The sequence below is a fragment of the Enterobacter sp. 120016 genome (assembly GCF_018383635.1).
In the GTDB taxonomy this organism is placed as follows: Bacteria; Pseudomonadota; Gammaproteobacteria; order Enterobacterales; family Enterobacteriaceae; genus Enterobacter; species Enterobacter asburiae_D.
Window position 1 is genome coordinate 1 of the sequence record NZ_JAHAWC010000017.1, and the last position, 81,172, is coordinate 81,172.

Here is an 81,172-nt window from a genome sequence, read left to right on the forward strand (position 1 = left end):
CTGAAGAAAAAGTCGATCACCATGGGTAAAGGATGTTAAAAAGTGTTCACCATGTCCCCGAACACCTGTCTACCATGTCCCCGGACTGTACACCCTCAAGGGAGAGGGGGTCGTCTGTGCAGGCATTATTTTGTAGGGAACCCTCAACCCTGCGGGGGGATTTTTATAGCGAGTCTTTCACCACAATCAGCGGCTCAATATCGCTCTCTTTCTTCACCACCAGCGAGTCATCGCCGCGCAGACAGGTTCCCCCGTAATTCCCGCCCACGGTAAAGGTGCAGACCTGTATGTACTTGCCGTCGACCTTCGGCAGGCACCACAGCTGCTGGTAGATGTTTTTACGGTCGACAAACTTGCCGCTGGATTTATCCAGCAGTTCGTCCTGGGCGCTGATGAGATCGATATTGCTGCCGCAGCGTCCGGCAATCGGCTTGACGGCGTATCCGGTCTGCTTCAGCAGATCGTTAACCTCAAAATCGGTGTCGAGCAGGTAGCGGTGATTCGGGAACAGCTGCCACAGGACCGGAAGAATCGCCTTGTTGCCGGGGATCACGGTCCACAGCGGTTCGAAGACCAGCACCTCCGGGCGCAGCAGGACGTCAATCAGTCGCACCTCGCCCTCGGGATGTCCGGTGCGGATCGGTACGGCGGCGTATTCGGTTTCGCTGACCTCGCGGATCTGCTCTATCGCCGTTTCCCACGCCCAGGTTTTCCACACGCAGTTGACGTGGCGGCCTTCGTCGTCAATCAGCTGCCCGGCGGCATCCCAGCTGAGCGCCTCCAGCCCGTGCAGGATTTTGGTTTCGAAACCGGCCTGCATCAGCGAACGCTGAATAAAGAGCGCGTGATAGTCCTCTTCGACATCGTTGTCCTGCATGATGTGGACGAACGGCCGCGCGTGGCTGTGCTTCCATGCGCCGGTCAGCTCTTCCAGCAGCCCTTCCGCCGGGTTATGCCCGTTACCGCGATAGCCGTTTTTCACCCACTCTTCGAGAATCAGCCCGCCCTCGGTATGGCAGGACGCGGAGTCGGCGTTGTACTCGTAGACCTTAATGCCGCGCTCATCCATGCAGAAATCCATACGACCGGTGATCATATGGTGGCGACGCCACTGCCAGGAGAGGCGCAGGCGCGGCCAGAGGATTTTCGGGATGTCGAAAAGCGCCAGCAGGCTGTCGTCTTTCAGCACCTTGTCCGTCGCGTGCAGGTACATCAGGTGCAGTTCGTTGGTGGCCTTGATCAGCTCCTGCTCGGCGCTTTCGGTAATGGTGAAGTACTGGCAGGGATCTTTGTTGATCACATGGCCGTTGGCGCGGATATACGCCTGCTGCAGCGCGTCATTTTCATTAAGCCATTTACCGTCGAACTGACGCCTGTTTTTCAGCCGCGCGCCGCTGATTTTCAGCAGTTCGCCTTCGATTTCCGGCTGGGGAATGCTGTGTTCCGCGTCGTCGGTCTGGATCATCCAGCCGAGGATCTCCGTGTCGTTGAAGGTGTCATGGATTGTATAACATCCGTTCTCCACGCTCAGACGCAGCTCGCGCGTCCACTGCTGCCCGAGCGGCAGCGGGGAGTGAATCACGTTCTGCTCCGCAATACGCACCTTATCGTCGAGAAGCTGGGTGATCACCGCCACGTGGCCGGTCTCGTGAAACTCGCCGCCCTTTTGCCAGATCAGCAGCGCCCCGGCGCGCGGCGCGCGTTTCGAACCGTTGGCAAAAGCCTGCAGGGGCAGAATGTTATCGTTCACCACCTGACGCAAAAAGCGCAGGGAGAAGATTTCCCACGCCATGCCGACGTCGGTAAACACGAAGCCATAGTTGAGAAACAGGAAACGGCGGGCAAACTCAACGCACTGCCACTTGTGGCCCATGTATTCGTTGCCGATATAGCTGCGGAAATCCGCGTCTTCCGGGTAGCTGCGCGGGTCCAGACTGCCGTAATTTGAAGAGTAAATCGCCACGCCACCGGGCGCATAGCCTAACAACGTCCCGAATGGCGCATCACTGCTTAACTTTCCTTTACGCATGTATCCAACCTAAAACAGGCAGGCGGCAATATTTTTAAGAGTTGTCGTCGTCTGCACGTTGTGATTAACCTGACAGAGGGATATTTATCATACACCTGCGTGGCATATTATTCGTCGCAACAATGACTAAAATTCACAACATCGGTGGGCGAAGCGGGTGTTGGGCTAGCGTTGAGCCGCCGGTCATGCCGGGTGGCGGATTCGCCTTACCCGGCCTACAAAACAAGAAACCCTGTAGGTCGGGTAAGCGAAGCGCCACCCGACACGTTTAAGGCTCAAACCTTAAACAGCCAGCACGCCGCGAAATGCCCTGGCGCAATCTCCCGCATGGCAGGCTCCTGCGTCTGGCAAACCGGCATGGCGTGCGGGCAGCGGCTGCAGAACTTACAGCCCGGCAGCGCGGACGTGGGGCCTGGAATGTCGCCGCGCAGGGTGGCGTCTTCGAGATTGCGGATGCGCGGATCGGGCTGGGGAACCGCCGCCAGCAGCGCGCGGGTGTAAGGGTGCGCCGGACGCTGATACAGTTCATTCGCCGGGGCCACCTCCACCAGCTTACCGAGATACATCACCCCAATGCGGCTGGAGATATGGCGCACCATGGAGAGATCGTGGGCGATGAACAGGTAGGTTAGCCCCAGCTCCTGCTGCAGATCCTGCAAAATATTCACCACCTGGGCCTGCACCGATACGTCCAGCGCCGAGAGCGGCTCATCGCACAGCACAAATTCAGGATGCACGGACAACGCGCGGGCAATACTGATGCGCTGACGCTGCCCGCCGCTGAACTCATGCGGGAACCGTTCAAGGTGTTCGTGCTTCAGCCCCACTTTGTAGAGCAGCGTTTCCGTACGTTCCCGCTGTTCTTCGCGGCTGTAGCCGTGGATCTGCATCGGTTCGGCCACCAGCTGTCGCACCGTCATACCGGGGTTGAGCGAGGAGTAAGGATCCTGAAAGATCGCCTGCATCCGTTTACGCAGCGGCTTGAGCTCTCTTTCGCGGGCGTGGGCGATCGCCTGCCCGGCAAAGTGGATCTCGCCAGAGGTGATATCGAAAAGGCGCAGGATAGCGCGCCCGAGAGTGGATTTTCCGCAGCCGGACTCCCCCACCAGGCCAAACGTTTCGCCGGGCTGGATATCAAAGCTCACGCCGTCAACCGCCTTCACGGCCACGCCTTTACGCAGCAAACCGCCGCTAAGCGGATAGTGCTTGCGCAGATCGCGGACGCTCACTAATGGCGCCTGTTGTTCACTCATGCCTGAATCTCCTTATCGGCCCATAGCCAGCAGGCGACGCGATGGCCCTCTCCGGCGGTGTAAAATGCGGGCTGCCGTTCACACTGGGGCATGCGCTTCGGGCAGCGTTCCGCGAACGGACAGCCCGGCGGCGGGTTAAGCAGGCCGGGCGGCGAACCTTCAATCGGCGATAAACGCTGATTCACCTCATCCGGGCGCGGCAGCGAGGCCAGCAGACCCTGGGTGTAAGGATGCGCAGGGCGATAAAAAATGTCCTCCACGCTCCCCTCCTCCATCACCAGCCCGCCGTACATCACCACCACGCGGCTGCAGACCTGCGCCACCACGCCGAGATCGTGGGTGATCAGCAAAATCGCGGTCCGGGTCTGCTGTTGCAGACTTTTCAGCAGGCGCAGGATCTGCGCCTGAATGGTCACGTCCAGCGCGGTGGTCGGCTCATCGGCAATAAGAAGCTTCGGGTTGCAGGAGAGCGCAATCGCGATCATTACCCGCTGGCGCATCCCGCCGCTGAACTCGTGGGGATACTGGTCGTACCGGCGTTCCGCCTCGGCAATGCCCACCTGTTCCAGCATGGCGATCGCCGCCGCTTTGGCCGCTTTTTTGGCCAGCCCTTTGTTGCGCATCAGGATCTCAGACATCTGCTTGCCGATGGTCAACACCGGGTTCAGGGCGGTCATCGGATCCTGAAAAATCATCGCGATCTCGTTGCCGCGAATGGCGCGCATCTGCGCGGGCGTTTTCTGCGCCAGATCTTCATTCTGGAAGCGGATGCTGCCGCCGGTTATCCGTCCGTTGCTCCCCAGAAGCTGGATAATCGACTTACATGTGACGCTTTTCCCGCAGCCCGACTCGCCGACGATACCGACGAGTTCGCCCGGCTGAACCTGAAAGCTCACGCCGCGCACCGCGTGAACCTCGCCCTCGCGGGTGCGGAACGTGGTTTGCAGGTTCTCAAGCGCTAATAAGTTACTCATCGCGATTCGCTCCTGGCTCAAAGGCGGTACGGAACACATCGCCCAGCACGTTAAAGCTGAACACCGTCAGCAGGATCAGAATGCCGGGGAACATCGCCAGCCACGACGCTTCGCCAATATAAGACTGCGCGTTGTTAAGCATGCTTCCCCACGACGCCGCAGGCGCCTGCACGCCCAGCCCTAAGAAGCTGAGCGTTGACTCCATCAGAATGGCCGAGGCGATATTGAGCGTGGCCGCCACGATAATGGTCGGCAGCACGCCGGGAATGATGTGGCGCACGATAATGCGCAGCGGATGCTCGCCCGACGCGCGGGCATAAAGCACGTACTCGCGCTCTTTCACCGACAGGGTTTCAGCACGCACCAGACGCGACATGTTCATCCACGTCAGCAGGCTGATAATCAGAATGATGTTATCCACGCCCGGCTTGAGGTAAGCATTTACTACCAGCAGCAGGAAGAAGGCCGGAATGGCCATCAGGATATCCACGGCGCGCATCATCAGGTTATCCAGCCAGCCGCCAAAATAGCCGCTCACCGTTCCTACCACCGTGCCGATAAGCGTGGAAAAGAGCATGGCGAGACACCCGACCATCAGGGAGATCTGGCCGCCGTACAGCGCGCGGGTGAAGTAGTCGCGGCCGTATTCGTCGGTACCAAACCAGTGCGCGGCATTCGGCGGCAACGTGCGCGCGCCGAGCGCCATCCGATCTGGATCGTACGGACTTAAGCCCGCACAGAGCGCGGCGACAACGAAAATAAAAAGCACAAACAGGGAGAACTGCGCCGGACGGTTGCGGCGCAGCTGGTGACGAACCTGCTGCCAGCGTCTGCTCATCCGGGTTACCTCAGCGTACGAATGCGGGGATCGGCGAAGCGATAAAGCACGTCGGCGATCAGGTTACCGACGATCAGCATCATCGACGAGAGCATGATGATCGCCATAATCAGCGGGTAGTCCAGCGAGGCGATCGACTGGATCCCGAGCAGCCCCATCCCCGGCCAGGAGAAGACGCTCTCGGTTACATAAGCCCCCACAATCAGCTCGCCGAACGACAGGCCGAACAGCGTAATCACCGGCAGCAGCACGTTTTTCAGCACGTGGCGGAACAGAATGCTGGAACGCGTGGCGCCGTAGGCAAGCTGGGTTTGCACGTAGTCGGCCGAGAGCTGCGAGATGGTGTTGGAGCGGATGTAGCGCACGTAGCTGGAGAGGTTGTAGAACGTGAGGGCAATACACGGCAGCACGCCGTGACGCAGCAGATCCAACCCGTTGTCCTCCATGCCGATGGTGCGCATCCCCATGCTGGGGAACCAGTTAAGCTGCACGGCAAAAACGGTGATGAGCAAAATGCCGAACCAGAATATCGGAACAGAAATGCCGATATAGGCGAACAGGTTCAGCAGGTGATCCAGCCAGCGGTGCTTAAATGCCCCCGCCAGCAGACCCAGCGGGATAGCCAGCACGATCGCCATCAGCAGCGACGCCCCCATCAGCCCCAGCGTGGCCGGAATGCGTTCGCCGATCATCTCCAGCACCGGGCGGTGGTAAATCAGCGAATAGCCGAGATCGCCCTGCAGGACGTTTTTCAGCCACAGGACGTACTGCGTGACCAGCGGCTTATCCAGCCCCAGGCTCTGGCGAATACGCTCGATATCTTCCGGGGCCATGCGCGGCGTAATGTACGCCGCCACCGGATCGCCGGGCGCGAGCTTGACCAGCAAAAACGCCACCAGTGAAATAAAGAACAGCATCGGCAGCAGTTGCAGCAGCCGACGCGTGAGGAGTGTGTTCACGAGGTGCCCTTACAAAAGCCCCGGCCTGACGGCCGGGGCAATCACTTATTTCTGATAGATTTTTGACAGATCCTGGAACAGATAGACCGGTTTCGGCTCTGCCTCCTGGGTGCCGCCGAAGCGCTTGTCCACCGCGACGGTCGCGTTGGTGTAGGCAATCGGGTAGTAGGTCATGTCGTTCGCCACGGTCTGCTGAATTTGCTTGTAGATATCGGCACGTTTCGCGGCGTCGGTTTCCACCGCGCCTTTATCCCACAGGGCATCAAACTGCGGATTTTTGTAGTGCGCGTAGTTATAGGCTTCGTTGCTCATGAACAGCGATTTGTAACCGTCCGGCTCTGATCCCATGATGTAGCCGCCCAGGTTCAGCTCCCACGCGGTATTGTTCATATCGAGGCTCCGCTGAGACATGGCGTTGGAGTCCAGCGGCATCAGCTCCACGTTCACCCCAATGCCCTTCAGCGCCTGCTGAATGTAGAGCGCCATGCTCTCCTGGGTTTTGTTGGTGTTCACATACGCCAGGCGCAGCTTGAGGTTGTCCGGCGCGCCGGACGTCTTCAGCAGGTCTTTGGCTTTTTGCAGATCGAATTTGTATTGTTCAACGTCATCAGTCTTGTAAAGCGTATCTGGCGTCAGGAACGAGGTCGCCGGTTTAGCGTAGTCCAGCGAGGTAAACGCGGTCTGGGTTAGCTCGTCTTTGTTGATGGCATACGCGATGGCCTGACGCAGCGCTTTGCTCTTCATCACCGGCACGTTCTGGTTGAACGTCATATAGGCCAGACGGCCTTCCGGATAGACCACGAAGTCAAACTTACCGGTATTTTTCAGACGGTTCACATCCTGCGGGTCAACCATCTTGAGGTTGATTTCACCGTTTTGCAGCGCAAGGTTGGCGGCGTTGCTGTCTTTGGCGAAACGGTAGGTGACCGAATCAAGCTTCGCTTTGCCGTTCCAGTAATCGTCAAAACGGGTCAGGGCGTAATACTGCCCGGCGCGGTACTCTTTAAATTTGAACGGCCCGGAGCCGACCGGCGCATCGTTTTTGGTGCTCTTTTCCAGGTCGCCTTCACCGGCGAACACGTGCTGCGGGATCGGGTAGATCTGCACCAGAGTGCCGGTAAAGGCCGCGCTGACCTGCGGTAAGGTGAACTTAACGGTGCGCTCATCCACCTTGCTCACCTCAACAGGCTTGCCGCCGTAGGTAAACATGCTGCGGAAGAAGCTGTGCTGTTTGGCATCCAGCAGCTTATTGAACGTAAAGACCACGTCGTCCGCCGTCAGCGGCTGGCCGTCCTGCCATTTCAGATTGGGTTTTAGCGTCAGGGTATAGCTCAGGTTGTCGGCGGAGGGCGTCAGGCTTTCCGCCAGGCCCCACTCAATGTTGCCGTTATTAAAGCTGTACAGCGGGGCATAGAGCGCCTGCATGATCGTTAACGTTGTACGGTCACTGGCATAGAGCGGATTAACGGCTAACGGGTCGCCGGAGGTAATCCCGATAATCAGCGAACCGCCCTCTTTTGGCGCGTCGCTTTTTGCCGCAGCCGCACTGTTTGTCTCTTTATTTTTCGCATCATCACAGCCAGCCAGGCCTAACGCGAGCGAAACCACCACTGCCGATAACAGAAGCTTGCGCATCTCACTAACTCCTTGCCTTATAAAGTGTTTATTACTGCATCTTTTATTTATGTTGAAGCATCATATTCAGCTTTATCGGTTTACGCATTAATTATGAAAATGCGATTTTCGATTAAGCTTATGCCGGATTTGATATATATAAGCGCCGGAAGGAATAGCGGCAGATCGATTACGCTCAGTTCGTTAAACGCTTCACAAATCTCCTGCTACACTGCCTCAACACATCACTCAAAAGGCAGGCCAACATGTCAGACAACACGTATCAGCCACCAAAAGTGTGGGAATGGAAAAAGAACGGCGGCGGCGCGTTCGCCAACATCAACCGTCCGATTTCCGGCGCAACGCATGAGAAAGATCTTCCTGTCGGCTCCCATCCGCTGCAGCTCTACTCTCTGGGCACACCGAACGGCCAGAAAGTGACGATCATGCTCGAAGAGCTGCTGGCGCTGGGCGTGACGGGCGCGGAGTATGACGCCTGGTTAATTCGCATCGGCGAAGGCGATCAGTTCTCCAGCGGGTTCGTCGACGTGAACCCGAACTCGAAAATACCGGCGCTGCGTGACCACTCCACGAACCCGCCAACGCGCGTATTTGAATCCGGCAATATCCTGCTTTACCTGGCAGAGAAATTCGGCCACTTCCTGCCGAAGGATCCGGCGGGACGCACCGAGACGCTGAACTGGCTGTTCTGGCTGCAGGGCGCGGCGCCGTTCCTCGGCGGCGGTTTTGGCCACTTCTACAACTATGCCCCGGTGAAAATTGAGTACGCGATTGACCGCTTCACCATGGAAGCCAAACGCCTGTTCGACGTGCTGGATAAACAGCTGGCGCGCGGTCGCTACGTGGCGGGTGAAGAGTACACCATCGCGGATATCGCCATCTGGCCATGGTTCGGCTGCGTGGCGCTGGGCAGCGTGTATAACGCCGCCGAGTTCCTGGATGCAGAGAAGTACGCTAACGTGCAGCGCTGGGCGAAAGACGTGGCGAACCGCCATGCCGTTAAGCGCGGACGTATCGTTAACCGCACCAGCGGCGAGCTGAACGAGCAGCTTCACGAACGCCACGCGGCGAGCGACTTCGAGACGAATACCGAAGACAAACGTCAGGCGTGACGACTGACCGGGCGGTTCGCCGCCCGGCAGCAAAGATCCTTATCCAGGGCATGATTAGCTTAAAGGTTGAGTCGGTATTGCTGGCACTATCTGGACGTTTTTCTCGCGTCAGAAAGTGAGAAATGACGTCTCAACCGACAGCAGTCACAAAGGATCTGTTATGAAACTTATTAAAACAACGCTGGTTATCAGCGCCCTCATTTTTTCCACCTCGGGAATGGCCATCGACAAAACCGCCGCTGGCGCGGTAGCAGGCGCTGCCATTGGCGCGGCCACGGGCAAAGATCTGAAATCAACCGTTGGCGGCGCCGTCGTGGGCGCAGGCACCGGTGCCATGTTCAAAAACGGCGACAAAGGTAAAGCCGCGCGTAAAGGTGGCGCGGTAGGTGCTGCCGTGGGCGCAGGTGCCGCAGCGGTTACCGGCAAGAGCGTGCTGAAAGGTGCGGCCGTTGGTGCCGGTTCAGGTGCGCTGATTGGTGAAGCGACGCACTAAGGTGGTGTGCCACCTTGTGAACAGGCATGAATAATAAACCCAGCGATCGCGCTGGGTTTTTTGTGTTGTTGAATTAGATACAAGCCCGTTCGAACAACCGACGCGCGGCTGGCGTTAACCCTGACATATGAATGCAGGCATGTACCATTCCCGGCAACCGTTCGCAGCGTACTGGCACCCCCGCCACCTCAAGCCGCAGCGCATACTCTTCAGCCTCATCGCGCAGGGGATCATATTCACAGCTCAGGATGGTTGCTGGCGGTAACCCCCTCAGCGAGGCCATATGCAGCGGCTCGGCATAAGGATGACGACATTCTCCCAGATAGTTTTCCCAGCAAAACGCCATCGCATCACGCGTTAAATAATAACCTTCAGCAAATTCACAATAGCTTTGGGACGACATTTCGCGACTTAACGCCGGGTAGAGCAGCAACTGATGCTCAATGTGAGGTCCGCCGCGATCCCGGGCCAGCAGAGCTGTCGCGGCAGCAAGATTGCCGCCTGCACTGTCGCCGCCCACCGCCAGACGGGTCGCATCTATCCCCAAAAGCGCGGCCTGTTCACTGGCCCAGCACAGTGCCTGATAAACATCTTCTAACGGCCTTGGGAAGGGGAACTCCGGTGCCAGACGGTAATCAACGGAGAGTATTTTCCGGCCAGTGGCATTAGCCAATGCCTGACAGGGTCGATCGTAGAGCGACAGCGAGCCCAGACACCATCCGCCGCCGTGAGCAAACAGCATTGCAGGCTGCGAAATTTCAGCGTCTGAGGCAGCAGGCGTGTACGCGCGAAGACCGATAGCGTAACCATCATCAGCGATAACAACGTAATGTTGAATGCCGCCACCTGTTTCCTCCTCACCCTGAAGCCGCAGCAAATCCACTTCGGTGGCGGCACGCAGGTCGGCTAACGACGCCGGTTGCGGCGCGCCCGATGACGCAGCCAGAAAGTCAGCAATGTGTTTATCAAGCGGCACGATCGGTGTCCTCTGAGAGAAAGGGTACGATTAGCCCAATAAACGCCTCATGACACTCTTCGGTAATAAAATGCCCGCAGTCCGCCACCGTCTCGCCACGCAAATCAAGGGCATTGCCCTGTAGGGTTATCAACGGCGCATCGCGCGTCGCATGTTCGGCCCCCACCGTTAACACCGGCATGGTTAAAGGCGTTTGCGCACGGCTCTGGTTCTGCCGGATGGTTTCCGGGATAGCGCGATAATAGTCGAAGCCCGCACGCAGCCCGCCGGGTGTTGAATAGGCGGCGATATACACCTCTGCGGCAACCCGTTCACGTCGATGAGACCAGCGATCGAAAATATAGCTGAGATACTGTGATTCGCGCCCGCTGGTCAGGGTTTCGGGTAGATCCGCCAGTTGATTGAACATGAAGTGCCAGAGAAAGATGTTCTCTTCCGGTGCGACAAAAATCGGCGGCGGTGGGGCCAGTCCAGGGATAACCGCTTCTGTCAGCACAAGTCGTTCTATTGCCTGAGGAAAATCGCTCGCCATGGCGTATCCAACCCACATGCCAATATCGTGGCCTACTATGCTATAACGCGCATGACCCAACTGCGCCATCATGGTATGCAGCATGGCACCGACACGTCCGGTGTCATAGCCGTCGCGCGGTTTATCTGACTCACCAATGCCCGGAGGGTCGACCGCTATCGCCTGAAAACCCGCCGCCGCCAGCGCCTGAAGGACATAGCGCCAGGTATACCAGGTCTGCGGCCAGCCCGGTATCAGCAATACCGGTTGTCCTTTTCCCGCCACAACGCAGTGGATGCGCTGTCCGTTCACTTTCGTATAGACGTGTTCTGCCCTGAGATCCGCGTGCGCGATCTCACCGTATTGTTGTTCCATGGGGACTCCCTGTGATGTCGTGGCTTAGCGAATGCCGAGTAATGCGTTGATTTGCTGAGGGTTAACTGGCGCACCGGCGAAATCATCGAAGACTTTATCGGTGATGTGAATAATGTGGTCGCGGATGAACGCTGCCCCTTCTCTGGCGCCATCCTGCGGGTTTTTCAGACAGCACTCCCACTCCAGGGTTGCCCAGCCAGCGTAATCGTATTGGGTCAGCTTCGAGAAAATAGCCCTGAAATCAACCTGGCCGTCACCCAATGAGCGAAAACGTCCTGCACGATCGACCCAGGACTGATAGCCACCATAAATACCCTGACGCCCGGTCGGATTAAATTCAGCGTCTTTGACGTGGAACATGTTGATCACGTCCTTATAAATATCAATAAAATCAAGATAGTTAAGCTGCTGTAATACCATGTGGCTGGGGTCGAAAAGTATCCGGCAGCGGGGATGCTCTTTCACCCTTTGATAAAACATTTCAAACGTCACCCCATCATGCAGATCTTCGCTCGGGTGGATCTCATAGCAGAGGTTAATACCTTGCTCGTCACAGGCGTTGAGCACCGGCATCCAGCGCCTGGCCAGCTCGTCAAAGGCGGTTTCAATTAACCCTTCCGGCCGCTGCGGGAACGGGAACAAATAGGGCCACGCCAGCGAGCCAGAGAAGGTACCCAGATCGCTGAGTCCAAGCCTGGCAGAGGCCTTGACCGCCATCAGCAGCTGTTGCTGTGCCCATTCGCCGCGGGCCTGTGGGTTGCCGTGGACTTCCGGCGGCGCAAAGCTGTCGCATAAGCTGTCGTAAGCAGGATGTACCGCCATGAGTTGGCCGAAGATGTGGCTGGTCAGCTCACTCACCACCAGGCCATGCTCCGCCAGCATACCGGTCAGATCGTCGCAGTAGGTCTGGCTTTCTGCCGCCGTCGCCACGTCGAAGAGACGGCGATCCCATACCGGGATTTGCAGAGCGCTAAACCCCGTTTCCGCCGCCCACCGGGCGATCGCAGGCAAATTATTGAATGGGGCCGCATCATCGCTGAACTGAGCCAGATGGAGAGAGGGACCTTTGAGGGTTTTCATCGTATACTCCTATTGTTTGTCGATTGACAAACAATAGGAGTAAAGCCGGATAACCGCAAGCGAAAATTATAAATTCATTGGTAATCCAGATGATTTAAGCGATCCTGTTTCACTGAATTCAGGACCAACCGGAGCAACAAAATGGCAGGCAGACCGCGCCAGTTCGATCGTGACCAGGCGCTTATCAAAGCGCGCAACCTGTTCTGGCGACAGGGTTATGAAGGAACCTCAATGTCGGATCTGGTGGCAGAACTGGGGATTGCATCGGCACGAATTTACAAGGCGTTCGGTTCAAAAGAGCAGCTCTTTCGGGAAGCTATCGCCGATTACGAAAAACAGGAAGGCGGTTTTGCGGATCGGGCCTTATCCGCAGGGGGCAACGTGCGGGATACCATCCAGACGCTGTTAATGGATGCGGTTCACCTGTACTGCCATCCGGATTTGCCGCAAGGATGTATGGTGGTGGCCTCTGCAGCCAGCGTCAGTGCGGAAAATGAAACGCTCAAAACCTGGCTGGCACAGCATCGCCTGCAGCGTACGCAGCAGATCATCGACCGTCTCCATCAGGCAGTGCATAACGGTGAACTGCCGGATACCACCGATGCAGAGAGTCTGGGAGACTATTTTGCCGTCTTTTTACATGGTTTGTCGGTGCAGGCCAGGGACGGTGTTCCGGAATCTCGTTTGCAGGCGGCGGTTAAGCAAGCGCTTAGCCTGCTGCCGCATTGCTGAGTGTGAAGCTGAGAAAGGCCGAACACAACGGTCTCGAATATTTGCGATCCGCTTTCAGAAATCACATCTTCCCCACTGTCACAACCCTGTGAACAGTTGCCCGTCGTAGCCTGAAGATTACAATGCATTTGCTTATCGTAAACTACAGGCTACAATAATGGCTAAGGTTAAACACTACATCACAGCTGACGGGTATGATCCTTCTGATGCATATCTGAGAAGTGTTAAAGATCCCATAGCAAAAGCCATGATTGCTACGCGTGTCGCCAGAATCTCAACGGGTAACTATGGTGATTGCAAGCCATGCAGAGAGAGCGTTTCAGAGCTCAGAATTAACCAGGGGCCGGGTTACCGTGTCTATTTCAGCGAAGTCTCCGATCCGGCAGATGGCGCAGTGAGTCTGGTGTTATTGACTGGAACGAAAAAAAAGCAAAATGCAGATATTGAAAGGGCCGTTGAGTACCTCAACGACTACAAGCGCAGAATATAAGAGGAAATCGCAATGGCTAAATCAGTACTACATGATGACGCAATGGTACAACTCCTGAAAGATTCTCCGGACTTCGCGCCCGTATATCTTCATCAGGCTTTCATTGAAATTGACGAGCCCGGAGGCTATGAGGCGTTCATGCTGGCTTTACGGCATGTCATTGAAGCCTCTGGCGGGATGACCGTTATCGCAAAACGTGCAGGTATTTCCCGCGAATCACTCTACAAATCACTTTCACCAAACGGTAACCCCTCATTTAAGCGTATCGCAGAAGTGGCATCTGCAACGGGAAACCCGATTTCCCGAATTGCAACAGCAGGATTAAACGCAACAGCGTGAGAGGTGCATCAAAATAGGCCCGGATGTACTACCCGGGCGAAGCATCAATGATGATCGTCGTACTGATGCTCAATCACCATCCCTTCAGCCACGCTCGCCACATGGCGCGCACGCTGGTGATAAACCGGAGCAGGCGCTGGCGCGGCATAGACAGTTTGTGACGGTGCTGGCGCAACGGTCACCGCCTGCGGAACCGTGGTGGATGACGGGACAATCACTACTTTATAACCGCTCGGAACATCCACGGTGACGCTTTGCGCCATTGCTGAATTGACCATAGCCAGGCCTGCCATGGCGGCCAATACAATATAGAGTTTTTTCATAGACTGTATTATTTCCGGTAAAATAAGAAAATTAATAATGCAGGGATAAGCTTAAGACTATATTAATAGCCATCGTATTTATGGTGCAGAAAATGCCAAATATATTGTTACATTAACACATGAAAATAATAACCCAGGCCGGGTAAGGCGCAGCCGCCACCCGGCAACAGAAAACAATCTTAATTAATCGCGATATTTCCTTCCGGCGTATTTATCCAGCGCGGCGCTTTTAGCGTATCGGCGTAATATCCCACCAGCTCACACAGCAAATCCTCTATCACGCGCGCCATCTCCTGTGGCAGGGCGCGCTAATCAGCAACTGGGTTAAAACCTGGCAGTATTGACCGAGTTGGTCGCTCTCCGGTTCGAAAGCGGGCAGCCGTGCGGGAAGATCGTTCACGACAAAATGCGGGATCAAATGCGCCGGAACCGGTTCATGGAGCGTGGATTGCAGCAGCGACAGGCAGGTGGAGAGACGCCCGCATAACGCCAGCTTCTCAGTAATGTCGTCACACTCCACCAAAGAATAAGCATAGTGCTCGCAGTTGTCCGCCAGTTCGGTGTAATCGGTGGTATGAGAAAACGGCGTGGTAAATAACGCGTGTGTCTGGGTTGGGGTTGTAGCCATGATGGCAGCCTCCGATAAATGGTTTAAAACCCACCGTCAGAGGTTCCAATCTCATGGCGGTGGACTGTGCGAGGTTGGAACTACCGGCTTTATCGGATACCGGCGCATCTTGCGATGCCCCCGCCAGCCCACCATTGAGGTGCAGCAAAGCGTACGACATAAAGCTTCTCATGTCGCCGATAAAGTCACTCAGGGTTCCAATCCCGACGCCTGATTTTGCAGGCGCGGCAAGAAGATACTGCGATTAGCGCGAGGCGACAAGGGGCATTCCCGGAAGCCGTCTCGCAAATCTGATTAATACTTAATGTCCCGCGCTTTTTGTCTTCCGGACTGTTTCATCTGACGCTTGTCCTGACGGCAGTCGTGATTACTCTGGTTATTGTTCGCCACGCAGGCCTGCTTCACCTGCCGTGACGCGTCGCGGGTTTCCTGCCTGACATCTCGCGCCACGCGCCGTTCCTGCGCCTGCTGGGTCGCACTGGCAAAAACCGAGAACAGCATCAGAAAAATGAAAGAGAGAACAGGGATGACAGATAACGGTCTGTTCATAGCAACACCTCATAGAAGAGAGCCCAGAACGTCAGGGGGATTAGCAAAAGAATAGCAGCTTCAGCGCGCGCTGAATGGGGAAGGCGTTAATAATGCAAGGCCGCACAAGGCGGCCTTGCAACGTTGCGTTATGCCGTCAGGCGGAACTTCTGCACCGAGCGCTGAAGATCTTCGGTCTGGCGCTCCAGCGCCGCCGCCGCCGCGGAAACCTCTTCCACCAGCGAGGCGTTTTGCTGGGTCACGCCGTCCATCTGGGTAATAGCAATCCCGACCTGCGAAATGCCCTTGCTTTGCTCCTCAGAGGCGGAAGCGATTTGCTTCATGATGGTCGTCACCTCCGTCACGTCACGCAAAATCGCATCCATGGTAGTGCCGGTGTCGCCCACCAGCTTCGCCCCCTGCTCTACGCGGGAAACGGAGTCGGTAATCAGCCCCTCAATCTCTTTGGCCGCGTTGGCGCTGCGGCTTGCCAGGTTGCGAACTTCACCTGCCACCACCGCGAAACCACGCCCCTGTTCGCCCGCGCGCGCCGCTTCAACCGCCGCATTGAGTGCCAGAATATTGGTCTGGAAGGCAATGCTGTTGATCACGTTGGTGATTTCAGCAATTTTCTTCGAGCTTTCCGAAATCCCGCTCATGGTGGTTACCACCTCTTCCACCAGCGAGCCGCCGCGGCTGGCGGTGGTTGAGGCCACATCGGCCAGCTGGCTGGCCTGACGCGCGCTTTCCGCGTTCAGTTTCACCGTGGCGGTCAGCTGTTCCATGCTGGCTGCCGTCTCTTCCAGCGCAGCCGCCTGCTCTTCGGTACGGGAAGAGAGATCGTTGTTACCGCTGGAGATTTCCGTCGCGCCGCGCCAGATATTTTCACTGCCGGAGCGAATCGTGCTGACCGCTTCGCGCAGGCTGTCCTGCATGGCGCTCAGCAGCGGCACCAGTTGCCCCACGCAGTTGCGGCCAAACGGCTCAATGGGCTGGCTGAGATCGCCCTGGGCAATCTGGCGGAACTGCTGGCGAATGCGGTCCAGCGGTTTAACCAGCATCGCCACCAGGTAGCGGTCGGTGAAGAGCAGGATCAGCAGGCCGATAATCGTGGCGACGATTATCACCGTGCGGGTCATGCTTGTCAGGCCGTCCACCACCACGCGGGTGCTGTCGAGCGACTTCGCGGCAGCATTGTTAAATTCCTCAGCGGCCGCGCCGAAGGCCCGGCTCAGCGGTGGCGTGACGTTATTGGCCTGCTGACGATACCCTTCCAGAGACTCCAGCTTTGCCTGCTGCATTTGCGGCGTGACGCCCTGTTCGAGCAGCGCCTGCCAGGTGCCGATCACCCGGGAAGAGACCTGCTCATCCATTGGGCCTGGGGAGATCGCTTTCATCTCGGCCAGTTTCTTGCCCATGTTATCCAGCGCCTGTTGGGCAGAAGCCAAATCCGGCGTGCCGCCTGCGGCTTTAACTTCCATTGCGCGGCTCAGACGGGTCACAAAGCGGAAATACTGATCGTTGCCCTGGCTGAGTACCGTCATCTGTTTAACCAGCTGGCGATCGACTTCATTACCATCCGTTACGCGAGAAAGTGACCAGGTGCTGTACAAGCCAACACCCGCCCACATTAAACAAAAGATCCCGAGGATCGTCAGCATGACGAAGCGGATCGTGAAATTACGGAGCATATTCATAAGTCTTCCTTGCCGTGAGGGTGAGTTCGCCCAGAGGCGAGTACTACTCTCGTTATCGGCAGGAACGAGGGAAATTATAACGTTTTGTGATCATTTTTAATTAGCGTGGCTTCACTGGTCGCACAGCCGCCGTTAACCATTATCTTCGCTCTTTGTGATGTGATAAGTTCAGAATGAAAACGACGTTTCAAAAAATTATCGATAAGAAAAGGAGACATCATGTCCTGGTACCCTTACCCCGGCCGCTATGAGAATATGCAATACCGTTATTGCGGGAAAAGTGGCCTGCGCCTGCCCGCGCTGTCGCTCGGTCTGTGGCATAGCTTCGGCCACGTCCAGCCTCTGGATGCCCAGCGCGCGCTGCTGCGCAAAGCCTTCGACCTCGGCATCACCCATTTCGATCTCGCCAATAACTATGGCCCGCCGGCGGGTAGCGCGGAAGAGAATTTCGGCCGCCTGCTGCGTGAGGACTTTGCCGCGTACCGCGACGAGCTGATTATCTCCACCAAGGCGGGTTACGACATGTGGCCAGGGCCGTACGGTTCGGGCGGTTCACGTAAATATCTGCTCGCCAGCCTCGACCAGAGCCTGAAGCGTCTGGGCGTCGAGTACGTGGATATTTTCTACTCCCACCGCGTGGATGAAAACACGCCGATGGAAGAGACGGCCTCTGCGCTGGCCCACGCCGTGCAGAGCGGCAAAGCGCTGTATGTGGGCATTTCCTCCTACTCAACCGAGCGCACACAAAAAATGGCCGAGCTGCTGCGCGAGTGGAAGATCCCGCTGCTGATCCACCAGCCGTCCTATAACCTGCTTAACCGCTGGGTCGATAAGACCGGCTTGCTGGATGCGCTGGAAGCAAACGGTACGGGGTGTATTGCCTTTACCCCGCTGGCGCAGGGTCTGCTTACCGGAAAATACCTGAACGGTATTCCTGAAGGTTCACGCATGCAGCGCGAGGGGAATAAAGCGCGCGGCCTGACGCAGAAGATGCTGACCGACGCCAACCTGAGCAGTCTGCGTTTACTGAATGAGATGGCACATGCCCGTGGTCAAACCATGGCGCAGATGGCGCTAAGCTGGCTGCTGAAAGATGCGCGCGTGACGTCCGTGCTGATTGGCGCAAGCCGCCCGGAACAGCTGGAAGAGAATGTTCAGGCGCTGGAAAACCTGCGCTTTACGGAAGACGAACTCAAGCGGATTGACCAGCATGTTGCGGATGGGGAGTTAAATCTGTGGCAGGCGTCGTCGGATAAATAGTGCGGTCTGATGCCCTCACCCCGGCCCTCTCCCACAGGGAGAGGGAGCTAACTATTCCCTCTCCCTGTGGGAGAGGGTTAGGGTGAGGGGAAATTACTTCTTACTGATCTTATCCAGATACCCCATCACAAACGCAGACAGCACAAACGTCAGGTGGATGATGACGTACCACATCAGTTTGTTATCCGGCACGTTCTTCGCGTCCATAAACACGCGCAACAGGTGGATAGAGGAGATCGCCACAATCGACGCGGCCACCTTATTCTTCAGCGACGAAGCATCCATTTTGCCCAGCCAGCTGAGCTTCTCTTTACGCTCGTCGATATCAAGCTGGGAGACAAAATTCTCGTAGCCGGAGAACATCACCATCACCAGCAGCCCGCCCACCAGGGTCATATCCACCAGCGACAGCAGAACCAGAATCAAATCCGCTTCGGCAATGGAAAAAATGTTCGGCAGAACATGCCAGATTTCCTGAAAGAACTTAATCGTCAGCGCGACAAGTGCCAGCGAAAGGCCAAAATAGACGGGGGCCAGTATCCAGCGAGAGGCGTACATGGCATTTTCAAAAAAGCGTTCCATAAAGTCCTGTTTGCAAAAGAAACCAGCGCCCAGTATATCTCAACGGCGCTGACTGTTTGCAATAACTCAACGGTACGTCACTCAGACGTTGTCCGGGTTAACCTCGGGACGTGCGTACTCCGGCCAGACAAGCGCCACCAGCTCAGGATAGGCTTCCAGGCTGAACTCGCGAAAACACTGCCGCAAATTTAATACGTCCAGATCGGAATAAGAGACCTTCTCGCCGTTAAGGCAGCGCTTTTTGATATTGTCATAATATTTATACACTGCTGAATTCAGGTCGCTACAGCGACGCTGCGCCTCAAACAGTCCGGGCGTATCATTAATTTCCGACATTTTCATGCGTTTAATTGTCGCGTGTAAAAAGTCGATATATTCGTGGTTCACCCGCCAGTACCAGACAGGTGTAACGGAGTTCATCAATACAGAGAAATGGTCTTCACCTTCCTCTTTTGTCATCAGTTCAGGTTGCGGGGGTTCACTGGTGTCTTTCGACACTTTCGTTTTATTGAACTCCTGCATCAATAAAAGAACACCAGCGGTCAGTAATAGTAATGTGATGACCGTAAAAAAGATGTTGTTCATGGGTAGGCTCCATTTTTTTTGATTTTAAATTTGCCTCATGATATTGTCAACGAATCTCACGCCTTTACCAACCCCACCCTGTTGAAATTAAAGGAAATTAAAAATGCTGCCCGACTATCTCGTCCCGGCTAAGTACCACATCACGCCTGTGGAACAGCAACCGACGGAAGCAGAAAAAGAGGCCAGTTTCACTCAGGGGAAAAGAAAGCTCTCTGATTTCGAGCCCGATATATTAATTGGTGTTTCCCGAACTGGCAAATCCCGAAATATGTTGCTGGAAGAGCACGATCGCCATATAAAAGACCGCTTATTTCGCGCCATAAAAATTGAAGCCTTTGTCCACCTGCTGAATGATCTGCAGGCCGAAGGTGAAATAGATGCCCAGAAACTAAGTCAAATAATAGCCGAAAAAACCGAAGAGATTAATGAAGCGGGCAATGAAATTTGGCTTAATTTAATTACTCGCGAAAAAAACAACCCAATTTTTTATAGCCTGGGGGAAGATTAACGTGAAAAAAGAAGTTAAAAATAACGACGTTTATTTGACTTTAGATGATAAAAAAAGTGATGAATTTATCTTAAAGCAAAATCTCGACGCACTAAGAAACACAAAAAATGACGAGATGACGCGTATTACACAAGACCTGGTATCGATCCCGGCGACGCTGGTTCGTCTGAAATGGCAGAATCGCCGCGATATTTATCCGCTACAGGTCAAAGAAGAAATTTACGGTGCCGTGATGAATGCCATCATTGAACAGCGGCCAGAACTGAAAGAGAAGCTTCTAGGACGTCTTGAGGCCAATTATCAGTATCTGCTTGCCAGAGAAATCGCCACCCTGCGTCTGACGCGCAAGCTGTCAGACGGTGAGTACCGTACCTCAAACGTCACCTGCGTTGCGCTTGATGAGGACGCGCTGGCGTCTGGCACCAGCGCCCCCGCCGAACCGAAAAGCTAGTTAAATCTGAATACGGCAATCGCCTCTTTTAACTGACCCGTCTGCTGCCGCTGCGCGTCGGCCACCTGCAATGTTTGCGCAACGTGACGCACATTCTCCTGCACGCTGGCATCGATGCTGGCAATGCTGTCGTTCATCTGCGCAATGCTTGCCCGCTGCTGCTCGCTCATCTGCGACAGCTCTTCCAGCAGAGAGCGAAGCCCTTCGATACTCTCAATGATCGACTTCATTGTCATACCGGCGTGCTCAACCTGCTCGACGCCCTGCAGCGTGGTCGCCTGCGATGTGGTCAGAAGCTGGCGGATATCTTTTGCCGCCCCCTCGCTGCGCTGGGCCAATACACGCACTTCTGAGGCAACCACAGCAAAGCCTTTACCATGTTCGCCCGCTCTTGCAGCCTCGACCGAGGCGTTGAGCGACAGAATATTTGTCTGGAACGCAATCCCGTCGATCAGCTCCAGAATGGCGTAAATACGCTGCGACTCCTCGCGAATGTGCTCCATTGCCGCAATCGCCTGCCGTACGTTATGGCCCCCCTGCTCCGCCACGTTACTGGTGCTGAACGCCACCTCCCTGACCTGGCTGGCTTTTTCACTGGTCAGGGTAGCGACGGCCCTTAACTGTTCCATCGCACTGGCCGCCGTTGCCAGCGAACTTGCCTGGTGATCGGTACGTTCCGACAGCGCGCTGTTGCGCTGTCCTAACGCGCGGGATGCCTCCAGCAGTTGCCCAATATTGGCGCTGACCTGCTCAAGCGTGGCGCGCATGGTGCCAAGCGTCAGGCTGAACGTGCGGGCAAAAGGAGACTCTGCAGGTACCGCATCGACGGCAAGCGTGAGGTACCCAGGTTCGCGGTTGATCACGCCCGCGAGCCCTGCCACCTCGCTCGCAGAGCGGGCGTCCTGCTCCATTCGTATCGCCAGCAGGACCAGGATCGCGGTCTGGACCACCACAAACAGACCATGAAAAACCACCATATGGAAGCCGGTGTGCATGAACACCACGACGCCATAAAGGTCATTCTCCTGCAGATAGTTAAACACCAGATGATGTAACGCGATGACCGCCGCCCCCATCACCAGGGGCCGCCAGTCTCGCCAGGCAAGCAGCGCGGAAAGCAGGACGAAAACTGAGAAATGGTATTCGGTTTCCCCCTCGCCCAGATGAATGAGCAACGCGGAAAAGGCCATTAGCACAAAAGCAGAGCTCAGGCGGAGCAGCAGCGCGCCGGGAAACAGCAGCGTCAGCAGCGTCGATAGACTGGCCAGAGAGGTACCGACAACAGCCCCCTGCACAATATTCTCGTTCATATATCCGACTCCCAGCGAGATCCCCCACAGCGACCAGATAAGCACCAGAATGAGCCTGTCGGCGCGTCGTCGAATTGCGGAAAGCGAAAACTGATCGTTTTGAGGCGCGTGCGGATACAGCCATGTCATCGTAGCCATAGGGAGTCTCTTGCTGTGCAGGTGAAAAGATCCTTCGAAGAAGGTCTGTTTTTATTATCTTTTTTAAGCGTAGTGGGGATATTCCACGACGCCATTTCAGCAAACGATATATTTTAATGATGCAGCCGAATACTGATATTTACTTAACTATCAATGGATTATTAATTATGGCTTTATTGATAAATAAATATGAAGAATGGGGATATAAAGCAGAAAATAATAACGATTTAACATAGCAACAAACAAAAAAGCCGGCTTTCGCCAGCTTCTTTATCACTTCGAGGCCGCTTTCTCTTCGCCGACCAGTCCAATCTTCAGGTAACCCGCCTGATGCAGCGTGTCCATTACCTTCATCATGGTTTCATAATCAACGGTTTTATCCGCACGGAAGAAGACCGTGGTGTCCTTCTTACCGCCGGTAAGCTGCTCCAGGGCCGGGATGACCGAGTCGGCCGTCACCGGGTCGTTCCCAAGGAACATGGATTTATCCGCCTTCACCGACAGGTAGATAGGCTTCTCCGGGCGCGGCTGGGGCTGGCTGGAAGAGGCAGGCAGATTGACCTTCACATCCACCGTCGCCAGCGGCGCAGCCACCATGAAGATAATCAGCAGAACCAGCATAACGTCGATAAACGGCGTCACGTTGATTTCATGCATTTCGCCGTTATCGTCCAGATTTTCGTTTAGACGCATCGCCATACTATTAACCTGCGCGCAGTTTAGACGCCGCGTGCACCGGCTTAACCGAGCTGGCATTCAGGTCGAGATCGCGACTTTGCAGCAGCAGAACCTGCGCGGCAACGTCACCCAGCGTGGCTTTGTAGCTGCCAATCATACGCGCGAAGATGTTGTAGATAACCACCGCAGGGATAGCGGCAACCAGACCGATCGCCGTCGCCAGCAGCGCTTCCGCGATGCCTGGTGCAACCACCGCCAGGTTGGTGGTTTGGGTCTGCGCGATGCCGATGAAGCTGTTCATGATGCCCCAGACGGTACCGAACAGGCCGACGAACGGCGAGATCGCACCGATGGTCGCCAGATAGCCATTGCCGCGGCCCATGTGTCGGCCCACGGCCGCAACGCGACGCTCCAGGCGGAAACCGGTACGCTCTTTGATGCCTTCGTTATCTTCACTGCCAGCGGAGAGTTCCAGCTCGTTCTGTGCTTCATTAACTAACATGCTGGTCAGGCTTTTCGCGTGGAAGGATGAGGTCATATCAGAAGCCTGATCCAGAGAGCGGGCTTCAGCCAGCTGCTGCTGTTCGCGCTTAAGGCGACGCTTCTGCGAAAGCAGCTCGGCGCTTTTGCTGAAGAAGATAGCCCAGGTGACAACGGACGCCAGAATCAGGCCGATCATCACAATCTTAACCACGATGTCAGCATGCTGATACATGCCCCAAACGGAGAGATCCGTCTGCATCAAATTATTACCCACTCTGTATCTCCAGGACGCAAATCACAAAATCTGAGCGTAATAATATCAAAACGTCGTCGAATTGATAGTAGTTCTCATTAGTATTTGCATGGTGCCGTAATTTTCGCTCACTTTCCTTGCGCTTACGCAGTAAAAATTTCTTATGCGGTTTTTTGCTAATATTTTCTGCTTATTCGATAAGCCTCCGGGTGCAGTTTTTTCCAATCGTGGTAGTCTGGACGTCCAGACGTATAAAAAACAGGGTTAGCGAACATGACAAAAAAGCATCTTGATACCACGCTGGTACAGGCAGGACGCAGCAAAAAATATACTCAGGGATCGGTCAACAGCGTGATTCAACGAGCCTCCTCGCTGGTGTTTGATACCGTTGAGGAGAAAAAAATCGCCACGCGCAACCGCGCGAAAGGCGGGCTGTTTTATGGCCGTCGCGGCACGCTAACCCATTTTTCTCTGCAGGAGGCGATGTGCGAGCTGGAAGGCGGCGCGGGCTGCGCGCTGTTCCCGTGCGGGGCGGCTGCGGTCGCCAACACGATTCTGGCGTTTGTGGAACAGGGCGATCACATCCTGATGACCAACACCGCCTACGAGCCCAGCCAGGACTTCTGCACCAAAATTCTCAACAAGCTCGGCGTAACGACCGGCTGGTTCGACCCGCTGATTGGTGAAGGCATTGCCGAACTTATTCAGCCAAACACGCGCATTGTGTTCCTGGAATCTCCGGGGTCACTCACCATGGAAGTTCACGACGTGCCGGCTATCGTGAAAGCCGTACGCAGCAAAGCGCCGGATGCGATTATCATGATCGACAACACCTGGGCGGCAGGCGTGCTGTTTAAGGCGCTGGAATTCGACATTGATATCTCGATTCAGGCGGCGACGAAGTACCTGATAGGCCACTCTGACGGCATGATTGGCACTGCGGTCTCCAACGCGCGCTGCTGGGATCAGCTGCGTGAAAATGCCTACCTGATGGGCCAGATGGTGGACGCAGACACGGCCTACATGACCAGCCGCGGTATCCGCACGCTGGGCGTTCGCCTGCGTCAGCACCATGAAAGCAGCCTGAAGGTGGCCGAATGGCTGGCGCAGCATCCGCTGGTTGAGCGCGTTAATCACCCCGCGCTGCCGGGCAGTAAAGGCCACGAATTCTGGCAGCGTGACTTTACGGGCAGCAGCGGTCTGTTCTCGTTCGTGCTGAAAAAACGGCTGAATAACGACGAGCTGGCGAGCTATCTGGATAATTTTACCCTCTTCAGCATGGCCTACTCCTGGGGCGGTTTTGAATCCCTGATCCTGCCTAACCAGCCGGAACAGGTTGCGGCTCTGCGCCCCGGCGGAGAAGTGGACTTCAGCGGTACCCTGATTCGACTGCATATCGGTTTAGAAAATGTTGACGATCTGATTGCCGATTTAGCAGCAGGGTTCGAGCGTATCGTGTAGAGTGCTGGCTGAAAATGTACTCCCTGGACGCATTTGTGGACACCGCAAGCAGAAAAGTCTGCATGAGTTGCGCCCGGGATCAAACCCGACGGGCGAATAAGGGAGTACAATAGCGCTATATCTGCTGCTCCACAGGAAAGTCCATGGCTGTTATTCAAGATATTATCGCGGCGCTCTGGCATCACGACTTTGCCGCGCTGGCGGATCCTCACGTCGTCGGTATCGTTTACCTCGTGATGTTCGCAACTCTGTTTCTGGAAAATGGATTACTGCCAGCCTCTTTTTTACCCGGTGACAGCCTGCTTTTACTTGCCGGGGCGTTAATCGGGAAAGGCGTCATGGACTTCACGTCAACGATGGTTATTCTCACCTCCGCAGCCAGCCTGGGCTGCTGGTTGAGCTATCTGCAGGGCCGCTGGCTGGGGAATACCCGCGTCGTGAAGGGCTGGCTGGCGCAGCTACCGCATAAATATCATCAGCGTGCGACCTGCATGTTTGACCGGCACGGCCTGCTGGCGCTGCTGGCCGGGCGTTTCCTGGCGTTTGTTCGCACCCTTCTGCCTACGATGGCGGGCATTTCCGGTCTGTCGAACCGCCGCTTCCAGTTCTTCAACTGGCTGAGCGCCCTGCTGTGGGTGGGTGTAGTCACCACGCTCGGCTACGCGCTGAATATGATCCCCTTTGTGAAACACCACGAAGATCAGGTGATGACCTTCCTGATGGTGCTGCCGATGTTCCTGCTGGTGGCGGGACTGGTGGGGACTATTGCGGTAGTGATTAAGAAGAAGTACTGCAGCGCATAATTCAACAAAGCCGGGTGGCGCTATCGCTTACCCGGCCTACATTTCCCGTCAGGCTCCCTGCATCGTTCGGATGCGTGATGCATCTTCTCCCGGCGTAACGCCGAAATAGCGCTTAAACTCCCGACTGAACTGCGACGCGCTTTCGTAACCCACCCGCATTGCCGCCGCGCTGGCCTTCATGCCGTCGTGGATCATCAGCATCCGCGCCTTATGCAAACGGTAGGTTTTGAGGTACTGCAGCGGCGAGGTGCTGGTCACCGATTTAAAATTATGGTGAAACGCCGAGACGCTCATGTTCGCTTCCGCCGCCAGCTGGTCGACGCTGAGGTTTTCCGTGTACTGGCTTTCGATACGCTTGAGCACGCGGCTTATCAGGCTGAAGTGGGTCTGTCGGCTCACCAGGGCCAGCAACGCCCCGCCCCCCGGGCCCAGCAGCACATGGTAGAGAATTTCGCGGATAATCTGCTTGCCCAGAATGCGCGCGTCCAGCGGCCTCTCCATCACGTCCAGCAGACGCTCAATGGCGCAGAGGATATCTTCCGACAGCGTCGCCGAGTTAATCCCGCTCGACGCCATCGAAGGCTGGAAGAACTCGTCTTCACCTATCTCCATCAGCAGCTCCTGCAGCTGAAGAATATCGACGTTGACGCGAATACCGGCCAGCGGAACGGCCTCTGTCGCGAAGGTTTCACATTCGAAGGGTAAAGGTACCGTCAGAAGCAGGTATTCATTGGTGTCGTAGCGGAACACGCGCTCGTTGATATAGCCAATTTTATGGCCCGAGAAGAGAAAAACGATGCCCGGCTGGTACATGACCGGCGTGCGCGTTCCGGGCTGCGTGCCGTAGAGCAGGCGAATGTCAGGAAGTAGGCCACTGACGCCATTTTCGTTATCTATCAGTCTTTTAATCTGCGTAGTGAGCTGATGGCAGATCGCTTCACGGTTCATATTACGTTACTCCGGGTACGGTTTCCGACGTTGACAGTGTGCGTGCTTTTCCGCGCTTTCTCCAGCGCTCTGTAGAAATGGGCAAGACATCGGCAGGAATGTGCATTGAGAGCCTGGCCCCGGAAAGCCACAATGTGCAGCATCAGGTAGCCCTCTGCGCCACCACGGTTTTTCACCCACTAAAGGGAACGAGCAATGAACAACTTTAATCTTCACACCCCAACCCGCATCCTGTTTGGTAAAGACGCCATCGCCGATCTGCGCGCGCAGATCCCTGCTGACGCCCGCGTGCTGATCACCTACGGTGGCGGCAGCGTGAAAAAAACCGGCGTGCTGGATCGGGTTTATAGCGCGCTGGACGGTCTGGACGTACGTGAGTTTGGCGGCATCGAGCCAAACCCGTCTTACGAAACGCTGATGAACGCGGTGAAAATCGCCCGCGAAGAAAACATCACCTTCCTGCTGGCCGTCGGCGGCGGCTCCGTGCTGGACGGCACCAAATTCATCGCGGCGGCAGCGCACTACGCTGACGGCATCGATCCGTGGCACATCCTGGAAACCCGCGGCAGCGACATTAAAAGCGCCATCCCGATGGGCTCCGTGCTGACCCTGCCAGCGACCGGCTCTGAATCCAACAAGGGAGCGGTGATCTCCCGTAAAACCACCGGCGACAAACAGGCCTTCATGAACGAACACGTTCAGCCTGTATTCGCCATTCTGGACCCGGTTTACACCTACACCCTGCCTGCGCGTCAGGTAGCGAACGGCGTGGTCGACGCCTTTGTTCATACCGTTGAGCAGTACGTAACATATCCGGTGAATGCCAAAATTCAGGATCGCTTCGCGGAAGGCATTCTGCTGACGCTCGTCGAAGACGGCCCGAAAGCGCTGCAAGAGCCGGAAAACTACGACGTTCGCGCCAACGTAATGTGGGCCGCAACGCAGGCGCTGAACGGCCTGATCGGGGCTGGCGTGCCGCAGGACTGGGCAACCCACATGCTGGGCCACGAGCTGACGGCAATGCACGGTCTGGACCACGCTCAGACGCTGGCCGTTGTGCTGCCCGCCCTGTGGAACGAAAAACGCGACACCAAGCGCGCCAAGCTGCTGCAGTACGCTGAACGCGTGTGGAACATCACCGAGGGTTCTGACGATGCGCGTATTGATGCCGCCATCGAAGCAACCCGCAGCTTCTTTGAAGGTCTGGGCGTGCCAACGCGTCTGTCCGGCTACGGTCTGGACGGCAGCTCCATCCCTGCCCTGCTGGCAAAACTTGAAGAGCACGGCATGACCCACCTGGGCGAGCACGGCGACATTACGCTGGACGTGAGCCGTCGCATCTACGAAGCGGCGCGTTAAGCGTTTTTGCCCTCCCGACTTTCGTTTTTTGACATTTCGTCCAGACTTAATGCACACCCCATCGCCGGAGGAACCCTCCGGCGATGCGCACCTGAAGGAGGAAAAATGGCAAACCAAACCGTAATCAAGCTGCAGGACGGCAACGTGATGCCCCAGCTGGGGCTAGGTGTATGGAAAGCCGGTAACGACGAGGTCGTCTCCGCCATTCATAAAGCCCTGGAAGTCGGCTATCGGTCCATTGATACCGCTGCCGCATACAAAAACGAGGACGGCGTGGGTAAGGCACTGGCCAGCGCTGGCGTCCCCCGCGATGAGTTATTCATCACCACGAAACTGTGGAACGACGATCAAAAACGCCCCCGCGAAGCCCTGCAGGAGAGTCTGGAAAAGCTCCAGCTCGATTTCGTCGATCTCTGGCTGATGCACTGGCCGGTTCCGGCTATCGATCACTACGTTGATGCCTGGAAAGGGATGATTGAACTGCAAAAAGAGGGGCTGGTGAAAAGCATCGGCGTCTGTAATTTCCAGGTTCATCACCTGCAGCGGCTGATTGACGAGACGGGAGTTGCGCCGGTGATTAATCAGATCGAGCTGCACCCGCTGATGCAGCAGCGCCAGCTTCATGCCTGGAACGCCACGCATAAAATCCAGACCGAGTCCTGGAGCCCGCTGGCGCAGGGCGGCGAAGGGGTGTTTGATCAAAAGATTATCCGTGAGCTAGCGGATAAATACGGTAAAACCCCGGCGCAGATCGTCATTCGCTGGCATCTGGACAACGGCCTGGTGGTCATTCCGAAATCGGTCACGCCATCGCGCATCGCCGAGAACTTCGACGTCTGGGATTTCCGACTGGATAAAGATGAGCTGGGTGAGATTGCGAAGCTGGATAAAGGCAAGCGGCTTGGGCCGGACCCGGACCAGTTTGGCGGTTAATACCTAAAACGAGCCCGGTCTTCCGCCGGGCTCGTTTTAATCTATAAACCGGACTGACATCTCGCTTCTCCGGGAAGGTCAGGCAATATGCAAATAACGTTATACGCTTTCCCTTCAAGGTGATGTGGCCCACCGAGACCGCCGCCTGCTTCTGCTTCATATTCCTTTCCGTTGACGCTTATCTGGAGCGGGGTGTGATAAATCCAGTCCATCGGACCTATTGGCAGAAAAAAGATCCACTCATGCTGGCTCTGAAAAGCAAAACGACCGTTTTCGTCAGAAAGCGTCTGCTTCCTCTCTAATATTATTTTTGCGTCCGGGACTGGCTTACCTGCGCTGTCGATTAGACGTCCTTCCACTTCTGGCTGTGTCTGGCGGTGCATTACACAACCGCATAGCGTCAGGCCAATCAGCATCGCTCCTGTTAACTTCCTTATTTTCATTTTGGGCCTCATACCCTTATGCAGAAAAAAGCCGGGTGGCGGCTTCGCCTTACCCGGCCTACGCGCCGACCTGTAGGCCCGGTAAGCGCAGCGCCACCGGGCATTGTTACAGGTTTAACCGATCTTACGTTTTACGTTTTACGTTCTTCTTCGTTCCCGCCCCACCGTTCGAACGCTGATGCACAATCGGCGTGTGCTTGGTCAGCGCCGGGCGCGTATTGCGGTTCTGGCGACGCGCTTCGCGCATCTCATCCAGCGTCGGGGCCGGTACCAGGCAGTCGCGGCGCGAGCCGATCAGGTGTTTTTTACCCATATCTTCCAGCGCCTGACGGATCAGCGGCCAGTTTTTCGGATCGTGATAACGCAGCAGCGCCTTATGCAGACGGCGCTGTTTATCCCCTTTCGGCACCACCACCTCTTCACTCTTATAGCCAATCTTACTCAGCGGGTTCTTGCCGGTGTAATACATGGTCGTCGAGTTGGCGAGCGGTGACGGATAGAAGTTCTGCACCTGATCCAGGCGGAAGCGGCGCTGCTTCAGCCACAGCGCCAGGTTCACCATGTCTTCATCGCGCGTGCCCGGGTGGGCGGAGATGAAGTACGGGATCAGATACTGCTCTTTGCCCGCCTGCTTCGAATAGGTGTCGAACAGCTCTTTAAAGCGATCGTAGCTGCCCATGCCCGGCTTCATCATTTTCGACAGCGGGCCTTCCTCGGTGTGCTCCGGCGCAATCTTCAGATAGCCGCCGACGTGGTGCGTCGCCAGCTCTTTGATGTAGCGCGGATCTTCCACGGCGATGTCGTAACGCACCCCGGAAGCGATGAGGATCTTCTTGATGCCCTTCAGGTCACGCGCGCGGCGATAGAGGTTAATCGTCGGCTCGTGGTTGGTGTCCATGTGCTCGCAAATGCTCGGATAGACGCAGGAGAGGCGACGGCAGGTTCGCTCCGCGCGCGGCGACTTGCAGCGCAGCATGTACATGTTCGCGGTTGGACCGCCGAGGTCGGAAATCACGCCGGTAAAGCCCGGCACCGAGTCGCGAATCGCTTCGATCTCATTGATGATCGAATCTTCAGAGCGGCTCTGGATAATACGGCCTTCGTGTTCGGTAATAGAGCAGAACGAGCACCCGCCGAAGCAGCCGCGCATGATGTTGATCGAGAAGCGGATCATCTCGTACGCCGGGATACGGGCGTTGCCGTACGCCGGGTGCGGCACGCGCTTGTACGGCAGCGCAAAGACGCTGTCCATCTCTTCGGTGGAGAGCGGGATCGCCGGCGGGTTGATCCAGATAAAGCGCTCGCCGTGCTTCTGCATCAACGCGCGGGCGCAGCCCGGGTTGGTTTCATGGTGCAGAATACGGGACGCGTGCGCGTAGAGCACCTTGTCGGCTTTCACCTTCTCGTAGGTCGGCAGCAGCACGTAGGTCTTTTCCCACGGCTTCGGGCGCGGCGGCTGCACGACGATAGCCTTCGCTTCCGCTTTTTTCGGCTCAACCGGCTTGTTATCGGCACACGGCAAATCTTCGCCGTACGGGTGCGGGATCGGGTCGATTTTGCCCGGCATATCAATGATGCGGGAATCCACCCCGCTCCAGCCCGGCAGCGCCTCTTTCACCATGATGGCGGTATTGCGCACGTCGCGGATGCTGCTCACCGGTTCACCCTGCGACAGACGGTGCGCCACTTCCACCAGCGGACGCTCGCCGTTACCGTAAATCAGCATGTCGGCTTTGGAATCCACCAGCACCGAGCGGCGAACGGTATCTGACCAGTAGTCGTAGTGCGCGGTACGGCGCAGGCTCGCCTCGATACCGCCCAGGATCACCGGCACGTCTTTCCAGGCTTCTTTACAGCGCTGGGTATAGACCAGGGTCGCGCGGTCGGGGCGTTTACCCGCCACGTTATCCGGCGTGTAGGCGTCGTCATGGCGCAGCTTACGGTCGGCGGTATAGCGGTTGATCATCGAGTCCATGTTGCCTGCGGTGACGCCGAAGAACAGGTTGGGTTTACCCAGACGCATAAAGTCGTCTTTGCTGTTCCAGTCAGGCTGGGAGATGATCCCCACGCGGAAGCCCTGCGCTTCAAGCATACGGCCACAGATGGCCATACCGAAGCTCGGATGGTCAACGTAGGCATCGCCCGTGACCAAAATGATGTCGCAGCTGTCCCAGCCCAGTTGGTCCATCTCTTCACGGGACATCGGCAGGAACGGCGCCGGTCCAAAGCAGGCCGCCCAGTACTGGGGCCAGGAGAAGAGGTCACGATCCGGCTGGATCAGGGAAATTGCGCTCATAATACTTCCGAAGAAAAAATAGACAAAAGGAGCGGGATTATACGCTGGATCAATGTGGGAAATGAAGGGGTATTTATTGCCCGGTGGCGCTACGCTTACCGGGCCTACGGGCCTGTAGGTCGGGTAAGGCGAAGCCGCCACCCGACTCGTTTTACGGTGCCGGATTCACCAGCATCTGCCCCACGGAGCCCCTGTCCATCATCTCCAGCGTCTGGCTGTGGAACAAGAACGGGAAGTGCGGCCACGAAGGCTGACCATAGTAGACGAGCAGTTCAACCTGACCGTCCACCCAGACGGTATCTTTCCAGCCGCGATCTTCCGGGAACGGCATTGCGCCGTTGACGTTGCGGATCAGGAATGACACCCCTTCAATATGGAACGACTGCGGCATATCTGAACGGACCGTCCAGCGCTCCCAGGTGCCCTGCTGCGCGGTAATGTCGATGCGGTTGACGTCCCACAGCGCGCCGTTGATGCCCGGATCGTCGCCCAGGCTGATATCACGGCTGCGTACCGGCGAGCCGCTCATGATCTCCTGCGGCAGCAGACGCATTGGCAGGCTATCGGTCACCAGCGGCAGCAGACCGGTTGGACGCAGGGTCAGCACCAGGGTCGAGACAAGAATGCTCGACGGTTCAAAGAACCCGCGAATACGGTCAACAATGCTCGCCGCTTCGCCGCAGGTCAGCGACACTTCATCCCCGTTGGTCATATCCACGAGAATTTCGCGACGTTCACCCGGCGAGAGCGCCAGCTGTTTTACGGAAACCGGCGCCGGTAAAAAGCCCTGGTCACCGGAGATCACGTGCAGCGGACGACCATCGCTCATTTGCAGCTGATAGCGGCGCGAGTTGGAGGCGTTGAGCAGGCGCAGGCGCACCCAGCCGCGCGATACTTCGACATACGGACTTTGCGCGCCGTTGACCAACAGCGTATCGCCGACGAAGCCGCCGCTGCCCGGCTCGCTGTATTCCGGCGTACCGAAATTATCCAGACGTTTGTCCTGGATGATAATGGGGAAGTCGTCCACGCCGTAGTGGTTCGGGATCGGCAGGGATTTGCTGACCTCATCTTCCACCAGCCACATTCCGGCCAGGCCGTTATAGACCTGCTGCGCCGTGCGGTTAGGCGTGTTGGCGTGATACCACAGGGTGGCCGCGCTCTGGCGAATCGGCAGAACGGGCGCCCAGTCGGCGCTGGGTGACATCATTCGCGCCGCGCCGCCAATCAACGGGCCAGGCACCTGTAGGCCGCTGATGGTCATGGCGACATTTTCAGGAGTACGGTTACTGTAGATGAGCTTAACGTCATCGCCATTCCACACGCGTATGGTCGGCCCAAGATAACGTCCGTTAATGCCCCAGACCGGCGCACGCGTCCCCTGGGTGAAGGACCAGTGGCTGCGCTGCAGCGTCAGGAAAAGCGGCTGACCGCGACGAGATTCAATTAATGGCGGAATGGGCAGCGGCTGTTGCTGCCCGGCGGCGCTGGCTGTCAGCGGCATCGCACCCGCACAAAGGGCGATCCCTGAAGCCTGAATAAACTGACGCCGACTGAGTGACATATAAGCTCCATCTGAAACGACTAACAACGCGGGAATTCGTTTTCCCTTCAACGCCGGATTAAATCTTACCGGCGGCTTCTCTCTCTGCGACTTCTTTGTCGAGCTGCGCAATATGCTGAGCCATCAGCTCACGGCAGTGCGCTGCCAGCTCGCGCACCTGGTCTTTACCGTATTTGCTGGTATCGACAGGGGGCAGCATTTCGACAATCACCAGCCCGTTATTCAGGCGGTTAAGATTAATCTTATTCGAAGTATTGGAAACGCACACAGGAATAATTGGAACACCTGCCGCAATTGCGGCATGAAACGCACCGGTTTTAAACGGCAGCAGGCCGCGGCCGCGGCTGCGCGTTCCTTCCGGGAACATCCAGATTGAGATTCTGCGCTTTTTAAAATGATTCACCACTTCCGCAATGGTGCTGTGCGCTTTTGCACGGTTGTTACGGTCGATCAGCAGGTTACCGGTCAGCCAGTACAGCAGGCCAAAAAACGGGATCCACAGCAGGCTTTTTTTCCCCACCGTCACGGTCGGTGGCAAAACGATATTTGCGGCGGTCACCATATCGTAATTGTTCTGATGGTTAGCGATATAGATGGCGTTACCGAAATTCTCCGCCCCTTCAGGCAGACGTTTTTCAACCTTCAGACCAAACAGCGGCGCAAGGCGACCGAACATATGGCCGAAGGTGGCAACATGCTTAGGATTTCGCGGGCTGAACAGGCAATAGATGCAGCCGAAAATACAGACCAGAATGCAGTAGATAACGGTAAGAATAAGACGAACAATATATAGCATAGCGACCTCTGAAGCCCCAACAGCTGACAATTATACTTCACCTGTGGCCAGGTAAGGACTTTATTACGAGCGCGTATTGTTAATCGCAACGCACGAATTAACAACGATTTTACGGGAAATTTTATTGAAATTCCCCCTCCGGGCAGAGGGGGATATCACGACATTACTCTTCGCTGTCACCCGCAGCGCTGCGTGCAGGAGAGTCAATCTCCACGCGGTCGATGCGCTGCAGGCCGCGCATCAGCGAGCCGCGGCGACCGCGCTCACCCACCACTTTCTGCAGCTCTTCCGGACGAAGCTTGATCTTACGCTTGCCGACGTGAATGGTCAGCGTGCTCTGCGGCGGCAGGAGGAAGAGGTGCGCCAGGCCATCTTCGCCTTTCGCGGCTTCCGCCGACGGGATGTTGATGATCTTGTTGCCCTTGCCTTTCGACAGCTCCGGCAGATCGCTGACCGGGAACATCAGCATACGTCCGGCGGTGGTGATCGCCAGCAGCATGTCGCTTTCGTTCTCAATCACCAGCGGCGCCATTACGTGGGCGTTGTCCGGCAGGCTGATCAGCGCCTTACCGGCACGGTTACGGGAGACCAGGTCGTTGAAGGTACAGATAAAGCCGTAGCCCGCATCGGACGCCAGCAGCAGCTTCTGCTCATCGGCTTCCATCAGCATATGGTCGACCGTCGCACCCGGCGGCAGCGTCAGCTTGCCGGTGAGCGGTTCGCCCTGCCCGCGCGCGGAAGGCAGCGTGATCGGGTCGATGGCGTAGCTGCGGCCGGTGGAGTCGATAAACGCCACCGGCTGGTTGCTCTTACCTTTCACCGCCGCTTTGAAGCTGTCGCCCGCTTTGTAGCTCAGCCCCGGCGCGTCGATATCGTGGCCTTTGGCGCTACGCACCCAGCCGCTCTGCGACAGAACAATGGTCACCGGCTCGGACGGCTGCATGTCGTGTTCGTTCATCGCCTTCGCTTCTTCGCGCTCGTGCAGCGGAGAACGACGGTCGTCGCCGAAGGCGTCTGCATCGGCCTGCAGCTCTTTCTTCAGCAGGGTGTTCATCTTGCGCTCGGACGCGAGGATCGCCTGCAGCTGATCGCGCTCTTTTTCCAGCTCGTTCTGCTCGCCGCGGATCTTCATCTCTTCCAGTTTGGCGAGATGGCGCAGCTTCAGTTCGAGGATCGCTTCGGCCTGGGTTTCGCTGATGCCAAAGCGCGACATCAGCGCCGGCTTCGGCTCGTCCTCGGTACGGATGATCTCAATCACTTCATCGATATTGAGGAACGCCACCAGCAAACCTTCGAGGATATGCAGGCGCTTAAGCACTTTCTCCAGACGGTAATTCAGACGACGGCGTACCGTATCGCGGCGGAACGTCAGCCATTCGGTGAGGATCTCCAGCAGGTTTTTCACCGCCGGGCGTCCGTCGAGGCCAATCATATTCAGGTTGATGCGGTAGCTTTTTTCCAGATCGGTGGTGGCGAACAGGTGGTTCATCACCTGCTCCATGTCCACGCGGTTCGAGCGCGGTACGATCACCAGACGGGTCGGGTTCTCGTGGTCGGATTCGTCGCGCAGGTCGTCCACCATCGGCAGCTTTTTATTGCGCATCTGGGAGGCGATCTGCTCCAGCACTTTGGCACCGGAAACCTGATGCGGCAGCGCGGTGATGACGACTGCGCCGTCCTCTTTGTTCCACACCGCGCGCATGCGCACGGAGCCGCGACCGTTCTGGTAGATTTTGCGGATTTCCGCGCGCGAGGTGATGATTTCGGCTTCGGTCGGGTAGTCCGGCCCCTGCACGATATCCAGCAGCTCGTCCAGCGAGGTTTTCGGCTGCTCGATCAGGGTGATGGCGGCTTTCGCCACTTCACGCAGGTTGTGCGGCGGAATGTCCGTCGCCATACCGACCGCGATACCGGTGGTGCCGTTCAGCAGGATGTTCGGCAGACGCGCAGGCAGCATCTTCGGCTCCTGCATCGTACCGTCGAAGTTTGGCACCCAGTCAACGGTTCCCTGACCCAGTTCGCCCAGCAGCACTTCGGCATATTTAGAGAGACGGGATTCGGTATAACGCATCGCGGCGAAGGATTTTGGATCGTCCGGCGCACCCCAGTTCCCCTGACCATCCACCAGCGGGTAGCGGTAAGAGAACGGCTGCGCCATCAGCACCATCGCTTCATAACAGGCGCTGTCGCCGTGCGGATGGTATTTACCCAGCACGTCACCGACGGTACGGGCGGATTTCTTGAACTTGGCGCTGGCGCTCAACCCCAGCTCGGACATCGCATAGACGATGCGGCGCTGAACGGGCTTCAGGCCATCTCCGATAAACGGCAACGCCCTGTCCATGATGACGTACATGGAGTAGTTCAGGTAGGCGTTTTCCGTGAATTCATGTAGCGCGAGGCGCTCTGCCATATCGCTCATTACGTGTGATTCCTCAACTCAGAAACCGAAGGGTTTCAGGCAATATTGCCGCAGATACTACCTTATCTGGCGAGTTGAGTCACAAAGAAAAAGGGCCGCACAGGCGGCCCTTTTCGGGTTATTTGTTCAGCTTAATAACCTGCTTCACGTCGATTTCAAAATCGTTCCACTCTTTATCGACTTTACCCTGCAGTTCAACTTTATCCTGCGGGGTGACGGTCACACCGTTCCAGCGCTTGTGGTCAATCTCCACGTTGACCGTGCCGGTCTCATCGCGGAAGGTGTAGCGGTCATCGGACAGGCGCTCGGTAATGTTCCCGCGCAGCTTCACCCAGGCATCGTCCTTCAGGTCTTTCACTTTTGCCGCGGTGGTGAGGTTGGCGTTGTTATCGACAAAACCGCCCTGCTGAGTTTGCGTCTGGGTCTGTGTGGCCGATGGGCCAGTAAAACCGCCCTGAGCAGCAAAGACCGGCGCGGTGGTCATCATCATGATGGCAGCAATTGCAGCGAATTTTTTCATCTTCATCTCTCCCTTTAATGTCGTTTCGCAATCCATTTAACAGGGTAATCCTTAACAACTTCTTAAGGGAAAAATTTATTTATTATTGCTGTACAGCAGGCGCTTGCAGAGGGTTTACTGACGGCATCAAGGAGGGAATATGCGCATTTTACTGGTAGAAGACGACAGGTTAATCGGCGACGGTATCAAGGCGGGGTTAAGCAAAATGGGCTTTAGCGTGGACTGGTTTACCGACGGAAAAACCGGTCAGGCCGCGCTCGCTTCTGCGCCCTATGATGCCGTGGTGCTGGATCTGACGCTGCCGGAAATTGACGGTCTGGAGATCCTGCGCGCGTGGCGCGAAAGCGGGCGCAGCGAGCCGGTATTAATTCTGACGGCGCGGGATGCGCTGAACCAGCGCGTCGAGGGGCTGCGTCTGGGCGCGGATGATTATCTCTGTAAGCCGTTCGCGCTGATTGAAGTGGGTGCCCGCCTGGAAGCGCTGGTCCGCCGCAGCCACGGGCAGGCGCGTAGCGAGCTACGTCACGGGAAGGTCACGCTCGATCCGACCCGTCTCGTCGCCACGCTAGAGGGTGAGCCGCTGACGCTCAAGCCGAAAGAGTTCGCGCTGCTGGAGCTGTTAATGCGTAACGCGGGCCGGGTGCTGCCGCGAAAGCTGATCGAGGAAAAGCTTTATACCTGGGACGACGACGTCTCCAGCAACGCCATCGAGGTTCACGTCCATCATTTGCGCCGCAAGCTTGGCAGCGAGTTTATCCGCACCGTGCACGGCATCGGCTACACACTGGGTGACGCATGAAGCTGACGCAACGCCTGAGCCTGAAGCTGCGCCTGACGCTTCTCTTTTTACTCCTGTCTCTGACGGCCTGGTTTGCCGCCAGCGTTGTCGCCTGGCAGCAGACGACCCACAAGCTCGACAAGCTGTTCGATACCCAGCAGATGCTGTTTGCTAAACGGCTGCTGACGATGGATCTGGACGAGATCCGCGCCCCCGAACGCATGCGCGAGATCCCGAAAAAAGTGAAGCATGGTCGTCTGGACGATGACGCGCTGGCTTTCGCCATTTACGCCGTCGACGGCAAAATGATCCTCAACGACGGTGAAAACGGGCGCGATATCCCGTACCACTATCGCCGCGACGGGTTCGATAACGGGCAGCTGCAGGGCGACAACGATGAGTGGCGTTTTTTATGGCTGACTTCACCCGACGGGAAGTACCGCGTGGTGGTCGGCCAGGAGTGGGAGTACCGTCAGGAGATGGCGCTGGACGTGGTCAGCTCGCAGCTTACGCCGTGGCTGGTGGCGCTACCCGTAATGCTGCTGTTGCTGATCCTGCTGTTGAGCCGCGAACTGAAGCCGCTGAAAAAGCTGGCGCAGACCCTGCGCTCCCGCTCGCCGGATGCCACCGATAACCTGCCGACGGAGGGTGTCCCTACTGAAGTGCGCCCCCTGCTCGACGCGCTGAATCATCTCTTCGCGCGCACCCAGGAGATGATGACCCGCGAGCGCCGCTTTACGTCCGATGCCGCCCACGAGTTACGCAGCCCGCTGGCGGCCCTGAAGGTGCAAACTGACGTGGCGCAGCTCTCTCATGACGATCCGCAGGCGCGGGAAAAGGCGCTGACGCAGCTGCATGCGGGCATCGACCGCGCTTCCCGGCTGGTGGATCAGCTCCTCACGCTGTCGCGTCTGGACTCGCTGGATAACCTTGACGATGTCGAACCGATTATCCTGGCCGACTTGCTGCAGTCGGCCGTGCTGGATATCTGGCATCCGGCGCAGCAGGCGGGCACTGATGTTCGCCTGAACATCCATGCACCAGAGCTTACACGCACGGGCCAGCAGCTGCTCCTGAGCCTGCTGGTGCGCAACCTGCTGGATAACGCGATTCGCTACAGCCCGCGCGGCAGCGTGGTGGACGTGACGCTGGACGCGCGTAGCTTTACCGTGCGCGACAACGGTCCCGGCATTTCACCGGACGCGCTGGCGCGCATCGGCGAGCGCTTTTATCGTCCGCCGGGTCAGGATGCGACGGGCAGCGGGCTGGGATTATCCATCGTAAAACGCATCGCCGCCCTGCACGGGATGCGCGTTTCGCTGAGCAATGCCCCTGAAGGCGGTTTTGAAGCGAAGGTCAGCTGGTAAGGGATTATTGCGTTTAATGCAAAAGACTTTGCACATTTTGCTCATTTTACCGCACCGTCCTCGCGCGTAGAATACTCACCATACTCTCATCATCGAGGACAACTCATGAGCAACATTCTGATTATCAACGGTGCAAAAGAATTTGCGCACTCTAAAGGCCAGCTGAATGACACCCTGACCGAGGTCGCGGACGGTTTCCTGCGCGACGCCGGGCATGATGTTAAGGTCGTGCGTGCAGACAGCAACTACGACGTGAAAACCGAAGTGCAGAACTTCCTGTGGGCTGACGTGGTGATCTGGCAAATGCCAGGCTGGTGGATGGGCGCGCCGTGGACCGTGAAAAAATACATGGACGACGTGTTCACCGAAGGTCACGGCTCACTGTATGCCAGCGATGGCCGCACCCGCTCTGACGCCTCCAAAAAATACGGCTCGGGCGGCCTGATTCAGGGCAAAAAATATATGCTCTCCCTGACCTGGAACGCGCCAATGGAAGCCTTCACCGAGAAAGATCAGTTCTTCGAAGGCGTTGGCGTTGACGGCGCATATCTGCCGTTCCACAAGGCTAACCAGTTCCTGGGCATGGATCCGCTGCCGACCTTTATCGTCAACGACGTGATTAAAATGCCTGACGTCCCGAGCTATATCGCAGAATATCGCAAGCATCTCGCGGAAATTTTTGCTTAACTGGTAGCCTGGAATTAAAGGAGTAGTAAACATGCTTACCGTTATCGCAGAAATCCGTACTCGTCCAGGTCAACATCACCGTCAGGCGGTGCTGGATCAGTTCGCGAAAATTATCCCGACCGTACTGAAAGAAGAAGGCTGCCACGGCTACGCGCCGATGGTGGATGCCGCCACTGACGCCAGCTTCCAGGCGACCGCGCCAGACTCGATCATCATGGTTGAGCAGTGGGAAACCGTCGCGCATCTTGAAGCGCACCTGCAGACCCCGCACATGAAAGCGTGGAGCGACGCGGTGAAGGGTGACGTGCTGGAAACCCACATCCGTATTCTGGAGCAAGGAGTTTAAGTTCGTGGAATTTGCCGGGTGGCACTGCGTTTACCCGGCCTACAAAACCTGAACCGTAGGCCCGGTAAGCGCTAGCGCCACCGGGCTTTGTTTTAGCTGCTTTTCTTCCCCGGTTTTAACCCACGATGTAACTCGTTGATGCGCTTCATTGACTTGATGGTGCGCTGCGGCTCGGTGGAGGCCACGGATAAAATAATCATCTCCAGACACAGCAGCACCGTGCCGTGGAGCGGGATTTTGCCCTTTTCACCGCCGCGCGGAACGTGGATCACCACGCTGGCCTCCTTGCTGAAGCGTGAGTCAAGGGCGTTGGTCAGCAGGATGGTGGGAATGCCCAGACGTTTTGCTTCACGCAGCGTGGTTTGCCCCTCCCGGTGCGCGGATTTCTGCGCCATCATCACCAGCACGTCGCCGCGCTGAAGCGCGATCAGCTGCTCGGCAAGCCCTATTCCGGTACGGTTAAGCGGCGTGGCGGGTAACCCCATGCGGCTGAACAGCCTGGCGGTGTACTCGGCCAGAATACCGGAGGCGCCAATGCCAAATATGGCGACCTGCCTCGCCTGCGCCAGCAGAGAGACCGCCTGGGCCATCGCGTAGCGGTTGTGCGGCTCGGATAATACCTCGCAGGTGTGTTGATGCCCCTCCAGCACGAAATCAATGCTCGCGTTGACGTCGCTGGCGAGCGTATTCACCGTCGTGGACATCTTTTCGCTGGAGGTGACCACCGGACCAAACCACTGCTCCAGCGTCTGCTTGAGATCGCGCAGCCCGGCGAAACCCAGCGCCTGAATGGCGCGGACTACCGTGGCGTCCGAGGTTTTCAACCCCGCCGCAATCTCCATTGCGGTCTGCTCCATCACCGCTTCGCGGTTGTCATGGATATAGCGTGCAACCTGCAGCAGACGCGGCGTCAGCTGATGCGCGCGCGCGCGAAAGCGGTCGCCGTAGACATCCACGCGCCCTTTCTCTTTGCGGATCACCGTGTCGCCTCCGGCAGTGGACGCCCGGCAATCTGGGACTGCACCTGCGCGGCCATCAGCCCTAAAGATGCGAACGAATTCGAGATGGCCTCTTCACGCGAGATCAGCACGTAGTGCCCGGTTCGACAGGCATTCAGGAACTGACACCAGCCCGGCATGACCGCATCCATCGCCGCCAGCTCGTCCTGCGGTTTACCGCCCGTATCTCCGCGCCAGGTGGCGAAGACGAAATCGGCATCCAGCTCCGGCAGACGCTCGGCGCTGACGTCAATCCGCCCCCCTTCCGGAATAGACTCAATCAGCGGCGGGAAGGTGAACCCGGCATCACGCAGCACGCGGCCCAGCGAGTGGTAGCTGTGCATGGCGTTAATCTTTCCCTGATTCGCCTGAATCACGGACACGGTCACCTTGCGGGTATCAATAGTCGCCTTCAGCGCCTTAATCTGCTCCTGATAGCGCCGCTCCAGAACCTTGAGCCGCGCCTGCGTTCCCGTCAGCTGAGCCAGCTTGCGGTAGATCTCCGGCGCGCCGCCGTCGAGATGATCGATGCTTACCGTAGGGGCAATTTTTTCCAGCTGTTCCACCGGGGTGTTGCGGGTCGGCTCGGTAACAATCAGGTCAGGCTTTGCGGCGGCGATGGCTTCAATGTCGATATCGGCCGTGCCGATAAACGTAATGTCGGAATTATCGAAGTCGACGCCGGTCAACATGCCGCTGGAGCGCAGAAAGTGGCTGCCGTCCGGCCGCGTGCGGCCATGGCTTGCCACCGGCGGCACGCCTAGCTCAATCAGCGGAATGGTAATATCCAGATCGTGTAAGGAGACAATCCGTTTCGGATGAGCCGGCACCACCACTTTTCGGTTCAGATCGTCAGTAAACGTCTGCGTCGGCTCCGCCGCACTCACCGCGAACCCCACCAGCAACAGCATCGAAAACACTACGCGCATTATAGTCCCCTAAAATCTGTCCCGACGCTGCCAGAGCAGCAGCAGGAAAAACGGTCCGCCAATCAATGAAATCACAATTCCCGCCGGCAGCTGCAGCGGGAGGAATGCCAGACGTCCGACGTTATCCGCCAGCAGCACCAGCAGCGCGCCCAGCGCGGCGCTTCCCGTCAGGAGCGCGGTTTGCCCACCGCGCAGCAGCAGGCGCGCCATATGCGGAGCAATCAGCCCGACGAAGCCAATACTGCCCACGCAGGAGACGCAGGCCGCCGTCAGCACCACCGGGGCAAGAACCCGCAGCAGCGCCAGCCGGGTTGTGCGTACGCCAAGGCCCGCGGCGGCCTGATTGCCGAGCAACGCCACGTCCGCTGCCCGCGCGGTAAACAGCAGCAGCGCAAACGCAGGGGCAGCCCAGAGCGCGGCTAACCCCACCAGCGTCCAGTTTGCCGCATGCAGGCTTCCCGCCAGCCACAGCATCGCCGTCTGCACGTCCCGCACGTCCGCCGTGGTCATAAAGACGCCCATTGCCGCGGCAAAGGCCCATGACACGCCGATGCCGATCAGGATAAATCGCGGACGCGAGATATCGCGCGCCAGGGCGATGACCAGCAGCGCGGTAAGCAGCCCGCCGGCCATGCCGACCAGCGGACGCCAGGCCAGGCCCAGCGCCGGGAACTGAAAAATCAGCAGCAGTACCGCCGCGCTACAGCCCTCCTTCACGCCGATAAGCCCGGGGTCAGCCAGGCCATTGCGGGTGATGGACTGCATTGCCGCCCCCGCCATACCGAGCATCGCCCCGCACAGCACCGCCATCAGCAGGCGCGGCAGGCGGATATCCATCAGGATGTAGCGCGTCTCCGCCGTCAGACTCTCAGGAGAAAACAGCGCGCGCCCGATGTCGGAGGTGGGAATGGGCAGTGAACCGTGCGTCAGGCCAAAGCCCAGCAGGCTTAGCGCCACCAGCGCTATAAGGGTCAGGCACGCCAGCGCCCGCGGGTGAACCAGCGCCGATAAACGGCCAATTCGGATCGCGCGGAATCCCGCCCGGTTCATTTGAACATCCTCGATGCCATAAAGATGAACACGGGCGCGCCAACCTGGGCCGTCATAATGCCGGTTGCCAGCTCCCAGGGCGTAAACAGCGTGCGGGCGGCGATATCCGCCAGCAGCAGAACCAGCGCACCACACAGGGCAGAAAGCGGCACCATCACCCGTAAATCGACCGACACCAGACGGCGAATGAGCTGCGGCACGACCAGGCCGATAAAACCAATCGGCCCGGCGACAGAGACGGCCGCGCCGCAGAGCAGCGCGATGGCCAGCAGGGCGAGCAGGCGAGTTTTCAGCAGCGACACGCCAAGCCCCTGCGCCATCCGGTCTCCCAGCGCCAGCATGTTGAGCGAGGGCGACAGTCCGATAGCGAGAACAAAACCGGCTGCTGCAGCCCAAAGGGCGCTCTGGAGCGTCTGCACGCTGACCCCGGCCAGGTCCCCTGCCAGCCAGGTGCGCATGGCGAGCAGCGTCTGTTCATCGAGGATTAACACCGCGGCGGTAATCGACGAGGCAAACGCCGACATCGCCACGCCGCACAGCGTGACCTTCATCGGCGTAAGCCCGGTGCGGCCGGACGAGGAAAACATCAGCACCAGCAAAAACAGCGCGGCGGCACCGGCGGCGGCAACGAGCGGGCGACCAAACGGCAGCGACAGCCCAAGCGCGCTGGTAATCACTACCGCCAGCGCGGCCCCGGCGTTGAGCCCCAGAATATGCGGCTCGCCGAGCGGGTTGCGGATCACGGACTGCAGCAGCACGCCCGCCACGCCGAGCGAGGCGCCCGTTACCATCGCGGCGCAGAGGCGCAGCAGTCGTAATTTGATAATGACGCTATGGTCGAAATTGCGCGGGTCGAAATGAAAGAATGCCTCCAACACCGTCTGCGGGGCGATAAAGCGTGCGCCGATGCCCAGGTGCATAATCGCCCCCAGTACCAGCAGCAATGCAAAGATCGGGAAAGCCAGAGAGGAGCGCATCATGGCTGAACCGTGCCCTGGCGAAACGGCATAAAGAACGGCTTGCCGGTCAACGGGTTTATGGACATATGCACGTCCACATCAAACACCGCTTTGATCAGCTCCGGCGTGCAGGCATCGCCTTCATGCAATACGCCTTCAACTTTCCCCTGGCGTAAAAAGACCAGCGAATCGCCGTAGTTCACGGCGAAGTTGAGATCGTGCAGCACCACCACCACGGTACGCCCGTGCTGGCGGGTCAGGGTGTGCAGCAGTTCCAGGATCTCCACCTGATAGCGGAGATCGAGAAACGTCGTGGGCTCGTCAAGCAGGATATACGGCGTTTGCTGCGCCAGCGCCATGGCGATCCAGCAGCGCTGACGCTGGCCGCCGGACAAGCTTTCCACCGGCATATGGGCAAATTCTGCCGTACCGGTCAGGCGCAGGGCCTCTTCCACCGCCAGTTCGTCCTCGTCGCTCCACTGACGCATAAAGTTCTGCCAGGGAAAACGCCCGCGCGAGACCAGCTCAAAGACGGTTAACCCTTCCGGCAGCAGCGGAGACTGCGGCAGGATACCCAGCTCGCGGGCGACCGCTTTGGTCGGCTGCTCGTGTATCGCCTTGCCGTCGAGAACTGCCGCGCCGCCAAGCGGCTGGAGCAAACGCGCAATTGTGCTCAACAGCGTGGATTTCCCACAGCCGTTCGCCCCTACCAGCACCGTCATTTTCTGCGGAGGGATGGCAAGAGAGATATCATCAACGATGATTTTTTTCTGATAGCCCGCAGAGAGGTTCTCCAGAACCAGTCCCGGTTGTTTTGTGTTGTGAGCCACGTGAACGCCAACGTAATGAAAAACCAACAAATAAAAATAAAACTCATTCTCTTTTGAGAGTTTGACGCTGCGCCATGTAGTAGTCAAGAGAAGAAACACCCTGAAAAAACCAGGGGTAAGCCAGAGGGATGACGAACGTGGAATAGCTTACAAAAAGTTTAATTTCAACAAGTTAATTATTATCCCGCTGCGCTTATACGTAGGGTTAAACGCTGTAGTTGATTTTTTCTATTTTCCATTTACTACTACATTCGCACGTGATTGAATGATTCTCAATTACATGTTCGATGCCCGCCGTGGCTAACGGACAGACCGTAAAAGGGCAATGACTCACACATTTTTCCGCGAAACGTCATTCGCGGGATATTTCGGGATAACAGATGTAATGGCTACGTTCACACCTTCACTCTCTGGGGTAAAAGGGCGCGCGCTCTTTTCACTGCTGTTTATGGCACCGCTGGTGCAGGCAGCAGGCACCACCGCGGCTAAAGACGGCGAAACGCTTACCGTCACCGCCGATCCAACTACTGCGGCGGAGGCCACCAATGGCTATCAGCCGTTGAATACTTCCACCGCGACGTTAACCAACATGCCGATGCTGGACATCCCGCAGGTGGTCAATACCGTCAGCGATAAAGTGCTGGCGGATCAGCACGCCACCACGCTGGATGAAGCGCTTTATAACGTCAGCAACGTGGTGCAGACCAACACCCTGGGCGGTACGCAGGATGCCTTCGTGCGCCGCGGGTTTGGCGCGAACCGCGACGGCTCGATCATGACCAACGGCCTGCGCACCGTCCTGCCGCGCAGCTTTAATGCCGCAACCGAGCGCGTGGAGGTGCTGAAAGGCCCGGCCTCCACGCTCTATGGCATTCTCGATCCGGGCGGCCTGATTAACGTCGTCACCAAACGCCCGGAGAAAACCTTCGGCGGTTCCCTTTCCGCCACCTCTTCCAGCTTTGGCGGCGGCACCGGACAGATCGATGTTACCGGCCCGATTGACGGCACGCGCCTGGCGTATCGCCTGACGGGCGAATATCAGGACGAGGATTACTGGCGCAATTTCGGCACCGAACGCAGCACCTTTATCGCTCCGTCGCTCACCTGGTTTGGCGACGATGCCACCGTGACCGTGCTCTATTCGCATCGCGACTATAAAACGCCGTTCGATCGCGGAACGATCTTCGATCTCAACACTAAGAAAGCCGTCGACGTGGATCGCAAAACCCGCTTCGATGAGCCGTTTAACGTGACCGACGGCCAGTCCGATCTCGCTCAGCTCAACGCTGAATATCGCCTCAACAGCCAGTGGACCGCGAAGTTCGACTACAGCTACAGCCAGGATAAGTACAGCGATAACCAGGCCCGCGTGATGGCCTACGATTCAAAAACCGGCAACCTGACCCGCCGCGTGGATGCGACCCAGGGCTCGACCCAGCGTATGCACACGACGCGAGCGGATCTGCAGGGGAACGTGGACATCGCGGGCTTTTACAATGAGATCCTGACCGGCGTGTCGTATGAGAATTACGATCTGCTGCGTACGGACATGATCCGCTGTAAGAACGTTAAGGATTTCAATATTTACAACCCGAGCTACGGCAGCCTCGGCAAGTGCACTACCGTCTCGGCATCCGACAGCGACCAAACCATTAAGCAGGAGAGCTACTCCGCCTACGCGCAGGACGCGCTATATCTGACCGATAAGTGGATCGCCGTCGCCGGACTGCGCTACCAGTATTACACCCAGTACGCGGGGAAAGGACGTCCGTTTAACGTGAACACCGACAGCCGCGACGACCAGTGGACGCCTAAGCTGGGGCTGGTGTACAAGCTCACCCCGGCGGTCTCGCTGTTTGCCAACTATTCCCAGACGTTTATGCCGCAGTCGTCCATTGCGAGCTACATCGGCGACCTGCCGCCGGAAACGTCGAACGCGTATGAAATCGGCGCTAAATTCGACCTGTTCGACGGCATTACCGCCAACATCGCGCTGTTTGACATCCACAAGCGCAACGTGCTGTACACCGAGAGCATTGGAGATGAAACCTTCGCCAAAACCGCGGGCCGCGTGCGCTCGCAGGGCGTTGAAGTGGATCTTGCCGGATCGTTGACCGAGAACACCAACATTATCGCCAGCTACGGCTATACCGACGCGAAGGTGCTGGAAGACCCGGACTATGCGGGTAAACCGCTGCCGAACGTGCCGCGCCATACCGGCTCCCTGTTCCTGACCTACGATATTCACAATGCGTTTGCCGGGAATACCCTGACGCTGGGCGGCGGCGGGCACGGCGTAAGCCGTCGTTCCGCAACCAACGGTGCGGATTATTATCTACCGGGCTATTTCGTGGCGGATGCGTTTGCGGCGTATAAGATGAAGCTGCAGTATCCGGTGACGCTGCAGGTGAACGTGAAGAACCTGTTTGATAAGACCTACTACACATCGTCCATTGCGACCAACAACCTGGGCAACCAGATTGGCGATCCGCGCGAAGTGCAGTTTACGGTGAAGATGGAGTTTTGACGTCAGTGCGGGACGTTCCCCTCACCCTAACCCTCTCCCCAGAGGGGCGAGGGGCTCGATCGTAGGCCCGGTAAGCGCAGCGCCACCGGGCAAAAAAAAGCCCTGCATCGCAGGGCTTTTTCAGCATCAGGCTTCAATATCCGCCATATCGCCTTTCTCCTGCAGCCAGTTACGTCGGTCTTCCGAACGTTTCTTGGCAAGGAGCATATCCATCATGGCGTTGGTTTGCTGTTCGTCTTCGTCGCTGATCGTCAGCTGCACCAGGCGGCGCGTGTTCGGATCCAGCGTCGTTTCGCGAAGCTGCATCGGGTTCATCTCGCCCAGCCCTTTAAAGCGCTGCACGTTCGGTTTGCCCTTCTTGCGCTTCAGCTGTTCCAGCACGCCCGCTTTCTCTTCTTCCGTCAGCGCGTAGTAAACCTCTTTGCCGAGGTCGATACGGTACAGCGGCGGCAGCGCCACGTGGACGTGACCGTTTTTCACCAGCGTTTTGAAGTGCTTCACAAACAGCGCGCACAGCAGCGTGGCGATGTGCAGACCGTCGGAATCCGCATCCGCGAGGATACAGATCTTGCCGTAGCGCAGCTGGCTCAGATCGTCGCTGTCCGGATCGATGCCGATCGCCACCGAGATATCGTGGACTTCCTGCGAGGCCAGCACTTCATCTGAAGAGACCTCCCAGGTGTTCAGGATCTTACCCTTGAGCGGCATGATCGCCTGATATTCACGATCGCGCGCCTGCTTGGCCGATCCACCCGCCGAGTCCCCTTCCACGAGGAACAGCTCGGTACGGTTGAGATCCTGCGCGGTACAGTCTGCCAGCTTGCCCGGCAGCGCAGGGCCGCTGGTCAGCTTTTTACGCACCACTTTCTTCGCGGCGCGCAGACGACGCTGGGCGCTGGAAATGGCCATTTCAGCCAGCATCTCTGCCGCCTGAACGTTCTGATTCAGCCACAGGGTAAAGGCATCTTTCACCACGCCGGAGACGAACGCCGCGCACTGACGTGACGACAGGCGCTCTTTGGTCTGACCGGCAAACTGCGGATCCTGCATCTTCACGGAGAGCACGTAGGCGCAGCGATCCCAGATATCTTCCGCCGACAGCTTCACGCCGCGCGGCAGGATATTGCGGTATTCGCAGAACTCGCGCATCGCGTCCAGCAGCCCCTGACGCAGGCCGTTGACGTGGGTACCGCCGAGCATGGTTGGGATCAGGTTAACGTAGCTTTCCGTCAGCAGCTCGCCGCCTTCCGGCAGCCACAGCAGCGCCCAGTCCACGGCTTCGGTATCGCCGCTAAAGTTACCGACAAACGGTTTTTCCGGCAGCGTTGGCAGGCCGTTTACCGCTTCGCACAGGTAGTCGTTCAGACCATCGGCGTAGCACCAGGTTTGTGCGGTATTGTTAACGTGATCGGTAAAGGTGATTTCCACGCCCGGACACAGCACCGCTTTGGCTTTCAGCAGGTGCGTCAGGCGTGAAACGGAAAAGCGCGGGCTGTCGAAGAAGCTTTCGTCAGGCCAGAAGTGGACGCTGGTGCCGGTGTTGCGTTTGCCGCACGTGCCGACAACCTGCAGATCCTGCACCTTATCGCCATTTTCAAACGCAATGTTATAGACCTGGCCGTCGCGACGGACGTTCACTTCCACGCGTTTGGACAGGGCGTTCACCACGGAAATACCGACGCCGTGCAGACCGCCGGAGAACTGGTAGTTCTTGTTGGAGAACTTACCGCCCGCGTGCAGACGACAGAGGATCAGCTCAACGGCAGGCACGCCCTCTTCCGGGTGGATATCCACCGGCATGCCGCGCCCGTCGTCGATGACTTCCAGCGACTGATCGGCGTGCAGGATAACGTCAACGCGTTTGGCATGGCCCGCCAGCGCTTCGTCCACACTGTTATCAATAACTTCCTGGCCCAGATGGTTTGGGCGCGTCGTATCGGTGTACATCCCCGGGCGGCGGCGAACCGGCTCAAGCCCGGTGAGGACCTCAATGGCATCAGCGTTATAGGTTTGCGTCATGATTTAAACTAGCAATTCGCATTGATTGTCAGTGGCTGTGCAGTCCAAGAAAATCGACAATCTGGGTGAAATGATTCTCAAAGCCCGTGAAAGCATGGTTTCCGCCCTCTTCTATAGTCTGGCGGCAGGAGGCGTAATACGCCACTGCCTGGCGGTAATCCAGCACTTCATCACCCGTCTGTTGCAGCAGCCAGATGAGATCCGGCGCCTCAAGCGGGTCGACCTGCATAACTTTGAGATCGTAAATATGGCGTGACTCTAGCACATATTGCTGGCCGGTGTAGGGGTTCTCGTTTTCGCCAAGAAAGTCCCTCAGCAGCTCAAATGGCCGAACCGCCGGGTTAACCACAACGGCGGGCAGCATGAAGCATTGTGAAAGCCAGGTGGCGTAATACCCGCCCAGGGATGAGCCGACCACACCGAAGGTTTCGCCGCCGTGCGCAAGCACGATAGATTCCAGCATCTCCGCGGCCTCAGCCGGGTAAGGCGGCAGCTGAGGGATAATCATCTCAACGTCGGGGTGATGCTCGCTCAGCCACTGGCGAAACTGTGTCGCTTTTGCGGAGCGCGGCGAGCTGTTGAATCCGTGCAGATAAAGGAGCGTAGACATCAATAGCCTTCTGAAGCGGTATCCGGGCGGAATTTTGCACCGGTCAAACGGCAGACTTCCGTGGTCAGCGTGCCGTCGGCATGCAGTTCCAGCCAGCGCCAGCCCGGCGCGATGGTATCCAGCGTAAAGTTGGCGCAGTGCGGCTTAAACTGAACGCAGGTCGACGGCGTCGCCAGCATGCGGCGTCCGTTCCAGTCGAGATCCTGTTCCTGGTGAATATGCCCGCACAGCAGATTTTTCACCCGCGGGAACTTCGCCAGCACGCGGTCCAGCGCCGCAGAGTTGCGCAGGCTGTGCTGATCGAGCCAGCTGCAGCCCGCCGGCAGAGGGTGATGATGAAGCAACAGCAGCGTGTGGCGTTCAGGTTCAGCAGCCAGTTTGGTCTCAAGCCAGTCGAGCTGAAACTCGCTTAACTCACCGTGCGGGACGCCAAATACCTGGCTGTCCAGCAGCAGGATCTGCCACTGTTCACCCGCAAAAACACATTTCGCCGGAGAGATCCCCGCATCATGGAGGGAACTGTACATCGCGGGCTGGAAATCATGATTTCCTGGCAGCCAGACGCAAGGTACGCTAAAGCTCGCGATGCCTTCAGCAAAATGCTGGTAGGCCGCGGAGGATTGATCCTGCGCCAGATCGCCGGTTGCGACAATCAGATCGCATACACGATTTTCAGCGTGAATGGCGCTCAGTACCGCCTGATAACTCTCCCAGGTGTTGACCCCCAGTAGCGTCTCATGCTTTTCGGCAAAAAGGTGGGTATCGGTGATTTGTAATATCCTGACTGGCGCCCCACCAGCAACAGTCAGGTTCAACAGGCTTTCCAAATGGTGTCCTTAGGTAGGTTTATGACGCTAACAAACCGGAATCGCCATTGCTCCATGTGCTAAACAATATCTTAGCCAGTCGGCTAAAAACTGGTTAATTTGATGCTTTTCGTCGCGTTGATGCAACTTTTTATTCGGGTAATCATACCGCGCCTTGAAGCGAAAGATCTGCTGGCTTGAACACACTTCAGCGACCATCGCATCGTGATAGAGGCGAACCGTCATCGACGGCAGGCTCCAGTAGCTAATGCTGGGTGCCGTTTGCTCAATCTCCACCAGCGTAGTGTAGCGCGTTGATTCTGTTATCGTTAACCGATACTGCGCGTTGCTCACCTGATAGCTTACCGTTTCGCCGGGTGCGTCGTTTTTCGGCAGCAGGCGGCGCAATTGTGCGAAATTGGTTTCGCACAGGCGCATCATTTCTGGGAAGTCAGGCGTATAGCGCTTCATTTTTTCCACTCGTTTCGTAATGTCTGATAATGCAGCTGTAGCCATTGCAGGGCGATGACAGACGCTGCGTTGTCGATTTTCCCCTCTTCTACCCACTGATAAGCCTGCTCCCGGCTCACCACATGAACCCGAATATCTTCGTTTTCATCTGCCAGACCGTGGATCCCTTCCGCCGTCGTGGCGTCCACTTCACCCACCATAATGGACAAGCGCTCGCTGGTGCCTCCCGGGCTTGCAAGATAGCTCAGCACCGGTTTGGTGCGGCCTACCACCAGCCCCGCCTCTTCCAGCGCCTCGCGCCGGGCGACGTCTTCAACCGACTCACCTTCTTCGATCATACCGGCCACCATCTCCAGCAGCCACGGGCTCTCGCTCACGTCATAAGCGGCGATGCGGATCTGCTCCACCAGCACAACTTCGTCACGCACTGGGTCAAAGGGTAGCAAGACTGCCGCATGCCCGCGCTCAAAAATTTCGCGTCTGATTTCGCCGCTCATTTCCCCGTTAAACAGGCGATGCCTGAAACGGTAAAGATCCATTGAAAAAAAACCGCTATAAAGCGTTTCTCGTGCAATAATTTCTACATCGTTTTTGGCGAATGTCACGGGCAACTTTTCTGGTTTCTGCATGAGTCGAGTCCTGGTAGCAATGGTGATGAAATTGTGAATTTCAAGGCTGTTTGGCTGCCGTTTGTAAGGCTATATGGTAGATTGGTGCAAATTACCGCCAGATGGCACGTAACGCCAACCTTTTGGTATGGAAGATTCTGTTAGAATCGGCAATTATTTTTTAATTAGATCAGCGCTAATACTGCTTCACAACAAGGAATGCAAATGAAGAAATTGCTCCCCATCCTTATCGGCCTGAGCCTGACGGGCTTCAGTGCAATGAGCCAGGCGGAAAACCTGTTACAGGTCTACCAGCAGGCACGTCTGGGCAACCCTGATTTACGTAAATCAGCGGCCGATCGTGATGCTGCGTTTGAAAAGATTAACGAAGCGCGTAGCCCCTTGCTGCCACAGTTAGGTTTAGGTGCAGATTATACCTACAGCAACGGTTTCCGCGATGCTAACGGCGTTAACTCCAATGCTACCAGCGCCTCACTGCAATTGACACAGACGCTGTTTGATATGTCCAAATGGCGCGCCCTGACCCTGCAGGAAAAGAGCGCGGGTATCCAGGATGTGACCTATCAGACCGACCAGCAGACGCTGATCCTGAACACCGCCACGGCGTACTTCAACGTGCTGAGCGCGATTGATGCACTCTCCTACACCGAAGCGCAGAAACAGGCGATTTACCGCCAGTTAGATCAGACCACCCAGCGCTTCAACGTGGGCCTGGTCGCGATCACCGACGTGCAGAACGCCCGTTCACAGTACGACACCGTGCTGGCCAACGAAGTGACCGCGCGTAACAACCTCGATAACGCGCTGGAATCCCTGCGTCAGGTCACCGGGAATTACTATCCAGAGCTGGCGTCTCTGAACGTGGACAGCTTTAAAACGGATAAACCGCAGGCCGTTAACGCCCTGCTGAAAGAGGCGGAAAACCGCAACCTGAGCTTGCTGCAGGCGCGTCTGAGCCAGGACCTGGCCCGCGAGCAAATTCGTCAGGCACAGGACGGCCATCTGCCAACCCTGAGCCTGAGCGCCTCTACCGGTGTTTCTGATACCACTTACAGTGGTTCTAAAACCAATACGTCCCAGTATGACGACAGCAACTTGGGTCAGAACAAAGTGGGCCTGAGCTTCTCCCTGCCGCTGTACCAGGGCGGCCAGGTTAACTCCCAGGTGAAACAGGCGCAGTACAACTTTGTTGGCGCGAGCGAGCAGCTGGAAAGCGCCCACCGCAACGTGGTGCAGACCGTACGTTCCTCCTTCAACAACGTGAACGCCTCGATCAGCAGCATCAACGCCTATAAACAGGCCGTTGTGTCTGCACAGAGTTCCCTGGATGCGATGGAAGCGGGCTACTCGGTCGGTACACGTACTATCGTTGACGTGCTCGACGCGACCACCACGCTGTACAACGCGAAACAGCAGCTCTCAAGCGCGCGTTACCAGTACCTGATCAACCAGCTGAACATCAAACAGGCTCTGGGTACGCTGAACGAGCAAGACCTGCAGATGCTGAACAGCGCGCTGGGCAAACCGGTCTCCACTTCTCCGGAGAGCGTTGCACCTGAGAATCCTGACCAGGTTGCCGCCGTAGATAACTTCAACGGTAACAGCAACACCCCTGCTGCACAGCCTGCCGCCGCGCGCACCACTGCGCCTGCCAGCAAAGGCAATAATCCGTTCCGTAACTAAGAGTGTCATCAGGCCCACCGCGGCCTGATGCCCTCACCCCGGCCCTCTCCCACAGGGAGAGGGAGCATCTGAATCACATCCGAACGTAAGCCAACGTAAAGATCCCCCTGATTCCGCCCCTCTTCGCTTCATTTTCAACCACTCATCCTCTATCCTGAGCGTTATTACCACTGGGTCCAGGAAGACAAAGATGAAACGGACAAAATCTATAAATCACGCTTCGTTCCGCAAGAGCTGGAACGCGCGTCACCTCACCCCTGTTGCGCTGGCGGTCACGGCTGTCTTTATGCTGGCAGGCTGTGAGAAAAATGACGAAACGGTTTCGCTGTATCAAAACGCAGACGACTGCTCCGCCGCAACCGGCAAAACCGCCGAATGTAAAACCGCTTATACGAGCGCGCTGAAAGAAGCGGAACGTACCGCACCGAAATATGCCTCACGCGAAGACTGCGTGGCGGAGTTTGGTGAAGGTCAGTGCCAGCAGGCACCGGCTCAGGCAGGCACCGCACCTGAAAATCAGGCGCAGGCTCAGTCCAGCGGCAGCTTCTGGATGCCGCTGATGGCAGGCTACATGATGGGTCGTCTGATGGGCGGCGGTGCGGGCTACCAGCAGCAGCCGCTGTTTAGCTCGAAAAACCCGGCCAGCCCGGCTTACGGTCAATATACCGATGCCAGCGGCAAAGGCTACGGCGCAGCGACCCCAGGCCGCACCGTGAACGTTCCGAAAACGGCGATGGCGCCGAAGCCAGCGACGACCAGCACCATCACCCGCGGCGGGTTTGGTGAATCAGTGGCGAAGCAGACCAGCATGCAGCGCAGTGCGACCGGCACCTCCTCTACTCGCTCAATGGGCGGCTGATCATGGAACGAGTCAGTATCACCGAGCGCCCGGACTGGCGTGAAAAAGCCACCGAGTATGGTTTTAACTTCCACACCATGTACGGCGAGCCGTACTGGTGTGAAGACGCCTATTACAAGCTTACGCTGGCCCAGGTGGAAAAACTGGAAGAGGTGACCGCCGAGCTGCACCAGATGTGCCTGAAGGTTGTGGAAAAGGTCATCGACAGCGACGAGCTGATGGCAAAGTTCCGCATTCCGAAGCACACCTGGGGCTTTGTGCGCCAGTCGTGGAAAACGAATCAACCTTCGCTTTACTCTCGCCTGGATCTGGCGTGGGACGGCAAAGGTGAACCGAAGCTTCTGGAAAACAACGCTGATACGCCAACCTCTCTGTACGAAGCGGCGTTTTTCCAGTGGATCTGGCTGGAAGACCAGGCCAATGCCGGAAACCTGCCGGAAGGCAGCGACCAGTTTAACAGCCTGCAGGAAAAGCTGATTGAGCGTTTTGCCGAGCTGCGCGAACAGCATGGCTTCAACCTGCTGCATCTCGCCTGCTGCCGCGACACGGAAGAAGACCGTGGCACGGTTCAGTATCTGCAGGACTGCGCCGCCGAAGCGGAAGTGGCGACCGAGTTCCTCTATATCGAGGATATCGGCCTGGGTGAAAAAGGTCAGTTTACGGATATGCAGGACCAGGTGATAAGCAACCTGTTCAAGCTCTACCCGTGGGAATATATGCTGCGCGAGATGTTCTCCACCAAGCTGGAAGATGCTGGCGTGCGCTGGCTGGAACCGGCATGGAAGAGCATTATCTCTAACAAAGCCCTGCTGCCGATGCTCTGGGAGATGTTCCCGAACCATCCGAACCTGCTGGCGGCGTACTTTGCGGAAGATGACCATCCGCAGCTGGATAAGTACGTCGTGAAGCCGATCTTCTCCCGCGAAGGCGCAAACGTGTCGATTATCGAAAAAGGTAAGACGCTGGAAGCGGTTGAAGGGCCGTACGGCGAAGAGGGGATGATCGTCCAGGAGTTCTATCAGCTGCCGAAGTTTGGCGACAGCTATACGCTGATTGGCAGCTGGCTCATCAACGATCGGCCGGCCGGGATTGGCATTCGCGAAGATCGTGCGCTGATCACGCAGGATCTGTCACGGTTCTATCCGCACATCTTTGTGGAGTAAGATCTGCCGGGTGGCGGATTCGCCTGACCCGGCCTACGGTTTTGTAGGCCCGGTAAGCGTAGCGCCACCGGGCATGTTTTCACCCTACCTGAACCGACAACATACTCAAACTGCCCATCTCAATACCATCAACCGGAATGGTAATTGGTTCCTGACCATCCCACGCGCCAAGAACGTACAGCAGCGGGAGGAAGTGTTCCGGCGTCGGGTTAGAGAGCGAACCGCCTTCGTGATCCAGATAGTTCACTAACGGATGCTCCTCAGCCGGACCTTGCCACGTCAGGTTCGCTTTGACGTAGTCGTTAAACGAGGTCGCCCACGGGTATGGCGTATTCTCACCGTGCCAGCGTGCCGTGCGCAGGTTATGCACCACGTTACCGCTTGCCACCAGCATGATGCCTTCATCACGCAGGGTTGCCAGCTTGCGGCCCATCTCCAGATGCCAGGCGGCCGGTTTGGTGCTGTCGATGCTCAACTGCACCATCGGGATATCCGCATCAGGATACATTTTGATCAGCACGCCCCATGAGCCATGGTCAAAGCCCCAGGCTTCTTTATCCAGCGTGACAGGGACAGGTGCCAGCAAATCGACCAGCTTTTGGGCCAGCTCAGGCGAGCCTGGGGCCGGGTAATGCGTGTCGTACAGCGCCTGCGGGAAGCCGCCAAAATCATGAATGGTTTTTGGCGCTTCCATGGCGGTCACGCCCGTACCACGGGTAAACCAGTGTGCAGACACCACCACGATCGCTTTCGGACGCGGCAGCGTCTCGCCCAGATGACGCCAGGCTCGGGTATAGACGTTGTCTTCCAGAACGTTCATTGGGCTACCGTGGCCTAAAAACAGGGCTGGCATACGGGAAGAAGTCATGGTGATATCCTTACAGAAGGTGTCAATTTAATGGTGCTACATTACGCGCAATCTGGCTAAGATGAACGCAGATAAGCGTGAAGATCATCATCAGGAAATTTGAATGTAAGGAATGTGTAAAGCCGGGGTTTCCCCCTCGCTTTGCCAGAAATGAATCATTTATATTAATGAGAATCATTATCATAAGGAGCAATGCATGTCAGTCCCCTTGATCCTGACCATACTGGCGGGCGCCGCGACCTTTATCGGTGCGATCCTCGGCGTGCTCGGCCAAAAGCCCTCTAACCGCGTACTGGCCTTCTCACTGGGCTTTGCTGCCGGGATCATGCTGCTCATCTCGCTGATGGAGATGCTGCCTGCCGCGCTGGGCACAGAAGGCATGTCTCCGCTGCTGGGTTACGGCATGTTTGTCTTTGGCCTGCTGGGATACTTTGCCCTCGATCGCATGCTACCGCACGCGCATCCGCAGGATTTAATGCAGAAAAACGTGGCGCCGATGCCGCGCAATATCAAGCGTACCGCCGTGCTGTTAACGCTTGGCATTAGCCTGCATAACTTCCCGGAGGGGGTCGCGACCTACGTGACGGCCAGCAGCAATCTTGAGATGGGCTTTGGCATCGCGCTGGCGGTCGCCTTACACAATATTCCTGAAGGACTGGCCGTCGCCGGACCGGTGTATGCCGCCACCGGCTCTAAACGCACCGCGGTGTTCTGGGCGGGTATTTCCGGGATGGCTGAAATCCTTGGAGGCGTGCTGGCGTGGTTGATCCTCGGAAGTCTGGTCTCCCCCGTTGTGATGGCTGCCATTATGGCTGCGGTTGCCGGGATCATGGTTGCGCTCTCCGTCGATGAGCTCATGCCGCTGGCGAAAGAGATCGATCCGAATAACAACCCCAGCTATGGCGTACTGTGTGGAATGTCGGTAATGGGGCTAAGCCTGGTATTATTGCAGTCTGCGGGTATTGGTTAACATTAACCTGCCTCCGTACCATACGGAGGCAGGCTTGCGAAACATTAAGATACAGGTAAAATAATAATCCATCCTATTGCCAACAAATTATTTACAATGAATAATATTGTTTCAAAGAAATAAATTTATAAAATTGAGTTTGAATATCGCCCTACCACTTCTTAAATCATGAGAATAAGCTGATACTTACAATCAATAAGTATTATATATTAATAAAATCTTAAAATAGCTTTAAGCTACGGTAATCGCTTCCCCCCACCTCCCTCCCGTATACTTGACGTGCGTTCTGAAATTAATATTCAGAGTATGAATTCGTTTGAAAAAGGATATTTTCATGTATATGGGTAAAAAAGTTCTGTTAGCCGTTGCTATGGCTGCGATTGTATCGGGTTCTGCCTTTGCTGACGACCAGGGTTCAGGCAAAATCAAATTCAAAGGTGTCGTTATTGATGCGCCTTGCAGCATTGCTCCAGACAGCGTTGATAAAGAAGTCGACCTCGGTGAAGTGACCACTGCCGTCATCAACGCCAACAAAAAGTCTACCGCTGTGCCGGTTGATATCAACCTGGAAAACTGCCAGCTAGACGATCCGGCGGACGAAACGGACACGCCAATTACCAAAGTCGATGTCACCTTCACCAGCTCAGCAACAGACGCGACGGATACCAGCCTGATGACCAACACCTACGCAAGCGGTGCGCAGAACGTGGGTGTTCGTCTTCTGGATAACGCCGAAGCCAACATTACGCTGGGTGCGCCTAAAGAAGTTGATCTTCTGGCAGGTTCCACCACTCAGACGCTGCACTTCAAAGCGTTAATGGAAGTGCTTGCAGGCAAAACCGCTACGGCGGGTCAGGTTGAAGCCACCGCTAACTACGTTCTGGCGTATAAATAATAACTTCGCGTCACGGTATAAACCGGCTGGCATTTAGTGCAGCCGGCATTCTATATCTTTTCTTGAGTAACAGGACGATGACATACAAATTACAATGGATAATCATTATTACGTCCCTGTTAATGACGAAAATTACCTCTGCGACTGAATTTAACATAAATGCCATTGATAAAGATCAGCGTGGTAGCGTTGACTTATCACTCTTCAAAGATCAAATCGCCGTAACGCCAGGTAACTATTTTGTTACGGTTTCCATTAATGATATTCCGCTGGCAAACGGCTGGCAGCTTCGCTGGCGAGAAATGAATAATCAGGTACAGGTCTGTATTCCACCTGAACTGGCCGATACCTTTGCTCTACAGGACTCCATTCGCAGCGCTCTGCCAGAAAAAGAGGGATGCATTGATTTTTCATCCAGACCCGATATTAAGTTTACCTTTGACCAGGCCAGCCAGACGCTCAAGGTAACCATCCCGCAGGCATGGCTACAGTACCGTGCCGCAGACTGGATGCCTCCATCCACCTGGGACAACGGCGTGCCTGGCGTATTGCTGGATTACAACCTGTTCGCCAGTCATTATCAGCCTAATAACGGCTCAGGTACGGACAACGCCAACACCTACGGTACCGCGGGTGCAAATATGGGCGCGTGGCGGCTGCGCAGCGATTATCAGTACACGCAAACGCATACCGATGCCAGCTCTGAACATGATGGACGCTTTTCACGCGTGTATATGTTCCGTCCTCTCCCCTCGCTCGGCGCCAAACTTACGCTGGGCGAAACGGATTTCCAGTCCGCTATTTTTGATGCTTTCACCTATACCGGCGCATCCCTGATTAGCGATGAGCGCATGCTGCCGTGGTCGCTACGCGGTTACGCGCCGCAAATTACCGGCATCGCTCAGACCAACGCCACGGTTACCGTCAGCCTTGCCGATCGTGTGATTTACCAGAGCAAAGTCCCGCCCGGTCCCTTTGTGATTCAGGATCTTAACCAGTCTGTCCAGGGTACGCTGGACGTCAAAGTGACGGAAGAAGACGGGCGCGTCAGCACCTTCCAGGTCTCTGCAGAATCGGTGCCGTTTTTAACCCGCAAAGGTCAGGTTCGCTACAAGCTGGCGACCGGGAAAGCGCGCAAGGACGCCTCGCACGACGTTGAAGATAACGCGTTTCTGAGCGGGGAATTCTCCTGGGGGATGCTGTCACAAACCTCACTTTATGGCGGTACGCTCGCCGATGGCGACCATTATCGGTCCGTCGCCGCCGGGATCGGACAAAACATGGAGTACCTGGGTGCCCTCTCTTTTGACGTCACGCAGGCGACCAGCCAGTTGCCCAATCAGAATAGCCAGACGGGCTACAGCTACCGCTTTAACTACAGTAAACGTTTCGATACCACTGGCAGCCAGCTAACGCTCGCCAGCTATCGCTACTCCGACCCACAGTTCCTGAGCTACGCCCGTTTTCTCGATTATGACAATAACGATCGTCAGTCCGAAAAACAGACGCTCAGCGTGACCGCAAGCCAGTACATTTCGGCATTATCGCTCAACCTCTATGTGAACATGCTGCGCCAGACCTGGTGGAACGACTCGCCGTCCACAACGGGCAGCGTGACCGCAGGCTACAACTTTGACCTGGGCCGCTGGAAAAACCTGGGCGTCACCCTGTCGTGGAGTAAAACGCATTATGAAGATGAAGCAGACGATACGCAGTTCTATCTGTCGTTGAGCGTGCCGCTCGACCCCGATCATCGTCTGAATTATGACCTGCGCAACAGCGACAGCCTGAGCCAGAACGTGTCGTGGTATGACACATCAGACCGCAATAATACCTGGGGCGTTTCCGCAGGCACCGAGAGCGAGAAGTCAGATGCAGGCGCACAGGTCAGCGGCAACTATCAGCATTATTCCCCTTATGGCGATCTGAATCTCTCCGGGAGCTATAAGGCTAATGAATACAATTCCCTGAGCGCGAGCTGGAACGGCTCATTCACCTCAACGGCCAAAGGCGCCGCCCTGCACCGCCGCAGCTACGGTAATGAACCGCGCGTGATGGTCAGCACCGACGGCGTAGGAAACATTCCGCTGAACATGTCGCGGGATGAAACCAACCGGTTTGGCATTGGCGTTTTACCGTCCATCTCCAGCTATTCGCCCTCCAGCGTGCAGGTCAATATGAACAACCTGCCCGATGGCGTGGACGTGGACACCCGCGTCGTCACCTCAACCTGGACGGAAGGCGCCATTGGATATCGTCAGATTGTCACGCGTGCCGGCAACGATATCGCAGGCATCTTACGTACAACCTCTGGCACACCACCGCTGGGTGCGGTTGTTCGCCTGCTTGAGAACGACCGGCAGATTGCCATGGTCGCCGATGACGGCCACGTCTGGCTCGGTGCCGTAGAGCCAGAACAACAGTTTCGCGTGACGTGGGGAGACAATCAGCAGTGTCGCTTCACGTTACCTTCACACCTTGAAAACAGTATGCAGTTGATACTGCCATGTCAGTAAGAAACCATGATGAAATTAACCTCACTCAAAAGCCTGTGCCTGATGCTGGTCGGCACAGCATTCACCACCCACGCGGCCGTAAACCTCGACCGCACGCGCATTGTCTTCCCGGAAAGCGACAAAGCCAGCAGCCTGAAGGTTGAAAACCAGAGCAAGGCGTTGCCTTATCTGGCGCTCTCCTGGATTGAAGATGAAAAGGGGCGCAAAGAAGACACGCATTTCATGGCGCTCCCCCCTATTCAACGCCTTGAAGCGGGCTCCGCGTCGCAGGTTAGGATCGTTAAGCAAGCGGCCACCAGCCAACTGCCGAAAGACAGAGAATCTCTGTTTTATTTCAACCTGCGCGAAGTGCCGCCGAAAAGCAGCAGCGCCAGCGAGGAACGCAGCGTCATGCAGGTTGCGATGCAGAGCCGAATCAAGCTGTTCTGGCGTCCAAAAGCGATTACCAAAAAGCCCGGTGAACTGGCGGAAATGCGCATGGAAATTTCAGCCAATGCCAAAGGGCTAACCGTGCATAACCCCACGCCGTATTACATCACCCTCGCGTGGCTCAGTAAGAATGCGAAGACCATGCTGCCGGGCTTTGACAGCCTGATGATCGCGCCTTTCGCAACGGAGACAACCTCTACCGGTGATTACCACGGCAACTACTACAGCATCGGTTACATCGACGATTACGGTGCGTTGAAAAAAGTCGACGCGCAGTGCGCCGGAACGGCTAAATGCACGCTCACCGAACGGAAGATCGATAAAGATGCGAAAGCTCACTAACATTCTGTTTATTCTGCTGGTTTCGGTGCTGCCTTTAAAAGAGGCATTGGCGCTCGACTGCTATCTGGGTGGCTCCGGCGGTCCCGTTGAAGAAACCAAAACCATCTCGCCGTTTGCCATTCCCAGTAATGCACAGGTGGGTGAAAAAATTTGGGAGTCGGATGACATCAAAATCCCGGTAACGTGCGACCACAACGTTGTCAGCGGTTTTGAAAAAGAAGATATCTACGCCTGGGTCAACCCTTACCCTGCCGCTTCGGACCCCTATTATGAACTTGGCGTGACCTATGAAGGGATGGATTACGATGCAACCGGCCAGCCTAACGGCGTTGACACCCGGCAGTGTCTGGATAACCACGGTATCCTGATTTATACCCCGGCCCAAATCCGTCAGATGGGTTGGGAAAATCTCATCTGCTCCGGTAATCCGGATGATATCCACACCTCACGCACCTTTATCGCTCGTCTGCGCCTTTACGTAAAAATCAAAGCTATGCCGCCCCACGGCTACGTCAGCTCGCTGGGCGATTACATCGTTGTCCAGTTTGACGGTAAAGGCGGCGTGAACCAGATGGCGGACGCGAAAAACCTCAAATATCACATTAACGGCCTGCAGAACATCACCGTGCTGGACTGCGGGGCGACGTTCAGCATTTTCCCTGAGAACCAGGAGATTGATTTCGGCACCTTTAGCGCGCGCGATATTGTGAATCAACAGACGCGTAAACGGACCTTTTCGGTGAAGACAACGAAGGTGCAGGATGCCCAGTGTTCAGACGGCTTCAAAATGGATTCGTCGTTCTATACGAGTGAATCGCTGACCGCCAACGATACCGCGTTGCTGATAGGCAATGGCCTGAAGCTGAGGATCCTTAACGGGACCGAGCCCTATGCCTTTAACCACTACAACGAATACGCGGATTTTACGGGCAGCACGCTGCAGTATCAGCAGGATTACACCGCAGAGCTGTCGCCGGTCGAAGGAAAAGCGATCCAGTCCGGCCCGTTCGAAACGGTGGTGCTGTTCAAAATTAACTATCACTAAAAACAAAAAAGCCGGGTTTCCCCGGCTTTTTTCATATCAGCCATTTCAGCTAGCTTTGCGCTCGTGCGCCTGGCGATACTCAACCAGATCTTCAATCGTGACCACCGGCATGTTGTGCAGACGCGCAAAGGTGATGCACTCCGGCGCGCGCGCCATGGTGCCATCATCGTTGGTCAGTTCGCACAGCACGCCTGCAGGTTTGAAGCCTGCCAGCGTCACCAGGTCGATGGTCGCTTCGGTGTGGCCGCCGCGGGTCAGCACGCCGCCCGCCTGCGCACGCAGTGGGAAGACGTGGCCTGGACGGTGCAGATCGGATGGCTTCGCACCGTCTGCAATCGCGGCACGTACGGTGGTCAGACGGTCAGCCGCAGACACACCGGTGGTCACGCCGTGCGCCGCTTCAATGGTCACGGTAAAACCGGTACCGAAGGCGCTGGTGTTGTTTTCGACCATCATCGGCAGGTCGAGCTGCTTGCGACGGTCTTCATTAATACACAGGCATACGATGCCGCTGCCGTGGCGGATGGTCAGCGCCATCTGTTCAACGGTCATGTTTTCGGCGGCGAAAATCATGTCGCCTTCGTTTTCACGGTTTTCATCGTCAAGCACCATCACACCGCGGCCTTCGCGCAGTGCATCCAGTGCATGTTCAACACGTTGAGTTGAAGTGCCAAAAGAGGAAAGTAGCGTCTGATTCATGGTAAAAAAACCTCATTAACATTATGGTTACCAGAATCAGGGCAGTCTTAGGAGCGCCGTATAAGCGGCAAAAAGATAACGTGAGCGGGCCCATGCCCGACTGGATCGTTACTCTCTCCCATCCGGACTCTAACCGTCGGCCCCGGAATTACACCGGATCTGCTGACCTTTGAGTTTTCACCCAAAGCGCTCGCGGGCTTTCAGCGTCACGCTGATTTACCGCCGGTGGGGAATTTCGCCCCGCCCTGAGAATAAGCGAGATAACTATAACGCTATTGATTATCCTGGGCAATGCATAAGCATCAAACAATTTTGTTTACCCCGGGCATGACGCGCTACAATGGACACTAACACCTTTCCATCAAGGGAAACGACAATGATTGACCCGAAAAAAATTGAGCAGATCGCGCGTCAGGTTCATGAATCTATGCCAAAAGGCATTCGTGAATTTGGTGATGACGTAGAAAAGAAAATCCGCCAGACGCTGCAGGCGCAGTTGGTTCGCCTTGATTTAGTCAGCCGCGAAGAGTTTGACGTTCAGACCCAGGTTCTGCTGCGCACCCGCGAGAAGCTGGCGCTGCTGGAACAGCGTCTGACCGAGCTGGAAAACCGTAATGCACCGGAAGAAGTGAAGCCGGCACCGGCTATTCCACCGGTGGACGACCAGGAGTAAGTGCGGCCTGTTGTGCCCGGTGGCGGCTACGCCTTACCGGGCCTACATGAACGCGTAGGTCGGGTAAGGCGCAGCCGCCACCCGACATAAAAAACGGGCCAACTGGCCCGTTTTTTACTGACTGTCTTTCTGGATCTTCTTGATGATGTTGGTGGTTGAGCACCCGTCCTCAAAGTTGAGCACCATCACCTCGCCGCCGTTGGCCCAGACCTCTTCGCTACCCGCGATTTGCTCCGGTTTGTAATCCCCGCCTTTTACCAGCAGGTCCGGTAGAATGCCGGCAATCAGGCGCTGCGGCGTGTCTTCTTCAAACGACACCACCCAATCCACCGCTTCCAGCGCGCCGAGCACAATCATGCGCTGCTCGAGCGGGTTCACCGGACGCGTTTCCCCCTTCAGGCGCTTCGTCGACGCATCGCTGTTGACCGCCACAATCAGGCGATCGCCCAGCTTGCGCGCGTTCGCCAGATACGAAACGTGGCCCGCGTGCAGGATGTCAAACACGCCGTTGGTCATCACCACTTTTTCACCACGCTTGCGCGCGGCGGCGACGGCCACTTTAAGCTCGTCTTCGGTCATGACGCCAAAACCGGTATCGGCACGACCGCGCACCGCGTTTTCCAACTCAATTGGCGAAACGGTTGAGGTCCCGAGCTTACCGACGACCACGCCCGCCGCGGCGTTGGCGAAGTAGCACGCCTCTTCCAGCGAGTTTCCTGCTGCCAGCGTTGCCGCCAGCACGCCGATCACCGTATCACCGGCACCGGTCACGTCGTACACTTCCTGCGCCTGGGTTGGCATATGCAGCGGCGCTTTGCCCGGCTGCAGCAGCGTCATCCCCTGCTCGGAGCGGGTGACCAGCAGCGCGGACAGCTCAAAGTCAGCAATAATCTTCATGCCGCGCTCAACCAGCTCTTCCTCGGTTTTGCACTTGCCCGCCACCGCTTCAAACTCGGAGAGGTTTGGCGTCAGCAGGGTTGCGCCGCGATAGCGCTCAAAATCGGTCCCTTTCGGGTCGATCAGCACCGGCACGTTGGCTTTACGCGCCAGCTGAATCATCGTCTTCACACTGGCCAGCGCGCCTTTGGCGTAGTCGGACAGCACCAGCGCGCCGATATTGCCCAGCGCCTGGTTGATACGCTCGTGCAGCGGCTCGGGATCGACGCCCTCGAAACCTTCTTCAAAGTCGAGGCGGATCAGCTGCTGGTTGCGAGACAGCACGCGCAGCTTGGTGATGGTCGGGTGGGTCGGAACAGAAACGAAGTCGCACTTCACGTTCACGTCCGCCAGCGACTTGCTCAGCGCGCGCGCCGCATCATCGATGCCGGTCAGGCCAACCAGACGCGACTGCGCGCCCAGAGAGGCAATGTTCATCGCCACGTTTGCCGCGCCGCCGGGACGCTCTTCAATGGTGTCGACCTTAACCACCGGTACCGGTGCTTCCGGAGAGATGCGGCTGGTAGGCCCATACCAGTAGCGATCCAGCATCACATCCCCAACAACCATTACCCCAGCACGTTCAAACTCTGGCAGTGTTACTTTCATTCCTGACTCCAGAAAGATTCACAATTTGCGCGCGATAATATCACACTTGATTTGTTACGCACGGTTCCACCAGCCACTTCTGCCAGCTGGCCGTTACCTGAGCACGTTCATGAGCAAAACTGTCCAGCGCCACGTGCCCCGGTTCCTCCTGCAGCGCCAGGTGATGAAGCTCATCGCGAAGCGTCGTGTAGGCGCGGGTTAAGGCCTGCGCCTCCTGCTCGTCCATGATGTCGTTTTGCGCCAGCAGTTCCAGAATGCGAACGTTATCGGACCAGCGCGTCAGCTTCGGCTTGTCGTGGGCGTGCAGCAGCACCAGATACTGGGTGATGAATTCAATATCGGTAATCCCGCCCTCGTCGGCTTTAATATCAAAGCGATCGCGATGTTTATTGCCGAGATGCGCGCGCATTTTCTCGCGCATTTCGCGCACTTCCGTTTGCAGCGTGCTGCCATCACGCACGGTGGTCATAACCTCCCTGCGGATGACGTCAAACTGCGTTTTGAGCTGCGGATCGCCATACACCACGCGAGCGCGCACCAGCGCCTGATGCTCCCACGTCCAGGCTTCGTTCTTCTGGTAATCGGCGAAGGAGTCCGTTGAGGTCACCAGCATGCCCGCCGCGCCGGACGGACGCAGGCGCGCATCCACTTCATACAAAATGCCCGACGAGGTGCGGGTACTGAACAGGTGCATAATGCGCTGCGCCAGGCGCAGATAGAACTGGCGCCCGTCAATCTCACGCTCGCCGTCGGTCATCACGTCAACCGGGCAGTCGTGCAGGAAGATTAAATCCAGATCGGAGCTATAGCCCAGCTCCCAGCCGCCGAGCTTGCCGTACCCCACTACCGCGAAGCCGCGTCCTTCACGATCGGCCAGGTGTTTCGGCTGGCCGAAGCGCGCCACCATCTGCACCCACGCCTGATGCACTACCGCGTCGATGATTGCCTCTGCCAGCCAGGTTAAGTGATCGCTCACTTTCATCACCGGCAGCGTTCCGGCGATATCCGCCGCCGCCACGCGCAGCATCTGCGCCTGCTTAAACTGACGCAGCGCCTCCAGCTGTTGCTCTTCGTCTTCTTCCGGCACGCGCAGCAGATACTGACGCAGCTCGTCCCGGTAGGCATCCGTCGCCGTTGGCTGATACAGCGTGTTCGGATCGAGCAGCTCATCCAGCAGCAGCGGGTAACGCGCCAGCTTGTTGGCCACCATTGGCGACGCGGCGCAGAGCGTAATCAGGTGCTTCAGCGCGCCGGGGAACTCGCTCAGAAGCTCCAGATAGGTGGTACGCGTGATAATCCCGCTCAGCAGCGGCATCATGCGCGACAGCGGTACCGGCGCGTCCGCCCGCGAGCAGACCTCGCTCAGCAGGTGCGGCATCAGGTGATCCAGCACCTGACGACCGCGCGGGCCGATGGCGCGTTTGTTCAGCTCAAGACGGAAATCTGCGATCAGCGCCACCACGCGATGCCGGGCGTCGTCAGTTAAGTGCGTCAGCACCGGCGTGGTGTCATCTTCCTGAAGCGCATCCTGCCAAAGCTCGCGCCAGTGCTCGGAAAGCGCATCGTCCTGCGATTCGCTTTCGTCATCACCAATCAGGTCGTTAAAGATGCGGCGCACGCCCGCCATGTGGGCGTCCAGCCGTTCGGTCAACGCTGACCAGTCGTCCACGCGCATGCCCCAGGCCAGACGCGCCCGGTTAAGGTCATCGCCCGGCAGGGTCTGGGTCTGTTCGTCGTTGATGCTTTGCAGCAGGTTTTCCAGACGGCGCAGGAACAGATAGGCCTCGCGCAGGGTTTGCGCATCGCCGTCCGGCAGCAGGTGCAGCTGCTCGATGGCGCTCAGCGTCGGCAGCAGCGAGCGGGACTGCAGGGACGGCTCACGGCCGCCGCGAATAAGCTGGAAGACCTGAACGATAAATTCGATTTCGCGAATGCCGCCCGCGCCGAGCTTGATGTTGTCCTTCAGACCACGACGGCGCACCTCACGGGCGATCATTCCTTTCATGTTACGCAGGGACTGGATCACGCTGAAGTCGATATAGCGACGGAACACGAACGGGCGGAGCATGGCGCGCAGCTCGTTGGCGTAAGCGTCGTCGCTGTCGCCCATTATCCGCGCTTTAACCATCGCATAGCGCTCCCAGTCGCGCCCCTGCTCCTGGTAATAATCTTCCAGCGCGGCAAAGCTCAGCACCAGCGGGCCGCTGTCGCCAAACGGACGCAGGCGCATGTCCACGCGGTAAACAAAACCGTCCTGCGTGGGCTGATCCAGCGCCTTAATCAGACGCTGACCGAGGCGGGTAAAGAACTGGGCGTTGTCCAGCTCGCGACGGCCGCCGCGCGTGGAGCCGTTCTCGGGCCAGGCAAAAATCAGGTCGATGTCGGAGGAGAAGTTCAGCTCGCAGCCGCCCAGCTTGCCCATCCCCAGAATCAACAGCGGCTGAGGAACCCCTTCCTCACTGCACGGCGTGCCCCACTCTTTACAGCAGGCGGCGTAGAGCCAGTCGCGCGCGGCGACAATCAGCGTTTGCGCCAGCTCGCTTAGCTGCTGCAGCGTGCTCTCTTCGCTCACCAGCTCCAGCGACTGCGCCCAGGCAATGCGCACCATCACCCGACGGCGGAACTGGCGCAGGACGCGCATCAGCGTGGCTTCATCCGCAACGTCTTCGAGTGCGGTTTGCAGCCAGCCGGCATAATGCCGCCACTCGTCCGCCTGCGGCGGCGCGTTCTCAAGCTCTGCCAGCCAGTCCGGGTTGGCGGCGATACTTTCCTGCACAAAATCACTGAAGGCGAGCACGCTCTTCGCCTGCTCGCTTAATGATGGTGCCGGTAATGACTCAGGCAGACGTTCGCAAACGGTCTGCCACTGCTGCTGTAACGCTGAAGAAAGCGGCATTATAGGGGTTCCTTGCCAGAGTTAACGTTTTCCGCTGTGCAGCCAGAACGGCTCCTGCGAAATGGCCTCGTTACGGAAATGCTCAATCTCAATATGCTGGCGGGTTTCAATGGCATGCTTCAGACCCTGCCAGTTCTCCAGCCAGGCCTGCGCCTTCACGCCGTCATAGGCACCGGACAGCAGCACCATGCTGTCGATGTTGCGCGACAGACGGGGAAGCTGATCGCCATACTGATCGCCCAGCGGGTAAGCAAACGTAGTCTTCAGTTCGGCGGCATGACGGGAAAGATGAATATCCGCGAAACGCTTAAAGTTTTCCGCGATTTTGGCCTCTGCTTTCGCATCCAGGAAGGCGCGCCAGCCGCGCGTCACCAGGAACTCGGTCAGCGCCAGTTTTGCCGTCGCGGCTTGCGGGCTGTAGATCGCCGTTTGCGCCGATACGTCGGAGAGCATCAGCGTTTCGGTTTGCGTCAGCAGGTCACGTAAGTGAGCGCTCGCTTTGCGAGGAACAATACCGCCGAACAGCGTCAGGGTATGGCGCACCAGGGCAATCGCCGCCAGCACGTGGGATTTGGCGTTTTTCACATTTCGCACCCACAGCTCTTCATGGTACTGCCACTGAGAAAGCACCAGCTCCAGCGCGGCTTCCAGACCCTGCTCAACGCTGGCTTTCGGCGCAACGTGCAGGATGGTCGTCTCTTTCAGCACGCGCGGTGCATTTCCGGCGGCCAGATGGTAACCCCGCGCGGCTTTACTCAGGCTTCCCTGACGTAATCCGGACTGGTTCACCAGCCTGCGCGCCAGCTTCAGCACGTCATTTGCGTCCCCTTCCAGCAGCTCAAGCTCCAGTTCGCAAATCGGCTCCTGGAACTCGCCCGCCTTCACTTCCCCCAGGTCGAGGGCGATTTCGATGCGGCTTTTGCCTTCGGTCACCAGCCATTTTTCGCGCCAGAAATCGGTGCTGAACAGCGGCTGTACCTGCTCCGCCAGCGTGGAAGGCAGCTCGCCTTCCGGCCAGACTTCCGCCGGGAAACGGTCCAGCTCAAGTTCTGGCTTGCTGATGTCGATATTGTATTCCGGGCGCTGGTGTAAACCGCCGACCACGCGGCCGGCAATTTTCATCGTCATCTCGTAATGCCCGCTCGCACCGCGGATGCGCAGCCCCATATCGTGGCGGCGAAGCCAGTTGTCTGGCGTTTCGTAATAGATATTAAGCAGTTGTACCGGTGCATGGTGTTCGCCGGAAAGCGTATGCAGATGCTGGCGGAGTGCGTCAACGCTGTCTTTTTCGACGATAAACTTTAATTCGATTTCTTGTGCCATAGCCTTGTACTTTTGCGTGCGTCACAGACGCGTCAATGAGGGCGAACTTCCTCGCCATTTGTTTGTCAGTACATAGTATTTTGCGCCAAATTGCCATGCAATGAGCAATTTGTCGGGCGTAAATCTGTAGAGTCGTGACACAGATGATTCTGATTGCTGACGAATGCTTTGCGTAGAGACACTGTTGCCACTACTATCGTTCCACTATTTATGAAAATAACGACTAATGATGCTTAAATTACGCCTGATTGGACTTACTTTACTCGCTTTTAGCGCCGCAACCGCAGTGCACGCTGAAGAGAAGCGTTACGTTTCTGACGAACTGAACACCTGGGTACGCAGTGGCCCCGGAGATAATTATCGCCTCGTGGGCACGGTGAATGCCGGCGAGGAAGTTACCCTGTTACAGACCAATGCGGACACCAACTATGGTCAGGTTCGCGACAGTACCGGTCGTACTTCCTGGATCCCGCTGAAAGAGCTGAGCACCGTGCCAAGCCTGCGCACGCGCGTGCCTGATCTGGAAAACCAGGTGAAGACCCTGACCGACAAGCTGAACAACATCGACGGCACCTGGAACCAGCGCACCGCTGAAATGCAGCAGAAAGTGGCGCAAAGCGACGGTGTGATTAACGGTCTGAAAGAAGAGAACCAGAAGCTGAAAAACGAGCTGATTGTCGCGCAGAAGAAGGTGAATGCCGCCAATCTGCAGCTCGACGACAAACAGCGCACCATTATCATGCAGTGGTTTATGTATGGCGGCGGCGTGCTGGGCGTGGGTCTGGTACTGGGTTTGGTCCTGCCGCATCTGATCCCAAGCCGTAAGCGTAAAGACCGCTGGATGAACTAATTCGTCTTCTCTGCCAGACTTACGTATTATTCTGGAAAAGAGAAAACGGGAGAGTTGGGCGTGAAGAGTTATCTGGTCGGTGGTGCGGTACGTGATGCGTTGTTAGGTCTGCCGGTCAAAGATAAAGACTGGGTGGTGGTTGGTGCCACCCCTGAAGAGATGCTCGACGCGGGCTACCAGCAGGTAGGCCGCGATTTTCCCGTGTTCCTGCACCCGAAAAGCCGTGAAGAGTATGCCCTGGCGCGTACCGAGCGGAAATCGGGCTCGGGCTATACGGGCTTTACCTGCTATGCCGCGCCGGACGTGACGCTGGAGCAAGATCTCCTGCGCCGCGATCTCACCATCAACGCGCTGGCGCAGGACGAGCACGGGCAGATCGTTGACGCCTATGGCGGTCAGGACGATCTGCGCAACCGTCTTTTACGTCACGTTTCCCCGGCGTTTTCTGAAGATCCGCTCCGCGTGCTGCGCGTAGCGCGCTTTGCCGCGCGTTATGCCCATCTCAGCTTCCGTATTGCCGATGAGACAATGGCGCTGATGACCGCCATGACCGAGGCGGGCGAGCTTGAACACCTGACGCCAGAGCGCGTCTGGAAAGAGACGGAAAATGCGCTCACCACGCGCAACCCACAGGTTTTTTTCCAGGTCCTGCGCGACTGCGGCGCGCTGAAGGTGCTGTTCCCGGAAATAGACGCGCTGTTTGGCGTACCTGCCCCGGCAAAATGGCACCCGGAAATTGATACCGGCGTACACACGCTGATGACGCTCAGCATGGCGGCCATGCTCAGCCCTGACGTGGACGTGCGCTTTTCCACCCTGTGCCACGATCTCGGCAAAGGCTTAACGCCAAAAGAATTCTGGCCTCGCCACCACGGGCATGGCCCGGCAGGGGTGAAGCTGGTCGAGGGACTGTGCCAGCGTCTGCGCGTGCCGAACGAGATCCGCGATCTGGCGAAACTGGTGGCCGAGTTCCACGATCTGATCCACACCTTCCCCATACTGAAACCGGCCACTATCGTTAAGCTTTTCGATAATATCGACGCCTGGCGCAAACCCCAGCGCGTAGAGCAAATTGCGCTCACCAGCGAAGCTGACGTGCGCGGGCGTACCGGGTTTGAAGCGTGCGATTACCCGCAGGGACGTTTACTGCGTAAAGCCTGGGACGTAGCGAAAGCGGTGCCCACGAAGGACGTTGTCGAAGCAGGATTCAAAGGACCGGAAATTCGCGAAGAACTCACGAAACGGCGAATTCAGGCGGTGTCGGACTGGAAGGAAAAGCATTGCCCTCAGCCGAAAGACTGAGGGCCATCGGTCAGAAGAAGACCACGTACACCGCAGCCGCCACGATAAAGCGATAGATCGCGAACGGAATAAACGAGATACGCTTAATCAGCTGCAGGAAGGTTTTGATGGCAATCAGCGCCACGATAAACGCGGTGATGAAGCCGACGGCGAACATCGGAATGTCGCCAGCCGTCAGGAAGTGATAGCTCTTATAGACGTCGAGTACGGTGGCGCCCATCATCATCGGCACCGCCAGCAGGAACGAGAACTCTGACGCGGCGTAACGGCTTACGCCCATCAGCATCCCGCCGGAGATGGTAGCGCCTGAACGCGAGAAGCCCGGCCACAGCGCCAGACACTGGAAGCAGCCAATGATAAACGCCTGACGATACGTCATATCGTCCAGACCTTCCGCGCGCGGCGTTTTTGGCTTCAGTACTTCCGCGGCGATCAGCAGGAAGCCCCCCACCACCAGCGCGTACATCACGTTAATCGGGTTAAACAGAGATTTGATGGCGTCGTGGAAAACCAGGCCCAGCACCACCGCAGGGATCATCCCGAGCAGAATATGGATCAGTGACAGACGACCTTTACCGGCCCCCTCGTGCTGAGGCGGACGACCAAAATGGATGCCGATCAGGCCAAACAGGCGACGCCAGAACATCACGACTACTGCCAGAATAGACCCCAGCTGGATCACCACTTCAAACGTTTTCGCGGTATCCCCTTCAAAGCCCAGCAGATGGCCAACGATAATCATATGGCCCGTACTGGAAACCGGCAAAAACTCCGTCAATCCTTCGACCACACCCAGTATTGCCGCCACCAGCAGCGAGTGCATATCGCTCATCTATAAACCCCTAAAAAAGATATAAAAAAACGGTGTCACATACGGACAACCGATAAGATACAGTCTTGAGACCGGTATAACCTAAAATGGTTTAGCAATTATGACGTTAATTCTTGCCTTTCAGATTTGTGCCACGCTCAATGATGACGCCAACATTGGCGGCGCGCGCCACCGCTCCCGGCTTGCTCAGCTTGATGCGCACCCACGGTGAGTTGAATTTTTTCAGCAGCAACTCTGCGACTTCTTCCGCCACCCGTTCGACGAGCGCAAAACGTTGCCCTTCAACGTGGGCGATGACCGTTTCACTGATGTCGGCATAGCTCAGACAGTCGTTCACGTCATCGCTTTTTGCCGATTTGCGGTTATCCCATCCCATTTCGATATCGAACACCAGTTTCTGCTCGATGGTCTGTTCCCAGTCGTAAACACCAATTGTGGTGATTACCGAAAGTTGCTCTATAAATACAATATCCATCACGACCTGCCTGCTTTTTGGCTAAACCGGATACCACTTCCGGCGAATTATGCGTATTATCCACAGATGCTGAGAATACAGATACCTTTTCAAAACGGAACAGCGTTATGAGTGCAATCGCGCCTGGAATGATCCTCCTCGCCTATCTTTGCGGCTCAATCTCCAGCGCCATTCTGGTCTGCCGCATTGCCGGGTTACCTGACCCGCGTGAAAATGGTTCCGGGAATCCGGGGGCGACCAACGTACTACGAATTGGCGGCAAGGGAGCAGCCGTAGCGGTTTTGATTTTTGATGTTCTGAAAGGGATGCTACCCGTCTGGGGCGCGTATGCGCTGGGCGTCACGCCGTTCTGGCTGGGGCTCATTGCTATTGCTGCCTGCGTCGGCCACATCTGGCCCGTATTCTTCGGCTTTAAAGGCGGCAAAGGTGTGGCGACCGCCTTTGGTGCCATTGCGCCCATCGGCTGGGACTTAACCGGCGTCATGGCCGGGACCTGGCTTCTGACCATTCTGCTGAGCGGCTATTCGTCGCTGGGCGCTATCGTCAGCGCGCTGATCGCGCCGTTCTACGTCTGGTGGTTCAAACCCCAGTTCACCTTCCCGGTGTCGATGCTCTCCTGTCTTATCCTGCTGCGTCATCACGACAATATCCAGCGCCTATGGCGTCGTCAGGAGACCAAAATCTGGACGAAGCTCAAGAGGAAGAAAAAAGACGCTCCAAAGGGTTAGTTATGCCTTATAGCCAAATGTGATTTTGGTCACCTTCTGCCTGTGGTAACTGTTAGGGACACAACACAACCACACAAGAAGAAAATGGCTGAAATCACAGATACCACTCCCCTTTCAACGGCAGGAAGCACCCCGGATGGCGACATCAAGTGGGTGCGCAGCGCATCGGATGTATCACGCCTCGTTAATGACGGTTCGCAGGGCCGGACAAACGCCCGTATCGTGGTCGGTATCGCGCTGGGCGGCATTTTCCTCGACGCCTACGATCTCGGCGCGCTGGCGTTCGGCATTAAAGACATCACCCGCGAATTTAACCTGACGCCCGCCGGTACCGGCATGGTAGCCTCGGCGATTACCTTTGGTGCCATCGTCGGGGCGCTGCTCGGCGGCTATCTTACGGATAAAATCGGGCGCTACCGCGTCTTTATGGCTGATATGGTCTTCTTCGTCGTCGCCGCTATCGCCTGTGCTTTCGCCCCGAACGAATATGTGCTCGCGGGCGCGCGCTTTGTGATGGGGCTCGGCGTGGGGATCGACCTTCCCGTGGCGATGGCGTTTTTAAGCGAGTTCGCCAGGCTGAAAGGGCCCGGAAATAAGGCTTCCAGCGTCGCGATGTGGTGCCCCACCTGGTATGCCGCCATCAGCATCTCCTACCTGCTGGTGCTTTTCTTCTACGCCGTGCTGCCGGAAAGCCACAGCGACTGGTTGTGGCGTTTGATCCTGGGCTTCGGCGCGGTGCCCGCGCTGGTGATTATCGCCATCCGCAGCCGCTATATGAGCGAATCTCCGGTCTGGGCGGCGAATCAGGGCAATCTGAAAGAGGCGGCGTCCATTTTACGCCAGTCGTATAACATCAATGCCCACGTGCCGCAGGACGCGCTCAGCCAGCCCGGACCCGTCGTGAATAAAGCGAAATGGTCAAACTATCTGAACCTGTTCCGCGGCATCTACTTACGCCGCACAACGCTCGCCACGCTGCTTTCCGTCGTCTCGTCGTTTGCCTATAACGCCGTGGCGTTTGGCCTGCCGGTGATCATCTCCAGCTTCTTTGTCCAGTCGATGCTCACCACCATACTCATTTCTCTGGTGCTTAACCTGCTGTTTGCCTTCGTCGGCGGATTGCTGGCGGTACGCTACGTGCCGCGCTTCGGCGCCTGGCGGATGTCGCTTGCGGGTTATGCCTGCCAGCTTGTGGCGCTGCTGGGTCTGGCGCTGATTGGCCGACCGGAAGGCGCCTCTGAAGGGGTACTCGCCGTGGCGATGCTGGCGCTATTCCTGTTCGGTCAGGGCTTCGGCCCGGGCGCGCATACCATGACGTTTGCCTCGCTGAGCTACCCAACCTCCCTGCGCGGCGTGGGCGTGGGTCTCAACCAGACGCTGATGCGCAGCAGCTCGACGCTGTCGCTATTCCTGTTCCCGCTGCTGGTCGCCTCGCTGGATACCGCCGTGTTCTGGGTGATTGCGCTGGCGCCGTTTATCGGTCTGGCGTCGCTGCTGGCGATCCGCTGGGAACCGTCCGGGTATGATGTGGATGCGGAGGATTACCGCTAGCCTTTCCTGCCGGGTGGCGCTGCGCTTACCCGGCCTACATTACAGTCCATCCATAAGCGACTCATATGACAGGCTTCATTTCCGCCAGGGCATACTGAAACGTATCCCGATGGTGTGGAAATGGATGCAGCATGTTAGCAGCTCAGGTCACTGATAATACGTATAAAGGCTGGCAGGCATCGCTTGCCCTGCAGTTTTGTCACACCCCTGAGAAAACCCTCCTGCACTCCGCCCACCACGTCGGGCCGCTCACCGTTCAACGTCCGTTTTACCCCGAAGGGGAAACCTGCCACCTTTACCTGCTGCACCCGCCCGGCGGGATTGTTGGCGGCGATACGCTGGACATTTCCGTTCGGCTGGACGCCAAAAGCCATGTGCTTATCACCATGCCCGGCGCCAGCAAGTTCTATCGCAGCAGCGGCCCGCAGGCGCGTCTGAGCCAGCATTTTTACCTCGAGGAAGATTCCACCCTCGAGTGGCTGCCGCAGGACACCATTATATTTCCCGGCGCGAATGCCGCGCTGCGCTCCGTTTTTCATCTGAAGGCCTCCAGCACGCTGCTGGCGTGGGAGCTGTACTGTCTGGGTCGCCCGGTGATAAACGAAGCCTTCAGCCACGGCACGCTGGAGAGCCGCCTTGAGGTGTGGGTAGATGATGAGCCGCGCCTGATTGAGCGCCAGCATCTTAGCGACGGCGATCTCACGCCCGTCGCCGGGCATCCGTGGATCGGCACGCTGCTGTTCTACCCAGCCCGGGAAGAACATCTCGACGCGGTGCGCGAACGGCTCGCACCGCTGGAAAATTATGCGGGTGCAACGCTCACCGATGACCTGCTGTCGGTGCGTTTTCTCTCCCACGACAACCTGATTTGCCAGCGGGCGATGCGCGATATCTGGCAGTCGCTTCGCCCGCTTCTCACTACCAAACCCGCCTGTTCGCCGCGTATCTGGCAGACATAAGAGAAACGTTATGGAACTGACCCCCAGAGAAAAAGACAAGCTGTTGCTGTTCACCGCCGCGCTGGTTGCCGAACGCCGCCTTGCGCGCGGGGTAAAGCTCAATTACCCGGAATCGGTCGCGCTGATCAGCGCCTTCATCATGGAAGGCGCGCGCGACGGCGAAACCGTCGCCTCGCTGATGGAGGCGGGCCGCCACGTCCTGAGGCGCGACCAGGTCATGGAGGGCGTCCCGGAGATGATCCCGGATATTCAGGTCGAAGCCACCTTCCCGGACGGATCGAAGCTCGTCACCGTCCACAACCCGATCGTCTAAGGAGCGCGAGATGATCCCAGGTGAATACCGGATCCAGCCCGGAAACATTGCCCTCAACGTCGGGCGTGAAACCCAACGCGTGGTTGTCGAAAACCACGGCGACAGGCCGATCCAGGTCGGATCGCACTACCACTTTTACGAGGTCAACCCGGCGCTGAAGTTCGATCGGGAAGCCACCAAAGGCTACCGGCTGAACATCCCGGCGGGCACCGCCGTGCGCTTCGAGCCCGGCCAGAAGCGGGAAGTGACGCTGGTTCTGGTCACCGGGGCGCAGCGCATTTTCGGTTTTCGCGGCGAGGTGATGGGAGAGGTGAAACATGGCTGAGATTTCACGCCGGGCGTATGCCGATATGTTCGGCCCCACCACCGGGGATAAGGTGCGGCTGGCCGACAGCGAGCTGTGGATCGAAGTGGAAGACGATTTCACGGTCTACGGCGAAGAGGTCAAATTCGGCGGCGGAAAGGTGATCCGCGACGGCATGGGCCAGGGGCAGATGACCGCTGACGGCTGCGTGGATCTGGTTCTCACCAATGCGCTGATCGTCGATCACTGGGGGATCGTAAAAGCCGATATCGGCGTGAAGAACGGGCGGATCTTCGCCGTTGGCAAAGCCGGAAACCCGGACATTCAGCCCGGCGTGACGATCCCGATTGGCGCGGCAACGGAAGTGATTGCCGCCGAGGGGAAGATCGTCACCGCTGGCGGGATCGACACCCACATCCACTGGATCTGCCCGCAGCAGGCGGAAGAGGCGCTGGTCTCCGGCGTCACCACCATGATCGGCGGCGGCACCGGACCAGCGGCGGGCACCAACGCCACCACCTGTACGCCAGGCCCGTGGTACATCGCCCGCATGCTGCAGGCTGCCGATACGCTGCCGGTGAATATCGGCCTGCTCGGCAAAGGTAACGGCTCCAACCCGGATGCCCTGCGCGAGCAGATTGCCGCCGGTGCTATCGGGCTGAAGATCCACGAAGACTGGGGCGCGACGCCTGCGGCGATCAACTGCTCGCTGGAAGTCGCGGAAGAAATGGATATTCAGGTGGCGCTGCACAGCGACACGCTGAACGAGTCCGGGTTTGTCGAAGACACGCTGGCGGCTATCGCCGGGCGCACCATCCACACCTTCCACACCGAAGGCGCGGGCGGCGGCCACGCGCCGGATATCATCACCGCCTGCGCTCACCCGAATATTCTGCCCTCTTCCACCAATCCGACATTGCCCTACACGGTAAACACCATCGACGAGCATCTCGACATGCTGATGGTTTGCCATCACCTCGATCCGGATATCGCCGAGGACGTGGCGTTTGCCGAATCCCGCATTCGTCGTGAAACCATCGCCGCTGAAGACGTGCTGCACGACATCGGCGCGTTCTCGCTCACCTCGTCAGATTCGCAGGCCATGGGCCGCGTCGGAGAAGTCATTATCCGCACCTGGCAGGTCGCGCACCGCATGAAGGTCCAGCGCGGCGCGCTGCCGGAAGAGACCGGCGAGAACGATAACTTCCGCGTAAAGCGCTATGTCGCCAAATACACCATTAACCCGGCGCTCACCCACGGCATCGCCCACGAAGTCGGTTCGATTGAGGCGGGCAAGCTGGCGGATCTCGTGGTCTGGTCCCCTGCGTTCTTCGGCGTCAAACCCGCCACCATCGTCAAGGGCGGGATGATCGCCTGTGCGCCGATGGGCGATATCAACGCCTCAATCCCTACCCCGCAGCCGGTGCATTACCGTCCGATGTTTGGATCGCTGGGCGCCGCGCGCCACGCCACCCGACTGACGTTTATCTCGCAGGCCGCCAGTGCAAACGGCATCCCGCAGCAGCTCAGCCTGCAAAGCGCCACCACGGTGGTGAAAGGCTGCCGAACGGTGAAAAAGGCGGACATGATCCACAACGGCCTGCAGCCGAATATCACCGTCGACTCGCAAACCTACGAGGTGCGCGTCGACGGTGAACTGATAACCAGCGAACCGGCTGACGTTCTGCCGATGGCGCAACGCTATTTCCTGTTTTGAGGAGTGATGATGATCTATTTAACCCAACGCCTGGACCATGCGCATCCGATTACCGCCAGCGTCACGCTGCCGATTGACGTGCGGGTGAAAAGCCGCGCCCGCGTATCGCTGAATGACGGTCGCGAAGCCGGGCTGATGCTGCCGCGCGGCCTGCTGCTGCGCGGGGGCGACCTGCTGACTACCGACGACGGCAGCGAGGTTGTCGAGGTAATCGCCGCCCCGGAGTCGGTCTCCGTGGTGCGCTGCGCCGATCCGTTCCTGCTGGCCCGCGCCTGCTATCACCTGGGCAACCGCCACGTGCCGCTGCAGATCATGCCCGGCGAGCTGCGCTATCACCACGACCACGTTCTCGACGACATGCTGCGCCAGTTCGGGCTGGAGGTGGCCTACGCCAGCCTGCCGTTTGAACCGGAAGCGGGCGCTTACGCCAGCGATGCCCACAGTCACTCTCACGCTCATTCACATTAAGGATCAATCATGCGCAAGTATTTACCGCTGTTACTGCTGGCTTTTTCCGTTCCCGCTCTCGCGCATCCCGGCCACGGTGCCGACAGCTTTCAGGCCGGTTTTCTCCACCCGCTGACCGGGCTCGATCACCTGCTGATGCTCACCGGTGCGGGCGTACTCTCGGCGCTGAGCGGTCGCAGGCTCCTGCTGCCGTTTGCCACCCTCGGGATGATGCTTGTCGGCGCTATTGCGGGTAGCCTGCTCGGCGGCTTCAGCGGCATGGAGATGCTGATTATCGCCTCGCTGGCGGTATCCGGCGTGATGATGTTTAAAACTGAAAACCGTCTGCTGCTGGCGGTGCCTGCCCTGGCGATGTTCCACGGCTGGGCGCACGGCGTGGAGATGTCCGGCCACAGCTTCTGGCTCTTCACCAGCGGCTTTATGCTGGCCAGCGCCACGGTGCTGTGCGCAAGCTTTGCCGCAGGGCTGCTGCTGCGCCGTCACGACGGCCTGCGTAAAACCTTCGGCGGCGGGCTGATTGTCTCCGCCCTGCTGGCGCTGATGAGCTAATGGAGCACGCCCGCCAGAGGCTTCGCCTGATGCAGCTCTCCAGCAGCAGCCTGCCGGTCGGGTCGTTTACCTGGTCGCAGGGGCTGGAGTGGGCCGTTGAGGCGGGCTGGGTCACGGACGCCGGGGCCTTTAAACGCTGGCAAATCCAGCAGATGGAGCAGAGCTTTTTCTGCGTCGATCTGCCGCTGTTTATCCGTCTTTATCAGGCCTGTGAGCAACGCGATCTTACAAAAGCAAAACGCTGGACGGCATACCTTCTCGCCTGCCGGGAAACGCGCGAGCTGCGCGAAGAGGAGCGCAACCGCGGGGCGGCCTTTACGCGGCTGATTAAGAGCTGGGAACCTGACTGTCCGCCCGAATGGCTGCCGCTGTTTATGCAAAGCCAGCTTTGCGGCATGGCCTGGCTCGGCGTGCGCTGGGGCATTAGCGCGCGCGAGCTGGCGCTGAGTCTCGGCTACAGCTGGATGGAGAGCGCGGTGATGGCGGGCGTCAAGCTGGTGCCGTTTGGGCAACAGGCCGCCCAGCAGCTGATTATCGAACTGAGCGACCACTACGCCGCTGGTTTTGAGCAGGCATTTTTACGTCGCGACGACGCGCTGGGGGCAGCAACGCCGCTGTCCGCCATCGCCTCCACGCGCCACGAAACCCAATATTCACGACTATTCCGTTCCTGAGGAGTCAACATGGCTGATTACAAACATCCCCTGCGCGTGGGCGTGGGTGGCCCGGTAGGGTCGGGCAAAACCGCGCTGCTGGAAGCGCTCTGCAAGGCGATGCGCGATACCTACCATCTTGCGGTGGTGACCAACGATATCTACACCAAAGAGGATCAGCGCATCCTGACCGAGGCGGGTGCGCTGGAGCCGGAGCGCATCGTGGGCGTGGAGACGGGCGGCTGTCCGCATACTGCCATCCGCGAAGATGCCTCAATGAACCTGGCGGCGGTGGAAGCGTTAAGCGAGAAGTTCGGTAATCTGGATCTGATCTTCGTTGAAAGCGGCGGCGATAACCTGAGCGCCACCTTCAGCCCGGAGCTGGCGGATCTGACCATTTACGTGATCGACGTGGCCGAGGGGGAAAAAATCCCGCGCAAGGGCGGGCCGGGGATCACCAAGTCCGATTTTCTGGTGATCAACAAAACCGACCTCGCGCCGTACGTCGGTGCGTCGCTTGAGGTGATGGAGCGCGACACCAACCGCATGCGCGGCGAGCGTCCGTGGACGTTTACCAACCTGAAAGCGGGTGACGGCTTAGCGACGATTATTGCGTTTCTGGAAGAGAAAGGGATGCTGCGGGTGTAGTGCGGTTTATTGCACGTTAGCACACGTGGGTGTTGTAGGCCCGGTAAGCGCAGTGTATGACCGGATACATAGGTGACAGATCAGACCGGGAACATAGGTAACACTTTTTAGTCTATCCGGAGCACACTCTGGGTTTTTCGGTCATA

General features: G+C 57.3%; 79 protein-coding genes, 1 pseudogene and 1 riboswitch. Of the genes and pseudogenes, 38 read left to right on the top strand and 42 right to left on the bottom strand.

The window, feature by feature from the left end:
- Nucleotides 1-163: 163 nt before the first annotated feature.
- From gss to KIF87_RS19245, 6 genes are all read right to left on the bottom strand, one after another.
- Nucleotides 164-2,029, bottom strand: a complete 1,866-nt coding sequence (gss, locus tag KIF87_RS19220; protein ID WP_213330183.1) for a bifunctional glutathionylspermidine amidase/synthase — start codon at nucleotides 2,027-2,029, stop codon at nucleotides 164-166.
- A 275-nt stretch (nucleotides 2,030-2,304) separates the two neighbouring features.
- Nucleotides 2,305-3,282 (bottom strand): ABC transporter ATP-binding protein, encoded by a 978-nt coding sequence (locus KIF87_RS19225; protein WP_213330185.1) that lies wholly within the window; start codon nucleotides 3,280-3,282, stop codon nucleotides 2,305-2,307.
- On the bottom strand, nucleotides 3,279-4,256 hold the full coding sequence (locus KIF87_RS19230) for an ABC transporter ATP-binding protein (protein WP_213330187.1): 978 nt from the start codon (nucleotides 4,254-4,256) through the stop codon (nucleotides 3,279-3,281). The genes KIF87_RS19225 and KIF87_RS19230 overlap by 4 nt, the downstream gene beginning before the upstream one ends.
- Nucleotides 4,249-5,094, bottom strand: coding sequence for an ABC transporter permease (locus tag KIF87_RS19235; RefSeq protein ID WP_213330189.1), 846 nt, complete (start codon nucleotides 5,092-5,094; stop codon nucleotides 4,249-4,251). The genes KIF87_RS19230 and KIF87_RS19235 overlap by 8 nt, the downstream gene beginning before the upstream one ends.
- A gap of 5 nt (nucleotides 5,095-5,099) precedes the next feature.
- Nucleotides 5,100-6,053 carry an ABC transporter permease gene (locus KIF87_RS19240; RefSeq protein ID WP_010435561.1) on the bottom strand — a complete coding sequence of 318 codons (954 nt, stop codon included), beginning with the start codon at nucleotides 6,051-6,053 and terminating at the stop codon, nucleotides 5,100-5,102.
- A gap of 45 nt (nucleotides 6,054-6,098) precedes the next feature.
- Nucleotides 6,099-7,688: an ABC transporter substrate-binding protein gene (locus tag KIF87_RS19245; RefSeq protein WP_193940463.1), complete on the bottom strand. Its 1,590-nt coding sequence runs from the start codon at nucleotides 7,686-7,688 to the stop codon at nucleotides 6,099-6,101.
- A 245-nt stretch (nucleotides 7,689-7,933) separates the two neighbouring features.
- On the opposite strand from KIF87_RS19245, the gene yghU reads away from it, so the two are divergent.
- Together yghU and KIF87_RS19255 are read left to right on the top strand one after the other, a co-directional pair.
- Nucleotides 7,934-8,800, top strand: a complete 867-nt coding sequence (gene yghU / locus KIF87_RS19250) for a glutathione-dependent disulfide-bond oxidoreductase (protein WP_213330191.1) — start codon at nucleotides 7,934-7,936, stop codon at nucleotides 8,798-8,800.
- Between the two features lie 160 nt (nucleotides 8,801-8,960).
- Nucleotides 8,961-9,293, top strand: coding sequence for a glycine zipper domain-containing protein (locus tag KIF87_RS19255; RefSeq protein WP_213330193.1), 333 nt, complete (start codon nucleotides 8,961-8,963; stop codon nucleotides 9,291-9,293).
- A gap of 73 nt (nucleotides 9,294-9,366) precedes the next feature.
- Here KIF87_RS19255 and KIF87_RS19260 read toward each other — a convergent pair whose 3' ends face one another.
- Genes KIF87_RS19260 through KIF87_RS19270 form a run of 3 tightly spaced genes read right to left on the bottom strand, consistent with a single transcriptional unit; the run spans nucleotide 9,367 to nucleotide 12,235 of the window.
- Nucleotides 9,367-10,269, bottom strand: coding sequence for an alpha/beta hydrolase (locus tag KIF87_RS19260; protein WP_213330195.1), 903 nt, complete (start codon nucleotides 10,267-10,269; stop codon nucleotides 9,367-9,369).
- Entirely contained in the window at nucleotides 10,259-11,155 is an 897-nt protein-coding gene (locus KIF87_RS19265) for an alpha/beta fold hydrolase (protein ID WP_213330197.1), read from the bottom strand. The genes KIF87_RS19260 and KIF87_RS19265 overlap by 11 nt, the downstream gene beginning before the upstream one ends.
- 24 nt (nucleotides 11,156-11,179) lie before the next feature.
- On the bottom strand, nucleotides 11,180-12,235 hold the full coding sequence (locus KIF87_RS19270) for a sugar phosphate isomerase/epimerase family protein (RefSeq protein ID WP_213330199.1): 1,056 nt from the start codon (nucleotides 12,233-12,235) through the stop codon (nucleotides 11,180-11,182).
- A gap of 141 nt (nucleotides 12,236-12,376) precedes the next feature.
- Between KIF87_RS19270 and KIF87_RS19275 the strand changes: the two genes are divergently transcribed.
- The 3 genes from KIF87_RS19275 (at nucleotide 12,377) to KIF87_RS19285 (ending at nucleotide 13,796) form a co-directional block, all read left to right on the top strand.
- Nucleotides 12,377-12,967 (top strand): TetR/AcrR family transcriptional regulator, encoded by a 591-nt coding sequence (locus tag KIF87_RS19275; protein ID WP_023333391.1) that lies wholly within the window; start codon nucleotides 12,377-12,379, stop codon nucleotides 12,965-12,967.
- A 157-nt stretch (nucleotides 12,968-13,124) separates the two neighbouring features.
- Complete coding sequence (locus tag KIF87_RS19280) at nucleotides 13,125-13,457, top strand: type II toxin-antitoxin system RelE/ParE family toxin (RefSeq protein ID WP_213330201.1); 333 nt, start codon at nucleotides 13,125-13,127, stop codon at nucleotides 13,455-13,457.
- Nucleotides 13,458-13,469: 12 nt separating this feature from the next.
- Nucleotides 13,470-13,796 carry a helix-turn-helix domain-containing transcriptional regulator gene (locus KIF87_RS19285; RefSeq protein ID WP_023333393.1) on the top strand — a complete coding sequence of 109 codons (327 nt, stop codon included), beginning with the start codon at nucleotides 13,470-13,472 and terminating at the stop codon, nucleotides 13,794-13,796.
- 44 nt (nucleotides 13,797-13,840) lie between these two features.
- Here the strand turns inward: KIF87_RS19285 and KIF87_RS19290 are convergent, their stop codons facing one another.
- From KIF87_RS19290 to KIF87_RS19305, 4 genes and pseudogenes are all read right to left on the bottom strand, one after another.
- Nucleotides 13,841-14,119, bottom strand: coding sequence for a hypothetical protein (locus tag KIF87_RS19290; RefSeq protein WP_213330203.1), 279 nt, complete (start codon nucleotides 14,117-14,119; stop codon nucleotides 13,841-13,843).
- 179 nt (nucleotides 14,120-14,298) lie between these two features.
- Nucleotides 14,299-14,747: pseudogene (locus KIF87_RS19295) on the bottom strand (hypothetical protein).
- Between the two features lie 294 nt (nucleotides 14,748-15,041).
- Nucleotides 15,042-15,296, bottom strand: coding sequence for a hypothetical protein (locus tag KIF87_RS19300; protein ID WP_213330205.1), 255 nt, complete (start codon nucleotides 15,294-15,296; stop codon nucleotides 15,042-15,044).
- A 128-nt stretch (nucleotides 15,297-15,424) separates the two neighbouring features.
- Complete coding sequence (locus KIF87_RS19305; protein ID WP_213330207.1) at nucleotides 15,425-16,972, bottom strand: methyl-accepting chemotaxis protein; 1,548 nt, start codon at nucleotides 16,970-16,972, stop codon at nucleotides 15,425-15,427.
- Nucleotides 16,973-17,191: 219 nt separating this feature from the next.
- Between KIF87_RS19305 and KIF87_RS19310 the strand changes: the two genes are divergently transcribed.
- Nucleotides 17,192-18,232, top strand: a complete 1,041-nt coding sequence (locus tag KIF87_RS19310) for an aldo/keto reductase (protein WP_213330209.1) — start codon at nucleotides 17,192-17,194, stop codon at nucleotides 18,230-18,232.
- Between the two features lie 93 nt (nucleotides 18,233-18,325).
- On the opposite strand, the gene KIF87_RS19315 is transcribed toward KIF87_RS19310, so the two are convergent.
- Both KIF87_RS19315 and KIF87_RS19320 read right to left on the bottom strand, forming a co-directional pair.
- Complete coding sequence (locus KIF87_RS19315) at nucleotides 18,326-18,814, bottom strand: TIGR00645 family protein (protein WP_047347852.1); 489 nt, start codon at nucleotides 18,812-18,814, stop codon at nucleotides 18,326-18,328.
- Nucleotides 18,815-18,895: 81 nt separating this feature from the next.
- Nucleotides 18,896-19,399 (bottom strand): ESA_00282 family adhesion-associated protein, encoded by a 504-nt coding sequence (locus KIF87_RS19320; protein WP_213330211.1) that lies wholly within the window; start codon nucleotides 19,397-19,399, stop codon nucleotides 18,896-18,898.
- A gap of 103 nt (nucleotides 19,400-19,502) precedes the next feature.
- Between KIF87_RS19320 and KIF87_RS19325 the strand changes: the two genes are divergently transcribed.
- A complete protein-coding gene (locus KIF87_RS19325; protein ID WP_032659974.1) occupies nucleotides 19,503-19,907 on the top strand; it encodes a hypothetical protein in 405 nt (134 codons plus the stop codon).
- A gap of 1 nt (nucleotide 19,908) precedes the next feature.
- Complete coding sequence (locus KIF87_RS19330; RefSeq protein WP_159514903.1) at nucleotides 19,909-20,358, top strand: cytoplasmic protein; 450 nt, start codon at nucleotides 19,909-19,911, stop codon at nucleotides 20,356-20,358.
- Here KIF87_RS19330 and KIF87_RS19335 read toward each other — a convergent pair.
- The 3 genes from KIF87_RS19335 to exbB form a co-directional block, all read right to left on the bottom strand.
- On the bottom strand, nucleotides 20,355-21,806 hold the full coding sequence (locus KIF87_RS19335) for a methyl-accepting chemotaxis protein (protein WP_213330213.1): 1,452 nt from the start codon (nucleotides 21,804-21,806) through the stop codon (nucleotides 20,355-20,357). The two genes, KIF87_RS19330 and KIF87_RS19335, sit on opposite strands and share 4 nt — an antisense overlap.
- A gap of 273 nt (nucleotides 21,807-22,079) precedes the next feature.
- Entirely contained in the window at nucleotides 22,080-22,505 is a 426-nt protein-coding gene (gene exbD, locus KIF87_RS19340) for a TonB system transport protein ExbD (protein WP_023309173.1), read from the bottom strand.
- A 4-nt stretch (nucleotides 22,506-22,509) separates the two neighbouring features.
- Nucleotides 22,510-23,241: a tol-pal system-associated acyl-CoA thioesterase gene (gene exbB, locus KIF87_RS19345; protein ID WP_213330215.1), complete on the bottom strand. Its 732-nt coding sequence runs from the start codon at nucleotides 23,239-23,241 to the stop codon at nucleotides 22,510-22,512.
- Between the two features lie 252 nt (nucleotides 23,242-23,493).
- Between exbB and metC the strand changes: the two genes are divergently transcribed.
- Nucleotides 23,494-24,681: a cystathionine beta-lyase gene (gene metC, locus KIF87_RS19350; RefSeq protein WP_213330217.1), complete on the top strand. Its 1,188-nt coding sequence runs from the start codon at nucleotides 23,494-23,496 to the stop codon at nucleotides 24,679-24,681.
- A gap of 143 nt (nucleotides 24,682-24,824) precedes the next feature.
- The gene (yghB, locus tag KIF87_RS19355) at nucleotides 24,825-25,484 is read left to right on the top strand and encodes a DedA family general envelope maintenance protein YghB (RefSeq protein WP_063145578.1); all 660 of its coding nucleotides are present in this window, start codon (nucleotides 24,825-24,827) and stop codon (nucleotides 25,482-25,484) included.
- A 48-nt stretch (nucleotides 25,485-25,532) separates the two neighbouring features.
- On the opposite strand, the gene KIF87_RS19360 is transcribed toward yghB, so the two are convergent.
- Entirely contained in the window at nucleotides 25,533-26,432 is a 900-nt protein-coding gene (locus KIF87_RS19360; protein WP_213330218.1) for an AraC family transcriptional regulator, read from the bottom strand.
- A 195-nt stretch (nucleotides 26,433-26,627) separates the two neighbouring features.
- Between KIF87_RS19360 and yqhD the strand changes: the two genes are divergently transcribed.
- Entirely contained in the window at nucleotides 26,628-27,791 is a 1,164-nt protein-coding gene (yqhD, locus tag KIF87_RS19365) for an alcohol dehydrogenase (RefSeq protein ID WP_213330220.1), read from the top strand.
- 105 nt (nucleotides 27,792-27,896) lie between these two features.
- Complete coding sequence (gene dkgA, locus KIF87_RS19370; RefSeq protein WP_063145581.1) at nucleotides 27,897-28,724, top strand: 2,5-didehydrogluconate reductase DkgA; 828 nt, start codon at nucleotides 27,897-27,899, stop codon at nucleotides 28,722-28,724.
- Nucleotides 28,725-28,765: 41 nt separating this feature from the next.
- Here the strand turns inward: dkgA and KIF87_RS19375 are convergent, their stop codons facing one another.
- The 6 genes from KIF87_RS19375 to KIF87_RS19400 all read right to left on the bottom strand — a co-directional run bounded on the left by KIF87_RS19375 (nucleotide 28,766) and on the right by KIF87_RS19400 (nucleotide 36,765).
- Complete coding sequence (locus KIF87_RS19375; RefSeq protein ID WP_249665976.1) at nucleotides 28,766-29,140, bottom strand: transthyretin-like family protein; 375 nt, start codon at nucleotides 29,138-29,140, stop codon at nucleotides 28,766-28,768.
- Nucleotides 29,141-29,291: 151 nt separating this feature from the next.
- Nucleotides 29,292-31,463 (bottom strand): YgiQ family radical SAM protein, encoded by a 2,172-nt coding sequence (locus tag KIF87_RS19380; protein ID WP_249665977.1) that lies wholly within the window; start codon nucleotides 31,461-31,463, stop codon nucleotides 29,292-29,294.
- A gap of 151 nt (nucleotides 31,464-31,614) precedes the next feature.
- The gene (gene ftsP, locus KIF87_RS19385) at nucleotides 31,615-33,027 is read right to left on the bottom strand and encodes a cell division protein FtsP (RefSeq protein WP_032659948.1); all 1,413 of its coding nucleotides are present in this window, start codon (nucleotides 33,025-33,027) and stop codon (nucleotides 31,615-31,617) included.
- A gap of 58 nt (nucleotides 33,028-33,085) precedes the next feature.
- Nucleotides 33,086-33,823, bottom strand: a complete 738-nt coding sequence (gene plsC, locus KIF87_RS19390) for a 1-acylglycerol-3-phosphate O-acyltransferase (protein ID WP_063145584.1) — start codon at nucleotides 33,821-33,823, stop codon at nucleotides 33,086-33,088.
- 163 nt (nucleotides 33,824-33,986) lie between these two features.
- Entirely contained in the window at nucleotides 33,987-36,245 is a 2,259-nt protein-coding gene (gene parC, locus KIF87_RS19395) for a DNA topoisomerase IV subunit A (RefSeq protein WP_193940470.1), read from the bottom strand.
- 118 nt (nucleotides 36,246-36,363) lie between these two features.
- The gene (locus tag KIF87_RS19400) at nucleotides 36,364-36,765 is read right to left on the bottom strand and encodes a YgiW/YdeI family stress tolerance OB fold protein (protein WP_193940471.1); all 402 of its coding nucleotides are present in this window, start codon (nucleotides 36,763-36,765) and stop codon (nucleotides 36,364-36,366) included.
- Between the two features lie 139 nt (nucleotides 36,766-36,904).
- Between KIF87_RS19400 and qseB the strand changes: the two genes are divergently transcribed.
- The 4 genes from qseB (at nucleotide 36,905) to KIF87_RS19420 (ending at nucleotide 39,943) form a co-directional block, all read left to right on the top strand.
- Nucleotides 36,905-37,564, top strand: coding sequence for a quorum sensing response regulator transcription factor QseB (qseB, locus tag KIF87_RS19405; RefSeq protein WP_193940472.1), 660 nt, complete (start codon nucleotides 36,905-36,907; stop codon nucleotides 37,562-37,564).
- Nucleotides 37,561-38,910 carry a quorum sensing histidine kinase QseC gene (qseC, locus tag KIF87_RS19410; RefSeq protein WP_213330224.1) on the top strand — a complete coding sequence of 450 codons (1,350 nt, stop codon included), beginning with the start codon at nucleotides 37,561-37,563 and terminating at the stop codon, nucleotides 38,908-38,910. Before qseB ends, qseC begins: the two co-directional genes overlap by 4 nt.
- A gap of 105 nt (nucleotides 38,911-39,015) precedes the next feature.
- Nucleotides 39,016-39,597, top strand: coding sequence for an NAD(P)H-dependent oxidoreductase (locus tag KIF87_RS19415; RefSeq protein WP_213330226.1), 582 nt, complete (start codon nucleotides 39,016-39,018; stop codon nucleotides 39,595-39,597).
- A gap of 31 nt (nucleotides 39,598-39,628) precedes the next feature.
- Nucleotides 39,629-39,943, top strand: coding sequence for a putative quinol monooxygenase (locus KIF87_RS19420; RefSeq protein WP_032640570.1), 315 nt, complete (start codon nucleotides 39,629-39,631; stop codon nucleotides 39,941-39,943).
- A 92-nt stretch (nucleotides 39,944-40,035) separates the two neighbouring features.
- Here the strand turns inward: KIF87_RS19420 and KIF87_RS19425 are convergent, their stop codons facing one another.
- Genes KIF87_RS19425 through KIF87_RS19445 form a run of 5 tightly spaced genes read right to left on the bottom strand, consistent with a single transcriptional unit; the run spans nucleotide 40,036 to nucleotide 44,709 of the window.
- Nucleotides 40,036-40,923, bottom strand: coding sequence for a MurR/RpiR family transcriptional regulator (locus KIF87_RS19425; protein WP_032659930.1), 888 nt, complete (start codon nucleotides 40,921-40,923; stop codon nucleotides 40,036-40,038).
- Nucleotides 40,920-41,870 (bottom strand): iron-siderophore ABC transporter substrate-binding protein, encoded by a 951-nt coding sequence (locus KIF87_RS19430; protein ID WP_213330228.1) that lies wholly within the window; start codon nucleotides 41,868-41,870, stop codon nucleotides 40,920-40,922. The genes KIF87_RS19425 and KIF87_RS19430 overlap by 4 nt, the downstream gene beginning before the upstream one ends.
- A 9-nt stretch (nucleotides 41,871-41,879) precedes the next feature.
- Nucleotides 41,880-42,920: a FecCD family ABC transporter permease gene (locus tag KIF87_RS19435; protein ID WP_213330230.1), complete on the bottom strand. Its 1,041-nt coding sequence runs from the start codon at nucleotides 42,918-42,920 to the stop codon at nucleotides 41,880-41,882.
- Nucleotides 42,917-43,900: a FecCD family ABC transporter permease gene (locus KIF87_RS19440; RefSeq protein WP_213330232.1), complete on the bottom strand. Its 984-nt coding sequence runs from the start codon at nucleotides 43,898-43,900 to the stop codon at nucleotides 42,917-42,919. The genes KIF87_RS19435 and KIF87_RS19440 overlap by 4 nt, the downstream gene beginning before the upstream one ends.
- Nucleotides 43,897-44,709, bottom strand: a complete 813-nt coding sequence (locus KIF87_RS19445; protein WP_213330234.1) for an ABC transporter ATP-binding protein — start codon at nucleotides 44,707-44,709, stop codon at nucleotides 43,897-43,899. Before KIF87_RS19445 ends, KIF87_RS19440 begins: the two co-directional genes overlap by 4 nt.
- Before the next feature lie 385 nt (nucleotides 44,710-45,094).
- On the opposite strand from KIF87_RS19445, the gene KIF87_RS19450 reads away from it, so the two are divergent.
- A complete protein-coding gene (locus tag KIF87_RS19450; protein ID WP_213330236.1) occupies nucleotides 45,095-47,236 on the top strand; it encodes a TonB-dependent siderophore receptor in 2,142 nt (713 codons plus the stop codon).
- A 126-nt stretch (nucleotides 47,237-47,362) separates the two neighbouring features.
- On the opposite strand, the gene parE is transcribed toward KIF87_RS19450, so the two are convergent.
- Genes parE through nudF form a run of 5 tightly spaced genes read right to left on the bottom strand, consistent with a single transcriptional unit; the run spans nucleotide 47,363 to nucleotide 51,771 of the window.
- On the bottom strand, nucleotides 47,363-49,255 hold the full coding sequence (gene parE / locus KIF87_RS19455) for a DNA topoisomerase IV subunit B (RefSeq protein WP_029740698.1): 1,893 nt from the start codon (nucleotides 49,253-49,255) through the stop codon (nucleotides 47,363-47,365).
- A 28-nt stretch (nucleotides 49,256-49,283) separates the two neighbouring features.
- Nucleotides 49,284-49,865: an esterase YqiA gene (yqiA, locus tag KIF87_RS19460; protein ID WP_008502976.1), complete on the bottom strand. Its 582-nt coding sequence runs from the start codon at nucleotides 49,863-49,865 to the stop codon at nucleotides 49,284-49,286.
- The gene (gene cpdA, locus KIF87_RS19465; RefSeq protein ID WP_213330238.1) at nucleotides 49,865-50,692 is read right to left on the bottom strand and encodes a 3',5'-cyclic-AMP phosphodiesterase; all 828 of its coding nucleotides are present in this window, start codon (nucleotides 50,690-50,692) and stop codon (nucleotides 49,865-49,867) included. The genes yqiA and cpdA overlap by 1 nt, the downstream gene beginning before the upstream one ends.
- A 27-nt stretch (nucleotides 50,693-50,719) precedes the next feature.
- Nucleotides 50,720-51,142, bottom strand: a complete 423-nt coding sequence (locus KIF87_RS19470; protein ID WP_014833293.1) for a DUF1249 family protein — start codon at nucleotides 51,140-51,142, stop codon at nucleotides 50,720-50,722.
- Entirely contained in the window at nucleotides 51,139-51,771 is a 633-nt protein-coding gene (gene nudF, locus KIF87_RS19475; RefSeq protein ID WP_023333429.1) for an ADP-ribose diphosphatase, read from the bottom strand. Before nudF ends, KIF87_RS19470 begins: the two co-directional genes overlap by 4 nt.
- Before the next feature lie 204 nt (nucleotides 51,772-51,975).
- Between nudF and tolC the strand changes: the two genes are divergently transcribed.
- The 3 genes from tolC (at nucleotide 51,976) to KIF87_RS19490 (ending at nucleotide 55,476) form a co-directional block, all read left to right on the top strand.
- A complete protein-coding gene (gene tolC / locus KIF87_RS19480; RefSeq protein ID WP_193940482.1) occupies nucleotides 51,976-53,454 on the top strand; it encodes an outer membrane channel protein TolC in 1,479 nt (492 codons plus the stop codon).
- Nucleotides 53,455-53,644: 190 nt separating this feature from the next.
- Nucleotides 53,645-54,313: a DUF1190 family protein gene (locus tag KIF87_RS19485; RefSeq protein WP_213330240.1), complete on the top strand. Its 669-nt coding sequence runs from the start codon at nucleotides 53,645-53,647 to the stop codon at nucleotides 54,311-54,313.
- A 2-nt stretch (nucleotides 54,314-54,315) separates the two neighbouring features.
- Nucleotides 54,316-55,476 carry a glutathionylspermidine synthase family protein gene (locus tag KIF87_RS19490; RefSeq protein ID WP_213330242.1) on the top strand — a complete coding sequence of 387 codons (1,161 nt, stop codon included), beginning with the start codon at nucleotides 54,316-54,318 and terminating at the stop codon, nucleotides 55,474-55,476.
- 79 nt (nucleotides 55,477-55,555) lie between these two features.
- Here the strand turns inward: KIF87_RS19490 and ygiD are convergent, their stop codons facing one another.
- Nucleotides 55,556-56,344, bottom strand: coding sequence for a 4,5-DOPA-extradiol-dioxygenase (gene ygiD / locus KIF87_RS19495; protein ID WP_121424686.1), 789 nt, complete (start codon nucleotides 56,342-56,344; stop codon nucleotides 55,556-55,558).
- 196 nt (nucleotides 56,345-56,540) lie between these two features.
- On the opposite strand from ygiD, the gene zupT reads away from it, so the two are divergent.
- The 5 genes from zupT to KIF87_RS19520 all read left to right on the top strand — a co-directional run bounded on the left by zupT (nucleotide 56,541) and on the right by KIF87_RS19520 (nucleotide 62,541).
- Nucleotides 56,541-57,314 (top strand): zinc transporter ZupT, encoded by a 774-nt coding sequence (zupT, locus tag KIF87_RS19500; protein WP_213330244.1) that lies wholly within the window; start codon nucleotides 56,541-56,543, stop codon nucleotides 57,312-57,314.
- A 334-nt stretch (nucleotides 57,315-57,648) separates the two neighbouring features.
- Entirely contained in the window at nucleotides 57,649-58,209 is a 561-nt protein-coding gene (locus KIF87_RS19505) for a fimbrial protein (protein WP_213330246.1), read from the top strand.
- 77 nt (nucleotides 58,210-58,286) lie between these two features.
- Nucleotides 58,287-60,725 carry a fimbria/pilus outer membrane usher protein gene (locus KIF87_RS19510; RefSeq protein WP_213330248.1) on the top strand — a complete coding sequence of 813 codons (2,439 nt, stop codon included), beginning with the start codon at nucleotides 58,287-58,289 and terminating at the stop codon, nucleotides 60,723-60,725.
- Between the two features lie 9 nt (nucleotides 60,726-60,734).
- A complete protein-coding gene (locus tag KIF87_RS19515) occupies nucleotides 60,735-61,496 on the top strand; it encodes a fimbrial biogenesis chaperone (RefSeq protein WP_213330259.1) in 762 nt (253 codons plus the stop codon).
- Nucleotides 61,480-62,541 (top strand): fimbrial protein, encoded by a 1,062-nt coding sequence (locus KIF87_RS19520; protein WP_213330250.1) that lies wholly within the window; start codon nucleotides 61,480-61,482, stop codon nucleotides 62,539-62,541. Before KIF87_RS19515 ends, KIF87_RS19520 begins: the two co-directional genes overlap by 17 nt.
- Nucleotides 62,542-62,586: 45 nt before the next feature.
- Here the strand turns inward: KIF87_RS19520 and ribB are convergent, their stop codons facing one another.
- Nucleotides 62,587-63,240 carry a 3,4-dihydroxy-2-butanone-4-phosphate synthase gene (gene ribB / locus KIF87_RS19525; RefSeq protein ID WP_023309208.1) on the bottom strand — a complete coding sequence of 218 codons (654 nt, stop codon included), beginning with the start codon at nucleotides 63,238-63,240 and terminating at the stop codon, nucleotides 62,587-62,589.
- A 106-nt stretch (nucleotides 63,241-63,346) separates the two neighbouring features.
- A riboswitch (FMN riboswitch) is annotated at nucleotides 63,347-63,497 on the bottom strand.
- Nucleotides 63,498-63,616: 119 nt separating this feature from the next.
- On the opposite strand from ribB, the gene ubiK reads away from it, so the two are divergent.
- Complete coding sequence (gene ubiK, locus KIF87_RS19530) at nucleotides 63,617-63,913, top strand: ubiquinone biosynthesis accessory factor UbiK (RefSeq protein ID WP_014071796.1); 297 nt, start codon at nucleotides 63,617-63,619, stop codon at nucleotides 63,911-63,913.
- Nucleotides 63,914-64,027: 114 nt separating this feature from the next.
- On the opposite strand, the gene hldE is transcribed toward ubiK, so the two are convergent.
- The 3 genes from hldE to KIF87_RS19545 are packed head-to-tail and all read right to left on the bottom strand — an operon-like array spanning nucleotide 64,028 to nucleotide 69,677.
- Nucleotides 64,028-65,458 (bottom strand): bifunctional D-glycero-beta-D-manno-heptose-7-phosphate kinase/D-glycero-beta-D-manno-heptose 1-phosphate adenylyltransferase HldE, encoded by a 1,431-nt coding sequence (gene hldE, locus KIF87_RS19535; RefSeq protein ID WP_029740691.1) that lies wholly within the window; start codon nucleotides 65,456-65,458, stop codon nucleotides 64,028-64,030.
- A gap of 40 nt (nucleotides 65,459-65,498) precedes the next feature.
- On the bottom strand, nucleotides 65,499-68,354 hold the full coding sequence (gene glnE, locus KIF87_RS19540; RefSeq protein ID WP_213330251.1) for a bifunctional [glutamate--ammonia ligase]-adenylyl-L-tyrosine phosphorylase/[glutamate--ammonia-ligase] adenylyltransferase: 2,856 nt from the start codon (nucleotides 68,352-68,354) through the stop codon (nucleotides 65,499-65,501).
- Nucleotides 68,355-68,375: 21 nt separating this feature from the next.
- Nucleotides 68,376-69,677: a CYTH domain-containing protein gene (locus KIF87_RS19545; RefSeq protein WP_213330252.1), complete on the bottom strand. Its 1,302-nt coding sequence runs from the start codon at nucleotides 69,675-69,677 to the stop codon at nucleotides 68,376-68,378.
- Between the two features lie 229 nt (nucleotides 69,678-69,906).
- On the opposite strand from KIF87_RS19545, the gene KIF87_RS19550 reads away from it, so the two are divergent.
- Together KIF87_RS19550 and KIF87_RS19555 are read left to right on the top strand one after the other, a co-directional pair.
- Nucleotides 69,907-70,527 carry a TIGR04211 family SH3 domain-containing protein gene (locus tag KIF87_RS19550; RefSeq protein ID WP_024906484.1) on the top strand — a complete coding sequence of 207 codons (621 nt, stop codon included), beginning with the start codon at nucleotides 69,907-69,909 and terminating at the stop codon, nucleotides 70,525-70,527.
- Between the two features lie 60 nt (nucleotides 70,528-70,587).
- Complete coding sequence (locus KIF87_RS19555) at nucleotides 70,588-71,829, top strand: multifunctional CCA addition/repair protein (protein ID WP_024906483.1); 1,242 nt, start codon at nucleotides 70,588-70,590, stop codon at nucleotides 71,827-71,829.
- Between the two features lie 10 nt (nucleotides 71,830-71,839).
- Here KIF87_RS19555 and bacA read toward each other — a convergent pair whose 3' ends face one another.
- Together bacA and folB are read right to left on the bottom strand one after the other, a co-directional pair.
- Nucleotides 71,840-72,661, bottom strand: coding sequence for an undecaprenyl-diphosphate phosphatase (gene bacA / locus KIF87_RS19560; protein WP_023333446.1), 822 nt, complete (start codon nucleotides 72,659-72,661; stop codon nucleotides 71,840-71,842).
- 106 nt (nucleotides 72,662-72,767) lie between these two features.
- Nucleotides 72,768-73,136 carry a bifunctional dihydroneopterin aldolase/7,8-dihydroneopterin epimerase gene (gene folB, locus KIF87_RS19565; RefSeq protein WP_023333447.1) on the bottom strand — a complete coding sequence of 123 codons (369 nt, stop codon included), beginning with the start codon at nucleotides 73,134-73,136 and terminating at the stop codon, nucleotides 72,768-72,770.
- A gap of 107 nt (nucleotides 73,137-73,243) precedes the next feature.
- Between folB and plsY the strand changes: the two genes are divergently transcribed.
- The 10 genes from plsY to ureG all read left to right on the top strand — a co-directional run bounded on the left by plsY (nucleotide 73,244) and on the right by ureG (nucleotide 81,026).
- On the top strand, nucleotides 73,244-73,864 hold the full coding sequence (gene plsY, locus KIF87_RS19570) for a glycerol-3-phosphate 1-O-acyltransferase PlsY (RefSeq protein ID WP_023309216.1): 621 nt from the start codon (nucleotides 73,244-73,246) through the stop codon (nucleotides 73,862-73,864).
- 84 nt (nucleotides 73,865-73,948) lie between these two features.
- On the top strand, nucleotides 73,949-75,415 hold the full coding sequence (locus KIF87_RS19575; RefSeq protein ID WP_213330253.1) for an MFS transporter: 1,467 nt from the start codon (nucleotides 73,949-73,951) through the stop codon (nucleotides 75,413-75,415).
- A 131-nt stretch (nucleotides 75,416-75,546) separates the two neighbouring features.
- A complete protein-coding gene (locus KIF87_RS19580) occupies nucleotides 75,547-76,374 on the top strand; it encodes an urease accessory protein UreD (protein WP_213330254.1) in 828 nt (275 codons plus the stop codon).
- Between the two features lie 10 nt (nucleotides 76,375-76,384).
- Nucleotides 76,385-76,687, top strand: coding sequence for an urease subunit gamma (locus KIF87_RS19585; protein ID WP_006811999.1), 303 nt, complete (start codon nucleotides 76,385-76,387; stop codon nucleotides 76,685-76,687).
- A gap of 10 nt (nucleotides 76,688-76,697) precedes the next feature.
- A complete protein-coding gene (locus KIF87_RS19590) occupies nucleotides 76,698-77,012 on the top strand; it encodes an urease subunit beta (RefSeq protein WP_213330255.1) in 315 nt (104 codons plus the stop codon).
- A complete protein-coding gene (ureC, locus tag KIF87_RS19595) occupies nucleotides 77,005-78,708 on the top strand; it encodes an urease subunit alpha (RefSeq protein ID WP_213330256.1) in 1,704 nt (567 codons plus the stop codon). The genes KIF87_RS19590 and ureC overlap by 8 nt, the downstream gene beginning before the upstream one ends.
- A gap of 9 nt (nucleotides 78,709-78,717) precedes the next feature.
- Nucleotides 78,718-79,176, top strand: a complete 459-nt coding sequence (gene ureE, locus KIF87_RS19600) for an urease accessory protein UreE (protein ID WP_213330260.1) — start codon at nucleotides 78,718-78,720, stop codon at nucleotides 79,174-79,176.
- A gap of 9 nt (nucleotides 79,177-79,185) precedes the next feature.
- Nucleotides 79,186-79,725 (top strand): HupE/UreJ family protein, encoded by a 540-nt coding sequence (locus KIF87_RS19605; protein ID WP_125914750.1) that lies wholly within the window; start codon nucleotides 79,186-79,188, stop codon nucleotides 79,723-79,725.
- Entirely contained in the window at nucleotides 79,725-80,399 is a 675-nt protein-coding gene (locus KIF87_RS19610) for an urease accessory protein UreF (RefSeq protein WP_213330257.1), read from the top strand. The genes KIF87_RS19605 and KIF87_RS19610 overlap by 1 nt, the downstream gene beginning before the upstream one ends.
- A gap of 9 nt (nucleotides 80,400-80,408) precedes the next feature.
- On the top strand, nucleotides 80,409-81,026 hold the full coding sequence (ureG, locus tag KIF87_RS19615) for an urease accessory protein UreG (protein WP_014071813.1): 618 nt from the start codon (nucleotides 80,409-80,411) through the stop codon (nucleotides 81,024-81,026).
- Nucleotides 81,027-81,172 lie beyond the last annotated feature (146 nt).

Coding starts and splice junctions, on each gene's coding strand:
- KIF87_RS19550 (WP_024906484.1), top strand. CDS start 69,907: ATGCTTAAATTACGCCTGATTGGACTTACTTTACTCGCTTTTAGCGCC.
- KIF87_RS19520 (WP_213330250.1), top strand. CDS start 61,480: ATGCGAAAGCTCACTAACATTCTGTTTATTCTGCTGGTTTCGGTGCTG.
- KIF87_RS19415 (WP_213330226.1), top strand. CDS start 39,016: ATGAGCAACATTCTGATTATCAACGGTGCAAAAGAATTTGCGCACTCT.
- ureE (WP_213330260.1), top strand. CDS start 78,718: ATGATCTATTTAACCCAACGCCTGGACCATGCGCATCCGATTACCGCC.
- KIF87_RS19440 (WP_213330232.1), bottom strand. CDS start 43,900: ATGATGCGCTCCTCTCTGGCTTTCCCGATCTTTGCATTGCTGCTGGTA.
- KIF87_RS19245 (WP_193940463.1), bottom strand. CDS start 7,688: ATGCGCAAGCTTCTGTTATCGGCAGTGGTGGTTTCGCTCGCGTTAGGC.
- KIF87_RS19430 (WP_213330228.1), bottom strand. CDS start 41,870: ATGCGCGTAGTGTTTTCGATGCTGTTGCTGGTGGGGTTCGCGGTGAGT.
- KIF87_RS19305 (WP_213330207.1), bottom strand. CDS start 16,972: ATGAATATGCTCCGTAATTTCACGATCCGCTTCGTCATGCTGACGATC.
- KIF87_RS19375 (WP_249665976.1), bottom strand. CDS start 29,140: ATGCTGATTGGCCTGACGCTATGCGGTTGTGTAATGCACCGCCAGACA.
- parE (WP_029740698.1), bottom strand. CDS start 49,255: ATGACGCAAACCTATAACGCTGATGCCATTGAGGTCCTCACCGGGCTT.
- plsY (WP_023309216.1), top strand. CDS start 73,244: ATGAGTGCAATCGCGCCTGGAATGATCCTCCTCGCCTATCTTTGCGGC.
- ribB (WP_023309208.1), bottom strand. CDS start 63,240: ATGAATCAGACGCTACTTTCCTCTTTTGGCACTTCAACTCAACGTGTT.
- KIF87_RS19450 (WP_213330236.1), top strand. CDS start 45,095: ATGGCTACGTTCACACCTTCACTCTCTGGGGTAAAAGGGCGCGCGCTC.
- zupT (WP_213330244.1), top strand. CDS start 56,541: ATGTCAGTCCCCTTGATCCTGACCATACTGGCGGGCGCCGCGACCTTT.
- KIF87_RS19335 (WP_213330213.1), bottom strand. CDS start 21,806: ATGGCTACGATGACATGGCTGTATCCGCACGCGCCTCAAAACGATCAG.
- yqiA (WP_008502976.1), bottom strand. CDS start 49,865: ATGTCTACGCTCCTTTATCTGCACGGATTCAACAGCTCGCCGCGCTCC.
- dkgA (WP_063145581.1), top strand. CDS start 27,897: ATGGCAAACCAAACCGTAATCAAGCTGCAGGACGGCAACGTGATGCCC.
- ureG (WP_014071813.1), top strand. CDS start 80,409: ATGGCTGATTACAAACATCCCCTGCGCGTGGGCGTGGGTGGCCCGGTA.
- KIF87_RS19610 (WP_213330257.1), top strand. CDS start 79,725: ATGGAGCACGCCCGCCAGAGGCTTCGCCTGATGCAGCTCTCCAGCAGC.
- folB (WP_023333447.1), bottom strand. CDS start 73,136: ATGGATATTGTATTTATAGAGCAACTTTCGGTAATCACCACAATTGGT.
- KIF87_RS19300 (WP_213330205.1), bottom strand. CDS start 15,296: ATGAACAGACCGTTATCTGTCATCCCTGTTCTCTCTTTCATTTTTCTG.
- KIF87_RS19605 (WP_125914750.1), top strand. CDS start 79,186: ATGCGCAAGTATTTACCGCTGTTACTGCTGGCTTTTTCCGTTCCCGCT.
- gss (WP_213330183.1), bottom strand. CDS start 2,029: ATGCGTAAAGGAAAGTTAAGCAGTGATGCGCCATTCGGGACGTTGTTA.
- KIF87_RS19290 (WP_213330203.1), bottom strand. CDS start 14,119: ATGAAAAAACTCTATATTGTATTGGCCGCCATGGCAGGCCTGGCTATG.
- KIF87_RS19270 (WP_213330199.1), bottom strand. CDS start 12,235: ATGAAAACCCTCAAAGGTCCCTCTCTCCATCTGGCTCAGTTCAGCGAT.
- qseB (WP_193940472.1), top strand. CDS start 36,905: ATGCGCATTTTACTGGTAGAAGACGACAGGTTAATCGGCGACGGTATC.
- KIF87_RS19575 (WP_213330253.1), top strand. CDS start 73,949: ATGGCTGAAATCACAGATACCACTCCCCTTTCAACGGCAGGAAGCACC.
- qseC (WP_213330224.1), top strand. CDS start 37,561: ATGAAGCTGACGCAACGCCTGAGCCTGAAGCTGCGCCTGACGCTTCTC.
- plsC (WP_063145584.1), bottom strand. CDS start 33,823: ATGCTATATATTGTTCGTCTTATTCTTACCGTTATCTACTGCATTCTG.
- KIF87_RS19280 (WP_213330201.1), top strand. CDS start 13,125: ATGGCTAAGGTTAAACACTACATCACAGCTGACGGGTATGATCCTTCT.
- KIF87_RS19275 (WP_023333391.1), top strand. CDS start 12,377: ATGGCAGGCAGACCGCGCCAGTTCGATCGTGACCAGGCGCTTATCAAA.
- KIF87_RS19420 (WP_032640570.1), top strand. CDS start 39,629: ATGCTTACCGTTATCGCAGAAATCCGTACTCGTCCAGGTCAACATCAC.
- KIF87_RS19310 (WP_213330209.1), top strand. CDS start 17,192: ATGTCCTGGTACCCTTACCCCGGCCGCTATGAGAATATGCAATACCGT.
- ftsP (WP_032659948.1), bottom strand. CDS start 33,027: ATGTCACTCAGTCGGCGTCAGTTTATTCAGGCTTCAGGGATCGCCCTT.
- hldE (WP_029740691.1), bottom strand. CDS start 65,458: ATGAAAGTAACACTGCCAGAGTTTGAACGTGCTGGGGTAATGGTTGTT.
- KIF87_RS19435 (WP_213330230.1), bottom strand. CDS start 42,920: ATGAACCGGGCGGGATTCCGCGCGATCCGAATTGGCCGTTTATCGGCG.
- KIF87_RS19505 (WP_213330246.1), top strand. CDS start 57,649: ATGTATATGGGTAAAAAAGTTCTGTTAGCCGTTGCTATGGCTGCGATT.
- KIF87_RS19225 (WP_213330185.1), bottom strand. CDS start 3,282: ATGAGTGAACAACAGGCGCCATTAGTGAGCGTCCGCGATCTGCGCAAG.
- KIF87_RS19255 (WP_213330193.1), top strand. CDS start 8,961: ATGAAACTTATTAAAACAACGCTGGTTATCAGCGCCCTCATTTTTTCC.
- glnE (WP_213330251.1), bottom strand. CDS start 68,354: ATGCCGCTTTCTTCAGCGTTACAGCAGCAGTGGCAGACCGTTTGCGAA.
- bacA (WP_023333446.1), bottom strand. CDS start 72,661: ATGAGCGATATGCACTCGCTGCTGGTGGCGGCAATACTGGGTGTGGTC.
- KIF87_RS19320 (WP_213330211.1), bottom strand. CDS start 19,399: ATGAACAACATCTTTTTTACGGTCATCACATTACTATTACTGACCGCT.
- KIF87_RS19380 (WP_249665977.1), bottom strand. CDS start 31,463: ATGAGCGCAATTTCCCTGATCCAGCCGGATCGTGACCTCTTCTCCTGG.
- ureC (WP_213330256.1), top strand. CDS start 77,005: ATGGCTGAGATTTCACGCCGGGCGTATGCCGATATGTTCGGCCCCACC.
- KIF87_RS19230 (WP_213330187.1), bottom strand. CDS start 4,256: ATGAGTAACTTATTAGCGCTTGAGAACCTGCAAACCACGTTCCGCACC.
- KIF87_RS19485 (WP_213330240.1), top strand. CDS start 53,645: ATGAAACGGACAAAATCTATAAATCACGCTTCGTTCCGCAAGAGCTGG.
- KIF87_RS19580 (WP_213330254.1), top strand. CDS start 75,547: ATGTTAGCAGCTCAGGTCACTGATAATACGTATAAAGGCTGGCAGGCA.
- KIF87_RS19510 (WP_213330248.1), top strand. CDS start 58,287: ATGACATACAAATTACAATGGATAATCATTATTACGTCCCTGTTAATG.
- KIF87_RS19315 (WP_047347852.1), bottom strand. CDS start 18,814: ATGGAACGCTTTTTTGAAAATGCCATGTACGCCTCTCGCTGGATACTG.
- ubiK (WP_014071796.1), top strand. CDS start 63,617: ATGATTGACCCGAAAAAAATTGAGCAGATCGCGCGTCAGGTTCATGAA.
- KIF87_RS19490 (WP_213330242.1), top strand. CDS start 54,316: ATGGAACGAGTCAGTATCACCGAGCGCCCGGACTGGCGTGAAAAAGCC.
- KIF87_RS19545 (WP_213330252.1), bottom strand. CDS start 69,677: ATGGCACAAGAAATCGAATTAAAGTTTATCGTCGAAAAAGACAGCGTT.
- KIF87_RS19265 (WP_213330197.1), bottom strand. CDS start 11,155: ATGGAACAACAATACGGTGAGATCGCGCACGCGGATCTCAGGGCAGAA.
- metC (WP_213330217.1), top strand. CDS start 23,494: ATGACAAAAAAGCATCTTGATACCACGCTGGTACAGGCAGGACGCAGC.
- KIF87_RS19585 (WP_006811999.1), top strand. CDS start 76,385: ATGGAACTGACCCCCAGAGAAAAAGACAAGCTGTTGCTGTTCACCGCC.
- KIF87_RS19285 (WP_023333393.1), top strand. CDS start 13,470: ATGGCTAAATCAGTACTACATGATGACGCAATGGTACAACTCCTGAAA.
- nudF (WP_023333429.1), bottom strand. CDS start 51,771: ATGCAGAAACCAGAAAAGTTGCCCGTGACATTCGCCAAAAACGATGTA.
- KIF87_RS19400 (WP_193940471.1), bottom strand. CDS start 36,765: ATGAAAAAATTCGCTGCAATTGCTGCCATCATGATGATGACCACCGCG.
- yqhD (WP_213330220.1), top strand. CDS start 26,628: ATGAACAACTTTAATCTTCACACCCCAACCCGCATCCTGTTTGGTAAA.
- KIF87_RS19470 (WP_014833293.1), bottom strand. CDS start 51,142: ATGAAGCGCTATACGCCTGACTTCCCAGAAATGATGCGCCTGTGCGAA.
- yghB (WP_063145578.1), top strand. CDS start 24,825: ATGGCTGTTATTCAAGATATTATCGCGGCGCTCTGGCATCACGACTTT.
- parC (WP_193940470.1), bottom strand. CDS start 36,245: ATGAGCGATATGGCAGAGCGCCTCGCGCTACATGAATTCACGGAAAAC.
- exbD (WP_023309173.1), bottom strand. CDS start 22,505: ATGGCGATGCGTCTAAACGAAAATCTGGACGATAACGGCGAAATGCAT.
- KIF87_RS19360 (WP_213330218.1), bottom strand. CDS start 26,432: ATGAACCGTGAAGCGATCTGCCATCAGCTCACTACGCAGATTAAAAGA.
- KIF87_RS19325 (WP_032659974.1), top strand. CDS start 19,503: ATGCTGCCCGACTATCTCGTCCCGGCTAAGTACCACATCACGCCTGTG.
- ygiD (WP_121424686.1), bottom strand. CDS start 56,344: ATGACTTCTTCCCGTATGCCAGCCCTGTTTTTAGGCCACGGTAGCCCA.
- tolC (WP_193940482.1), top strand. CDS start 51,976: ATGAAGAAATTGCTCCCCATCCTTATCGGCCTGAGCCTGACGGGCTTC.
- yghU (WP_213330191.1), top strand. CDS start 7,934: ATGTCAGACAACACGTATCAGCCACCAAAAGTGTGGGAATGGAAAAAG.
- KIF87_RS19590 (WP_213330255.1), top strand. CDS start 76,698: ATGATCCCAGGTGAATACCGGATCCAGCCCGGAAACATTGCCCTCAAC.
- KIF87_RS19515 (WP_213330259.1), top strand. CDS start 60,735: ATGAAATTAACCTCACTCAAAAGCCTGTGCCTGATGCTGGTCGGCACA.
- KIF87_RS19235 (WP_213330189.1), bottom strand. CDS start 5,094: ATGAGCAGACGCTGGCAGCAGGTTCGTCACCAGCTGCGCCGCAACCGT.